Here is a 115,343-nt window from a genome sequence, read left to right as displayed (position 1 = left end):
TGCTCAAGGGCCAGACGTTCAGTGAACCCGCGGAGGTCATCGAGGTGTTCGACGGTGACAGCCTGACCTTCGGGTCGATGACCTTCGACGTGGACCACGTCCCCGGCCACAGCCCGGGCTCCGTGTCGTTCCGGACCACGGTCGCGACCGAGGAGGGGCCACGCATGGTGGTACTCGGGGGCGACGTGCTGTTCCAGGACGGCGTCGGCCGCACCGACCTGCCCGCCGGCGACACCGAAGTACTACTCCAGTCGATCGCCAAGAAGTTCCTCGTCCTGGACGACGACGCGGTGGTGCTCCCCGGGCACGGCCCCTCGACCACGATCGGGCGCGAACGCCGGTCCAACCCGTTCCTGCGGGACCTGTAGAACGACTCCCCGGACCCACTGCCTCGACGAGGGCGACTGCCCCGTGAGAACCACCCCCGACACAACAAGGACTCCCCAGACGTGACCGGCACCGAGAAGAAGACCGCGCTCAAGGCCCCCAAGGGCGTGCCCGACTATGTCCCCCCGGGCTCGGCCGGGTTCGTCGCCGTCCGGGACGCGATCACCACCGCCGCCCGGCGCGCGGGGTACGGGCACATCGAGCTCCCGATCTTCGAGGACACCACGCTGTTCGCCCGCGGGGTGGGGGAGTCGACCGACGTCGTCTCCAAGGAGATGTACTCGTTCGAAGACCGGGGAGGCCGGAGCGTCACCCTGCGTCCCGAGGGCACTGCCGGGGTCATGCGTTCGGTCATCGAGAACGGTCTGGACCGCGGCCAGCTCCCGGTCAAGCTGTGCTACGCCGGCCCGTTCTTCCGGTACGAACGCCCCCAGGCCGGCCGGTACCGACAGCTGCAACAGGTCGGCATCGAGGCGATCGGGATCGACGACCCGGCGCTGGACGCCGAGGTGATCGCGGTGGCGGACGAGGCCTTCCGCTCGCTCGGACTGACCGGTTTCCGCCTGGACCTCACCTCGCTCGGCGACGACTCCTGCCGCCCCGCCTACCGGGAGAGGCTGCAGGACTTCCTCGCCGGGCTCGACCTCGACGAGGCCACGCGGGAGCGCGCTCGGATCAACCCGCTGCGCGTCCTGGACGACAAGCGCCCCGAAGTGCGGGCGCAACTCATCGACGCGCCGCTGATGGTCGACCACCTCTCCGAGGAGAGCGCCGCGCACTTCGCCGCGGTCAGGTCGCACCTCGACGCGCTGGGGGTGGCCTACGAGGTCAACCCGCGAATGGTGCGGGGACTGGACTACTACACCAAGACCACGTTCGAGTTCGTCCACGACGGCCTGGGCGCCCAGTCCGGCATCGGCGGCGGCGGACGCTACGACGGGCTCATGGAGCAGCTCGGCGGGCAGGCGTTGTCCGGCATCGGGTTCGGCATCGGGGTCGACCGCACGATGCTCGCGCTGCAGGCGGAGGGCATCGACCCCGCCGCGGGCGGTCGCGTGGACGTGTACGGCGTCGCGCTCGGCGCCGACGCCAAGGCCGCCCTGGTCCCGGTGCTGGCAGCCTTCCGGCGCGCGGGGATCCGGGCCGACATGGCCTACGGCGACCGCAGCATGAAGGGCGCCTTCAAGGCCGCCGATAAGTCGGGGGCGACCGTCACCGTCGTCGTCGGGGAGGACGAGTTGGCCGCCGGGACCGCCGTCGTCAAGACCATGGCCACCGGAGAGCAACACCCGATCCCGCTGGACTCGGTGGTCGCTCACGTCGCCGGGCTCGTCGCGCCCTGACGCGGCTGTCGCATGTGACAGCCGCGCGGGATGGACGCGCGGGTGACAGCCCCGCAGGCGGCAGCCCCCGCGCTACAGCTGCGCAGCGAAGGTGTCGCAGGCCTGCATCGAGCCCTGGTCGTAGCCGATCAGGAACCACTGCCGCCGCATCTCCGACGAGCCGTGGGTCCACGAGTCCGGGTCGACGCGGGCCCCGCCCGACCTCTGGATGTGATCGTCGCCGATCGCCTCGGCGGTCTGGATGATCGCGTCCACGTCCGCGCTGGTCAGGCTCTCCAGCAGCGGCAGCTGGCCGCCCGGGGCCGGGGTCGAGGTGGCGTAGTGCGCCCACAGCCCGGCGTAGCAATCGGCCTGCAGCTCGACCCGCACCGCGCCCGACGAGGGACCCTGCGGGTCCTGCTGTGAGCGGCTGATGTCGCCGAGCATGGTCTGCGCGTGGTGGCCGAACTCGTGCGCGACCACGTACATCTGGGCCGCGCTGCTCCCCGATCCCCCGAGTTGGCCCACCAGGACCTGGTCGAAGAAGGCTGGGTCGATGTAGACCTCCTGGCCGGCCGGGCAGTAGAAGGGGCCGACGTCGGAGGACGCGGCGCCACACCCGGTGTCGATGGCTCCGCGGAAGATGTTGGTGTGCGGCTGGACCCAGCGCATCCCGGCCTGCTCGGGCATCTGGGTGCTCCACACGTCCTCGAGGCTCTCGGTGGTGGCGACGATCCGGCAGACCGTGTCCGAGTTGGCCCGCTGGAGGTCGCACTGATCGATCTGCGCCTGGTACTCCTGCGCGGAGCCGGACAGCTGACCCTGCCCTGAGCCACCCTGCCCCGAACCACCCGAGTCCAGTCCGAGCTGGTCCAGGTCGACGCCCAGGAACAGCGCGATGAGGACGACGACGACACCGCCCACGCCTCCGCCGACCGCCATTCCCCGGCGGCCCCCACCGCCTCCGCGGCCTCCTCCGGAGACTCCACTGGTGTCCAGGCTCCCGTTCTGCCGGAAGGTCATGTCCGCCGCCCTTCGTCCACGGTGTCGCCGGTCCAGCCCGGCTCGCGCACCTCCGCGGTCGAAGGACACTGTATTGGTCGCCGGGTGGGCGCCGCAGCCGACGCCGGGAACTGGCCCAGGTCGACGTAGACTGTGCTCCGTCAGAGCCCGGACCGACTGCTTCAGAACGCGGTGGGTCCGACAGTCGCTCGCAGAACACCACATGTTTTCCGATGAGAGGACCACCGCAGTGCTGCGTACCCATTCCGCCGGCCAACTCCGAGCCGCCGACGCAGGGGACACCGTCACCCTGGCCGGCTGGGTCGCGCGCCGCCGGGATCACGGCGGGGTCATCTTCGTGGACCTCCGCGACTCGAGCGGCGTGTGCCAGGTGGTGTTCCGCTCCGAGGAGGTCGCCGACCGGGCCCACCGGCTCCGCAACGAGTTCTGCGTGGCCATCACCGGTGTCGTGGACCAGCGCCCCGAGGGGTCACAGAACCCCAACCTCGCCTCCGGTGAGGTCGAGATCGACGTGGTCTCGTTCGAGGTGCTCGGGGAGTCCGCACCCCTGCCGTTCCAGCTCGACGACGAGGTGGGCGAGGAGGCGCGCCTGCGCCACCGCTACCTCGACCTGCGCCGCGAGGGTCCGGGGTCGGCCCTCCGGCTGCGGTCCAAGGTCAACGCCGCCGCCCGCAACGTCATGGCCCGCCACGACTTCGTGGAGATCGAGACCCCCACCCTGACCCGGTCCACCCCTGAGGGTGCCCGCGACTTCCTCGTCCCCGCCCGTCTGCAGCCGGGCACGTTCTACGCGCTCCCGCAGTCGCCGCAGCTGTTCAAGCAGCTGCTCATGGTGGCCGGGATGGAGAAGTACTACCAGCTCGCCCGCTGCTACCGCGACGAGGACTTCCGCGCCGACCGTCAGCCGGAGTTCACCCAGCTCGACGTGGAGATGAGCTTCGTGGACCAGGACGACGTGATCGCCCTGGCGGAGGAGATCCTCACCGATGTGTGGGCCACCGCCGGGCATCAGATCACCACGCCGATCCCGCGGATGACCTACGCCGAGGCGATGCGTCGCTTCGGTTCGGACAAGCCGGATCTGCGCTTCGAGATCGAGCTGGTCGAGTGCACGGAGTTCTTCGCCGACACCCCGTTCCGCGTGTTCAAGGCCCCGTACGTCGGCGCCGTGGTGATGAAGGGTGGAGCCTCCCAGCCCCGTCGTCAGCTCGACGCCTGGCAGGAGTGGGCCAAGCAGCGCGGGGCCAAGGGGCTCGCGTACATCCTGATCAAGGAGGACGGTGAGCTCGGCGGCCCCGTGGCCAAGAACCTGTCGGACGCCGAGCGCGCCGGGATCGCCGCCCACGTCGGGGCCGAGCCGGGCGACTGCGTCTTCTTCAGCGCCGGGGGCGTCAAGGCCACCCGCGCGCTCCTGGGCGCCGCCCGCGGCGAGATCGCGGACAAGCTCGGCCTGATCGACCCGGACAAGTGGGCCTTCACCTGGGTCGTCGACGCGCCGATGTTCGAGCCCGCCGACGACGCCACCGCCGCCGGCGACGTGGCCGTGGGCTCGGGCGCGTGGACCGCCGTGCACCACGCCTTCACCTCGCCCAAGCCCGAGCACCTGGACACCTTCGACACCGATCCGGGCTCGGCGCTGGCCTACGCCTACGACATCGTGTGCAACGGCAACGAGATCGGTGGCGGGTCGATCCGCATCCACCGCAAGGACGTGCAGGAGCGCGTCTTCGGCGTCATGGGCATCTCGCAGGAGGACGCGCAGGAGAAGTTCGGCTTCCTGCTCGACGCCTTCTCCTACGGCGCCCCGCCGCACGGTGGCATCGCCTTCGGCTGGGACCGCATCTGCGCCCTGCTGGCCCACACGGACTCGATCCGCGACGTCATCGCGTTCCCCAAGTCCGGTGGCGGGGTCGATCCGCTCACCGATGCGCCCGCGCCGATCACCGCGCAGCAGCGCAAGGAGTCGGGGATCGACACCAAGCCGGTGCAGCGCGGACAGGCCGCGCAGACGGAGCCCGCCGCCGGCGCGGCCACGTAGTCGCCTGACCCCTGGCGATGCTCGTCGCGCGTCCGTTCACGCGCTGAACCGGCCCCGGCCCGCGGCACCTCTCCCACGAGGGGGTGCCGCGGGCCTTGCCGTATCGCCTCGGTCCATGCGGCTCCGGTCAGAGGTGGAACGCCTCCAGCGCGGGGCTGCCGTCCATCGCGGAGTGGTCGAGGCCGAACAACCGGGCCACGGTGGGCGCCACGTCGAGGGTGCGGACAGGGCGGTCCACCACAGACCCGCGACGCACGATCCGGTGGCCGCCGCCGATGAAGAACGGGATCCCCAGGGTGACCTCGTGACCGTGATTGCCCGGGATCGGGTTGGAGAACGGGGTGGGGTCGGAGAAGCGCCAGCCGGGATGACAGGTGGCCACCAGGTCGCCGCCGCGCTCGCCCAGGGAGAGTTCGGCGGGATCGTAGAGACGGTTGACCCCCGGCAGGGCGCCGACGACCTCACGCAGTCGCGCCAGCGAGACCTCCCGCTCGGAAGCTGGCCCGAGGTAGACGAACGTGTCGGCCCCGCCGTTCTGGGCGATCCCGAACCGGCCGCGTAGCGCGCCGTCGGCCTCGATCGCCCCGGCCGCGCTGATCAGGCTGAGTGGCTCCGACCAGTCCATGCCGTGGTCGGCCAGGACGATGAACACCGACCGCTCCCAGCGACCGGTCGACCGCAGAAACTGCTCGAAGTCCCACAGTTTGTGATCGGAGTTCGCCACCGCCTGGTTACGGGCCAGGCGCAGCGACGTCCCCGACAGGTCCATGTGGCCGAAGCGGTCCATGTCGCCGAGGTTGACGAACGTCATCCGCGGCGCGTGATCGGTGACGGTCTGCTTGAGCGCCTCGATCGTGAACCAGTCGAGCGAGTGGTCGGTGATCGGCAGCAACGGGAACGGTGCCCACTGCACGCTCGCCCGGCCACCGAACAGGCCGTGGAGATAGTCCTTGCTCAGGACGCTGGCGGTGGTCAGTCCGGCCTCCGTGCGGATGCGGTCGAGCACCGTCGGCGCGCGGAGGTCGTCGGGCCGGTCGAGGGTCCGCTCGGCTCCGGCGGCCCGGTCCCAGACGGAGTTCGCGGGCACCCCGTTGCGTCGGGGGAGGACCCCGGTGACCATCGCGGCGTGATTGGGGAGCGTCTCGGCGATCATCACCGAGGAGGCGTCGGTGAACCGGGTCCCCTCCGACGCCCAGCGATGCAGGGTGGGGGACTGGACGGGGTTGAGCTCGTCGGGCCGCATCCCGTCGGTGACCAGGACGTAGACGTCCATGTCGTCGGCGACGGGCCGGGTCGGGTTGGCCCACACCTGTGCCGGTTCGGCGAGCAGGGTGACGCCCACCGCCCCGGCCGCGGCGACCACCCCGGCTCCGGCCAGCGCCTCCCGCCGGGTCATGGTGGGGCCGTGGCAGGGGTCGTGGCGGCTCATCGGGTGGGGCTCCTCGAGGTTCGGGCGGGTCTGGTCACAGGTCTACCCCGCCGGTGCGGGGCACGCGCGGGTTCCAGGCAAGTCGACGACGACGAGGCCCGCCGACGGACAGGCGGCCCGTCGCCCGGTGTTCACCCACTGTGTTCACCCTCGGTGTTCACCCACGGTGTTCAACCATTGTGTTCAACCACGGTGTTCACCGAATGTGTTCACCCGGTCGTCGTGTCGGGGACCGCCGGTAGCCTGGGGGAGTGAGAGATGACCTAGGGCTGTTCGCGGCTGGGGACGCGGGACCGGGCGCTCCGACCGCCTCCGCGCCGCTCCCGGTCGATCCGTCGGCCCCGCTCGCGGTCCGGATGCGCCCCCGCGATCTGGACGAGGTGGTCGGGCAGGAGCACCTCCTGCGCCCCAACTCGCCGCTGCGGCGGCTGGTGGAGGGTCGGGGAGGGTCGTCGGTGATCCTCTACGGGCCCCCGGGGACCGGTAAGACGACGCTCGCCAACCTCGTGGCCAGCACGTCCGGCCGGCACTTCGTGGCCCTGTCGGCGTTGAGCGCCGGGGTCAAGGACGTGCGGGCGGTGATCGACGACGCGCGCACCAGGCAGATCCACGGCCAGCGGACGGTGCTGTTCATCGACGAGGTGCACCGGTTCTCCAAGAGCCAGCAGGACGCGCTGCTCGCCGCGGTGGAGAACGGCATCGTGTTGCTGGTGGCCGCGACCACCGAGAATCCGCACTTCTCGGTGATCGCCCCGCTGCTCAGCCGGTCGCTCATCGCCGAGCTGCAGGGTCTGGACGAGCAGGGTGTGGCAGCGGTGGTCCGGCGCGCGGTGGCCGACGAGCGGGGACTGGCGGGCACTGTCGAGGTCACCGACGAGGCCGTGGACGACATCGTCCGACTCTCCGGAGGGGACGCGCGCCGGAGCCTGACCGTTCTGGAGGCCGCCGCCGACGCGGCCGAGGGCGGGGTGGTGACGCCCGAGATCGTCGAGCTGAGCCTGGACGCCGCCCCGGTGCGCTACGACCGCGACGGCGACCAGCACTACGACGTCACCAGCGCGTTCATCAAGTCGATCCGTGGCTCGGATGTCGACGCTGCCCTGCACTACCTCGCGCGGATGCTGGTCGCGGGGGAGGATCCGCGCTTCATCGCGCGGCGGCTGATGATCCACGCGAGCGAGGACATCGGGATGGCCGACCCCACCGCCCTGCTCTCCGCGTCCGCCGCCGCGGAGATCGTGCAGAAGGTGGGTATGCCGGAGTGTCGCCTCGCCCTGGCGCAGGCCACCATCCACCTGGCGACCGCGCCCAAGTCCGGCGCCGTGATCTCGGCGATCGACGCCGCGATGTCCGACGTCCGCGCCGGCAGGGTCGGGGAGGTACCCAGGCACCTGCGGGATGGCCACTACGCCGGGGCCAAGGGGCTCGGGAACGGGGTGGGGTACCGGTTCCCCCATGACGCCTCCGCTGGTGTCGTGCGGCAGCAGTACCCGCCGGACGAGCTGGTGGGCCGCGACTACTATTCGCCCACCGGCCACGGGAACGAACGGGAGCTGTCCGCGCGAGTGGGCAAGCTCCGCAGCATCACGCGCGACCGCCCCTAGCCGGGTCCTCGTTCAGGTGCCCAGATCACGCCCGACTCCCACTCGGTCACGGCACAGGTGAGGTCCTCGCGGGAGGCCGACCACCTGGGATCGAACAACGTCGTCGTCGTCGCCACGAGACCTTCACCCCCCGCCCGGGGTCCACGAGCCACATCCCAGCGGGAATCCGAGGTGGCAGCCATTCCTCGACCCCGGGCGCACGCCGGTAGGCTGGGCAGTCGTCCGACCACCTCGTCACGACCACCAGTGAGGCCCCCAGTGCAGACCCATGAGATCCGGCGCCGCTTCCTCGACCACTTCGTCAAGGCAGGGCACGCCGAGGTCCCCAGCGCGTCACTGGTCCTGGACGACCCCAACCTGCTGTTCGTCAACGCCGGGATGGTGCCGTTCAAGCCGTACTTCCTGGGTCAGGAGACCCCCGAGTTCGCCACGGCGACGTCCATCCAGAAGTGCGTGCGCACCCTCGACATCGAGGAGGTGGGCATCACCACGCGCCACAACACCTTCTTCCAGATGGCCGGCAACTTCTCCTTCGGCGACTACTTCAAGGAGGGGGCGATCCGCCACGCGTGGTCGCTGCTCACCTCATCCGTAGAGGACGGCGGGTTCGGGATCGATCCGGAACTGCTGTGGGTCACCGTGTATCTCGACGACGACGAGGCCCTGGGCATCTGGCGCGATGTGGTGGGCATCCCCGCCGAGCGCATCCAGCGCCGGGGCATGGCGGACAACTACTGGTCCATGGGCGTCCCCGGACCCTGCGGTCCCTGCTCGGAGATCTTCTACGACCGCGGGCCGGCGTACGGGGTCGAGGGCGGCCCGGTGGCGGACGAGGACCGCTACATCGAGATCTGGAACCTCGTCTTCATGCAGAACGAGCGCGGCGAAGGCTCGGGCAAGGACTCCTTCGAGATCCTGGGCCCGCTGCCCAAGCAGAACATCGACACCGGCATGGGCGTCGAGCGCGTCGCGTTCCTGCTCCAGGGCGTGGAGAACGTCTACGAGACCGACCTGCTCCGCCCGGTGATCGAGACCGCCGAGCGGCTCTCGGGCACCAGGTACGGCACCGACAACGCCTCCGACGTGCGGTTCCGCGTGATCGCCGACCACGCCCGGACGGCGTACATGCTCATCTCCGACGGCGTGACCCCGGGCAACGAGGGCCGCGGGTACATCCTGCGGCGGTTGCTGCGGCGCATCGTCCGGTCGGTCCGCCTCCTCGGCGCGACCGGGGAGTCGATGGCGCAGCTCATCGCCACCGTCAAGGAGGCCATCGGCCCGTCCTTCCCGGAGACCCTCGACGGGTACGAGCGCATCGAGCGCATCGCGGTGGCGGAGGAGGTCGCCTTCCTCAAGACCCTCGAGTCGGGAACGCAGCTGTTCGAGCGGGCCGCGGAGGCCACCAGGGGGACCGGCGGGGGCATCCTGTCCGGTGACCAGGCGTTCGCGCTGCACGACACCCACGGCTTCCCCATCGATCTGACCCTGGAGATGGCGGCCGAGGCCGGGCTGCAGGTCGACGAGGAGGGGTTCCGCTCCCTCATGACCGAGCAGCGCGAGCGCGCCAAGGCGGACTCCCGGGCGAAGAAGCACGCCCACGCGGATCTGTCGGTGTACCGCGACTTCCTCGACGCGGGGGAGACCGTCTTCACGGGCTTCACCGAACTGTCCGACGAGTCGACCCTCGTGGGGATCGTCTCGGCGGGCGAGTCCGTGCGGTTGGCCAAGGAGGGCGACGTGGTGGAGTTCGTCCTGGACCGGACGCCGTTCTACGCCGAGTCCGGCGGCCAGGTGGGCGACCGCGGGATGATCTCGACCGCCGGGTTCCAGATGCAGGTCAACGACGTGCAGAAGATCGGCAAGAAGCTCTGGGTACACAAGGGTGTGCTGACGGGCGGCGAGGTCGAGGCCGGCCAGCTGGTCACCGCGGCGGTCGATCCCGAGTGGCGTAAGGGTGCCACGCAGGGCCACTCGGCCACGCACCTCGTGCACGCCGCACTGCGGCAGATCCTCGGGCCGGAGGCAGTGCAGGCCGGCTCGCTCAACAAGCCGGGCTACATGCGGTTCGACTTCAACTGGTCGGGATCCATCCCGGCCGACGTCCTGGCCCAGGTCGAGGAGATCACCAACGCGGCCGTCGATGCCGATTACCAGGTGAACACCGTCGAGACCACCCTCGACGAGGCGCGGCGGATGGGGGCGATGGCCCTGTTCGGCGAGAACTACGGCTCCACGGTCCGGGTGGTGGAGATCGGCGGTCCGTTCTCCATGGAGCTGTGCGGCGGCACCCACGTGTCGAGCTCCGCGCAGATCGGCCCGGTCAGCCTCCTCGGGGAGGCCTCCGTCGGCTCGGGTATCCGCCGGGTGGAGGCGTACGTCGGCATGGACGCCTACCGGCACCAGGCCCGCGAGCGCGCGCTCGTGTCGGGTCTGGCCACGTCGCTCAAGGCGCCCGCCGACGAACTCCCCGACCGCGTGGCGGCGCTGGCCGCCAAGCTGCGCGAGGCGGAGAAGGCGCTCGAGTCGATGCGCGCCGCCCAGCTCGCCTCCCAGGCCGGGGACCTGTTGACCTCGGCCGAGGACCTCGGCGGGATCCGCTTCCTCGCCCATAACACCCCGGGTGGCGCGGCGGGCGATCTGCGTACGCTCGCCTCCGACCTCAAGGGCCGCCTCGGCGGCGACGCCGGCGTCGTCTTCCTCACCGCGCCGGGCGCGGACAAGGTGCCGTTCGTCATCGCCGTGAGCTCCGCCGCTCAGGAGCGTGGCCTCAAGGCCGGCGACCTGGTCAAGGCCATCGCCCCGACACTGGGGGCGCGGGGCGGCGGCAAGCCGGACATGGCGCAGGGCGCGGGCACCGACCCGTCCGGGATCGACGCCGCCGTGGCCGCGCTGCGGGCCGCCGTCCAGGACGCCGGGTGACCAGCTCCTCCGAGGCGTCCGGTGTCTCGGCTGACAACGCGTCCGGCCGCTCGGCCGACACCGCGACCGGCTGGACCCGCGGCCGCCGGCTCGGTCTGGACGTGGGAACGGCTCGGATCGGGGTGGCGATGTGCGACCCCGACGGGATCCTCGCTACGCCTGTCGAGACCATCAAGGTCACCAGCGGGGACCCGGGCTGGAAGTCGGAGATCGCTCGACTGAACGAGCTCGTCGAGGAGTACGACGCCCTCGCCGTGATCGTGGGGCTGCCCACCTCGCTGAAGGGGAGGGAGACCGCCTCGACCGCGATGGCCCGGTCGTTCGTGGCGGCGCTCGGGGCCGCCTCACCGGAGGTGACGGTGGAGTTCGTGGACGAGCGGCTCACCACCGTGACCGCCGGGGCGGCGCTCCACGGAGCGGGCAGGAACACCCGCCAACAGCGCAGCGTGATCGACCAGGCGGCCGCTGTGGTGCTCCTGCAGGCCTGGATGGACTCACGGCACGCCCGACGATGAAGGGCGCGCGGGCGGCCTTGCTGGATAAACTGCCCGGAAGCACGTTGCTGTCCTTGGGGCAGTTCCCCTGAACCCCTGGCTAAGGAGCACGATGTCTGCGGCACGAGGACGCTCACGCACGAGCGGCACCACCCGGTTCATTCTGCTGGCGGCCGTGATCGGAGTCCTCCTGGCCTTTGCCGTGATGGTCTACCGCAACTCGAACGCCGAGGTCGCCGCGGCGCCGGATTTCGACGGCGACGGCACCGGTTCGGCGCTGCTCCAGGTGGAAGCCGGTGACACGCTGGCCGTGGTCGGGGACCGCCTGTACGACCTCGGCACGGTCGCCAGCACCCGGGCCTTCACCGGTGCGGCCGCCGGCACCACGGTCGAGGGGATCCAGCCGGGCTACTACCAGGTCCGCGAGGAGATGAGCGCGGCCTCGGCGGTGGAGACCCTCGCCGATCCCGAGAGCCGGGTGGGCTTCATCGAGGTCAAACCCGGTGGCCGGCTCCTGGACACCGTCGTGGTGGGCGGTGGCACCGAGAAGGGCATCTTCACGCTCATCGCCGAGGCGACGTGTCTTCGTGACCTCGAGACCCCGGAGAACCCGCCGATGTGCAGGCTCCCGCAGGAGATCGTCGACGCCGCGGTCCAGGCGGATCCGGTCACGCTCGGCGTGCCCGAGTGGGCGATCAACGAGGTCCGGTCCGCCCCGGATCCGGTCCGTCGACTCGAGGGCCTGGTGGCGCCCGGGGTCCACAACGTCAACCCGCAGTCCGAGCCCGTCGAGATCCTCCGCCAGCTCATCGACTCCTCGACCGCCTCCTACGACGCCACCGGGCTGGTGCCGTCCGCTCAGCGGATCGGTCTGACGCCCTACCAGGTGGTCACCGCCGCGTCGCTGGTGGAGAAGGAGGGCGCGCTGGAGGACTTTGACAAGATCGCCCGCGTGATCCTCAACCGACTCGCCGAGCCGATGCGACTCCAGTTCGACTCGACCGTCAACTACGCGCTCGCCGACCAGGAGATCGCCACCACCGACGCCGACCGCGGCGCGGTCACCCCGTGGAACACCTACGCCATGGACGGACTGCCCTACGGGCCGATCGGCTCTCCCGGTCTGGACGCGCTGCGCGCCATGGAGAACCCGGCCGAGGGCCGGTGGAAGTACTTCGTGACGATCGACATGCAGGGCACCACCAGGTTCGCTGACGAATACCCGGAGCACGAGCGCTACCAGAGCGAGGCGATCGCCAACGGGGTCCTGTCCAGTGGGCGCTAGTTCGGAGGACACTGGCGCCGAGGACACTGGCGCCGAGGACACTGGCGCCGAGTGCGCTGGTTCCGACGGCGCTGACCCCCGCAGTCGTCCGGCCGCCGCCGCCCGGTCGGCGGCGGTGCTCGGTCACCCGGTGGATCACTCGCTCTCCCCGGTCCTCCACGGCACCGCCTACCGCGCGCTGGGACTCGACGACTGGACCTACGAACGCATCGACTGCGATGCCGAACAGCTCCCCGCGTTGGTCGGCGCCTCATCCCCCGAGCGCGTGGGTTACTCGGTGACCATGCCGGGGAAGTTCGCCGCTCTCGCACACGCCACCGAGGTGAGCGACCGTGCGCGGATCGTGGGCAGCGCCAACACCCTCGTCAGACGCGGCGACGGGTGGTTTGCCGACTGCACGGACGTCGACGGGGTGACCGGCGCGCTCGCCGCCTTCGGGGACCTGCCGGACGAGCCGACGGCCGTCGTACTAGGAGTCGGTGGGACGGCCCGGCCGGTGCTGGCCGGCCTCGCCGAGGCCGGGGCCACACGGGTGGTCCTGGCGTCCCGGCGCGACAACGCCGGTCCCGCCACTGACTGCGGCCGCGCCCTGGGCCTGGAGATCCGCACGATGCTCCTCACCGACGCGGCGTTGCCGGGGGAGATCGAGCGGGCGGACATCCTGATCAACACCATCCCTGAGCCGGGTGTCCGGGAACTCACCGGACTCGTCGAGGGTGCGCGCCGGCTCTTCGACGTCCTCTACGACCCCTGGCCCACCGCCCTGGGCGCGGCGGCGTCGGCCGTGGGCATCCCCGTCGTGGGCGGGGACGTCATGCTGCTGAACCAGGCCTTCGGTCAGGTCGAGCTGTTCACCGGTCGCCCCGCGCCGCGCGAGGCCATGGCGGAAGCGCTGGCGGACGCACTCGGGCGTCGACCCTCCTGAGCGCGCTCACCCGCCTGACCACGCTCACATGCCTGACCACGCTCACGAGCTGACGGCGGCCCCCGCGTGCCGGGGCGTGACCCTGGCGTAGTGCGAGAGATCCGCGGTCTTGGTCCGGCGCTGGTACTCGTGGACGAGCCCGGGCCAGTTGGTGGTGATCCGGCCGGAGTCGGCTTTGTACCAGGAGTCGCATCCGGTCCACACCGAGTCGCTGAGGCGAGAGACCATCTCGCGGTCGTATTCCTCGTCCACCTCGCCTCGTACCTCGAGGGCGACCGGACCCTCGGCACGCGCGAGGGTCTCGACCAGCTGCCGGATGTAGCGGGACTGCTCCTCCATCATGAGGATGATCGAGCTGCTGCCGAGGTTGGTGTTGGGGCCGAATACCAGGAACATGTTGGGGAAACCGGGGACGGCCATCCCCAGGTATGCGCGGGCCCCCTCCCGCCACTGCTCGTGGAGGTCCCGTCCGTCGCGACCGCGGACGGTGAGGGGCGCCAGGAACTCCGTCGCGCGGAACCCCGTGCCGTACACCAGGACGTCGGCGGCGTGGAACCGGCCGTCGGCGGTCCTGACCCCCTCGGGGACCACCTCGGTGATGGCGTCGGTGACCAGGTCGACGTCGGGCGAGGCGATCGCCGGGTACCACTCGTTGCTGAACAGCATGCGCTTGCACCCGATGGGCTCGTGCGGGGTGAGTGCGGCCCGGAGCGCGGGATCCCGGACGGTGAGCCGGAGGTTGGCGCTGGCGAGGCCGGCCAGGATCTTGGCCAGGGGTCGTACCGAGGTCAGCGCCAGACCCACGAGTTCGGTGGTCTGCCAGATCGTGCCGCGCATCGCGGGGACGAGCCCGGGTATGCGGCGGAACGCCGCGCGATGCGCATCGGTGTAGACGCGGTCCGGCTTCGGCACCACCCACGGGGCAGACCGCTGGAACACCGTCACATGACCGGCGGCCTCCCGGATGCGGGGTACGAACTGGATCGCCGAGGCCCCGGTACCCAGGACCGCCACGCGGCGACCGGTCAGATCCACGTCGTGCTGCCACTCGGCGGAGTGGAACGTCGGCCCGGCAAACGACTCCAGGCCGGGGATCGCGGGGATCGAGGGCCGGGACAGCTGGCCCATCGCCGGGACGAGGACGTCGGCCAGATACGTCTCTCCGGCCGCGGAGTGGACACGCCAGGTGGCGGTGTCCTCATCGAACTCCGCCGAGGTGACCTCGACCCCTGTCCGAACCAGCTCACGCAGGCCGAACCGATCGGCGGTCTCGTGGATGTAGCCGAGGATGTCGGGTTGCTCGGCGTAGCGGCGGGTCCAGTCGGTCTTGCGGGCGAACGAGTAGGAGTACAGGTTCGAAGGAACGTCGCAGGCCGCACCGGGATAGGTGTTCTCCCGCCAGACGCCGCCGATGTCGTCGGCCTTCTCCAGGACCGTGACCTCGGCCAGCCCGTCCCGGCTGAGTTCGTACGCGGCCCCGAGGCCGCCGAAGCCGGCCCCTATGACGATGACGCGGGGGCGTCGGCGGATCGGTCCGGCGGGGTGTGTGGGTGTCGACATGCGTTGACCGTAGAGCGCCGGGCCGGGACGGTGGCAGACATTTGCGGACGAGTAATCCATAATTCCGGCCATGCCTTCATGGGACGCTCCGGCGGTAGCGGACTGGGACTTCCCCCGCTCCGCCACCGGGATCGCAGTTCTCGTGGAGGTGGGCGTGCGTCTGGGGGTGGAAACCCGACAGGTACTCGGCGGGACGGGTCTCACCCGCGCCGAGCTCTCGACGCCGGATCTGCTCGTCACCCCGGACCAGGAGCTCGCCGCGATCCGGAACCTCCGGGCCGCGGTTCCGGACCTGACGCCGCTCGCCGCGGAGATCGGCGCCGCGTACCGGGTCACCACCTTCGGGATCCTGGGCTACGCGCTCCTGTCCAGCCCCACCCTCCGGGAGGCGATCGCGCTGACCCTGCGTTTCATCGACCTCAGCTACGCGTTCACCACGCCGGAGGTCGAGCTCACCGGTGACCGGGTGGTGATCCGCCTCGCCGATGAGAGCCTGCCCACCGACCTCCGGGCGCTCCTGGTGGACCGGGATCTGCTGGCCGTACACACCATCCTCGCCGAACTCGTCCCGGGCGGGCTGCCGTTCACCCGGGTCGCGCTGCGCGGTGGGCGCCCGCCCGAGGTGCTGGCCCGCTACGCCGAGCAGCTGGGCACCACCCCGGTGGCCGCCGTCGGGGGAGAGGGCAACACCGTCACCTTCTCCGCCGCGCACCTGGAGCGGCCGCTGCCACAGGGGAGCCCCGCCGCGGTGGCCGTCGCCGAGTCGATGTGCCGCGAGCTCGTCACGACGCGACGGGGCCGGGGGCCGATGAGCAGCCGGGTCCGGGTGGAGATCACGCGGAACCTCGCCCACGGCGCCTCGATGGACGTCGTCGCCTCCGCGATCGGGATGAGTCCCCGGACGCTGCGCCGCCACCTGTCCGGGGAGGACACGTCCTATCAGTGCCTGCTCGACGAGGTCAGACTCGGACTCGCGACCCGGATGCTCGGTACGGGGATGCTGTCCGTGGAAGACGTCGCGCAGCGGCTCGGCTACGCGGAATCGTCCAGCTTCATCCACGCCTTCCGCCGTCTCACGGGCCGCACCCCGCACCAGGCGGCGGGCGCCTCCCGCCCCGCCCGGGGAGTGCGGACCTCCCGGCGTACCGGTGGCGATCCCGACGTGGGATGATCAACGGCGTGCTGAAGTGGACCACTGCCGGAGAATCGCATGGCCAGGCCCTGATGTCGATCGTCGAGGGCGTCATCGCTGGGGTCGAGGTGACGAGCGACCAGATCGCCTCGCAGCTCGCCCGCCGCCGCCTCGGCTACGGCCGCGGCGCCCGGATGAAGTTCGAGGCCGACGCGGTCAGGGTGCTGAGCGGGGTGCGACACGGCCGCACCATGGGCTCGCCCATCGCGATCGAGGTGGGCAACACCGAATGGCCCAAGTGGGAGCAGATCATGTCGGCCGATCCCGTCGACCCCGACGCGATCGCCGACAAGACCCGCGCGGCCCTGCTGACCCGGCCGCGGCCGGGTCACGCCGACTTCGCCGGGATGCTCAAGTACGACTTCGACGACGCGCGCATGGTCCTCGAACGCGCCAGCGCCCGGGAGACCGCGGCCCGGGTCGCCGCGGGAACCGTCGCCCGGGCCGTCCTGCGGGACGTTCTGGGTGTGGAGGTGCTCTCCCACGTCATCTCCATCGGCGCCTCCGAGCCCTACGTCGGTCCGGAGCCCACATTCGCTGACCTTCCGGCCATCGATGACAGCCCCGTTCGCGCGTTCGACCCCGCCAGTGGCGAGGCGATGATCGCCGAGATCGAGGCCGCCAAGAAGGCGGGTGACACCCTGGGCGGTGTCGTCGAGGTGGTGGTGCACGGGCTGCCCATCGGGCTCGGATCCTACGTCTCGGGCGAGGAGCGTCTGGACGCCCAGCTCGCCGGTGCCCTCATGGGTATCCAGGCCATCAAGGGTGTCGAGGTGGGGGACGGTTTCGAGACCGCCCGTCGGCGGGGCAGCGTGGCCCATGACGAGATGGTGCGCGGAGCGGACGGCGTCGAGCGTCAGAGCAACCGTGCCGGCGGCCTCGAGGGCGGGATGACCAACGGCCAGGTCCTCCGGGTCCGCGCCGCGATGAAGCCCATCTCCACCGTTCCCCGCGCGCTGAGCACCGTCGACATGTCCGACGGGTCCAAGGCCACCGCCATCCACCAGCGGTCGGATGTGTGCGCGGTCCCCGCCGCCGGGGTGGTCGCGGAGTCCATGGTCGCCCTGGTGGTGGCGCGTGCGGTCCTCGCCAAGTTCGGTGGCGACTCGGTGTCGGAGACCCGACGCAACGCCCGGGGCTACCTCGACGCGGTCGCCGATCGACTGGACTGGGACACGGACCCGGCATGAGCGGCCCGGCACGACCGGTCGCCGTCCTGGTGGGTCTGCCGGGTGCCGGCAAGACGACCATCGGCCGCAAGCTCGCGCGACGCCTGGACGTGGAGTTCCGCGACGTCGACCAGATGATCGAGGAGTCCGAGGGAAGGTCGATCCCGGAGATCTTCGCAGCCGACGGTGAGCCCGGGTTCCGGGAGATCGAGGAGCGGACGGTGGGAGAGGCCCTCGACTCGTTCGGCGGGGTCCTCTCGCTCGGCGGGGGAGCCGTCCTCTCCGCGGTGACCCGGCAGCGCCTGCAGGGACATCGCGTGATCCACCTGACGATAGGGGTGGCCGAGGGCGTGCGCAGGTCGCGCGGATCGAGTCGACCGCTGCTGGCCGGGGGCGACGTCACCGCGCGGTACCAGGCGCTCCTGACCGAGAGGTCTCCGCTGTACCGGGAGGTCGCGTGGTCCACCGTCAGCACCGAACGCCGGAGTTCGGGCAAGGTGGTGACGGACATCGTCGACAGGCTCGGGTCGGGCGACCCGCATGTTCGGGGCCCGCTGGACCGGGCGTGATCGACGGCGAGCCGAATTCGAGTACGAGCAGGTCAGATACGAGCAGGTCAGGTACGAGCAGGTCAGGTACGGGCAGTGTGGGCAGGATCGACGAGCGGGAGCAAGAGATGAACGACAACCGGAGCAAGACCGAGCCCGTCATCGTGGAGGTGCGGTCCGCCGACCCGTATCCGGTGGTGATCGGCCGCGGCCTGCTGCCCGAGATCATCGAGGCGTGCTCCTCGGCACGCAACCTCGCGATCTTCCACCAGCCCCCGCTCACCCAGACCGCCGAGGCGTTGCGCGAGCAGCTCGCGGAGTCCGGCATCAACGCCCACCGCGTCGAGATCCCCGACGCCGAGGCGGGTAAGGACCTCGCGGTGGCGGGGTATTGCTGGGACGTGCTCGGCAAGATCGGGCTCGGCCGCAAGGACACCATCGTGAGCCTTGGCGGCGGAGCAGCCACCGACCTCGCCGGCTTCGTGGCCGCCACCTGGATGCGCGGAGTCCGCGTGGTGCACATCCCCACGACACTCCTGGCCATGGTCGACGCGGCGGTGGGCGGCAAGACCGGGATCAACACCGACGCGGGCAAGAACCTCGTCGGCAGCTTCCACGAGCCGGCGGCCGTGTTCATCGACACCGCCACCCTCGAGTCCGTGCCGCGCAACGAGCTGATCTCCGGTATGGCCGAGGTGGTCAAGTGCGGCTTCATCGCCGACCCGGTGATCCTCGACCTCATCGAGGCCGACCCGGAGGCCGCCCTCGACCCGACCGGCGACACCATCGTCGAGCTCATCCGCCGCAGTGTCCAGGTCAAGGCGGACGTGGTGGGCAAGGACCTCAAGGAGTCGGGACTCCGCGAGAACCTCAACTACGGGCACACCCTGGGCCACGCGGTCGAGCGTCGCGAGCAGTACCGCTGGCGGCACGGCGCGGCCGTGAGCGTGGGCATGTGCTTCGTGGCCGAGCTCGCCCGGCTGGCCGGCCGTCTCGACGACGCCACCGCCGACCGTCACGCCTCGATCCTGTCCTCACTGGGACTCCCGACCGGATACCACGAGGACGCGTTCCCCCGACTCCACGAACTGATGGCGGGCGACAAGAAGAACCACTCCGGGTTCCTGCGCCTGGTCGTGCTCGACGGCCTCGGCCGGCCCGCGCGCATGGAGGCCCCGGACCCGTCCCTGATGGTGGCGGCCTACGCGGCGATCTCCGAGGGCATCAAGCCGAGCGGCGGCGGGATCCTGCTGTGACCGACCGTCTGGAGACCCGCCGCCGCGCCGTCGCCGCGGCGCTCGCCGGGGTCGGCGCGACCGCTCTGCTGGTCACCGATCCCCGCAACATCGCCTACCTCACCGGCTTCCGGGGGTCGGGCGGCGCGGTCCTGGTGGAGGACGACGGCGAGGCGGTCCTGTGCACGGATTCGCGCTACGAACTCCAGGTGGTCGAGCAGGCCCCGGACGTCGGTCACGTGATCTCCCGCGAGTACGTCCCCGGCGTGCTCGGGCGTCGCCGCGGACCCGGGGACGCCCCGCTGGCGGTGGAAGCGGACCACCTGACGCTCGCAGCCGGGTCGGCTCTCCGCCGGGCGCTCGAGGAGGATGGCGCCAACCCGCCGGTCGTCGAGACCACCGGTCTGGTCGAACAGGTGCGGCGGGCCAAGGACCCGGCCGAGCTCGCACTGATCGAGAAGGCGTGCCGGGTCGTGGACCAGGCGTGGACTCACCTGCTCCTCCAGGGTCTGCTCGCGGTCGGTCGGTCCGAGCGTGAGGTCGCCGCTGATCTGGAGCACGCGATGCGGATGGCCGGTTCCGACGGAGTGGCGTTCGAGACCATCGTCGCCTCCGGCCCCAACGGCGCGCATCCGCACCACGAGCCGGGGGACCGTGTGCTGGCGACCGGTGACCTGGTGGTGGTGGACTTCGGTGCGATGGTGTCCGGTTACGCGTCCGACTGCACCCGCACCGTCGCCCTGGGCGTCGCGGCCGACCGGCTCCTGGACGCCTACGAGGTCGTGCGGCGGGCCCAGGTCGCCGGCGTCGCAGCGGTCCGCGAGGGACTGGCCTGTTCGGATCTGGACGCGGTGAGCCGAGACATCATCGCCGACGCCGGTTTCGGCGACTACTTCGGTCATTCGCTCGGGCACGGTGTGGGGCTGGACGTCCACGAAGCGCCCGCGGTCTCCAGCAGGTCGACGAGTACACTGTCCGACGGCGATGTGATCACCATCGAGCCGGGAATCTATCTCCCTGGCCTCGGAGGGATCCGAATCGAGGACACCGTGGCCGTCACCGGCGGTGGCGGCAGGTCCCTGACCACCACGTCGACCGCGCTCAGCGTGCTCTGAGCAACTTCAGCCCGCCGAACATGCGCGCGGCGCCGGCCCACGGCCGCCCGCGGACGACTTTCAAAAGGAGCACCCACCATGGCGTCCACCGCCGACTTCAAGAACGGCCTCGTCCTCAAAGAGGAGGGGAACCTGTGGCAGATCACGGAGTTCCAGCACGTCAAGCCAGGTAAGGGCCCGGCGTTCGTGCGCACCAAGATGAAGAACGTCGTCTCGGGCAAGACCATCGACAAGACGTTCAGCGCCGGTGTGAAGGTCGAGACCGCCACCGTGGACCGCCGGGACATGACGTTCCTGTACCGCGACGGCGAGGACTACGTCCTCATGGACGAGAAGGACTTCGAGCAGATCAACGTTCCCCCGAACGTCATGGGCGACAGCGCGCGCTTCCTGCTGGAGAACACCAGCGTGCAGGTGTCCGTGCACGAGGGCGTTCCGCTGTTCGCCGAACTGCCGGTCTCCGTGGACCTGCTGGTCCAGCACACGGACCCGGGCCTGCAGGGCGACCGCTCGACCGGTGGCACCAAGCCCGCCACCCTCGAGACCGGCGCCGAGGTCAACGTGCCGCTGTTCATCAACACGGGCGACAAGCTGAAGATCGACACCCGCGACGGCCGTTACCTCAGCCGAGTGAACGACTGACCATGTCAGATGACGTCGACTACCGGCGCCGGGGATCCCGGTTCAGGGCCCGCAAGCGTGCGGTGGCGCTGCTGTTCGAGGCGGAGCTCCGCGACGCCGACGTGGTGGGGCTCGCCGAGGAGCGGCGCCGCATGGGCGCGGAGTCGCAGGAGTTCCACGACGTGGCGCCGTACACGATGGACATCGTGACGGGTGTGGCGATGCGCCTCGATCGCCTGGACTCCATGATCGCCGAGCACCTGCGTGAATGGACTCTCGAGCGCCTCCCGGCCATCGACCGCGCGGTTCTGCGCGCCGGGGCGTGGGAGCTGCTGTTCGGCACCGAGGACGTGGACTCGGCCATCGTGATCGACCAGGCGGTGCTCCTGATCTCCGAACTGTCCAACGACAAGTCGGTGGCCTACGTCAATGCCGTCCTCGATCGCATCGCCGGTCTGGCCGAACACATCCGGGCAGCCGAGCGCGCGGTGTCGGCCCTGGACACCACCGCGCAGACCGCCCCGGCCGCCGAGGTGGCAGACGTGTCGGAGCCCACGTCCGACGCTGCGGAGACGGGCACGGAAGGCTGATAGAGTTCCGATCCGAAAGCTATCCCTTTAACGAGCCGTCCAGCGAGGCGGACAAGGAGGTGGTGATCGGTGAGCGCTGACGGTTCGCAAGAGACCTCGGTATCACTCTTCACGTCCGACGACGTCGCCAGGACGGTATCCCGCCTGGCCCATCAGATCATCGAACGCACGGCTGCGGACGCGCCCGGCTCGGGCCCTGTGGTCCTGCTCGGCATCCCCACCAGGGGGGTGCCCCTCGCGTACCGCCTGGCGACGCGGATCCGGGAGTTCAGCGGCGCCGACGTCCACGCCGGTTCGCTCGACGTGACGCTCTACCGCGACGACCTGGCCGGCGGCCCGCACCGCCCGATGAGCCCCACCACGGTGCCGGCGACGGGGATCGACGGCGCGACGGTCATCCTCGTCGACGACGTCCTGTTCTCCGGTCGCACCATCAGGGCGGCGTTCGACGCGCTCCGCGACCTCGGCCGGCCGGCGCGGGTCCAACTGGCCGTCCTGGTCGACCGCGGCCACCGGGAGCTCCCGATCCGCGCGGACTACGTGGGCAAGAACGTGCCGACCGCCCGTGAGGAGGGCGTCTCGGTGCAGCTCACGGAGATCGACGACGTCGACGCGGTGGTCCTCAGACGACCGAACCCGGGAAGGACCCGATGAAGCACCTGCTCTCGGCCGCCGATCTCGACCGCGACGCGGCGCTTTCCATCCTGGACGAGGCGGGCCGGCTCAAGGAGACGCTCCTCGGCCGCGAGGTCCGCAAGCTGCCCACCCTCCGCGGCAAGACCGTCCTGACGGTGTTCTACGAGAACTCCACCCGGACGCGGGTCTCGTTCGAGACCGCGGGCAAGTGGATGAGCGCGGACGTCATCAACGTCTCGGCCAGCGCCTCGTCCGTACAGAAGGGGGAGTCGCTCCGGGACACCGCGATGACGCTGACCGCCATCGGCGCGGACGCCCTGATCGTGCGGCATCCCGCCTCCGGTTCGGCACTGCAGATCGCGGGGTGGGTCGCCCCGGGCGGCGCCGGACCGTCGGTGATCAACGCCGGCGACGGGATGCACGAGCACCCCACGCAGGCGCTGCTCGACGCGATGACCATCCGGGAGCGTCTCGGCGGCATCGAGGGACGCCGGGTGGTGATCGTCGGCGACATCCTGCACTCCCGGGTCGCCCGGTCGGGTGCCCTGTTGCTGTCGACGCTCGGCGCCGAGGTCGTGCTGGTGGCCCCGCCCACGCTGCTGCCCGTCGGCGTGGACACCTGGCCGGTCCGTGCGACCACCGACCTCGACGCCGAACTCCCCGGTGCGGATGCGGTGATGATGCTGCGCGTCCAGGCCGAGCGGATGAACGGCGGGTTCTTCCCGTCCGCCCGCGAGTACGCGGTGCGTTACGGCCTCGGCCCCGCCCGCGCGGCGCGGCTGCGCGAGCACGCCGTTGTGCTCCACCCGGGCCCGATGGTCCGGGGCATGGAGATCGGCTTCGACACGGCGGACGCCCCGTCGTCGGCGATCCTCCAGCAGGTCACCAACGGAGTCCACGTGCGCATGTCGGTCCTACTCCACACTCTCGTCGGAACGGAAGGTCATCACCAGTGAGCGCCCTCGACACCCCGGCCCTACTCCTGCGCCGGGTCCGTCCCTACGGGGAGGGCGACCCCGTCGACGTGCTCGTCCGAGACGGGTTGATCGCCGCGATCGGCCGCGACGCCGCGGACAGCGCGCCAGCGCACACCGACATCCATGACCTGGACGGCGCGGTCCTGCTGCCGGGGTTCGTGGACCTGCACACCCACCTCCGCGAGCCCGGACGGGAGGACACCGAGACCATCCGGAGCGGCTCGTCGGCCGCGGCGCGGGGCGGGTACACGGCGGTCTTCGCGATGGCCAACACCCAGCCGCCCCAGGACAACCAGACGGTCACCGACTCGGTCTGGCGGATCGGCCGCTCGGTCGGATTGTGCGACGTCCATCCCGTCGGCGCCGTCACCGTGGGGCTGGCGGGCGAGCAACTCACCGAGATGGGCCAGATGGCCACCGGCGAGGCGCAGGTCAAGATCTTCTCCGACGACGGCATGTGCGTGTACGACCCCCTGGTCATGCGCCGGGCGCTCGAGTACTCCGCGGGGCTGGGGGTCCTGATCGCCCAGCACGCCGAGGAGCCGCGCCTGACCCGGGGGGCGGTCGCCCACGAGGGCCCCACGGCCGCGCGCCTCGGGCTCACCGGTTGGCCGAGGTCGGCTGAGGAGTCCATCGTCGCGCGCGACGCCATCCTGGCCCGGGACGCGGGCGCACGGGTCCACATCTGCCACGCGTCGACCACCGGCACCGTCGAGCTGCTCAAGTGGGCCAAGGCGCAGGGGATCTCGATCACCGCCGAGGTCACCCCGCACCACCTGCTGCTCGACGACTCGCGGCTCGAGTCCTACGACGGGGTCTACCGGGTCAACCCGCCGCTGCGCGAGGCGCACGACACCGTCGCCCTGCGCGAGGCCCTCGTGGCCGGGGTGATCGACTGCGTGGCCACCGATCACGCGCCCCACGCCGCCCAGGAGAAGTGTTGCGAGTTCGCGGCCGCCCGCCCTGGCATGCTCGGGCTGGAGACCGCGCTGCCGATCGTCGCCGCGCTGTTGGTCGAGTCCGGGGAGATGACCTGGCGCGACCTCGCCCGGGTCATGAGCACCCGGCCCGCCGAGATCGCCGGTCTCACGGATCAGGGGCGGCCGATCGAGGTGGGGGAGCCCGCCAACCTCGCCGTCGTCGATCCCGACTCACCCTGGACCGTCGTCGGCGACGAACTCGCGAGTCTGTCCGCCAACACCCCCTACGAGGGGATGACGTTCACAGCGAAGGTCGTGGGCACCGTATACCGGGGCCGTATGACCAGCCGTGACGGAGAGGTATCCGCATGAACCAGGACGTGTTCACCGTTGCGCTGGTCATCCTCGTCTTCGCGGGGATCCTGGGGCTGATGGCCCTGGGATGGCGCAAACGCAGCCGGTCCCAGGCCGGCCTCTACGACGAGCTGCCGACCGCGCCCGGCGACCCGGGGGAGGTGGTCCTCGGTCCGCTCTCCGGCGTCTACATCGGTAGCACCCTCGCCGGGGACTGGAACGCGCGGATCGCGCGCGCGCCGCTCGGTTTCCGCTCGGCCGGAACCCTCACCGCGCACACCGGCGGTCTGCGACTGGACCTCGCCGACGCCACCGTGTGGATCCCCCGCGCGGACCTGGTGCACGTGCGACGCGCGTCCGCGCTGGCCAACAAGACCGTGCCCGGCGGCGGGATCCTGGTCGCCCGGTGGCAGGTCGACGGCCGCGACGGTCACACCGTGATCGACTCGGGTTTCCGGGCCGACGACAAGGACTCCTACCCCCGCTGGGAGGCGCTGCGCGGCGACGCCGCACCCTCCGACCAGCCCGACACCACAGCCCCCGACTCCACCTCCGAGGAGAAGCAGTGACATCGCACAGCAGCCCCACCGTCTCACCGCGGGCCCGGCAGCCCGCCGCACTCGTACTCGAGGACGGCCGCATCCACCGCGGCACCTCCTTCGGAGCGACCGGCACCACCCTCGGCGAGGCGGTCTTCACCACCGCCATGTCCGGCTACCAGGAGACGCTCACCGATCCGTCCTACTGCCGTCAGATCGTCGTCAACACCGCGCCGCAGATCGGCAACACCGGGTGGAACGACGAGGACGGGGAGTCGCTTCTCGACGGCGAGGTCGGCGGCGGCCGCATCTGGGTCTCCGGATTGGTGATCCGCGACCTCTCCCGCCGGACATCCAACTTCCGTTCCCAGCGCAGCCTCGAGGACGAGCTGGTCGACCAGGGCGTCGTGGGCATCGCCGGCGTCGACACCCGGGCCGTCGTGCGCCACATCCGTGACCTCGGCGCGATGAAGGCCGGCGTCTTCTCCGGTGCGGACCTGGTCGACGACGAGTCGATGCTGGCCACCGTCCGGAACCAGGAGTCCATGGCGGGAGCGTCGCTGTCGGGCGAGGTGACCACCAGGAAGGCCTACACGGTGGAGCCCGAGGGGGAGACCGTCTTCACCGTGGCCGCCCTCGACCTGGGCATCAAGACCAACACCCCGCGCATGCTCGCCAAGCGCGGCGTCCGGGTGCACGTCATCCCGGCGGACTCGACGCTCCAGGACATCCTCGATCTCGACGTTGACGGAGTGTTCCTGTCCAACGGCCCCGGCGACCCGGCCACCGCCGACCACGCGGTGCACCTGACCAAGGAGGTCCTGAGCCAGGGCATCCCGTTCTTCGGGATCTGCTTCGGCAACCAGATCCTCGGCCGCGCACTCGGCCTCGAGACCTACAAGATGCAGTTCGGGCACCGGGGGACCAACATCCCGGTGATCGAGAAGGCCACCGGGGCGGTGGCCATCACCTCCCAGAACCACGGCTTCGCGCTCCGCGCCCCGGAGACCGACACATGGGAGACCCCCTGGGGCACGGCCGCCGTGACCCATGTCTGCGCCAACGACGGGACCGTCGAGGGCGTCGCCCTGACCGACGGCACCGCGTTCTCCGTCCAGTACCACCCCGAGGCCGCCGCGGGTCCGCGTGACGCCGCCGACCTCTTCGACCGCTTTGTCACCCTGCTCGGATCCGCAGACTCCAGAAAGGGCTCGAACTGATGCCCCGCCGCACAGACATCAACCACGTCCTCGTGATCGGCTCCGGACCGATCGTCATCGGCCAGGCCTGCGAGTTCGACTACTCCGGGACCCAGGCGTGCCGCGTGCTCCGGGCCGAGGGGCTGCGGGTGACGCTGGTCAACTCCAACCCGGCCACGATCATGACCGACCCGGAGTTCGCGGACGCTACTTATGTAGAGCCCATTACGCCCGAGTTCATCGATAAGATCTTCATCAAGGAGGCGGCGGACGGGCACCCGATCGATGCCGTCCTGGCCACCCTCGGTGGGCAGACCGCGCTCAACGCGGCCATGGAGCTCGACGCGCAGGGGATCCTGGCCAAGCACGACGTCGAACTGATCGGCGCCGACATCCCCGCGATCAACCGGGGTGAGGACCGTCTGACCTTCAAGAACATCGTCGAGAGCGTCGGCGGCGAGTCCGCCCGCAGCGCCGTGTGTCACACAATGGGGGAGGTCCACGCAGCCGTCGCCGAGCTGGGTCTGCCCGTCGTGGTCCGGCCGTCGTTCACCATGGGCGGGCTGGGTTCCGGGCTCGCCTACACCACCGAGGATCTCGAGCGGATCGCCGGTGGCGGCCTCGCCGCCTCGCCCACCGCGAACGTCCTGATCGAGGAGTCGATCATCGGGTGGAAGGAGTTCGAGCTCGAGCTCATGCGCGACAACAAGGACAACGTCGTGGTGATCTGTTCGATCGAGAACGTCGACGCCATGGGTGTCCACACCGGCGACTCGGTCACCGTCGCGCCGTCGATGACCCTGACCGACCGCGAGTTCCAGAACATGCGCGACCTCGGGATCGCCATCCTGCGCGCCGTCGGCGTCGACACCGGTGGCTGCAACATCCAGTTCGCCATCAACCCCGCCGACGGCCGCCTCGTGGTGATCGAGATGAACCCGCGCGTCTCGCGGTCCTCGGCCCTGGCCTCCAAGGCGACCGGCTTCCCGATCGCCAAGATCGCCGCCCGGCTCGCGATCGGGTACTCGCTCGACGAGATCACCAACGACATCACCGGGGAGACCCCGGCCTGCTTCGAACCCAGCCTGGACTACGTGGTGGTCAAGGCCCCGCGGTTCGCGTTCGAGAAGTTCCCGGGCGCCGACGACACGCTCACCACCACCATGAAGTCGGTCGGCGAGGCCATGAGCCTGGGTCGCAACTACCGCGAGGCGCTGGGCAAGGTCATGCGCTCGCTGGAGACCAAGGCCGCAGGCTTCTGGACGCTCCCGGACGAGACGATCGCGCCCGGTCGGTCGACCGACGTCGACGCCGTGCTCGCCGATCTCGTGCGCCCGACCGAGGGCCGGATGTACGACGTCGAGCTCGCCCTGCGCCTCGGCGCCACCGTCGAACAGGTCAACAAGGCCTCGGGCATCGACCCGTGGTTCGTCGAGGAGGTCGCCGTCCTGGTCGAGCTCCGGCAGGAGATCGTCGACGCACCGGTCGTCGACGAGGCCCTGCTGCGCCGTGCCAAGCACAACGGCCTGTCCGACGCCCAGATCGCGGCCCTGCGACCCGAGTTCGCGGGCGCCGAGGGCGTCCAGCGCCTGCGTCACCGCCTGGGCGTGCGGCCCGTCTACAAGACGGTCGACACCTGCGCTGCGGAGTTCGAGGCCAAGACCCCGTACCACTACTCCACCTACGAGCTCGACCCCGCGGCCGAGTCCGAGGTCGCACCGCAGACCGAGCGCGGGAAGGTCATCATCCTCGGTTCCGGACCCAACCGGATCGGCCAGGGCATCGAGTTCGACTACTCGTGCGTCCACGCCGCGCTCACGCTGTCCGAGGCCGGCTACGAGACCGTCATGGTCAACTGCAACCCGGAGACGGTCTCGACGGACTACGACACCGCCGACCGCCTGTACTTCGAGCCGCTGACCTTCGAGGACGTCATGGAGGTCTTCCACGCCGAGTCCGAGTCGGGCACGGTCGTGGGAGTCCTGGTCCAGCTGGGCGGTCAGACCCCGCTCGGCCTGGCCGCGCAGCTCGAGGACGCCGGCGTGCCCATCGTCGGCACCAGCCCCTCCGCGATCGACCTGGCCGAGGACCGCCGCGAGTTCGGCGAGGTACTGGTCCGGGCCGGACTGCCCGCCCCCGAGTTCGGGACGGCGATCAACGCCGCGGAGGCGACCGAGATCGCCGCGCGCATCGGCTACCCGGTGCTCGTCCGCCCGTCGTACGTCCTCGGTGGCCGCGGCATGGAGATCGTCTACGACGAGGACTCGCTGCGGACGTACATCCAGAACGCCACCGAGATCAGCCCGGACCGTCCGGTCCTGGTCGACCGCTTCCTCGACGACGCGGTGGAGATCGACGTCGACGTGCTGTGCGACGGCACCGAGGTCTACCTCGGCGGCGTCATGGAGCACATCGAGGAGGCCGGCATCCACTCCGGTGACTCCGCGTGTGCGCTGCCGCCCATCACCCTGGGACAGGACGACATCGATCGCGTCCGCGCCTCCAGCGAGGCGCTCGCGTTCGGCATCGGCGTCAAGGGCCTGTTGAACGTCCAGTACGCCATCAAGGACGACGTCCTGTACGTGCTCGAGGCCAACCCGCGTGCCAGCCGCACCGTCCCGTTCGTCTCCAAGGCCACCGGCGTGCACCTGGCCAAGGCCTGTGCGCGCATCATGCTCGGTGAGACGATCGCCGAGCTCAAGGCCGACGGACTGCTCCCGTCCGACCGTGACGGGGGGTCGCTCCCGGCGGATGCGCCCGTCGCCGTCAAGGAGGCGGTCCTGCCGTTCAACCGCTTCCGCACCCCGGAGGGCAACGCGGTCGACTCGCTGCTGAGCCCGGAGATGAAGTCGACGGGTGAGGTGATGGGGATCGGCCCCAACTTCGCGGTCGCCTTTGCCAAGGCGCAGCTCGCCGCGGAGGGTGTCCTGCCGGTCTCCGGAACGGTGTTCGTCTCCGTCGCCAACCGGGACAAGCGGTCGATGGTGTTCCCGGCGCAGCGTCTGGCCGCGCTCGGGTTCACGGTGCTGGCCACCGAGGGCACCGCTCTCATGCTCCGCCGGTACGGGATCGCCTGCGAGACCGTGGCCAAGCTGACCGAGTCCGGGACCGGTCCGGTGGACGAGCAGGGGAACCCGGTGCAGACGATCGTGGACCGGATCAACGCCGACGAGGTGGACCTGATCCTCAACATCGCCTCCTCCACCGGCGGCACCCGCGCCGACGGCTACGAGATCCGCTCGGCTGCGATCTCCCGCAAGGTCCCGTGCGTCACCACCGTGCAGGGCGCCACCGCCGCGGTCCACGGCATCGAGGCGATGCGTCGCGGGGATGTCACGGTCAGCCCACTGCAGGAGCTGCACAAGGGCTTCGCCGCCCGATGACCCGGGTGATCCCATCGGCGGACAGCGTCGCGCCCCGGGACCCCTTCGGGACACGACTACGCGAGGCCGTGGCCGCGCGCGGCAACCTCTGTGTGGGGATCGACCCCCACCCGGAGTTGCTCGAGGCGTGGGGGCTCGGGGTCGACGCGGCGGGGGTGGCCGAGTTCGCCCGCAGGTCGCTGGAGGCGTTCGGCGATCTGGTGCCCGCGGTCAAGCCCCAGGTGGCGTTCTTCGAGGAGCACGGCTCCGCGGGGATCGCCGTCCTCGAGGAGGTCCTCCGCGGGATCGCCGACCACGGGTCGCTGTCCATAGCCGACGCCAAACGGGGGGACATCGGGTCCACCATGGCCGGGTACGCCCGGGCGTGGCTCCGAGACGGCTCCCCGCTGGCGTGCGACGCGCTCACGGTGTCCCCGTACCTCGGAGTCGGCTCGTTGGACGCGGCCTTCGACATGGCCGCGTCCAACGGCCGCGGCCTCTTCGTCCTGGCCCGCACCTCCAACCCCGAGGCGGGGGGCCTCCAGTCGGCCTCCGGCCCGGCCGGCACGGTCGCCCAGTCCGTCGTCGACGAGGTGGGCCGCAGGAACGCCGCGGCGTCCCCGGACGCGCCCGGATCGTTCGGCGTGGTCGTGGGTGCCACGGTCGCCGACCCCCCACTGCTGGACGACCTCGGGGGCCCGGTCCTCATGCCGGGGGTGGGGGAGCAGGGCGGGACGCTCGACGATGTCAGGCGGATCGCCGGACCCGCCCTGCCGAACACCCTGGTGAACGTCTCCCGGCACGTCCTGCGTGCCGGCCCGGATGTCGCCGCGATGCGCGCGGTCATCGTGGACCTGGCGGAGACCTACCGGTTCGACGACAGAGGCTGACGACCGGGGCTGAGGGGGCACGCCGCCCGGGGCCGGACCGCGGGTCTGACGCGTTTCAGGAGGCGGGTGGGCGCACAGCGCGCTACGCTTGCCCTGACCTCACACGTCCAATGCGCAGTTCAGACGGGGTGCCACACCGGCCCCGTGTAGGTACGGGGCCCTCCGGCCGCGTACTGTTGGCGAGGTCATCAGGCCCGACGCCGTGCCGCTCTCCCTTCAAGGGGACGGGATCGCCCGGGTACGGTGAGCACGAGGGAGCGCCCGCTCCTGACGCATCCGCAGCCCGCGGACGCGCCGGGGCCGGTCACCGCACACCAGACGTGGATGCCCTACCGTGGGCACCCGCGAGAGTCAGGTAATACACCCCGAACGAGACGGAGGAATTGTGGCCCTTCCCCAGTTGACCGATGAGCAGCGCGCTGCTGCTTTGGAGAAGGCGGCTGCCGCCCGTCGCGTCCGAGCAGAGCTCAAGGAGCGTCTGAAGCGTGGCGGCACCGACCTCAAGCAGGTGCTCAAGGACGCCGAGAACGACGAGATCCTTGGCAAGATGAAGGTCTCGGCACTGCTCGAGGCGCTTCCGAAGGTAGGCAAGGTCAAGGCTCAGGAGATCATGACCGAGCTGGAGATCGCCCCGACGCGTCGCCTGCGTGGTCTCGGAGACCGCCAGCGCCGTGCGCTGCTCGAGCGGTTCGACTTCACGGTCGACTGATCGACGCATGAACACACCGTCAACCGGGGAGTCCTCCCCGGGAGCGGCGGCCACGAGGGGCCGGCTGATCGTCTTGGCCGGCCCCTCCGCCGTCGGAAAGTCCACGGTCGTGGCGCGCCTCCGAGAGCGCGTCTCCGATCTCTACTTCAGCGTCTCCATGACCACCCGGGACCCGCGTCCCGGTGAGGTCGACGGGTGCGACTACTACTTCGTCGCCGCCGACGACTTCCGCGCGGCCGTCGACGAGGGCCGCATGCTCGAGTGGGCGGAGATCCACCGCGGCCTCCAGCTCTCGGGGACCCCCGCCGAGCCGGTTCGTCGTGCGCTCGAGGAGGGACGCCCGGTTCTCATCGAGGTCGACCTCGCGGGGGTGCGGCAGATCCGCGAGTCCATGCCCGAGGGCCGGACGGTGTTCCTGTCGCCCCCGTCCTGGGAAGAACTCGAGGAACGGCTCCGTGGTCGGGGCACCGAACCGCACGATGTGGTGGCCCGCCGACTCGAGACCGCGAAGGTCGAGATGGAGGCCCGCGACGAGTTCGACGTGGTGGTGGTCAACGACGAACTCGAGGTCGCAGTGGATGAGTTGGTATCATTGCTGGTTGACCGCGACTAGGTCGGCTCATCGTCGGCTCAGCGCAAGAAGTTACCGCAGAAAAGCACCGTAAATCAGCACCAGCAAGAGCACCGCAGGAACCCGAGCTGTACCCAGAGGAGAACACATAGTGGCCACCACCGAAGCCGTAGCTGCCCCGTTGTACGACACTCCGATCGGCATCACCAACCCCCCGATCGACGAGCTCCTCGAGCGGGCGTCCTCCAAGTACGCCCTGGTGATCTTCGCCGCCAAGCGCGCGCGTCAGATCAACTCGTACTACAACCAGATCGAGGAGGGCATCCTCGAGTACGTCGGCCCCCTGGTCGACCCGGGCCTGCACGAGAAGCCGCTGACCATCGCGCTGCGCGAGCTCCACTCCGACCTCCTCGATTGCGCCGAGGGCGAGTGACCCCGTCCGGGGACGATCAGCGCGTCAAGCGCGTCGTCGTCGGAGTAGGCGGTGGGATCGCGGCCTACAAGGCATGTGCGCTGATCCGGCTCCTCACGGAGTCCGGATGCCACGTGGACGTGGTCCCCACCGAGGCGGCCCTGCGATTCGTCGGGTCCGCCACGTTCGAGGCGCTGTCCGGGAACCCGGTCTCGACCGGGGTGTTCTCGGATGTGCCGTCGGTCCGCCACGTCGCCCTCGGGCAGCGGGCGGACCTCGTCGTCGTCGCTCCGGCCACCGCTGACCTGCTCGCGCGGGCCGCCTCCGGTCGGGCCGACGACCTCCTCACCTCGACCCTGCTGACCGCCCGGTGTCCGGTACTGCTCGCCCCGGCGATGCACACCGAGATGTGGGAGCACCCCGCCACCCGGCGCAACGTCGACACCCTGCGTGGCGACGGGATCCTGGTGATGCCGCCGGCGTCCGGTCGACTGACCGGTGCGGACACCGGAGCCGGCCGGCTCCCGGAACCCGCCGACATCGCCAGGCTGGCCCGGCTCCTGCTCGACGGCGGGGGACTCCCGTGGGACCTGGCCGGCAAGCACGTCGTGGTGACCTCGGGCGGCACCCGCGAAGAGGTCGACCCCGTCCGCTTCCTGGGTAACCGCAGCTCCGGCAAGCAGGGACACGCGATCGCGGCCGTCGCGGCCGCCAGGGGAGCAGCGGTCACCCTCGTGACCTCCTCCGATCTGCCCGTCCCGGCCGCCGTGGACGCGGTGCACATCGACTCCGCCCTGCAGTTGCGCGAACACACCCTTCGCGCGGCGGCGCGTGCCGACGTGGTGATCAAGGCCGCGGCCGTGGCCGACTTCCGGCCCGCCGACGTCGCCACCTCCAAGCTCAAGAAGGGCAGCGACTCCGAACCGGCCGAGATCCGGCTCGTGCGCAACCCGGACATCCTCGCCGACCTCGTGGCCGCCCGCGGGTCCGGGGACATCCCGGCAGGCTGTGTGCTCGTCGGGTTCGCCGCCGAGACCGGCGACGCTTCCGGCTCCGTCCTCGAGCACGGCCGCGCCAAGCTGGCCCGAAAGGGATGCGACCTCCTCGTCGTCAACGAGGTCGGACGCGACACCACCTTCGGTCAGGACGTCAACGGGGGCTGGATCCTCGACGCCGCCGGCGGCGAGGTCCTGCTCGAGCAGGCCAGCAAGGATCTGATCGCGGGGCGGATCCTCGACGCGGTCGTGGCGATGTCCGCCGCACCCACCGGGCGGACAGCCGCAGACCGCACCGACTAGTCTGGTCCCACGCGATCCGGGGCCGTTCTTCAGCGGCGGGACCATCCCGGGGGGACGCGCATCCGACCAGGAAGAGAGAACCACCGTGGCACAGGCACGTCGGCTTTTCACCAGCGAATCCGTGACCGAGGGGCATCCGGACAAGATCTGCGACGCGATCTCCGACGCGATCCTCGACGCGATGCTGGCGCAGGATCCCGAGGCGCGTGTCGCGGTGGAGACCATGGTGACCACCGGGATGGTGCACGTGGCCGGCGAGGTCAAGACCACCGGTTACGTGGAGATCCCTCAGCTGATCCGCGAGAAGATCATCGAGATCGGGTACGACTCCTCCGTGAAGGGTTTCGACGGCCTCTCCTGCGGCGTGTCGATCTCGATCGGCGCGCAGTCCCCGGAGATCGCGCAGGGCGTGGACACCTCACACGAGGCCCGGACCTCCGCCGACCCGGTCGAGGACGCGATCGCCCGCCAGGGCGCCGGCGACCAGGGACTGATGTTCGGCTACGCCTGCTCGGACACCCCCGAACTCATGCCGCTGCCCATCGCGCTGGCACACCGCCTCGCCCGGCGCCTGACGGAGGTCCGCAAGAACGGGACGCTGGCGTACCTGCGGCCGGACGGCAAGACCCAGGTCACCATCGAGTACGACGGAGACCGCGCGGTGCGGCTCGACACCATCGTCATCTCCACCCAGCACGCCCCCGAGATCGACCTCGAGACCACGCTGCGCGACGACCTCACCCGCGAGGTCATCGAGCCCGTGTTGGCCGAGGCCGCCGGCCAGATCGACACCGCCGAATTCCGGCTGCTGGTCAACCCGACCGGCCGGTTCGTGCTGGGCGGGCCGATGGGTGACGCCGGTCTGACCGGCCGCAAGATCATCGTGGACACCTACGGCGGGATGTCCCGCCACGGCGGCGGCGCCTTCTCCGGCAAGGACCCGTCCAAGGTGGACCGGTCGGCCGCGTACGCCATGCGCTGGGTGGCCAAGAACATCGTGGCCGCCGGCCTCGCCGACCGCGTCGAGGTGCAGGTCGCCTACGCGATCGGCAAGGCCGCGCCGGTCGGGCTGTTCGTGGAGGCGTTCGGGACGGAGAAGGTCGACCTCGCGGTGCTGCAGGAGGCCGTCTCGACGGTCTTCGACCTGCGGCCCGGTGCGATCATCCGCGACCTCGACCTCAAGCGCCCGATCTACGCCGCCACCGCCGCGTACGGGCACTTCGGCCGGACCGACCTGGACCTGCCGTGGGAGCGCACCGACCGCGTCGACGAGCTCAAGCAGGCCGTCGGCCGGTAGACCTCGACCACCACCGTGTCGGAGCGGGGTGCGAAGATTCCGACGTGACCACGACGCGCTCCGCGGCCCGGGTCCCCGCCGCTGATGCGCCGGTGGCCCGGGTCCTGCCGTTGCTCGGCGTCCCCCACCTGGACCGGGAGTTCGACTACCGGGTGCCCGAGACGATGTCGGCGGACGCCCGCCCGGGGACCCGGGTCCGCGTCCGTTTTGCCGGGCGGCTGGTCGACGGTTTCGTGGTGGCCCGCACGGACACGTCCGAGCACGCCGGCGAGCTGGCCTGGCTGGAACGCGTCGTCTCGCCCGAGCAGGTGCTCACCCCGGAACTGCTCGCGTTGGTCGACCTGGTCGCGCGGCGTTGGGTGGGCACACGCTCGGACGTGCTGCGCCTGGCGATCCCGCCCCGGCACGCCGCGGCCGAGAAGTCCGTGCCCGAGCCGGAACCCCCGCAGGGCGGGACCTCCGGCCCGGTGGAGATCCCCGAGGGATGGGCCGACCACCCGATGGCCGCCCGCTTCCTCGACGCGGTGACCAGCGGCGTGCCGGCCCGGGCGGTCTGGACCGTTCCCCCCGGCAGGGACTGGGCGCAGTCCCTGGCGGCGCTCGCGGACTCGGTGCGGCGCCGGGGTCTGCAGGTGCTGCTGATCGTCCCCGACCAGCGGGACGTGGACCGACTCACCGCGGCGTGCCGCCAGGTCGTGGGCGGGGGCTCCGCCGGACGGGATCTGGTGACCGATCTGTCCGCGGGGGTCGGCCCCTCCGCGAGATATCGGCGATGGCTGCGGGCCGTCCGCGGCCACGCCCGGATCGTGGTGGGTACGCGCAGCGCGGTGTTCACGCCTCTCCCGGAGCCGGGTCTGATCGTCCTGCACGACGACGGCGACGACTCCTTTGTCGAACCCCGCAGCCCGTACCCGCACACCCGGGAGGTCGCAGCGCAGCGGTCCGCGCTGGACGCCACCCCTCTGTTGCTCAGCTCCGTCGACCGGACGCCGGAGGTGGCCGAGTACGTCCGCTCCGGCTGGGCGCACGAGATCCGCCCCGAGCCGGGGGTCATCCGCGCGCTGGCCCCCCGCGTCGTCGCGTTCACCGCGGCGGATCCCGTCCAGGCGCGTGACGTGGCCGGTGGCCGGACCCGGCTGCCCGCGGTGGCGCTCACGATGGCCCGGGAGGCGATCGACGTGGACGCCCCGGTCCTCGTCCAGGTACCGAGGAAGGGTTACATCCCGACCCTGCTGTGCGGGTCGTGCCGCGCCCCGGCCCGGTGCCGGCGTTGCAACGGTCCGCTCCGGGCCGGACGGATGGATGCGGTGTACGGGCCCGTGGACCTGGCCTGTGGCTGGTGCGGGGCCCCCGAATCGGGCTTCCGCTGTGTGGCCTGTGGCTCGCGGGCGCTCCGCGCGGGGGTGGTGGGCGCCGGCCGTACCGCGGAGGAACTCGGCCGGATGTTCCCCGGCGTGCGGGTCAGAACGAGCGGGGGAGGGGAGATCCTCGACTCGGTCCCGGCGAGTCCGGCCATCATCGTCTCGACTCCCGGGGCCGAACCGACGGCGGAGGGCGGGTACGGCGCCGCGCTGCTCCTGGACTCGTGGGCGCTGCTCGGGCGGCCCGACCTACGGGCGGTGCAGAACGCGCTCCGGCTCTGGATCGGTGCGGCCTCGCTGGTCCGGCCCGCCGCCGACGGGGGCCGGGTGTTCCTCTCCGCCGACTCGGACTCCCCGGTGTCACAGGCGCTCGTGCGCTGGGACCCGCAGGGCTGGGCCGAGCGCGAACTCGCCGACCGGGCCGAGGTGGGCTTCCCTCCCGCCGTCCACATGATGGCGGTGGACGGGCCGGCCACGGCCCTGGCGGAGATCCTCACCGCACTGGAGGTCCCGGACGAGGTCGAGGTCCTCGGCCCCGTGGACCTCCCCGACGGCGAGGAACTACCCGGCCACGACCGGATCGAGGACCCCGAGAGGGTGCTGCTGCGCATTCCACCGTCGCTGCTCGGTGCGGTGTCCACGGAACTGCGGGCGGTCGTGGTGGGGCGCTCGGGTCGCCGCAACACCGAACCGGTGCGGGTCCGGCTCGACCCGATCCACATCGGCTGACCGGCCCGTGGGGGTCCGGGGCCGCTGAACACCTAGAATGGCCTTTTCCCCCGTCTCCGCCCGCGAGGAGCTCACGATCCGCATGGCCGTCCACCCAGTCCGGCTCTTCGGCGATCCGGTCCTGAGGACCCCCGCCGACCCCGTCACCGCGTTCGACGACAGGTTGGCGCGCATCATCACCGACCTCTGGGACACGGTGCGGCACGAAGACGGAGCCGGGTTGGCCGCCCCTCAGATCGGGGTGTCCTCCCGCGTCTTCGTCTACAACTGTGGAGGGCGAGAGGGTCACCTGGTCAACCCGGAGTGGCAGCCGATCGGCACCGAGACGACCGACGTCAACGAGGGGTGCCTGTCGATCCCCGGGGTATCCCAGCCCACCGGGCGCTACGCGCGGGTGGCGGCACGCGGGTTCGACGTCCACGGCGAACCGGTGAGCTTCGAGTGCGAGGGGATCCTCGCCCGAGCCGTGCAACACGAGACCGATCACCTGGACGGCGTGCTCTTCCTCCAACGCCTCACCCCGGACCACCGCCGCGCCGCAATGGCTACGATCCGCGGATCCAGCTGGTTCGGTGCCGCGGCGATCAGCGGGGGCGTCATCTACGACCAGCCCACCGGCGCGACGGCGGTGAGGTGACCCCGTGAGACTCGTCTTCGCCGGTACACCCGAGGTGGCCGTCCCCTCGCTCAACGCGCTTCTCACCGGCGGTCAGCACGACGTCGTAGCCGTGGTCTCCCGGCCCGACGCCCGCACCGGGCGCGGCCGCGGTCTGTCCCGGAGTCCGGTCGCCGCGGCAGCGGACGCGGCGGGGATCGAGGTGCTCACCCCGAAGAATGCCCGCGACCCGGAGTTCGCCGAGCGACTCCGCGAACTCGCACCCGACGCGATCCCCGTGGTGGCCTACGGACACCTGGTTCCCGGGCCCGTCCTCGACATCCCCACGCACGGGTGGATCAACCTGCACTTCTCGCTGCTGCCGGCCTGGCGGGGCGCGGCCCCGGTCAACGCGGCGATCGAAGCGGGGGACGAGTACACCGGAGCCACCACCTTCCGCCTGGACGAGGGCATGGACACCGGTCCGGTCCTGGGCACCATGACCGAGGCCATCAGGCCCCGCGATACCGCCGGAGACCTCCTCGGCAGACTGTCCGAGTCGGGAGCGGGGTTGCTCGTCGCCACGCTCGACGCGCTCGAGACCGGCGAGCTCCGCGCGGTCCCGCAGCCGTCGGAGGGGGTCTCCCACGCGGGCAAGATCAGCGTGGACGACGCGCGGGTGCGCTGGGCGGACCCGGCGTTGGCCGTGGACCGCCACATCCGCTCGGTGACGCCCGCACCCGGGGCGTGGACGACCCTCGGTGGCGAACGGGTCAAGATCGGTTCGGCCCGGCACGCCGGCGAGGACGCGCCGACGCTCGCACCGGGGAAGATCCAGTGGGACAAGCGGTCCTTCCTGGTCGGTACCGGTACCACGCCGTTGCTGGTGGAGTCGCTCCAGCCACCCGGCAAGAAGATGATGAACGCGGTCGACTGGGCGCGCGGGGCACGACTTGACGACGAGGCGGTATTTGCATGAGTGACCACAGCGACCAGGGCCAGGGCCGCGGCCCGAGGGGCCCGGGCAAGCAGGCCGGCGGCAGACAGGGCGCCCACAAGCAGGGTGGCGGCGGCCAGGGCGGCAGCACGCGAGGCGGCGGTGCATCCGGCGGCGGCCAGTCGGGCGGTGGCAAGGGTCGTAGTGTCTCGAGCGCCGGCCGGCAGGGTCGAGCTGGGAACCCGGGCGCCGGGCGGCAGGGAGCAGGCCGTTCCACCAACCGTCAGTCGGGGCAGACCGCTCGTCCGCTCCGTCAGCCCGATGCCAGGTCAGTGGCCCTCGCGGTGATGACGGCTGTCCGTGAGCGGGCCGCCTACGCCAACCTCCAGCTCCCGACCGAACTCCACCGCGCCAGGCTCGACACGCGAGATGCGGCTCTGGCCACCGAGCTGACCTATGGCACCCTGCGCGCGCAGGGGTTGCTGGACCGGATCATCGCCGAGGCCTCGGGCCGTCCGGTCGAGGAGATCGATCCGCCGGTCCTGGACCTGGTGCGGCTGGGCGCGTATCAGCTGCTGTACACCCGGATCGGTGCGCATGCGGCGGTCGACACGAGCGTAGAGGCGGCCCGCACCGCGGGACTGGGCCGGGCCGGGGCGTTTGTCAACGCCGTGCTGCGCAAGGTGGCCGCGCAGGACCTGGAGGCATGGGTTGCGATCCTCCGCGAGGGCGTGACGGATCCCGTCGTCCGCCTGGCCGTGGGCACCGCGCACCCGGAGTGGATCGCCCGCGCGTTCGCGGAGTCGCTCGGTGCCGATGCGGCGGAACTGCCCGAGCTGCTGGCCGCCGACGACGCCCGCCCGAAGGTGCACCTGGCCGCCCGGCCCGGTGAGATCTCGGCGGAGGAGCTCGCCCTGATCACCGGCGGTACGGAAGGGACGCTGTCGCCGTACGCCGTCCACCTGGACTCGGGCGACCCCGGAACGATGGAGCCGATCAAGGATCGACTCGCCACCGTCCAGGACGAGGGCAGCCAGGTCGTCGCGGTGGCCCTGTCCCGGGCGCCGCTCGTCGGGGAGGACGGCGGGCGGTGGCTGGACCTGTGCGCCGGACCCGGCGGCAAGGCCGTCATGTTGGGCGCGCTGGCCGAGTCCGAGGGCGCGACCGTGACCGGGATCGAGATCTCCGAACACCGCACCGACCTGGTGAGGGCTGCCACCAAGGGCCTCCCGGTGAAGGTGCACACCGCCGACGGCCGGGATCCCGGTCTGGAGCCGGGGTTCGACCGTGTACTCGTGGACGCCCCGTGTTCGGGCCTCGGCGCACTTCGTCGTCGTCCGGAGGCCCGGTGGCGTAAGACGCCCGCCGACATCCAGGGCCTGGTCGTCCTGCAGCGCGCGCTCCTGGACTCCGCGCTGCGGCTGGTCCGGCCCGGGGGCGTGGTGCTCTACGCGACGTGTTCGCCGCATCTGTCCGAGACGGTGTCCGTAATCCGTGAGGCCGCCCGGCGGCCGGATGTAGTGTTGCTCGACGTCCGCGAGTTCCTGACCGGGGCGGACGGGACGCCGATCGAGGGTCTGGGCGACGGTCCGTGGGTGCAGCTCTGGCCGCACCGGCACGGCACCGACGCGATGTTCATGGCAGCGATACGAAGGAGCGACGATGCGTGAAGACGCACAGTTCACCTCACACGGGATCCGGTGTGCTGCCTGGATCTACCGACCGGAGACGCCCACAGCCGGCACCACCTCCCCGGCCATCGTCATGGCACACGGCTTCGGGTGCATACGCGATCTGCGGCTGCCCGCGTACGCCGAACGCTTCCGGGACGCGGGCTTCGTCGTGGTGGTCTTCGACTACCGCCACTTCGGCGCCAGCGACGGGCAGCCCCGGCAGCTCCTCGACATCGGCGGACAACTCGACGACTGGCGGTCCGCACTCGCCTTCACCCGGTCGCTCCCCGGAGTGGACCCCGACCGCGTGATCGCGTGGGGCACGTCCTTCTCGGGAGGGCATGTCATCACCCTCGCCGGTACGGGCGAGCGGCTCGCGGGCATCGTCGCCCAGGTCCCCCACGTGAGCGGTCCCGCCGCGGTCCGGGCGACCGGCCTCCGCACGGCGCTCAAACTCACCCCGGCGATCGTCGGTGACCTCTGGCGCGCGGTCCGCCGCTCAGAACCGCGGTACGTGCCGCTGGTCGGGCGGCCGGGGGACCCTGCTGCCATGACCAGCCCGGACGCGGACCCGGCGGTGGACCGCCTGGCGGCCGCCTCCGGACTCCGGCGCACCGACTTCCCCGACTATGTGGCCGCCCGGATCCTGGCACGGATCGGCTTCTACTCGCCGATCCGTCGCGCGCGGGGGATCACCTGCCCCGCGTTGGTGCAGATCGCCACCCGGGACGCCCTCACGCCCGCCGCGACCGCGCGGGCCGCGGCGGAGCGGATGCCGCACGGGCGGTTCCTGGAGTACCCGTGCGAACACTTCGATCCCTACGTCGACCCACACTTCGACCGCGTCGTGGCCGATCAGCTGGACTTCTGCCTGGCGGTCGCGGGCGCCACCGACTGACCGACCGGGCGGGGCCCGGACAGATCGCGGGACCACTCGGAGACCCTAGGAGGTCGCGTCCGGGCGGTGGCCATGGGAGCGGGGTTCCGGATCCGCCGGGTCGGTGAGGGTCCGCGTCCACATGTCGGCGAGGTGTTCCCCGATCCGCTGCGGGGTCCAGCCCCGGCGGGTCAGGAGCGAGAAGTACTCGGCGGAGTTGGTCGACCACACGATGTCGGCGACCTGCTGGTCGTCCAGGTCGCGGCGGAGTTCCCCGGTCGCCCGCAGGTCTCGGGCGAACAGCAGCATGTTGCCCGCTCTCCGCTCCTGGAGCCCTTCCCAGGCCTCCGCGCACCCCGGATCCGATCGACCCGCCTCACGCAGGGCCTCCTGGAGCGGGCCCACCTCCGGGAGGAGTCCGGCGAGAGCGCGCGCGTAGATCCCGAGCTTCGCCTCCGCACCGGTCGCGGCCCGGATGCGCTGCACGTATTCGCGCTCCTCGGCGGGGATCGGCCTGTCCGTGTCGCCGAGGACCATGTCGATCACGGCGAGGACCAGCACGGGTTTGCGCCCGACGCTCGCGTAGACGGTGTCCACGGCGACCCCCGCGCGCTCGGCGATCCGGGCGATCGGACAGCCGTAGCCCTCGGACGTGAACAGCTCGCGCGCCGCGTGCAGAACCGCCGCGCGGGTCGCCTCGGCCTGCGCCGCACGAGTCAGAGATTTATAGCTTCGCCTATTGACCTGAGGTGTCACGGGTCTAGACTAGCTTCATCCGAATCACCTTCGGATTAATTCACTCCCTCTGGAGAAGTCATGGTCACCGAGCAGATCGACACCGTCGTCATCGGAGCCGGCCAGGCCGGTCTCGCCGTCGGCTACTACCTCGCACAGCAGGGCCGCCCCTTCGTGCTGCTCGAGGAGAACGCGCGCGTCGGGGACTCCTGGCGTCAGCGGTGGGATTCCCTGCGGCTGTTCACGGCAGCACGCTTCGACGAACTCCCCGGCAGCCCGTATCCCGGCGCGCCCTGGTCGTTCCCGACCCGCGAGGAATTCTCGGACTACCTCGAGAACTATGCGACCGAGCACCACCTCGCGATCCGCCTGCGCACCCGGGTCCGGCGCCTCGCGCGGCACGGATCGGGATACATCGTGGAGATCGATGGCGGCCGGCTCCTGGCGGACCACGTCATCGTGGCGGCCGGCTTCGACCGGCTGCCACGGACACCGGACTTCGCCGTCGACCTGGGGCCCGGCATCACGCAGCTGCACTCGTCCGGGTACCGCAACGCCGATCAGCTGCCCGACGGGGACGTCCTGGTGGTCGGTGCGGGCAATTCGGGGGCCGACATCGCCCTGGACCTGTCCGGGACCCACCAGGTGCACCTGTCCGGCCGGCATCCCGGGCAGATCCCCTTTGACATCGACCGCCCGTCCTCCCGGATCGTCAGCCGGGTGGTCTTTGCCGCGTTCGGCCACGTGCTCACCACGCGCACGCCGATGGGGCGGCGCGCGCGGGCCGAGGCCCTCGCGCACAGCGGACCGTTGATCCGGGTCAAGAGCGAGGACCTCGCCGCCGCCGGCGTGCACCGGGTGCCGCGGGTCACCGGGGTCCGCGAGGGGCGACCCGAACTCCAGGACGGCTCCACGCTCCCGGTCGCGAGCGTGATCTGGTGCACCGGCTACCGGCCGGACCGCTCCTGGATCGACCTGCCCGTGTTCGGGACGGACGACCTGCCCGCGCAGGAACGCGGAGTGTGCCCCTCGCACCCGGGCCTGTACTTCCTCGGCGAGTTGTTCCAGTACTCCCTGGCGTCGTCGATGATCCACGGCGTCGTGCGCGACGCGAGGTACGTGGCTCGCCACCTCGACAAGCTCGACCCCGTGGCCCCCGTGGCCCCCGTGGCGGCCCGGGAGCACTCCGGGCTCACCACCTAGACTGGGCGGCATGCCGTACCAGCCGCTCATCGCCCCGTCGATCCTGTCCGCCGACTTCGCGCGCCTCGACCGTGAGATCGAGCGCATCCCCTCCGCGGACTGGATCCACGTGGACGTGATGGACGGCCACTTTGTCCCCAACCTGTCCTTCGGGGCGCCGGTGGCGGCGGCGGTCGGGCGCGTCACGGACAAGCCGATGGACTGCCACCTGATGATCGAGGACCCGGCGCGCTGGGTGGGCGACTACGTCGACGCGGGCGCGGCCAACGTGACCTTCCACGTGGAGGCCACCGACGACCCGAAGTCCGTCGCGGACCTGCTGCACTCGAAGGGGTGCAGGGCCGGGATCTCGATCAAACCGGGAACGGCCGTGGAGCCGTACCTCGACCTGCTCGACCACGTGGACCTGGTCCTGGTGATGAGCGTGGAACCCGGCTTCGGCGGCCAGTCGTTCATGCCGGAGGTGCTCGACAAGGTCCGCACCCTCCGGGCCGAGATCGACCGCCGCGGGCTCGACGTCCTCATCCAGATCGACGGCGGGATCGACGCCCGGACGATCGGGGAGTCCGCCGCCGCCGGCTGCGACGTCTTCGTGGCCGGATCCGCCGTCTACGGGGCGCCCGACCCCGACGCCATGATCCGGACCCTGCGCGCGGGAGCCGCGGACGCACGGGGATGACCGCGAGCGACCGGGGGAGCGATCCGGTGAACGAAACCAGCCGCCGACGGTCCCGGGAGCGCGACGCACTCGCCGAGGCGATCACGGTCTCGGCGTCCGCGCTCGGGGTGTCCACGCCCAATCCGCCGGTCGGCGCCGTGGTGCTGGACAGTGCGGGCGAGGTGGTGGGCCGTGGCGCCACCGAGACCCCGGGGGCTCGCCACGCCGAGGTCGTCGCGCTGGACCAGGCGGGGGAGCGCAGCCGCGGGGGCACGCTGCTGGTGACGCTCGAACCGTGCGACCACCACGGCCGGACCGGCCCCTGCACGGCGCGCGCGCTCGCGGCGGGTGTCCGACGAGTGGTCTACGCGGTGGGGGACCCCAACCCCGTCGCCGCCGGTGGCGCCGAGACGCTGCGGCGGGCGGGGGTGGAGGTCACCCCCGCCGACGACGACGAGGTGGCCGCGGCTGAGGACGGACCGCTGCGGGCCTGGCTGCACCGTCAGCGCTCGGGCCGGCCGTACGTCACCTGGAAGTACGCGGCCTCCCTGGACGGCCGGGTGGCGGCGGCCGACGGCACGAGTCGATGGATCACCGGCCCCGCCTCGCGCCGTCACGTCCACGGCCGACGGCAGGAGATCGACGCCCTCGTCGTCGGATCGGGGACCCGCCTCGCCGACGACCCGTCACTGACCGCCCGACTGGACGACGGGACCCCGGCCCGGCGGCAACCCCTCCGGGCGGTGATGGGGCTGACCGACGTGCCGGCGGAGGCCGCGGTCCGCGGCACCGACGGCCGCTTCCGACACCTGGCCACCCGCGACCCCGCCGAGGCGCTCGCGTTGCTCGGCGACGTCCACCACGTGCTGGTCGAGGGCGGCCCCACGCTCGCCGGGGCGTTCCTCGCCGCCGGCCTCGTCGACGAGGTCGAGGCCTACCTCGCCCCGCTGGTGCTGGGCGCCGGGCGCTCCGCCGTGGACGGTGCCGGCGTCAGCACCCTCGCCGGGGCCCACGGCTTCGAGATCCGCCAGACCGACCTCCTGGGTGCCGACATCTACCTACGACTGACCGCACGAAGCTCGTGACCGCACTGTCCACTTGACCGGCACGACCCACATGACCGCGCGAACTACATAGTCGCGCTGACGAGAGGACCCCACTGATGTTCACCGGAATCGTCGAGGAGCTCGGAGCCCTCGAATCCATCACGACGAACGGGGACTCCGCGCGGCTGCGGATCCGCGGCCCGCTGGTCACCTCCGACGCGGGCCACGGGGACTCGATCTCCGTCAACGGCGTGTGCCTGACCGTGACCGATTTCGTGCGGGGGGAGTACTTCGACGCCGACGTCATGGCCGAGACCCTCGACCGCACCGCGCTGGGGGCGCTGGGCCCGCAGGCCCCGGTGAACCTCGAGCGCGCCATGCGGGCTGACGCGCGGTTCGGCGGGCACATCGTCCAGGGCCACGTCGACGGCACCGGAGCCGTGATCAGCCGGGTCGAGCACGAGCACTGGCACGTCGTGCGGATCTCGCTGCCGGCCGGGCTGAGCCGCTACGTGGTGGAGAAGGGCTCGATCACGGTGTCCGGCACCTCCCTGACCGTGTCCGCGGTGAGCGAGCCCGACAGCGCCGATCCGTGGCTCGAGATCTCCCTCATCCCCACCACTCTCACCGACACGATCCTCGGCGGTCTGGCCACGGGAGACCCGGTCAATCTCGAGGTGGACGTCCTGGCCAAGTACGTCGAGCGACTGCTCGGCGGACGCGGTGGCCGGTCCCACTGATCGGATGGGCCATACTTGAGGCCGCGCCCGCGGCCACCCGCCCGGGATTTCTGACCACCGAGGAGAACCCGCAGCAGTGACGACCTTCGACGGCATCGACCGCGCCATCGCCGACATCGCGGCGGGGCGAGCCGTGGTCGTGGTGGACAGCGAGGACCGCGAGAACGAGGGCGATCTGATCTTCGCCGCCGAGCTCGCCACACCCGGACTCATGGGCTTCCTGGTCCGGTACTCGTCGGGATACGTGTGCGTCGCCCTGGAGGCCGAGGACTGCCTCCGCCTGGACCTGCCGCCGATGCGGGCGATCAACGAGGACCGGCACTCCACGGCGTACACCGTCACCGTCGACGCCCGGACCGGTGTCTCCACCGGCATCTCGGCCGGAGACCGCGCCCGGACCGCACGACTTCTCGCCTCCGACGAGGCCGTCCCCGGAGACTTCACCAGGCCCGGACACGTGGTGCCGCTGCGCGCCCGTCCCGGGGGAGTCCTCACCCGTCCGGGGCACACGGAGGCCGCCGTGGACCTGGCGCGGCTGGCCGGACTGCGACCGGCCGGCGTCATCTGCGAGATCGTGTCCGCGGAGGACCCGACCACCATGGCCCGGACCCCTGAACTCCGGCGCTTCGCCGACGAGCACGGGCTGGCCATGATCACGATCGAGGCCCTGCAGGCCTGGCGGCGGGCGAACGAGGTCCAGGTGCTCCACGAGGCCGCCGCACGGATCCCCACCCCGGCCGGAACGATGACCGCACACGGATACCGGGACGTCATCGAGGGGGTCGAGCACGTGGCGATGGTCGCGGGCGACGTCTCCGGGGACGACCCCGTCCTGGTCCGCCTCCATTCCGAGTGCCTCACCGGCGATGTCTTCCACTCGCTGCGCTGCGACTGCGGTCCCCAGCTCGACGCGGCGGTGGCCGCCGTCTGCGCGGAGGGCCGCGGGGTGATCCTCTACATGCGCGGACACGAGGGCCGGGGGATCGGGCTGGTGCAGAAACTCCGCGCCTACCAACTGCAGGACGACGGTCGCGACACGGTCGACGCGAACCTGGACCTCGGTCTGCCGGCCGATGCCCGCGACTTCAGCCTGGCCGCGCAGATGCTGCGGGACCTCGGGGTGACCCGGGTGCGGCTCATGACCAACAACCCCGCCAAGGCCGACGCCCTGCGGGCCGGCGGGGTCGAGGTGGTCGAGCGGGTGCCCATGCCCACCGCCATCACCCCGGAGAACCTCCGGTACCTGCGGACCAAACGAGACCGGATGGGTCATCTGCTGGAGGGTCTGGACGAGGGTCAGGGCCCCGAGGCACACGGAGAGGATCGGCGATGAGTGGCAGCGGTAGGCCGGAACTGGTGATACCCGACGCCCGCGGACTGCGGTTGGGCGTCGTGGCGTCGACCTGGCACGACGACATCTGCAGCCAGCTGACGGACCGGGCTCTCGCCGTGGCGGCGGACTGCGGCGCGACGGTCACCGTGGCCCGGGTCACCGGCGCGGTGGAGCTGCCGGTGGTCGCGCAGGAGCTCGCCAGGACCCATGACGCCGTGGTCGCGCTCGGCGTGGTCATCCGCGGCTCGACCCCCCACTTCGACTACGTCTGCTCCTCGGTGACCGACGGCCTCACCCGCATCGCGCTCGACGAGGCCACGCCCGTCGCGCACGGCGTCCTGACCACCGAGAACGAGGCGCAGGCCCGCGACCGCGACGGTCACGAGGGTGCCTCCGAGGACAAGGGCGGGGAGGCGGTCGCCGCAGCGCTCGGTGCCGCCATCGCCCTCCGGGATCTGCGGGCCGGCCGATGAACGACAACTGGGACTTCGAGTACCGCCCCCGCCGGCTCCGGACCCTCGTGATCGCGCTGGCGGTACTGATCGTGCTGGTCCACGTGGTGTGGGCGTTCGTCCTGGTTCAGGGGGACACCGGGGTGACCATCGGCATCGCGGACCAGCTCGCCTTTGTGGTGATCGGGTTGATCTTCGCCGGCGTCCTGCTCACGCTCCTGCGGATCAGGGTCCGGGTGGGCGCCCGCGGCGTCGAGGTCCGTGGCCCGCTCCGGTCCCGGGTGTGGGACTGGCAGGACATCGTGGGGATCACGTTCCCGCGCTCCGGCAAGTGGCCACGCCTGGAACTGCCCGCCTACGAGCACGTGGGGATCTGGGCCATCCAGACGTTCGACGGCTCGGAAGGGGTCGAGGCGATGGGCCGGATGCGCGACACCGTCCGACGGTACAAGCCCTCGGCCGCCGATCCCGAGACCGTCGCCGACCGCTGACCCCCCGTGTCTGATCCGCGTACCTACCGCCCGGCCCCTGGTTCCATCCCCACGGAACCGGGGGTCTACCGGTTCCGCGACGAGCACGGCCGCGTCATCTACGTGGGCAAGGCCAAGAACCTCCGCAGCCGGGTCAGCTCGTACTTCGCCGACCTCACGCTCCTGCACCCGCGCACGCGGCAGATGGTCACCGCGGCCGCCGGGGTCCAGTGGACCGTCGTCTCGACGGAGGTCGAGGCCCTCCAGCTCGAGTACACGTGGATCAAGAAGTACGACCCCCGGTTCAACGTCCGGTACCGCGACGACAAGACCTACCCGCTCCTCGCGGTGACCGTAGGGGAGGAGTTCCCCCGGGCCTTCGTCTACCGCGGCCCCCGCCGCGCCGGGACCCGCTACTTCGGCCCCTACTCCCACGCCTGGGCGATCCGCGACACCCTCGACACCCTGCAGCGGGTGTTCCCCGTGCGCTCGTGCACGTCGGGCGTGTTCAAGCGTCAGGCCCAGCTGGGCCGCCCGTGCCTCCTCGGCTACATCGACAAGTGCGCCGCGCCCTGCATCGGCCGGGTGACGGCCGACGAACACCGGGTGATCGTCGACGAGCTCTGCGACTTCCTGGCCGGCCGAACGGACGCCATCATGCGGCGGATCGAGAAGCGGATGCTCGAGGCGTCCGAGGACCTGGACTTCGAACGCGCGGCCCGGCTGCGCGACGACCTCGGGGCGATGAAGCGGGCCATGGAGAAACAGGCCGTGGTCCTGGGCGACGGCACCGACGCCGACGTCGTGGGCGTCGTGGCGGACGAGCTCGAGGTGTCCGTCCAGGTGTTCCACGTCCGCGGCGGACGGATCCGGGGCCAGCGCGGGTGGGTGCTCGAACACGCACACGGGGTGGGGGAGGACGGGCGGTTCGACCCCGTCCTCGCGGTCCCCGGGGTCGTCTCCGACTACCTCGCCCAGTTCTACGGCGGCGAGGCCGAGCTGGCGGGTTCGACCGAGTCGGGGTCCGAGCTGGCAGCGGCCGTCCCCCGGGAGGTGCTGGTCCCCGCCCTCCCCGAGGACTCCGAGGAGCTCGCGGACTGGCTGTCCACCCTGCGCGGGTCGCGGGTCTCGCTGCGGGTGCCGCAGCGCGGCGACAAGCGCTCGCTGGCCGCGACCGTCCACCGCAACGCCGTCGAGGCCCTCACCCAGCACAAACTGCGCCGCAGCGGCGACCTCACCGCGCGCTCGGCCGCGCTCCAGGAGATCCAGGAGACGCTCGAACTCGACACGGCACCCCTGCGGATCGAGTGCGTGGACATCTCGCACACCCAGGGCACCGATGTCATGGCCTCACTCGTGGTGTTCGAGGACGGGATCCCACGCAAGAGCGACTACCGGCTCTACCGCATCCGGGAGGCCGCCGGTGACGGCCACTCCGACGACGTCGCGAGCATCGCGGAGGTCACCCGGCGGCGCTTCCGGCGCCACAACGAGGACCCCGCGGCGACCCCGGACGACACGGACGGACCGGTCGACGACGAGGTGGGCACGGACGCGCCGGGGACGGACTCGGCGGGTGCGGGCAAGGCCACCCCGACCCGCCGGTTCGCCTACCCTCCGCAGCTCTTCGTGGTGGACGGCGGCCGACCCCAGGTGGAGGCCGCGGCCGAGGTGCTCTCGGAACTCGGCGTCAACGACGTCCCGGTGATCGGGATCGCCAAGCGCCTCGAGGAGATCTGGCTGCCGGGTGAGGAGTATCCCGTCATCTTCCCCCGGCACGGCGAGGGGTTGTTCCTCCTGCAGCGCCTGCGGGACGAGGCCCACCGCTTCGCGATCCGCGCCCACCGGGGGGCGCGGTCCAAACGCATGACCACGTCGGTACTCGACAGCGTCCCCGGGCTCGGCCCCTCCCGGCGGGCCGCGCTGGTGGAGACGTTCCCGACGGTGTCCGCGCTGCGTGCGGCGAGCAGCGAGGAGCTGTGCCGCGTCCCGGGGATCGGTCCCGGGGTCGCCGCGGCCATCCGGACCGCGCTCGGGTCCGATGAGCCGGGCCCGGACGCTCCGGCCGCGGACGTGGGAGACTCGCAGGGGCCGCCCGACGAGGGCGGTACGACGACGTGAGGTGGCACGATGGACGGGAACGGTGAGGGGCGCGAGCTCCTCCTCATCAGCGGGATGTCGGGTGCCGGCAAGGGCACCGCATCCAAGGTCCTCGAGGAGTTCGGCTGGTACGTCGTGGACAACCTGCCCCTGGAGTTCGTCGGGGAGCTGCTCGAGCGGATGCAGGAGTCGAACTCCGAGCCCCGCCGGCTGGCGATCGTGGTGGACGTCCGGAGCCTGGGCTTCGACGAGCACATCGCGGAGCTGCTGGAGAGCTTCCACGGCAGTTCGCAGGCCAAGGTGCTGTTCCTCGACGCCTCCGACGAGGCGCTGGTCAAGCGGTTCAACAACGTGCGACGGTCCCATCCCCTGCAGTCCGGTGACGGGCTGGTGGACGGCATCGAACGGGAGCGCAAGGTTCTCGAGGGGATCCGCGGCCTCGCCGACGTCGTCGTGGACACCACCACCCTGAGCGTGCACGATCTCCGGCATCGCCTCGAGACGCCGTTCGGTGAACTCGGCTTCGACTTCCACCTCACCGTCGAGTCCTTCGGCTTCAAGTACGGCGTCCCAGTGGACGTCGACATGCTGCTGGACATGCGCTTCCTGCCCAACCCGCACTGGATCCCCGAACTGCAGCCCTACACCGGCCGTGAGAAGCCGGTCCAGGACTACGTCCTCGCGGACGAGTCGATCGAGGAATACCTCCGGTCCGCGGTCACCATGATCAATCTGGCGATCACCGGTTACCGGCGCGAGGGCAAGCGGTACATGACCATCGCGGTCGGTTGCACCGGCGGAAAACACCGCAGTGTCGCCATCTCCGAGTCCCTCGCCGGCCGGCTGTCGGGCCTGGACGCCGTCGACGTCCACGTCCGTCACCGCGACCTCGGGCGGGAGTGAACCCCGAGATGGCCGGCGAATCGGATGCCGGAAGCTCGCGTGCCGGTGAGACGGACCGGATCTCGTCACTCGTCGCGCTCGGAGGCGGTCACGGGCTCTCGGCTTCTCTGCGGGCCGGACGGATCGTCGCGGACCATGTCACCGCCGTGGTGACCGTGGCCGACGACGGGGGTTCCTCCGGCCGGCTCCGCCGCGAACTCGGCATCCTCCCGCCCGGGGACCTGAGGATGGCGCTCTGTGCGCTCGCGGCCGACGACGACGAGCACGAGCGACTGACCCGGCTGTTCCAGCACCGCTACGGCGGAACCGGCGCTCTGGCCGGGCACGCGGTGGGAAACCTCGTGTTCGCCGGGTTGTGGGAGTTGCTGGGGGACCCGCTCGAGGCGCTCGAGGCGGTCGGCTCGATCCTCGGGGTGACCGGCCGCGTGCTCCCCATGTCCCCGGTCGCGCTCGACATCGCCGCCGAGGTCGTCGGGCTGGAGGCCGATCCTCGGGTGGTGCGCACGATCATCGGCCAGGTCGCCGTGGCGACCACGCCCGGAAGCGTCCGCCGGGTCCGGCTCATCCCGTCGGATCCTCCGGCCGCGGACGGTGTCGTGGACGCGATCGAGCGGGCGGACGCGATCATCCTCGGCCCCGGCTCGTGGTTCACCAGTGTGATCCCCAACATGCTGGTCCCCGGGATCGCCGCAGCGCTCGCCCGCACCTCCGCGACCAAGATCCTGATCCTCAACCTCGCGCCCCAGCCCGGTGAGACCGCGGGTTTCTCCGCCGAACAGCACCTCCACGTGCTCCGGCAGCACGCCCCGGAAGTCGACGTCGACGTGGTCCTGGTCGACCCGAGGATGCCGCTCAGCGGCACGGAGCGCGAGCACCTGGACCGCGCCGCCACCGGGCTCGGGGCCCGGGTCCTGACCGCGGAGATCGCCAAGACCGCGGCGGATGGGACCATGAGGCCGGTGCACGACCCGGTATCGCTCGCTTCGGCACTCGCCACGGTGATGTCGGGGACCGACGCATGATCGAAGAACTAAGGAGCAGGGCGTGTCGCTGACCGCACAGGTCAAATCCGAACTCGTGAGGGTCCCGGTCGGGAACACCGAGACCCGGAAGGCGGAGGTGGCCTCGCTGCTGCGGTTCGCGGGCACCCTCCAGGTCCTCTCGGGCCGGCTCGTGATCGAAGCCGAGGTCGATTCGGGGGAGATCGCCAACCGGCTGGCCGGAGAGCTCGACTCCCTGTTCTCGGTGCCGTGCGAGATCCACCCGATCGGGGGATCAGGGGGGAAACCCGCTCGGAAGTTCGTCATCCGGGTGATCGACCGGGGCACCAACCTCACCCGCCAACTGGGGCTGGTCGACAACTCCGGGCGCACGGTCCGGGGACTTCCCGCGGCGGTCGTCGGCGGGACCGTGGCCGCGGCCGAGGCGGCGTGGCGCGGGGCGTTCCTGGCGCACGGCTCGCTGACCAAGCCCGGCCGATCCTCGGCGCTCGAGGTCACGGCCCCCGGCGCGGAAGCCGCGATGGCCCTGGTCGGTGCCGCACGCCGCCTCGGGGTCACGGCCAAGGCCCGGGAGGTCCGTGGGGGCGACCGGGTCGTCATCCGGGACGGCGAGGCGATCGGGATCCTGCTCGCTCGGATCGGTGCCACGGCCACCAGGGACATATGGGAAGAGCGGAGATCCCGTGGTGAGGGGCGCGCGACGGCCAACCGGCTCGCCAACTTCGACGATGCGAACCTGCGCAGGTCCGCCCGCGCCGCGGTCGCCGCCGCGGCCCGTGTCCAGCGTGCCCTGGAGATCCTCGCCGAGGACGTCCCGGACCATCTCCTGGCGGCCGGCGAGCTCCGTGTGCAACACCGTCAGTCGTCGTTGGAGGAACTGGGCCAGCTCGCCGATCCGCCGATGACCAAGGACGCCGTGGCCGGGCGGATCCGGCGACTGCTGTCCATGGCCGACCGCAAGGCCGCCGATCTGGGCATCCCGGACACCGAGTCCGTGGTGACCGAGGACATGCTCGACGAGGGCTGATCCGAGCCCCTCAACTCGTCCGCGCCCCTGTGGACCCTGCACAGGCTCCACAGGCGGCGGGTAGTCTGGGTCACGTCCTCGGACCCCACCCGGCCTTCAGGGCTTATTTTCTCGCACCACCTAAAAGGAGACACCACGTGACCGTGCGCGTAGGCATCAACGGATTCGGACGTATCGGCCGCAACTTCTACCGCGCGGTGGAGGCACTCAAGGCCGAGGGCAAGACGGATATCGAGATCGTGGCCGTCAACGACCTCACCACCAACGACATGCTCGCTCACCTGCTCAAGTACGACTCGATCCTCGGTCGCCTGGGCAAGGACGTGACCTTCGACGAGAACTCGCTCACCGTCGGTGGGACCAAGATCGGTGCGCTCGCCGTCAAGGAGGGCCCCTCCTCGGTGCCGTGGGGTGACTACGGCGTCGACGTCGTTGTCGAGTCCACCGGCATCTTCACCGACGCCGAGAAGGCCAAGGGCCACCTCGAGGGTGGTGCCAAGAAGGTCATCATCTCGGCGCCGGCCAAGAACGAGGACATCACCATCGTGATGGGCGTCAACGACCACGAGTACGACGGTTCGCAGACGATCATCTCCAACGCCTCCTGCACCACCAACTGCCTCGCGCCGGTCGCCAAGGTCCTGTCCGACGAGTTCGGGATCATCAAGGGCCTGATGACCACGATCCACGCGTACACGCAGGACCAGAACCTCCAGGACGCGCCCCACAGCGACATGCGTCGTGCCCGCGCCGCCGGCATCAACATGGTGCCCACCTCCACCGGCGCGGCCAAGGCCGTGGCGCTGGTCCTGCCCGAGCTCAAGGGCAAGTTCGACGGCTACGCCGTGCGTGTCCCGCTGCCCACCGGTTCGCTCACCGACCTCACGGTCGAGCTCGAGAAGAAGGCCTCGGTCGACGAGGTCAACGCCGCGATCCGCGCCGCCGCCGAGGGCCCCATGAAGGGCATCCTCAAGTACACCGAGGACCCGATCGTCTCGTCCGACATCGTGGGCGACCCGCACTCGTCGATCTTCGACGCGCAGCTCACCAAGGCGATCGACGGCCAGATCAAGATCGCCTCCTGGTACGACAACGAGTGGGGCTACTCCAACCGCCTCGCTGACATCATCGGCTTGGTCGGCAAGTCCCTGTAAGAACCCTCGAGAACCACTCTCGAACGGACGCACGCCGCACCACCACCGGGCCCGGTCCGGGAACGCCCAGAGCGTCCCGGCCGGGCCCGGAGTACATCGCCCCACCAGCATCGCCCCACCAGCATCACCCCACCAGCACCGCAGACCTCCCGACAGGAGTCCACCCCATGGCCGTGAGCACACTCCAGGACCTGCTCGACGCCGGCGTCGAGGGTCGCAAGATCCTCGTCCGCTGCGACCTCAACGTCCCGCTCGACGGGTCCACCATCACCGACTCGGGCCGCATCACGGCCTCGCTGCCCACCCTCAACGCGCTGCTCGACGCCGGGGCGGCCCTCGTGATCACCGCGCACCTCGGACGCCCCAAGGGCGCGGCCGACCCGGAGTTCTCGCTGGCGCCGGTCGCCGAGAAGCTGGGGGACGAGCTCGGTCGGTACGTGCAGCTCGCCGGTGACGTCGTGGGACCCGATGCGCGCGAGCGCGCCAACGGGCTCACCGACGGCGACGTGCTCCTGGTGGAGAACGTCCGCTTCGATCCCCGTGAGACCAGCAAGGACGAGTCCGAGCGCGCCACGTTCGCGGCCGAGTTGGCTGCCCTGGTGGGGGAGGACGGAGCCTTTGTCTCCAACGGTTTCGGGGTGGTGCACCGCGCGCAGGCATCGGTCTACGACATCGCCAAGATCCTCCCGGCCTACGCCGGTGACCTGGTCCAGAGCGAGGTGGAGGTTCTCGCGGGCCTGACCGGGAACACCGAGCGCCCCTACGCGGTGGTGCTCGGCGGGTCCAAGGTCTCGGACAAGCTCGCCGTGATCGAGGCGCTCGCCCCCAAGGTGGACACGCTCATCATCGGCGGCGGCATGTGCTTCACGTTCCTGGCCGCACAGGGCCACGGGGTCGGTTCCTCGCTGCTCCAGGAGGAACTGATCGACACCTGCCGGGACCTGCTCGAGAAGTTCGGCGACGTGATCACCCTGCCCGTGGACGTGGTGGCCGCCGACGGGTTCGCCGCCGACGCCCCGCACTCCACGGTGCCGGCGGACGCGATCCCCGACGGCACGATGGGCCTCGACATCGGCCCCGAGTCCGTCGCCCTGTTCTCCGAGAAGCTCTCCGCCGCCAAGACGGTCTTCTGGAACGGCCCGATGGGCGTGTTCGAGTTCGAGGCGTTCGAGGCCGGCACCCGCGGAGTCGCCGAGGCGATCATCACCGCGACGCGCGGCGGTGCCTTCTCCGTGGTCGGAGGCGGTGACTCCGCTGCGGCCGTCCGTACCCTGGGTCTGGGCGAAGAGAACTTCTCGCACATCTCCACGGGCGGGGGCGCCTCGCTGGAGTACCTCGAGGGCAAGGAACTCCCGGGCGTGACCGCGCTCGAGCGCACCAACTGATCCGCACGCGCCGACACACAGGAGAAAACATGGCACGCACCCCACTCATCGCCGGCAACTGGAAGATGAATCTCAACCATCTCGAGGCCATCGCGCTCGTGCAGAAGGTGGCCTTCGCGCTACCCGAGAAGTACCACGAGAAGGTCGACGTGGCGTTCATCCCGCCGTTCACCGACATCCGTGGCGTCCAGATCGTGATCGAGGGCGACAAGCTCGGCTTCGCCTACGGCGCACAGGACGTGTCGGTCCACGAGTCCGGGGCGTACACCGGGGAGATCTCGGCGGGCATGCTCGCCAAGCTCGGGTGCACCTACGTCGTGGTGGGCCACTCGGAGCGTCGCGAGTACCACGCGGAGACCGACGAGCTCGTGGCGGCCAAGGCCGCCGCGTGCCACAAGCACGGCCTCACCCCGATCGTGTGCGTGGGGGAGAAACTGGAGATCCGCGAGGCCGGTGAGCACGTGGCCCACGTGGTCGAGCAGCTCAAGGGCTCCCTGGCCGGCCTGACCACTCAGCAGCTCGCCGGCACCGTCATCGCGTACGAGCCCGTCTGGGCGATCGGCACGGGCAAGACGGCCTCCGCCGCCGACGCCCAGGAAGTGTGCGCGGCGATCCGCGCGGCCCTGGTCGAGCTGGCCGACGCGCCGACCGCCGAGCAGATGCGCGTGCTGTACGGCGGCAGCGTCAACGCCTCCACCATCGGGGAACTCCTCGAGCAGACCGACATCGACGGTGGCCTGGTCGGCGGGGCCTCGCTCAAGCCCGACGAGTTCGCGCAGCTCTCCGCCATCGCGGCCGGCGGCCCCCTGCCCTGAGCTGACGCACGCCCCGGCGCTACCCTCCCCACCTGGGCGGGCGCGCCGGGATTCGCCATGGAGACCCGACCGGGTAGTCTGGACCGGTCGTCATCCGATCGCCCGACCTGACGTAAGGCCCGATCCGCTCATGAAGCTCGCCCTGGATATCTTCCTCGTTGTCACCAGCCTGCTGTTGATACTGTTCATCCTTCTGCACCGCGGCAAGGGTGGCGGTCTGTCCTCGCTGTTCGGTGGCGGAGTCCAGTCCAGCCTCTCCGGCTCCAGCGTCGTGGAGCGCAACCTCGACCGGGTGACCGTGGTCATGGCGGTCCTGTGGCTCATCGCGATCATCGCCGTCGGACTCCTGGTCCGCTTCGGCTGACCTGCTTACCCGGACGCTCCGGCCCGCGGGCCACCAACGGGGTGCGCTTCTCTAGAGAGAAGCGCACCCCGTCGTCGTCGGTGGGCTCGCCGACCGACCGGCCGGTGTCAGCCCAGACCGGACGCGGCCCCCTCGTCGAGGTGGTAGGTGGTGGACTCCGTTCCGACCGCGCCGGCGACCGGCCAGTCCGACGGCGCCGCACCCTCGAGCCCTCGCGCCACGGCCTCGGCCTTGCCCTCACCGGAGGCCACCACCAGGACGTGCCGCGAACGGCGGACCGCCGGGAGCGTGAACGTCATGCGCTCCGGTGGCAGCTTGGGGCAGTCGCGCACTCCCACCACCAGTCGCTCGGTCTCGGCGACCGCGGGGGAGTCCGGGAAGATCGAATCGATGTGGCCCTCGGGCCCCATGCCCAGGAGGGTCACGTCGAAGATCGGGGCGTCGCCCGCGGGCAGCGCCAGCGACCCGAGGAACTGCGCGGCGGCGGCGTCGACATCGGCGTCCTGCGCCGTGCGCGCCGGCCAGCGGTGCACGGTGGGGCGGTCGCCGAGGTGGTCCAAGAGAACCTCGTCGAGCTGGCGGTCGTTGCGCTCCGCGTGGTCCGCGGAGACGAACCGCTCGTCACCGAAGAAGATGGTGACGCGTTCCCATTCCACGTCGGAGGTCGCGAGGGCGGCGGCGGTCTTCACCCCGACCGACCCGCCGGTCAGTGACAGGGTGGCCCGCCCGGCGGCGGCGATCCGCTCGGTCAGGTGCCTCGCGACGGCGGTCGCCGCGGCTGCGGCCACGGCGTCCGCGTCGGGATGGACGAGATGACGGAGGGCGGACATCGGTGCTCCTGTGGTCGGGGGCGTCTGGAGTCGCTGGAGACGCCGTGTTGGTTCAGCGGACGGACGCCGAGGTGTAGATCACGCGGTCGTGGTTGGCCAGTGCGTCGGCGTAGACCCCGTCGGCGTCCATCCGGCGTAGCTCCTCGGCCAGGCAGTCCGCCACACTCCGCTTCACCAACGCCACCCGCGTGGGCGGCTGGCCGGTGATGCGGAGCTCGGCGGACGTGGGGCTCACCTGCTCGATGACGATCGATCCGGACGCACGCTCGAGGACGACCATCCGCGGGCCCACCGCGCGGTGGACGTCGATGCCCAGCCGCGAGGCCAGCCAGCCGCCGGCGAGGTCGACGGACGCCGCCCGTTCCGGACCACACACGGTGGCGCCGGTGATGGGCTCGAAGGGGGGCCGGTCCAGGGTGGCGGCGAGCAGCGATCGCCAGTGGGTGATGCGGGCCCAGGCCAGGTCGGTGTCGCCGGGGGAGTATCCGGCGGCTCGCTTGGCCAGCGCGTCGGTCGGATGGCCCTCGGCGTCGGAGTCCACGATCCGGCGCCGCGCGAGGCGCCCCACCTTGTCCTGGGACAGCAACGTCGGGGAGTGCCGGGGCCACCACACGCCGAGCGGGGTGTCGGGCAGCAGCAACGGTGTGAGCAACGAGGCGGACTGAGACGCCATCGCCCCCGAGGTCCGCAACACCACGACCTCCGCGGCGCCCGCGTCGCCGCCGACCCGGATCTGGCCGTCGAGCCGGTCCGCCTTGGCGCGGTTGCCCCGGATCACCACGATGACCCGGCACGGGTGCTCGCGACTGGCCTCGTTGGCGGCCTCGATCGCCGCCTCGCTGCCGCCGACGTGGTCGGTGAGGACGATCAGCGTGAGCACGCGGCCGATGGTGCTCAGCCCGGCGTCCTCGCGGATCTGGACGAGCTTCTTGGAGATCGCCCGGGTCGAGGTGTCGGGTAGGTCGATGATCACGGTCGCCTCCAGGCGCGGCCGCTACGGGCCAGCATCTCGTCGGCACCCGGCGGGCCCCAGGACCCTGCCTGGTACTCCTCCGGCGTGCCCTTTGCGGCCCACTCCAGCAGCACGGGGTCGAGCAGACCCCAGCTCAGCTCCACTTCACGGGAGACGGGGAACAGCGACGGCTCGCCCAGCAGCACGTCGAGGATGAGCCGTTCGTAGGCCTCGGGTGAGGACTCGGTGAACGCCTCGCCGTAGGCGAAGTCCATGTTGACGTCCCGGACCTCCATGGCGGTCCCGGGCACCTTGGACCCGAAGCGCAGCGTGATGCCCTCGTCGGGTTGGACACGGATCACCAGGGCGTTCTGTCCGAGCTCCTGGGTCATGGTGGCGTCGAACGGCAGGTGCGGGGCGCGATGGAAGACCACGGCGATCTCGGTGACCCGCCGCCCCAGCCGCTTGCCCGTGCGCAGGTAGAACGGGACCCCGGCCCAGCGTCGGTTGTGCACCTCGAGGGTGATGGCGGCGTAGGTCTCGGTGGTGGAGGACGGGTCGTAGCCCTCCTCGCGCTTGAGGCCCACCACCTGCTCGGAGCCCTGCCACCCGCCCGTGTACTGGCCACGGGCCGCGGTCTCGGAGATCGGCAGCGCCAGCGAGGCGGATTCGAGCACCTTGGTCTTCTCGGCGCGAAGCGCGGCGGCGGAGAAGTCCGTGGGCTCCTCCATGGCCACCAGCGCCATCAGCTGGATGAGGTGGTTCTGGATGACGTCACGGGCCGCCCCGATCCCGTCGTAGTACCCCGCGCGACCCCCGAGGCCGATGTCCTCGGCCATGGTGATCTGCACGTGGTCCACGTGGTTGGCGTTCCACACCGGCTCGAAGAGCTGGTTGGCAAAGCGCAGGGCGAGGATGTTCTGGACCGTCTCCTTGCCGAGGTAGTGGTCGATCCGGAACACCGAGTCCTCGGGGAAGACCGCGGCCACCACCGCATTGAGGTCCCGGGCACTGGCCAGATCGTGCCCGAAAGGCTTCTCGATGACCACGCGGCGCCAGGAACCGTCGGTGGCCCGGCTGCACCCCGTGCGGTCGAGATGCCGGCAGACGGTGGGGAAATCGTCCGGCGGGATCGAGAGATAGAACGCATAGTTCCCCGCGGTGCCCCGTTCGGCTTCCAACGCGGTCAGCTGCTCGGCCAGCTTGTCGAACCCCTCGTCGTCGTCGAAGGTCCCGGTGACGAACCTCAGGCCCGCCGCCAGTTGCTCCCAGACGTCCTCACGGAACGGGGTCCGGCACCGCTCGCGGGCGTGCTCGCGGGCGTACTCCGCGAACTCGGTGTGGGTCCACCGGCGACGGCCGAAGCCGATGAGCGAGAAGCCCGGGGGGAGCAGACCCCGGTTGGCCAGGTCGTAGATGGCGGGGATGAGCTTCTTCTTGGACAGGTCGCCGGTCACCCCGAAGATGACGAGTCCGGAGGGTCCCGCGATGCGGGGCAGTCGGCGGTCCCGCGGGTCGCGCAGCGGGTTGATCGGCTCCTCCCGGGCGGCGGCGGAGTCGCCGCCGGCCGGGGAGGTGGGGGTGTCCGGAAGGGTCACGATCCTGACGAGATCTCGTCGATCCGTGCCGTGACCGTGGCGAGCAGGTCGTCCCAGGCGGTGACGAACTTCGCCACGCCCTGCTGCTCGAGGAGGGTGAAGACCTCGTCGAGGTCGATCCCCTCCGCCCGCAGCGCGTCGAGCGTCGCGCGGGAGGCCGCCCCGGTGCCGCGGACCGTGTCGCCCTCGAGCACCCCGTGGTCGGCAAAGGCCTCCATGGTGGCAAAGGGCATGGTGTTGACCGTGCCGTGCGTGACCAGCCCGGTGATGTAGAGGGTGTCGGGGTACGCGGGATCCTTGACCCCGGTAGAGGCCCAGAGCAGTCGCTGCGGGCGTGCCCCACGGGCGGCGAGGTCCGCGAACCGGCCGTTGGGGTCGAAGACCTCGTTGTAGACGTCCTGGCAGAGCCGGGCGTTGGCCAGGCCGGCCTGCCCCCGGAGCGCCGAGTCCGCGGCGAGGCGGGAGTCGATCTCGGAGTCCAGACGGGAGACGAACACCGACGCCACCGAATGGATCCGGGACAGGTCGTGCCCGGCGGCGGCCGCCTGCTCGAGCCCGGCGAGGTAGGCCTCGGCGACCCCGCGGTACTGATCGGCGGAGAAGATGAGGGTGACGTTGACGTCGATCCCGCGCCCGATGACCTCCGTGATGGCTGGGAGTCCGGCGCTGGTGGCCGGGATCTTGACCATGAGGTTGGGCCGGTCCACGACGGCGGCCAGCTCGACGGCCTGGCTCGTCGTCTCCTCGGTGTCGTCCGCGAGGCGGGGGTCCACCTCGAGGGAGACGCGTCCGTCGACGCCGTCGGTGGCCTCGTGGACGCCGGCCAGCAGGTCGCAGGCGTCCCGGACATCGGCGGTGGTGAGTGCGCGCACCACCGAGTCGAGGTCCCGGTCGGTCCGCACGGCTTCCTTGAGGGCGGACTCGTACGCCGACGAATCCGCGAGCGCGGACTGGAAGATGGCCGGGTTGGTGGTCACCCCCACGACCGAGTACTCGGACATCCGCTTCTCGAGCTCGCCCGAGGTCAGCAGTTGGCGGGACAGGTCGTCGAGCCAGACGGAGACGCCGGCGGCGCTCAGTGCGGCGAGATTGGCGTTGCTCATCATGCCTCCCGGGTGACGGCCGCGAGGGACTCGCGGGCCGCGGTGACCACAGCATCGCTGGTGATCCCGAATTCGGTGTACAGGGTCTGGTAGGGCGCCGAGGCGCCGAAGTGCTCGAGGGAGACCGGTCGGCCCGCGTCGCCGAGGAAGCGGTACCACGGCATCGCGATCCCGGCCTCGACGCTCACGCGGGCCCGGACGGACCGGGGGAGGACCGACTCGCGGTAGTCCGCATCCTGCTGGTCGAAGAACTCGACGCAGGGCATGGAGACCACGCGGGTCGGCACCCCCTCGGCCTCGAGGACGTCGCGAGCCGCGACGGCCAGGTGGACCTCGGAACCGGTGCCCATCAGGATGACCTGCGGCGTGCCGGTCGACGCCTCGGCCAGGACGTAACCGCCGCGCTCGACGCCCTCGCGGGCGAGCTCGGCCGTTCCCTCCAGGACGGGAACGTTCTGCCGCGTCAGGCACAGCCCCTTGGGTCCGTCGAGGGCCATGAGCATGGCGCGCCACGCGGCCGCGGTCTCGTTGGCGTCGGCCGGTCGGATGACCGCCAGACCGGGGATCGCGCGGAGTGCGGCCAGCTGCTCGACGGGCTGGTGGGTGGGGCCGTCCTCACCCAGTCCGATCGAGTCGTGGGTCCACACGTAGTAGGCGTTGCTGCCCTGGAGCGCGGCCAGGCGCACGGCCGGGCGCATGTACTCGCTGAAGATGAGGAACGTGCCGCCGTACGGCCGGGTGGGGCCGTGGAGCGCGATGCCGTTGAGGACCGCCCCCATGGCGTGCTCCCGGACGCCGAAGTGCAGGTTCCGTCCGTACGGCGACGCGGTCCAGGTGCTGGTGGAGATGGACGCGGGGCCGAACGAGTCCGCGCCCTTGATCTGGGTGTTGTTGGACCCGGCCAGGTCCGCCGACCCGCCCCACAGTTCGGGGAGCGTGGCGGCCAGCGCCTGGATGGCCTCCGCCGAGGCCTTACGGGTGGCGACGCCCTTGGGGTCGGCCTCCCACGTGGGCAGGTCGGCGTCCCAGCCCTCGGGCAGCTGACCGGAGTACACGCGGTCGAACAGCGCCTTGGCCTCGGGATTGGCGTCGGCCCAGGCGTGGAACATGTCGCTCCACTGGGCGTGGACACGGGCACCGCGGTCCTTGGCGCCGCGCGTGTGCGCGATCACCTCGTCGTCGACGGTGAACGGCGCGGTGCCACCCATGCCGAGCACCTCCTTGACCGCGTCCACCTCCTCCTGTCCGAGGGCGGCGCCGTGCGAGGCCCCGGTGTTCATCATGTTGGGGGCCGGGTAGGCGATGATCGTGCGCAGCACGATGATCGACGGCTTGTCCGTCACCGCCCTGGCGTCGGCGATGGCCTCCTCGATGGCCGCGATGTCCTCGCCACCGTTGACCGTCTGCACGTGCCAGCCGTAGGCCTCGTAGCGCGCGGCGACGTCCTCGTTGAACGCGATCTTGGTGTCGTCCTCGATCGAGATCTCGTTGTCGTCATAGATCGCGATCAGGTTGCCGAGCTGCTGGGTGCCGGCGAGGGACGAGGCCTCGGCGGTGACCCCCTCCTGCAGGTCACCGTCGGAGGCGATCACGTAAATGAAGTGGTCGAACGGGCTCTTGCCCGCGGGGGTCTCCGGGTCGAACAGGCCGCGCTCGTAGCGGGCGGCCATGGCCATGCCCACGGCGGAGGCCAGACCCTGCCCGAGCGGGCCGGTGGTGATCTCCACGCCGGCGGTGTGGTTCCACTCCGGGTGGCCCGGGGTCTTGGAGCCCCAGGTGCGCAGCGCCTTGAGGTCCTCGAGCTCCAGGCCGAATCCGGCGAGGTAGAGCTGGACGTACTGGGTGAGAGACGTGTGCCCGCAGGACAGGACGAAGCGGTCCCGGCCCACCCACTTGGGGTCCGTGGGGTCGTGACGCATCACGCGCTGGTACAGCGTGTAGGCGAGGGGAGCCAGGCTCATCGCGGTGCCCGGGTGACCGCTACCGCAGTTCTGCACGGCCTCGGCGGCCAGGACGCGAGCCGTGTCAACGGCCCGGGTGTCCAGGTCGGTCCAGTCGGACGGGTGGCGGGCAGTGGTGAGCTCGGTGATATCCGACGCGCTGGTCACTTGTGGTTCTCCCGGGTCGAGGGTGCGGCACGCGGATCCGCGCGTATGTCCTGGCCTACCTTAGTGGTCGCGGCGCGGCGGGGTCGGACCGTCCCCGCCCCCGCTCTTTCGCGGACCTCATGGGGGAGACGTAGTATCGCCCACGTAGTGCGTTCACATCTGCTGCGAGGAGTTCCGGTGCACGAATCCACCCCGACCCGGAGTGGGGGGCCGTCCGTCTCCCCTCCAGAGTCCTCGGGGCGGCCGGCTCCACCGCACGGGCGCGCCCGTGTAGTCGACGTCGTCATGTCGTATATCGCCCTGACCAAGCCTCGGGTGATCGAGCTGCTCCTGGTCGCCGCCATCCCCGCGATGCTGCAGGCCGACCGCGGTCAGGTCCACCTCTCGCTGGTCCTCCTCACCCTCGTCGGCGGCTGGCTGGGTGCGGCGAGCGCCAACACGCTCAACATGGTGGTCGACGCCGACATCGACAAGGTCATGAAGCGGACCGAACGTCGCCCGCTGGCGCGTTACGCCGTGACCCCCCGCGCCGCGCTGATCTTCGGACTGACCCTGGGCGTGTCCAGCATGCTGTGGTTGGGTCTCCTGGCCGGGAGCTGGCTGGCCGCCTTCTTCATCCTGCTGACCATCTGCTTCTACGTCCTCGTGTACTCGATGGTCCTCAAGCGACGTACCTCGCAGAACGTTGTGTGGGGCGGTGCTGCCGGATGCATGCCGGTGCTGGTCTCGTGGGCCGTGATCACCGATCACCTCCCCGAGGGCCAGCCGCACAACTGGTGGCAGGCGATCGTCCTGTTCCTCATCATCTTCTTCTGGACGCCGCCGCACACCTGGGCGCTGGCCATGCGCTACAAGGAGGACTACAAGGCCGCCGGCGTGCCGATGCTGCCCGTGGTCATGGGGCCCGAGGGCGTCACCCGACGGATCACCATCTACACCTGGGTGACCGTGCTGTGTTCCCTGGCGCTCGTGCCGGCCGCGGGCTGGGTCTACGCCGCCGGCGCCATCGGCTTCGGCGTGTGGTTCATCGTCATGGCGCACCGGCTCGAGGCCGGGGTCCGCCGCGGCGTCGAGGTCAAACCCCTCAAGCTGTTCATCCTCTCGAACAACTACCTGGCCGGGCTGTTCGTGGCCCTGTCGATCGACGCCGTCCTGGGACTCGAGACCATCTCGGAGATGTTCTCGCTGTTCTGAGCCGTCACCGGGTGGGGTCGAGCGTGATCGACCCGGTGGTCCGTCGGGCGTGCAGTGCCCGGTGCGCCTCTGCCGCGTCCGAGAGCGCGAAGGTAGCCCCGACGCTCAACTTGAGCGAGCCGTCGACCAGCGCGTCCAACACCTCCGCCGCCCGTTCGCGGTATTCCTCGGTCGTGGCGATGAAGTCGGAGAGCTTGGGCCGGGTCAGGAACACCGACCCCGCCGCGTTGAGCCGCTGCGGATCGACCGGCGGCACGGCTCCACTCGCCGCACCGAACAGCACCAACGACCCGCGCCGGGCGAGCGAGGCCAGGCTGGTGTCGAAGGTGTCGCGGCCGACGCCGTCGAAGACCACCGACACCCCACCCTCCGACAGTTCTCGGACCCGCTCCGGGGTGGCCTCCGGGTAGAGCAGCACCTGGTGGGCGCCCAATTCCCGGCACAGTTGCGCCTTGGCCTCCGTCGAGGTGGTCGCGATGACCCGGAACCCGCGCGCGACCGCCATCTGGATGAGGAGCTGCCCGACCCCGCCGGCGCCCGCGGTGATCAACACCGTGTCCCCGCCGGTCGCGCGATGCGTGTCCGAGATCAGATAGTGCGCGGTGAGCCCCTGGAGGAGCATCGACGCGGCGACGTGGTCTGGGACGCCGTCGGGAACGGCGACCAGCTCCTCCACCGGTGCGACCACGTACTGCGCGTAGGAACCCGGGACCTGGCACCAGGCCACACGATCGCCGACGACGAGGTCCGGCGTCCCCTCACCGACCGCCTCGACCAGGCCCGCGCCCTCGTTGCCCGGAATGAAGGGCAGGTCGCGGGGATAGATGCCCTCGCGAAAGTAGGTGTCGACGTAGTTGACGCCGATCGCGGTGGTCCGCACCAGGATCTCGCCCGGCCCGGGGGTGGGCGTGTCGAGGTCGACAGGGGTCAGTACGTCGGGTCCACCGTGTTCGGAGATCTCAATGGCGCGCATGGTGCCCAGTATCCGCGACGGGGGGCGGGCGCGCAGCGGTGTTCTTCCCGCGCCCGGTCGCGGCAACCCGGGAGCGCCGGAGGGATCGGCGGACGGGAGGCGATAAGGTACCCCCATGAGCCTGCAGATCCTTTCCCAGTACGCCGGGGGACCGCGAGTCCGGGCGACCGGTCGGCCCGCCATCACGACGAGCGGATCGGGCGCTGCGCCCGTCACCGGGCAGGCACCTGCCGTCAACGACTCCGCGCCGGCGGTCGAGGAGACCAACGCTCCGGCCACCGCGCCCGTCGGGGAGGCCGCCGCTCCGGCCACCGCGCCCGTCGAGGAGGCCGCCGCTCCGGCGTCTGCCCCGGCTCCGGCCACCGCGCCAGCCGAGGAGTCCGCCACTCCGGTTGCCGCTTCGCCCCCGGCCGCCGCTCAGGCGACCGCAACGGGGGGCGGCATCGCCCTGGGACGCCGCGCCCCGAAGGCCCCCGGCGGAGGGTCGTCGACGCTGCACGGGACACGGATCACCGAGGTCTCCGGTGGCGGGGCCCCCGCGCCGTCAGCCGCAGCGACCGCGAAAGCGGATGAGCCCACTGCGCCCGCGGAAAAGACCGCACCGGCTGCTGCCACCGCCGAGCCGGAGGCGGACGCGGCGCCCGAGCGCACTGCCGAGCCGGTTCAGTCCGAGCCCACGGTGAACGAGCCCGTCGAGGCCGAGTCGACCGGTACCGCACCTGCCCCCAAGGCCGGTGGCGGACTCAAGCTGGGCGGCGGGTCCAAGGCCAAGGCGCCCGGTGGGAGTACTGCCGGCAAGCTCGTCCTGGGTGGCGCCGCAGGTGCGGCAGCGGCCGCCAACGCGGCCGCTGCGGCCCCCAGCGCCGACGCGGCTGCACAGGCGCCGAGCGCCTCCGCCGGAACCGCCTCGGCCGAGGCCGCACCAGCCGAGTCCAAGCCCGCCGAGTCCAAGCCGGCCGAGGTGACGACGCCCGAGACGAAGCCCGCCGAGAGCGCCGATTCGACGGCCGGGAAGACGGGGGACAAGGCACCGGCCGCAAAGAAGTCGGGCGGGCTCACGCTCGGCGGCGGCTCGACCGCCAAGGCTCCCGGCGGCAAGCCGGGCGGCCTCACCCTGGGCGGCGGCTCCAAGGCCAAGGCCCCCGGCGGGGGTTCCGGAGCGCTATCCCTGGGCGGCGCGGCCGGTGCCGGCGTGGCAAAGGACGCCGACCAGAAGCCCGAGACCGCCACGGCGCCGGCTGCGGCCGAGACCAGTGCGGACGCGGTGCCGCCCGCCGTCGACAAGCCCGCTGACGCCCCTGCGGCCGCGCAGCCGGCAGCCACGCCCCCGGCCGACAAGCCCGCAGCCGCGTCCGACAAGCCCGCAGCCGCGTCCGACAAGTCGGCAGCGGCCGCCGAGAAGCCCGCGGACAAGGCCCCGGTCGAGAAGGCTCCGTCCGAGAAGGTCGAGGCACACGAGGTGCCTGCGGGCCCGACCCCGCCGGCCCGTGCCGTGAAGTTCGTCAAGAAGTTCCTGGCCCGCCACGGCGGCACGGCGGATCTGGTGATCCAGCCGACCGGTCGCCGCGGGATCCGCCTGACCTTCGTCGGTGCCGACGGGGTCCTGGGCGACCACATGGTCGACACGCTGTCCGAGGCGGAAGCCGTCCGGGACTCGATCTCCGGCCTCACCGGCTCGGACTGGACCCGCGAGCTCGTGTCCAGGACCGACGTCCCGGCAGGACACTACAAGCGCATGGCGGGATCGGGCTCCCTGGTCTGAAAGCCCTGATCAACGCACAACGGCCCCGCCATCTGCGGGGCCGTTGTCGTCGTCGCACGGTTTCGGTCGGCCCGAGGACGTGGTCAACCCGCGGCCTTGGTCAACCCGCGGCCCTGGTCAACCCACTGTCTTGGTCGGCCCGGGGACGTGGGCCACCACGACGGTGACCACGCGGCACCAGGCCGGTTTCAGGCCGGCCCTCGCTCGCGGAGGACCCCCGCCGCCCAGAGAGCACCGGTCACGGCGGTGATCGTCCCGGCCAGCGTCACGTGCAGCACCACGAGCAGTTCGGGCACCCCCAGCTGGTACTGCGTGATCCCGATGACCGCCTGCGCCGCGATGAGACCGATCAGGATCGCACCGCGCCGGATGGCCGGCCCCGGTGTACGCAGGGCCATCAGACCGAGCACCAGCCCGATGAGCAGGCACACGTAACCCACCATGAGCTCGGCGTGGAAGTGGACCAGCCACTGGATGGGCAGCTGGAGGCGGTCGGCGGCCTCGACGCGGGCGTCACCGGCGTGGGGGCCGGCACCGGTCACCATCGTGCCCGTGGTCAGCACCCCGGTGAGCAGGACCGCGGAGAGGATGGTGAGCCAGGTCAGGGGCTTGGGCACCACCCGACGGGCGGGGGCGTGGTCGTCCTCCCCGATCCGCGCGAACAGGACGCCCGCGAGCCAGGCCAGCATCATGGACGGCAGCAGGTGCAGGGCGACGGTCCACCAGGCCAGCCCGGCCAGGACCGTGATGCCCCCGATCACCGCCTGCGCCAGGATCCCCGCCGGCATGGCCCACCCGAGCAGCAGGAGACCGCGACGGCGTCCCGCTCGATGGAGCGCGAGCAGCAGGGCCACGGCCACCGCGACCAGCACGAAGGTCAGGAGCCGGTTGCCGAACTCCACCATCTGGTGCAGGGCGGGTGCGGCGCCGGGGACGGGGACGAAGCTGTCCTGGTTGCACTGCGGCCAGGTCTCGCAACCGAGCCCGGAGGCGGTCACGCGGACGGTCACGCCGGTGGTCATGATGCCCACCTGGGCGATCACGTTGGCCAGCGCCAGGCCCTTCTGGAGCCGGCGCGACGGCATGGGCAGCCGGGCCAGCGGTCCCCTCGGGCGTGGGGGCTCGCTCGCGGCCGGAGGTCCGGAGGTCGTGGCGTGCGAAGTCGAGGTCACGCACGTGATTCTAGGCCGGTGCCCGGGCGCGTCCGCGCTCAGGTGAAGGAGAAGTGCCGCACCGCGAGGCCGCCGCAGACCCCGGTCCACACCACCAGGACGAGCGCCGCCAGCGCGGGGAACCCGCCGTCGACCGCGGTGACCAGTGCGCTGGTCAGGGCGTAGGAGGGGACGACGACGAGGAGGTCGTGCACCTGGTCGGGGAGTGCGGCCACCCCGATCGCCAGACCGGCGGCGCCGATGAGGACAAACCAGATGAGGTTGGCCAGGGCCAGGACGATCTCGGCGCGCAGGGTCCCCCCGAGCAGCAACCCCATGGCGGAGAACGCGACCGACCCCAGGGCGATCATCAGCGCACCGACCGCCAACCCCGCTGCTCCCGGGCGCCACCCGAGGCCGGCCGCGATGGCCCCGAGCAGGACGGCCTGGCCGGCCACCAGGATCAGCGTGGCCAGGATCTTCCCGGCGATGATGACGGTGGGCGGCAGCGGGGTCCCGCCGAGGCGTTTGAGCGCCCCGTATCGGCGGTCGAACCCGACGGCGATGGCCTGCCCGGTGAACGCGGTGCCCATGACGGACAGGGTGAGGACCGCGGTGATCGCGTAGTCGATCCGCGGCTGCGGGACGGCGCCGAACTCGATGGCGGTGAGGGCGAAGAGGACGGCCACGGGGATCACCAGGGCCACCAGCAGTTGCTCGCCGTTGCGCAGGAACAGGGTCAGTTCCATCCGGGTCTGCGACGCGGTCATCCGCGCGAGCGACGCCGGCGCCGAGGGCCGGGCGAACGTGCCCGGCGCGAAGCGGTTGGTCGCGGTCTGTGGTTCGGTCATCGCAGTTCCCGTCCGGTCAGATCGAGGAAGACCTCTTCGAGGCTCCTGGTCCGGGTGGCCAGGGAGGTGAGCTGGACGTCGGCCCGCTCGAGGGCCGCGCACAGGGCGGTCATGAGTTCGGGGGAGACCGGGCCGTGGACCTCCAGGACCCCGGCGGTGGGCCCCGTCGTCACCGTGTGTCCCTCGCCCAGGGCCCCGGCCAGGAGTGCTGGCGAGGCCTCGCCGTCGACGACGAGGGTGACGCCCTCGGAGGCTCCCGCCCGCTCGAGTTCGGCGGGCGTGCCGGACGCCACGCGGCGACCGTGGTCGATGATCACGACCTCGTCGGCCAGCGAGGCGGCCTCGTCCATGAGGTGGGTGGTGAGCAGGACCGCCGTGCCGTCCCGGCGCAGGGCGCGGACCAGGTCCCACACGGCGCGGCGCGACTGGGCGTCGAGGCCGGCGGTCGGCTCGTCGAGGAAGACCAGCTCGGGGCGCCCGATCACAGCGATGGCCAGCGAGAGTCGCTGCTGCTGACCACCGGACAGCCGCCGGTAGGGGGTCGCGGTGTGGTCGCTGAGGCCGAGTTCGGCGAGCAGCCAGTCCGGGTCGAGGGGGTCGTCGTAGTACGAGGCGACCAGGCGGACCATCTCGCCCAGCCGCGCGGCGGGGTAGGCGCCACCGCCCTGCAGCATCATGCCGATCCGGCTGCGGACCTGCTGGCGTTCGGCGACGGGGTCGAGTCCCAGGACCCGGACCGACCCGCCGTCCGGTCGGAGGAACCCCTCGCACACCTCGACGGTCGTGGTCTTGCCGGCGCCGTTGGGGCCGAGCAGGGCCATCACCTCACCGCGGCCCAGTCGGAGATCCAACCCGGCCACCGCCGTGGTGTCGCCGAAGCGCTTGACGAGTCCCTCGACGTGGAGCGCGGGGGAGTCGTCGCGTGAGGTCACGCCAGCGATTCTAGGCCGTCGCGACTAGGTGAAGCGCAACAGCCCCGGCCAACGGAACAACGCGATCAGCAGGGCCGCGACGGCCACGACCGTCGCGGCCCAGGCCTGGATGGTGACGAAAGGGGGCAGACCTGCCCCGGGTGGGAGGGTGAAGCACGCGAGGACCGCGCTGACCGCCACCACCGGGACGCGGAACGCCATCCGGGAGGCCCAGGCGGCGAGCGGGATCAGGGCCCACAACACGTACCAGGGTTGGACGACGGGGAAGCACAGGACGATCGCGGCCATGGAGAGCCCGAGCCCACCCACCGGGTTGATCCGGCCGGCCTGGACCGCGAACAACATCCGGACGGTGACCGCGCCGGCCACGACGAGGGCGGCCGCCTGGACCATCACCAGGATCTGGGCGGTGTGGTCGCCGAGGCCCAGGAACTGACCGATCCCGCCCACGATCACGCCCAGCGCGGTGGGGGGAGACAGCCAGCTCCGCAGCGACGTGGCCGCCCCGAGCTTGGTGATCCACCCCAGCCCCGAGGAGGTCGCGAGCATCGCCAGTCCGGTGGTCGCGCCGCTGATCACCAGCATCACGACCGCGGCCCGCACGGTGGCCCACCACCCGCCGCCCCAGCGCCGGGCCAGGGCCATGCCCACGAACCCCAGGGCCACGACGGTCGGTAGCTTGACCAGCGCCGAACCGGTCACCAGGACGGTGCCCAGCACGAAGAGCAGGGCTGTGCGTCTGCCGGAGTCCGGGGAGTCGATGGCGCGGAGCGCCAGCACGAGCCCGACGGCCAGCAGACCCATCATGAGCGACTCGGAGTGGATCCCGGAGACCAGGTGGAACAGCACGAGCGGGTTGGCCACCGCGAGCCACAGCGCGGCCACGTCCGACACGCCGCAGTACTCGGCGAGGCGGGGGACCGCCCACCCCAGCATGAGGATTCCCAGGACCGCCACGACCCGGTGCAGGATCGTGCCCACCACCACGTCGTCGCCGGTGAGGGAGTGGACGGCCTTCTGCACCCCCAGGAACAGCGGACCGTACTGGTTGGGGGTGTCCCGCCAGATGTCCGGGACGTTGACCGTCAGCGCGTGGGAGGTCCCCAGCGCGGAGACCGGGCCGAGTGCGTACGGGTCGGCCAAGGTGTTGCCGATGGCGCCCTGGGCGAGGTAGCTGTAGACGTCCTTGCTGAACATGGGTGGAGCGAGCGCGAGGGGCAGCGCCCAGGAGGCGATGATCCGGTCGAGCGTGGCGCGGTCGATCCGCCCGCTCAGGCGCCCCCGGAGATCGCGCCCCAGGACGTACGGGGCGAGCAGCAGCCAACAGAGCGTCACCACGACCATCCCGGTCATGACGACGGTCATCGAGGACTGCTGCAGCCTGAGCCACAGCCCGAACAACCGCTCGCCGGCGATCGGGTTCTGCAGGACGGGAAGAGCTCCCGCGCCGAGCGCCCCGATTGCCATGCCGACAGCCGCGGTGGTGCCGATTCTCCGGATCCGCCGGAGCCGGGCCAGCTCGACCGTCGAGGCGACTCCGGTGAACTGTTCATCGGTATGGAGCCTCGAGGCCACCGATCCGGCGCCGCGACCTGGGAGGAGTGGTGTCACGGGCTTCTTTCTCCCTTCACCGCGGGTGTCGCAGCTCACCGATATTCGGGTCGTACCGGACTCGCCCGGGGGTGGGGGAATAATTCCGTCACAAGAGTGTTGCGTAATATCAGGTGGTGCGTCCCGTTGGGGCGCACCGAGCATAGCCGGAAGGGAGAGGTGCATGAGCGTGCAGCAGGTCTATGACAGCAGCACACGGCCCGACACCCGCTCGGCGGTCCGCGAACTCCTCTTGGAGCGCGGGGCGCTCACCGCCGTCGAGATCGGGCGGGAACTGGGGCTCACCGCCGCCGGTGTCCGCAGGCATCTGGATCACCTCGTGGAGTCCCACGAGGTCGAACCGGTCCGCACCCGTCCCGCCGGGACGCGCGGCCGGCCGGCCAAGGCGTTCCAGGTCACGGCCACCGGGCGCAACACTGCCCGTCACGGGTACGACCACCTGGCGGCCGAGGCGCTCACGGCGCTGCGCCGCGTCGGCGGCACCGCCGCCGTCGCGGAGTTCGCCCGGGAACGAGTGCGGTCGGTGATCGGACACGTCCGGCCCGCCGACGGCTCGGAGGACGTGGAGCGCGCGGCCATCGACATCGCGGCGGCCCTGACCGACGCGGGCTACGCCTCCTCGGTCGAGGCGGCCGGGACCGGATTGCAGATCTGCCAACACCACTGCCCGGTCTGGAACGTCGCCTCACAGTTCCCCGAACTGTGCGAGGCCGAGCAGGAGGTGGTGTCCGAGATCGTGGGGACCCACGTCCAGCGCCTCGCCACCATCGCAAGCGGAAACTGCGCCTGCACCACGAACATTCCGACAGGGATGGTGACCGCGGACGACCTGGCGGCCACCATCCCCGCTGTGGCCGGCGCGCACGCGTCGGCTCCGACCCCCGAAAGGACAGTGTCATGACCATCACCCCAGATCAGGTGACGGCCGACCTCACAGGGCACGAGCCGACCACAGATGAGGAGAGGATCGCCTCCCTCGGCCAGTACAACTACGGCTGGCACGACTCCGACAGCGCCGGCGCCACCGCCACGCGCGGCATCTCCGAGGCCGTGGTGCGCGACATCTCGGCCAAGAAGAGCGAGACCGAGTGGATGCTCGACAAGCGCCTCAAGGCCTTGGCCACGTTCTACAAGAAGCCCATGCCGACGTGGGGTTCCGACCTCTCGGGGATCGACTTCGACAACATCAAGTACTTCGTCCGTTCCACGGAGAAGCAGGCCACCAGCTGGGAGGACCTGCCCGAGGACATCAAGAACACCTACGACAAGCTGGGCATCCCGGAGGCGGAGAAGCAGCGCCTCGTGTCCGGCGTCGCCGCGCAGTACGAGTCCGAGGTCGTCTACCACCAGATCCGTGAGGACCTGGAGGCCCAGGGCGTCATCTTCATGGACACCGACACCGCGCTCAAGGAGCACCCCGAGTACTTCACCGAGTACTTCGGTTCGGTGATCCCGGCTGGCGACAACAAGTTCTCCGCGCTCAACGCGGCGGTCTGGTCGGGCGGCTCGTTCATCTACGTCCCGAAGGGTGTCCACGTGGACATCCCGCTCCAGGCCTACTTCCGCATCAACACGGAGAACATGGGTCAGTTCGAGCGGACGCTCATCATCGTCGACGAGGGTGCCTACGTGCACTACGTCGAGGGCTGCACGGCGCCGATCTACAAGTCGGACTCGCTGCACTCGGCCGTGGTGGAGATCATCGTCAAGAAGGGCGGCCGCTGCCGCTACACGACCATCCAGAACTGGTCGAACAACGTCTACAACCTCGTCACCAAGCGGGCCCGCGCCGAAGAGGGCGCGACCATGGAGTGGATCGACGGCAACATCGGTTCCAAGGTGACGATGAAGTACCCGGCGGTCTGGCTGACCGGCGAGTACGCCAAGGGCGAGGTTCTCTCCGTGGCGTTCGCTGGTGAGGGACAGCACCAGGACACCGGTTCCAAGATGCTGCACCTGGCACCCAACACGTCGTCGAACATCGTCTCCAAGTCGGTGGCGCGGGGTGGCGGACGCTCCGCGTACCGCGGTCTGGTCCAGATCAACGCCGGCGCAAAGGGCTCCAAGTCCAACGTCGAGTGTGATGCGCTGCTGGTCGACAACATCAGCCGCTCGGACACGTACCCCTACATCGACATCCGCGAGAACGATGTGTCGCTGGGGCACGAGGCCACGGTCTCCAAGGTGAGCCAGGACCAGATGTTCTACCTCATGAGCCGCGGCCTGGCCGAGGACGAGGCCATGGCGATGATCGTGCGAGGATTCGTCGAGCCGATCGCCAAGGAGCTCCCCATGGAGTACGCCCTCGAGCTCAACCGCCTGATCGAACTCCAGATGGAAGGATCGGTGGGTTGACCCCGATGACCGAGACAACGACACCCACCACCGGATCCGGTGCGACGCCGGTGAAGAACCGCGACGGCATCGTCGTGAACGCCACCAAGGGCGACCAGTTCTCCTCCTTCGACGTCGGTGCCTTCGAGGTGCCGGTGCACAAGGACGAGATCTGGCGCTTCACCCCGCTCAAGCGGCTGCGTGGGATCCACGACGGATCCAACGTCGCGGCCACCGGCAATCTGCTGGTGTCCGTGGCCGAACGGGACGGTCTGACCGTCGAGACCGTCAGCACCAGCGACAAGCGGATCGGCCAGGCAGGCGCACCGCGCGACCGGGTCGCCGCCCAGGCCTTCAGCTCCGTCGAGCACGCCACGGTGCTCACCGTGGCCAAGGAGACCGTGCTGGACGAGCCCGTGTACCTCACGGTCGACGGTCCGGGGGAGGGCCAGCTGGCCTACGGCCACGCGCAGATCCGCCTGGAGCCGTTCGCCAACGCCACGTTCGTGGTGGACCAGCGCGGCGGGGGGACGATCGCCGAGAACGTCGAGTTCGTCGTGGGCGACTCCGCCCACCTCGAGGTCATCCTGATCCAGGACTGGGACGACGACGCTCTGCACCTGGCCAATCACCACCTGCAGGTCGGCCGCGACGCGACCCTCACCTACACCGCCGTGACCTTCGGCGGCGAGGTGGTGCGGATCGCGCCGTTCGCGAACTTCACGGCTCCCGGTGGCTCGGTGACGATCAACGGTCTGTACTACGCGGACGACGGCCAGCACATCGAGCACCGTCTCCTGGTGGACCACTCGGTTCCGCACTGCACCTCACGCATCCTCTACAAGGGCGCGCTGCAGGGCGACGCGAACTCGAACCTGCCCGACGCGCACACCGTGTGGATCGGTGACGTCATCATCCGCGCCGCGGCCGAGGGCACCGACACCTACGAGATGAACCGCAACCTCGTCCTCACCGACGGGGCGCGCGCCGACTCCGTGCCGAACCTCGAGATCGAGACCGGCGAGATCGCCGGTGCGGGTCACGCCAGCGCCGTGGGGCGTTTTGACGAGGAGCACCTGTTCTACCTGATGTCGAGAGGCATCCCCGAGGCCGACGCGCGTCGACTCGTGGTCCGCGGGTTCTTCGGCGAGGTGATCAACCGCATCGGCGTGCCCGAGGTACGCGAGCGGATCACCGAGGCCGTCGAGCTGGAGCTGCAGTCCTCCGGGATCTGACTCCCGGCTCCTCCGCCAGACCATCCCCCGAAGACTTCTGAAGAAGATTGCGAGCACATCAATGACCATTCTCGAGATCAAGGGCCTCACCGCCCGCGTCGCCGCGACCGACGCCTCCGCTGAGACCGTGGACATCCTCAAGGGCGTCGACCTGACCATCGAGTCCGGGAAGACCCACGCGATCATGGGCCCGAACGGTTCCGGCAAGTCGACCCTGGCGTACGTCATCGCCGGTCACCCCAAGTACGAGGTCACCGGCGGCACCGTCACCCTCGACGGGCAGGACGTCCTGGCGATGACCGTCGACGAGCGGGCCCGTGCCGGTCTGTTCCTGGCCATGCAGTACCCCACCGAGATCCCCGGGGTCTCCACCGCCAACTTCCTGCGCACCGCGGCCACCGCCGTGCGCGGCGAGGCGCCCAAGCTGCGGCACTGGATCAAGGAGGTCAAGGAGGCCATGACCGACCTCGACTTCGACCCGGCCTTCTCCGAGCGCAACGTCAACGAGGGCTTCTCCGGCGGCGAGAAGAAGCGCCACGAGATCCTCCAGCTGGACCTGCTCAAGCCCAAGATCGCCGTCCTGGACGAGACCGACTCCGGCCTCGACGTGGACGCGCTCCGCGTGGTGTCCGAGGGCGTCAACCGCTACAAGTCCGAGGAGAACGGCGGCGTCCTGCTCATCACGCACTACACCCGGATCCTGCGGTACGTGAAGCCCGACGAGGTCCACGTCTTCGTGGACGGCCGGATCGCCGCCTCCGGCGGTGCCGAGCTGGCCGACGAGCTCGAAGCCGAGGGGTACGAGAAGTACCTCGCGCCCACGAACGCCTGATCAGACAGCTGGGAGAACATGACAGCGACCCTCGACCTCACCGCCATCCGCTCGGATTTCCCGATCCTGCAGCGGACTGTCCGTGACAACAAGCCCCTGGTCTACCTGGACTCCGGGGCGACCTCGCAGCGCCCGATCCCGGTGCTCGACGCCGAGCGGGACTTCCTCCTGACGGCCAACGCGGCCGTCCATCGCGGTGCGCACCAGCTCGCCGAGGAGGCCACGGACGCCTACGAGGGTGCCCGGGCGGACATCGCCGGGTTCGTGGGGGCCGGGGTCGACGAGATCGTCTTCACCAAGAACGCCACCGAGGCCCTGAACCTCGTGGCGTTCGCGCTCGGCGACGACCGCTTCGGCGAGTACGCCGTCGGCCCCGGGGACGAGGTCGTGATCAGCGAGCTCGAGCACCACGCCAACCTGGTGCCGTGGCAGGAGCTGTGCCGGCGCACGGGGGCCACCCTGCGCTGGTACGGGATCACCGATGACGGCCGGATCGACCTCGACTCCCTCGAACTGACCGACGCGGTCAAGGTCGTGGCGGTGACCCACCAGTCCAACGTCACCGGAGCGGTGACGGACGTGGCCCGGGTCGTCGCATCCGCCAAGGAGGTCGGTGCGCTGGTCGTCCTGGACGCCTGCCAGTCGGTACCGCACATGGCGGTGGATTTCCACGAGCTGGGCGTCGACTTCGCCGCGTTCTCCGGGCACAAGATGCTCGGCCCCACGGGGATCGGCGTCCTCTACGGGCGCCGTGAGCTGTTGAAGGCCATGCCTCCCGTGCTCACCGGCGGTTCGATGATCGCGACCGTGACCATGGAGGCGACGACCTACGCCGATCCTCCGCAGCGTTTCGAGGCCGGCGTGCCGATGGTGTCCCAGGCTGTGGGCCTTGCCGCCGCGGTTCGTTACCTCCAGTCCGTGGGCATGGAGACGATCGCCCGGCACGAGGAGTCACTCACCGTGGCCGCCCTCGAGGCACTGGGCCAGATCCCCGGCATCAGGATCGTCGGGCCGACCGACATGGTCTCCCGCGGCGGGGCCGTGTCCTTCGTGGTCGACGGAGTCCACGCCCACGACGTGAGCCAGGTCCTCGACGACGACGGAGTGGCCGTGCGGGTGGGACACCACTGCGCGTGGCCGCTGCACCGCCGGCTCGGGGTACAGTCCACGGTCCGGGCCTCGTTCGCGCTGTACAACACCCTCGACGAGGTCGAGGTGCTGGCGCGGTCGATCCGCCGCGCTCAGGAGTTCTTCGGAGTCGGAGGGGGGCTCAAGTGAAGCTCGAGCAGATGTACCAGGAGGTCATCCTCGACCACTACCGGCGCCCGCTGCACAGCGGTCTCCGGGAGCCCTTCGGGGCCGAGGTGCACCACGTCAACCCGACCTGTGGCGACGAACTGACGCTTCGCCTGCAGCTCACCGAGGACCTCGGCACCGTGCAGGACGTCTCGTACGAGGCCCAGGGGTGCTCGATCAGCCAGGCCTCCGCCTCGATGATGGCCGAGCTCATCGTCGGCCGCCCCGTCACGGAGGCACTTGAGGTGTTCGACGCCTTTCACGCGATGATCTCCTCACGCGGGCAGAATCAGGGAGACGAGGAACTTCTCGACGACGCGGTGGCCCTCTCCGGGGTGTCCCGCTACCCGGCGCGCGTCAAGTGCGCGCTGCTGGGATGGATGGCCTTCAAGGACGCGCTCACGCAACAGACCGAACGCCCATCAGGAGTGATGACATGACTGAGCAGATGACACCTGCCAACAACCCGGAAGCCGGCTCCGCGACGCCGTCGACGGGGAACGCCGTGGGCTCCGCCCGCGACCGCGAGTTCAAGCCGGACCCCAACCGTCCGGTGCAGTCCGAGGAGGACCTGGCGCTGGTCGCCGACCTCGAGGAGGCCATGCGCGACGTGGTGGACCCCGAACTCGGCATCAACGTGGTGGATCTGGGTCTGGTCTACGACATCTGGGTCCGCCCGGGCAAGACCGAGGGTTCGACCATCGCCCGCGTCGACATGACGCTGACCTCGGCCGAGTGCCCCCTCACCGACGTGATCGAGGACCAGGCGCAGAGCGCGACCGTCGGCGCCGATCTGGTCAACGAGTTGGAGCTCAACTGGGTCTGGATGCCGCCGTGGGGCCCGCAGAAGATCACCGATGACGGCCGGGAGCAGCTCCGCGCCATCGGCTTCACCGTCTGAGCACGTCCCTGACGACACAGGTCGCCCGCCCGTCCAGAACGGGCGGGCGATCGTCGTCTCCGGGCACCTCGAGTTCCAGCGCACCTCTGTTCCTAGACGGCTGCTCCGGCGCCGGGATGGCGCGGGTCCTTCCTGAGGACCGCCGCGACCATCCCGGCCTTTCCGCGTACCGGCATGGTGACCCACATGTCCCACATCGCCCGCGCCACCTGATACGAGGGGCTCGTGCCCCCGAGGAACCACTGTTGCCGGCGTCCGTCGATCAGACCGAACGCATTGAACAGCTGCCGGAGAGTCCGGCTGTCGGCTCGCAGGAGTACCCGGAGCCCGACCCGGTGCAGCGCGGTGCTCGCCGGGGAGCGGGGCGCGGGAATCGGGAAGCCGGACCCCAGCGCGTGCACTGCCGCCGGGACCGCCGCGAGCATCGCGGCCACCGAGTACCCCGTTGCCGCATGCCCGTGCCCACCCGCGGTGCCGAAGGCCTCGATGCGCGGATCGGTGGAGGCCCGATCGCTGGAAGCCCGACCTCTGGAAGCGCCGGGACGCGGCAGGAGCGGGATCCGCACCCGCTCCACGGCCAACGGGGCGTCGATCGCCGACCCGGCGACGCCGCGGCGCAGGAGCCTCGAGCGCAGGCGGGCTGCCAGGACGGCGGGATCGGGAGCGGGCAGACCCGCCAGACACGTCTCCTCCAGGAGGACCCGGTCGGCGCCCAGGGGGATCGCGTACAGGAAGCTGGGGCCCGCCTCGTCGTCGTCGTCGTGGTCTGTCCGCCAGTCCATGAACAGGGCCGACTCACCGCCGAGGGCGGGGGCGGCCCCGGCGGCGTCCACGACGATCCCGTAGGCGGTCTGGAGCGGACCGTGATTGCCGGCACCGCCGGCGCCGCGGCAGTCCACCACGCGGTGGGCGCGGGCGAGCAGGCCGGGTAGGCGGGAGTCGTCGACCGTCGACTGTTCGATGCTCACCCCGGGCCCGAGGGGCAGGGCGTCGCGCAGGCGGGTGTTGTCGAATACGCAGTAGTCCCGGTCCAGAACCGCCCGGTCAGGGGAGTAGAGCGCGGGCCCGGGCACCGAGTGCGCCAGCACGTCCACGCCACAGGCGTCCTCGGCGAGCCACGGCGGGAGCTGGTCGCCCCAGAGCGAGAGCGTCTGGCGCCACGGCGCGTCGGGTTGGGGGTCGATCGCCAGCACGCTCAGACCCGTGGCAGCGCAGCGGGAGGCGAGCGCGCGGCCGGCCGGACCCAGGCCGACGACCGCGACGTCGAACAGACCGTCCCCCGTAGCATCCATCAGAGGTGACAGTACCGCCGAACAGAGGAGATCGACGTGCCGGGAGCGTTCTTTGCGCAGGTCGGCGAGGGCCGGTTCGAGTCCTCGCCGCTGACGGCGGGACCGTGGTCACCGGACTCCCAGCACGCCGGCCCGCCGAGTGCGCTCCTGGTGCGGGCGATGGAGCTCGTCGAGGGGCCTCCCGGGGTCCGACTGTCCCGCGTCTCGGTGGATGTGCTGGGCCCCGTCCCCGTGGCCCCCCTGGACGTCGAGGTGCGCACCGTGCGACCGGGGCGCAGCGTGGAACTCCTCGAGGCCTCGGCCTCGGTGGACGGTCGGCCCGCGCTGGTGGCCCGGGGCTGGCGGATGCGCAGCACGCCGGAGGACTTTCCCGTCCACGGCACCCACGCCGGTCCCGCCGTGCCCGACGCCCCGCACCAGCGCGGCCCGATGATGTCCTTCGCCCACGCCGACGGGTACCTGTCGGTGGTCGATTTCTCCTTCGACTCCGGTGACGGCGACGCCCTCGGACCGGCCTCGGCGTGGGGGCGGAGCCGGGTAGGCCTGGTCGAGGGGGAGGACATGACCGGGTGGCAGCACACGGTTCTGGTCGCGGACTCCGCCAGCGGGATCTCCCTGGCCACCGACCCGCTGCGGTTCCCGGCGATCAACTGCGACCTGGTGGTCTCGCTGCACCGCGAACCCGAACCGGGGTGGGTGCATCTGCAGTCCGAGACGGTGGGCGGGCCCGGCAGCGGCATCCTCACCGACACGCTCCTGTCCGACGACCGGGGCCGGATCGGCCGCAGCGTCCAGAACCTGTACGGCCGCAGTCTGGGGTGAGGCGGGTTTCAAAACGCAGGCGGTCGCGGAACGGCCTCACCCCGCGGCAGCGGAGACCCACGTCACCGGACTCGTCGCGCGCCCGGGTGCGCAGGTAAAGTAGCGGATTGGCCCGAACCTCCCTGTGAGGACAGGCCTTCTAGACTTCCCCAGCTGCAGACGAGGTACCCGCGCACGTGATCACCATCGACGACCTGGAGGTGCGCGCCGGCGTGCGCACCCTGCTCCACATGGACGGGTCCTCGCTGCGGGTCCAGCCCGGCGACCGGATCGGCCTGGTGGGCAGGAACGGCGCAGGTAAGACGACGACGTTGCGGATCCTGGCCGGGGAGGGTGAGCCGTACGCGGGCACCGTCGTCCGGACCAGCGAGCTGGGTTATCTGCCGCAGGATCCCCGCGAGGGCAACATGGATCAGCTCGCGCGCAGCCGGGTCCTGTCAGCCCGCGGCCTGGACGTGCTGATGGTCGAGATGACCGAGTCCCAGGACCAGATGGTCGCGGCCGCCGACGACGCCGCGATGGACAAGGCGGTGCGCCGATACGGACGGCTGGAGGACCAGTTCTCCGCCCGCGGCGGGTACGAGGCCGAGAGCGAAGCGGCCCGCATCTGCGCGAGCCTCGGGCTCGAGGACCGGATCCTCGGCCAGAACCTGGGCACCCTCTCGGGCGGTCAGCGCCGCCGCGTGGAGCTGGCCCGCATCCTCTTTGCCGCCTCCGACGGCGCCGGCAAATCGCAGACAATGCTGCTGTTGGACGAGCCCACCAACCACCTCGACGCCGACTCCATCACCTGGCTGCGCTCGTTCCTCGAGAAGCACGAGGGCGGGCTGATCATCATCTCGCACGATGTCGAGCTGCTCGAGGCCGTGGTCAACCGCGTGTGGTTCCTCGACGCCGTACGCGGGGAGATCGACGCGTACAACATGGGCTGGCAGAAGTACCTCGACGCCCGCGCGACCGACGAGGCCCGTCGCCGTCGCGAGCGCGCGAATGCCGAGAAGAAGGCCTCCGCGCTCAAGACGCAGGCCGCCAAGCTCGGCGCCAAGGCCACCAAGGCGGCCTCCGCCAAGCAGATGATCCGCCGCGCCGAGACCATGCTGAACGACCTCGACGAGGTGCGCGTCTCCGACAAGGTGGCGCACATCAAGTTCCCGACGCCCGCCGCCTGTGGCAAGACCCCGTTGTACGCCAAGGGGCTCACCAAGATGTACGGCTCGCTCGAGGTGTTCGCCGGGGTGGACCTGGCCGTGGACAAGGGCAGCCGCGTGGTGGTCCTGGGCTACAACGGCGCCGGCAAGACCACCCTGCTCAAGCTGCTCGCCGGGGTGGAGCGCACCGACGGCGAGGGCGGAGTGGTCTCCGGTCACGGCCTGAAGATCGGCTACTTTGCCCAGGAGCACGACACCCTGGACATGGAGACGAGCGTGTGGGAGAACATCCGCCACGCCGCCCCGGATGCCGGCGAGCAGGACCTACGCAGCCTGTTGGGGGCGTTCATGTTCACCGGCCCGCAGCTCGAGCAGCCGGCGGGCACGCTCTCCGGCGGTGAGCGGACGCGTCTGGCGCTGGCGGGCCTGGTGTCCTCGGCGGCCAACGTGCTGCTGTTGGACGAGCCCACCAACAACCTCGACCCGATCTCCCGCGAGCAGGTCCTCGACGCCCTGCGCACCTACGAGGGCGCGGTCGTCCTGGTCACCCACGATCCGGGCGCCGTCCGCGCCCTGGAGCCCGAGCGGGTCATCATCCTGCCCGACGGCACCGAGGACCTGTGGAACCAGGAGTACATGGAGATCGTCGAACTGGCCTAGGGATCGCCGCGGGCGGGTGCGGCAGCTCCGGTCACATCTCCTTCAGAGGCCTCGCGGGGACGTGTCGAGCGGTCTACGGTGAAGGTGACCTCGGTGCGCACCGGTCTGACGGGTGCACCGTCGACCGCGTCCCTAAAGGAGCACTCATGGAGGCCAAGCCAGTTGTCGTCGGAGTCGATGGGGGACCGGATTCGATTCGCGCCCTGGAATGGGCGGCCGACTACGCCCGCACCGTCGAGGCACCCCTGGTCGCCGTGACCGCCTTTGACCTCCCGACCATTTACGGCCCCTACGCGATGGTCGGCTGGGAGAGCTCCACCGAGCTGGAGAACCAGGCCCGCAGCATGCTCGCTGACGCCGTTCGGAACACCCTCGGCGAGGACGCTCTGGTGGATCAGCGGGTGATCCGTGGACACCCGGCGGAAGTGATGGTCGCGGCGTCGGGCGACGCCCGTCTGGTCGTGATGGGCAGCCGCGGACATGGCGGCTTCGCGGGAATGGTGATGGGATCGGTCAGCCAGCACGTCGTGTCCCATGCGCGGTGCCCGGTGGTCGTCCTGCCGCACCAGGATCACAAGACCAGCTAGCTGCGGCGCCGTTCAGCTCCATAGCAGCGTCACCTATCACACAGGGAACCCTTACCTGTGCCGTAACTCGCTGAGCTGAGACAATCGCCCGTATGGACCTCGTCTTCAGCATCGTTCTCATCCTGCACTTCATCGGCCTCGCCGGCATCATCGGCGGTTGGCTCGCCACCATCAAGGCCCCCTACATGGCCAAGGGCATCCTCCACGGCGCGATCCTCCAGGTGGTCACCGGCCTCATCCTCGTCGTTCTCCGCGAAATGGAGGATGGCTTCGAGGTCAACCACATGAAGATCGGCATCAAGCTCCTCGTCGCGCTGGTCATCCTCGTGGTCGCGATCGTCGGCGTCCGCAAGGAGGCCCGGGCGCAGGGCAGCACCCGCACGCTCGCCAACGTCGCCGGCATCCTCGGCGTGGTCAACGTCGCGATCGCCGTGCTCGTCTGAGTCGCGCAACCGATCGCGTACTGCTCCGCCCCCCGACTCCTGTCGGGGGGCGGTTCGCGTTCACAGTCCGGTGGGCACTGCAGGCCCCGAGTCGTCGGGTAACCACTGCGGTGCAACAGCTTCTTCAGCAGTCCCAGCCACGCCTCGCGCTGACCTCGACGTGGTCAGCGCGGCCGAGAGGGCCAGGCACGTCTTCCGCCATGGTCGCTCCTCGTCGTCGTCTTCTAGTCTTTATCGGCACCAACACAACGTCGCCGGGCCTCGACTGGCGTGAAGAACTCCTCGTAGTCAGCAATCTCTATGAGGTCGAGGAAACTCGGGGCACACACGTAGCGGATCGCGGCGAGGCGCACCTTCACCCCTGGGAGCTCATCGGCCAGTCGCGCGGCGATCGCACGTCCCTCGCCGTACCAGACAGCGGGGCTCACGCCGTCGCTCCACAGGGGGACACCGTAGCCGTAACCGGGCAGGCCTAGCGCGTCGCCTGACTCGCCGGAGCCGGTGCCGTAGTCGACGAAGCCGCGACGCCAGTCCTCGTTCCACCGGCGCAGCCGTTCCTCGAGGTCGGCGGTGAGCCCGAGACTGCGGGGCGAGGAGAAGCGCGCCAGTCCGGACTTGCTGCGGAGCCTGGGCGTTTCGTAGTACGGGAGCCAGCCTGCCCAGATACCCCATTCGACGCCGTACTCCGGCATGAGTCGAAGCTCCCCGGTCGGGTCCGGGTCGGGCTCGTTGCCCGGCATCCGCCACCCTGTCTCGCGCGTGAAGAGTCCGGTCAACGCGCAAACGTAATCCAGCTGGTCGGCGGCGATCTCGCACACCACGTACTTCTCGGCGCAGCAGTACACGAAGTGCTCCGGGTAGTACTCGCTGAGTTGCTCCGCGAGCGCGTGGCCGCGGTCGAGCCACGCCATCTCGTCGAATCCGACGGACCACACCGGCTGATCGACCGGCCGGTCGCCGAGGTGGAGGAAATTGTCCTTGAACTGCACGACCCAATTCTCGATCTCGTTCCGCAGCTCCTCCGGGATCTGGAGGTCGCCTGCTACGCCCTGGTTGTAGCCGGGATGGCCGGGAGGGAAGACGTCGGGGGATGCGGAAATGTAGGGCCGGTAGTCGACGACCGGGTGGAGCGCGACAAAGCGGCGATCCATCGGGCCCGGGTCCACCTCGACCCGGCACGCCGCACGGCACAGGTGCGACGCACGCAGCCCGCAAGAGGTTCCATCCGGCGAGACACGCATGGGCCGAGGCTATCCGGAAGTCAACGATCCGTTGAGCGGCATCGCCTGGACTATCAGTACGACTGTGGAAACACGAACGGGATCATCTCCGCTACTCCAGTACCGCGGCGAGGTACGCCCGCACGAGTCGAGCACCCACGTTTCCGGGCAGCCGCTCGATCGCGGCCAGCAGCGGCGCCATCCCAGAACTCGCGTCGCCCGCGCTGCCGTCGGAGTCGCTTTCGCCGGAAGGACCAGCGAGCACGCCGGCCACCATCGCGTGCACGTCGTCCTCGGGCAGCGCGAGGAGGTCGGCGGGGGAGAGGTCGCCACGGTCCAGGGCGTCCAGCACCTCGGTGAACTCGGGCGGTGGGAGCGGCGCCGGCAGTCCGCGCACCTCGTCCGCGGCGTCGAGCGCGACGCGGAGAATCTCGTCGACCAGCCCTTCGGTCACCGGGGTGAGGGTCAGGTGGGACGACGACAACAAGGCCCCGCGCTCCTGCCGGTACGCCGGCTGCGCCTGGACGGAGATGCCTCGGCGACCACACGCATCCGCCCACAGATGCGGATGGATCCGTCGGCCACTGGGAGCGGCCTCGTCGGAGACAACAGCGATCAGGGGGCCGGGATCGGAGTCGATCACCCGCAACCCCTCGATGGCGGACAACCCCTCGGTGAGCCGGGCGGTCGCGCGGGCGGTCCGAGCGACGAGCTCGCGCTGGCCGTCGTCGCCCAGCGCTGCGAGTACCGCCCACGCGGCGGCGGCGGGCTCCAGCGGTTTGGACCCCGCCAGGGTGGGGTTGACCACCGGGTAGCCGGGCCAGTCCACAGTGGCGAACCACGACGCGCGGTGCCGGGCCCGACCGCGGCTCAGCAGCACCGAGGTCCCCTTGGGGGCGAATCCGTACTTGTGCAGGTCGGCCGAGATGCTGGTGACGCGGGCGATGCGCAGGTCCCACGCCGGGGCGGGCTCGACATCGGCCCGATCGGCGGTGGGATCGCCGGTGGGCTGGCCTCCAACGGGCCCCGGCCAGAACGGCAGCACCAGCCCACCCAGGCAGGCGTCCACGTGGAGCCCGATGCGGGAATCGTGCCGGGCCTCGAGCCCTGCGGCCACCTGCGCGACCGGGTCGATCACGCCGGTGGGGTAGGAGGGCGCCGACACCACCACCAGGCAGGTGTCGGCATCCACCGCATCCAGCAGGTCCTCGGCGGCGACCCGGCCCGTGGCGGGATCCACCTCCACGCCCACGAAGCGCATCCCCAGGACGTGCGCGGCCTTGCGGAACGCCGCGTGGGCGGTCACCGGCGCGACGATCGTGCCGCCGCTGCCGGGCGCCCGACCCGCGACCTCCCGGGCGGCCAGACACGCGAGCATGCAACTCTCGGTGCCGCCCGACGTGACGAGGCCGAACACCTCGTCGTCGTCGTTCTTGTTCTTGTTCTTGTGGTTGGCGTTGTCGTTGTCGCCGGTCTTGTCCCCGGCGTCCCCGCCCAGGATCTCCCGCACCCGGCGCACGATCCCCCCGTGGATCTGGGCGACTGACCCGAACACCGTGGGGTCGAGGCCGTTGACGCCGTGCGCCAGGGCGGCGGCGCGGATGGCCAGCTCATCGAGTCCCGCGATCCCGGAGTCGTAGACGTAGGACAGGACCCGGCCGCCGGTGGTGGGGGGATCGGAGGCGCGCATCGCCGCGAGCTCCTCGAGGGCCTGCGCGCCGCGACGGGCGATCAGGGTCTCGAGGTGATCGGCCGCCAGGGGATCGGTCTGAGGGGGAACTGTCATGCGGGCTCCGTCCATCGCGGGTACTCGCGGCCGAGGGCGCGGATCACCGGCAGGCTCGCAGCGGTGAGCAGGGCGGGGACGAGGGAGAAACCCAGCACGATGGCCCACTGTGCGGAGTCCGGTTGGTCGGCGACCCCGCCGGAGAGGAAGCCCCCGAACGCCAGCAGCGCGAGCACCACCACCGGGCCCAGGGCCATCGAACCGGTCTCCGACGCCGTCCACAGCCCGCTCATCGCCCCGCTGCGCCGGCGACCGCCGAGCTCGCGGTCCATGTCGGTGGCGTCCGGCAGCATCGACATCGGCAGCGCCTGCATCCCGGCGTAGGCGACGCCCGCCATGGCGACGGGGAGGTGGATCCACGCGCCGGGCCAGAAGCCTGCGCCGACGAGCATGAGTGCTGCGACGGTGAACAGCAGCGTGGCCCCGGTGAGCGCGGTGATCTTCCCGCGCGCGTGCGCCAGCCGGGTCCACAGCGGCATCACCAGCAGGGCGGGGGCGATCAGGGCGACGAACAGACCGGTGAGGGCGGCCTCGTCGCCCAGCACGTAGGTCGCGACGTACTGTCCGCCCGCGAGCATCACCGCGGTGGCCACGGCCTGCAGACAGAACAGGGCCACGAGCAGTCGGAACGGCCGGGTCACGCGGAGGGCCTCGAGCCCGTCGCGGTACTGACGCCCGAGGTCGCCCACCTGGGCATCGGCCCGCAGCACGGTTCGGCGGCCCGCGCCGAAGATCGACCACAGCATCCCCGCGAGCATGAGCGCCGCCACGGCCACCGCCATCACCACGTACCCCGTGGCCCCGCCGCCGGCGGCCTCGCGCAGCGCCGGTCCACCGCCGCCGACCACCAGGATCGTCCCGGCCAGCACCGCGACCCGCCACGCGAGGATCGTCACCCGGACACCCGAGTCCCCGGTGAGCTCCGCCGGCAGCGCCAGGTAGGGAACCTGGAAACACGAGTACGCCAGCGAGGCCAGCAGGAAGAAGCCCATCACCCACGCGCCGGCCGCGGCCGTGCCCCACTGGGTGGGCGCGGAGAACGTGGCCACGAAGAGCAGCGGCAGGGCGAGCGCCCCGAACAGCATGAGGCTGGTGCGGTAGCCGGTGCGATGGGAGGCCCGGTCGGAGAGCGCGCCGATGAGCGGGTAGGCCAGCACGTCGATCACCTTGGGGACCAGCACCAGGACCGTCGCCACCGCGGCCGCGACGCCGATCGAGTCCGTCAGGTAGTACGCCAGCACCAGCCCGGGCAGGGTGCCGAACGCCCCGGTGCCCAGGCTGCCCGCAGCGTAGGAGGCGAGGAGGCCGCCCGAGGGCCGGCCGCCGGGCACCTCGGACGACCCGTCGTCGGCGCGAGGGGCGTCGCCGGGCGCTCGCGCGGTGGTCATGGACCGACTCTAGGGCGGCTCAGGTCATCGATAAGTCAGTTCCGCACACCCCGCTCCCGCGAAACGTGTGCGGAACTGACTTATCGATGAAACGCGCGGAGGGGTCAGCCGCGCCAGTCGAAGGTGTCCGGGTCCGGGCCCGAGCGGGTGCCGTTGTGCAGGGCCGAGATGGAGGCCATCTGCTCCTCTGTCAGCTCGAAGTCGAACAGGTCCAGGTTCTGCCGCATCCGCTCCGGGCTGGAGGACTTGGGGAAGACGATGTCGCCGCGCTGGATCACCCACCGCAGCACCACCTGGGAGACCGAGCGGTCGACCTGCTCCGCCAGCGCGATGAGCTGCGGGTCGCCGAACACCGCGCCCTGCGCGAGCGGGCTCCACGCCTGGACCGCGATCCCGCGATCGGCGCAGGCCGCGCGCACCTCGTCGTTGACGAAGTAGGGGTTGGACTCGATCTGATTGACAGTCGGCGTGCTCAGCCCGGCCTCGGCCAGGCGAGCCAGGTTGGCGGGGGTGAAGTTGGAGACGCCGATCGAGTCGACCGCGTAGTCGGCCCGGATGCTCTCCATGGCCTCCCACACGCGGGAGACGTCCTCGTGCATCGCCAGCGGCCAGTGCACCAGGAACAGGTCGATCCGGCCGCCGAGGGCCTCGAGTGAGCGCTCGGCGGACTCGCGGGCGGCCGCGCGCTTGTGGAAGCTGTTGTTGAGCTTGGTGGTGATCCACAGCTCGTCGCGCGACAGCCCGGACGCGGCGATCGCGCGGCCGACGCCCTCCTCGTTGCCGTACATCTGCGCGGTGTCGAGGTGGCGGTACCCGGCCTCGAGTGCGTCGGAGACGACCTTCTCGGTATCGGCCGGGGGAACCTGGTAGGTCCCGAAGCCGAGCTGGGGGATCGAACGTCCGTCGTTGAGTCGGATGAGCGGGATCTGCGGGGTGGGAGCAGTCATGCAAACACCGTACGCCCGTACCGGGATCAGTCGCGACCGGTCCGCAGCGAGGCCTCCACGAGGTCGAGCATCGCGCTCACGTGCGCGGTCCCACGGCCGGTGGCCAGGTGCGTGATGAGACCGTCGAGCACGATGTCCAGGTAGACGCGCAGCACGTCGTCGGGCACGTCCGTGCGCATCCGCCCGGAAGCCTTCTGCTCCCGCAGCCGGGCCAGCACGGCGGCGTCGACCTCGGCCTGGCGGTCCGTCCACCGCTCACGGAAGACGGGGTCGGTGCGGATCCGGCGGGCGATCTCCAGACGGGTGCCGAGCCACGTGAACTCCTGCGGGTCGGCCAGGATCTCCCGCATCACCTGGACCAGCCCCTGCTCGGCGACGGTGGCCGCCATCGCCTCGGCGTCGTCGTGGGCCAGCGCGAGGAAGAGCGCGTCCTTGTCGTCGAAGTGGTGGAAGATGGCACCCCGGCTCAGGCCGGTGGCCTCCTCCAGGCGCCGGACCGTGGCGCCCTCGAACCCGAACTCGGCAAAGCACTCGCGCGCCCCCGACAGGATCTCGCGGCGCCGGGCGTCCATGTGGTCCTGACTGACCCTGGGCATGTGAATCCTTACGCTGGGAGACGCCAACGGCGGGCCGGCCGACCGGAGTGGTTCCGGGGCCGACCCGCCGTCGGGCGCGGATCAGGAGGCGCGGATCAGGAAGCTGGGATCAGCTCTTGATCATGTTGCGCAGCACGTACTGCAGGATGCCGCCGTTGCGGTAGTACTCAGCCTCGCCGGGGGTGTCGATGCGCACCTTGGCGTCGAACTCGACCTTCGAGCCGTCCTCCTTGGTGGCGACGACCTTGACCGACTTGGGCGTGGTGCCGTTGTTCAGCTCCGCGATGCCCGTGATGTCAAAGGACTCCGTGCCGTCCAGGCCGAGGGTCCCGTGCGACTCGCCCTCGGGGAACTGCAGCGGGATGACGCCCATGCCGATGAGGTTGGAGCGGTGGATGCGCTCGAACGACTCGGTGATGACGGCCTTGACCCCCAGCAGGCTGGTGCCCTTGGCGGCCCAGTCGCGCGAGGAGCCCGTGCCGTACTCCTTGCCGCCGATCACGACGAGCGGGATGTTCTGCTCGGCGTAGTTCTGCGCGGCGTCGTAGATGAACGCCTGCGGGGCGCCCTCCTGCGTGAAGTCACGGGTGTAGCCGCCCGTCACGCCGTCCAGGAGCTGGTTCTGGAGGCGGATGTTGGCGAACGTGCCACGGATCATGACCTCGTGGTTACCGCGACGCGAACCGAACGAGTTGTAGTCCTGGCGGGACACCCCGTTCTCGTCGAGGTACTGCGCGGCCGGGGTGCCCGGCTTGATGGTCGACGCCGGCGAGATGTGGTCGGTGGTGACCGAGTCGCCGAGCTTGGCCAGCACGCGGGCGCCCTTGACGTCCTCGACCGGGGTCAGCTCCATCTTCATGCCCTCGAAGTACGGGGGCTTACGCACGTAGGTGGACTTGGCGTCCCACTCGAACGTCTTGCCGTCCGGGGTGCTGAGCCCGCGCCAGCGCTCGTCGCCGGCGAACACGTCGGCGTACTTGGACGTGTACTCGTGCGAGGAGATGGACGCCTTGATGGTCGTCTCGATCTCCTCGGTGGTGGGCCAGATGTCCTTGAGGAAGACGTCGTTGCCGTCCTTGTCCTGACCCAGGGAGTCGGACTCGAAGTCGAAGTCCATCGTGCCGGCGATCGCGTACGCGATGACCAGCGGCGGGGACGCCAGGTAGTTCATCTTGACGTCCTGGTTGATCCGGCCCTCGAAGTTGCGGTTGCCGGACAGGACGGCGGTCGCGGTGAGGTCGTGCTCCTGGATCGCGTTGGAGATCTCCTCCGGCAGCGGTCCGGAGTTACCGATGCACGTGGTGCAGCCGTAACCCACGAGGTAGAAGCCCATGGCCTCCAGGTCCGGCCACAGGCCGGCGCGCTCGTAGTACTCGGTGACGACCTGCGAGCCCGGCGCCATGGAGGTCTTGACCCACGGCTTGGCCTTGAGGCCCTTCTCGTGCGCCTTGCGGGCGAGCAGCCCGGCGCCGATCATCACCGACGGGTTGGACGTGTTGGTGCAGGAGGTGATCGAGGCGATCGAGACGATGCCGTGGTCCAGGGTCATCTCGGTGCCGTCGACGGACACCTCGACGGGCTTGGAGGGACGGCCCTCGGCGCCGTGGGAGGCATCGGCGTGGACCGAGCCCTCCTCGGCGTGGGAGAGGGTCGCGCTGCCGGCGTTGTCGGACGGCGCGCCGCCCTCGGACTGCATCCGGCCCTTCTCGGTGTCACCGAGCGGGTTGACCCCGGCGTCCACGTAGTTGTGGATGTCCTTGCGGAACGCGCTCTTGGCGTCGGTCAGCTCGATGCGGTCCTGCGGACGCTTGGGGCCGGCGATCGACGGGACGACCGTGCTCAGGTCCAGCTCGAGGTACTCCGAGAAGACGGGCTCCTCGGCGCCCTCGCCGAGCCACATGCCCTGCTCCTTGGCGTAGGCCTCGACCAGAGCGAGCTGCTCCTCGGGGCGACCCGTCAGGCGCAGGTAGTCGATGGTCTCCCCGTCGATCGGGAACATGGCACAGGTGGAGCCGAACTCCGGGCTCATGTTGCCGATCGTGGCGCGGTTGGCCAGCGGCACGGCGGCGACGCCGGCACCGTAGAACTCCACGAACTTGCCCACGACGCCGTGCTTGCGCAGCATCTCGGTGATCGTCAGGACGACGTCCGTGGCGGTGACGCCCGGCTTGATCGACCCGGTGAGCTTGAAGCCCACGACGCGGGGGATGAGCATAGAGATCGGCTGGCCGAGCATGGCCGCCTCGGCCTCGATGCCGCCGACGCCCCAGCCCAGAACACCGAGCCCGTTCTCCATGGTGGTGTGCGAGTCGGTACCCACGCAGGTGTCGGGGTAGGCCTGGCCACCCCGGACCATGATCGAGCGCGCCAGGTACTCGATGTTGACCTGGTGCACGATGCCGGTGCCCGGGGGGACGACCTTGAAGTCGTCGAACGCGCCCTGACCCCAGCGGAGGAACTGGTACCGCTCCTCGTTGCGCTGGTACTCGATCTCGACGTTCTTGTCGAACGAACCGTGCGAGCCGAACGACTCGATGATCACCGAGTGGTCGATGACCATCTCGGCCGGCGCGAGGGGGTTGACCTTGTCGGGGTCGCCGCCGAGGGTCTCGACGGCCTCGCGCATGGTGGCGAGGTCGACGATGCAGGGCACTCCGGTGAAGTCCTGCATGATCACGCGGGCGGGCGTGAACTGGATCTCGGTGTCGGGCTCCGCGTTCGGATCCCAGTTGGCCAGGGCCTCGATGTGGGCCTTGGTCACGTTCGCGCCGTCCTCGGTGCGAAGCAGGTTCTCGGTGAGGACCTTGAGGGAATAGGGGAGCTTTGCCGCTCCCTCGACCGCCGAGAGTCGGTAGATCTCGTAGGCTTCGCCGCCGACCTCTAGGGTCCCCTTGGCGCCAAAGCTGTCAATGCTTGCTGTCACGTCAGCTCCACTCGTGGTATGAATGTCGTTTTACTCATCCCTCCCGGTATCGCCGCATGTCTCGTACGGCAACACGGGGGCGGACACGGGATCCATTGTGGACCCTCATGCCCGGTTGCGGCCATCAATTTACCAGTACGCCCGTTCTATATAACTTCCGGCACGCCCGAAGAGGGGATGCGCTGCGGTCGACGCGCCGTCCGGCGCGTGTATTCGGGCGGGACGACGACGAGATGGCACCATGACTCCCGTGGACAACTCCGACGATTCCGTGACCACGCTCGCCTACGAGGCGGAGCCGGTCGTGTCGTTGCAGCAGGGCGAGGTGCCGTTCTGGCTCGACTACGCAGCGGTGGCGGCGGACCTGGCCGACGACGGGGTCTCCGCCCCGGAGCCCTTTGTCGAGGGTCTGCGGACCGTCGTCACAGACGCCCTGGACCGCGGGCTCGACCTCAAGGTCGTCTACACGGAGGCACCGGCGGCCGTCTACACCGATGCCCGCGACCTGGCGACCGTCCTCAACCAGCAGATGGAGGGCACGGTCCTCGTCCGGACGCCGGCGTTCATCGGCAGTTCCAGCGATTCGATCCCTCGCCATCAGCTCGAGGCAGGCCAGGACGACGCCTGGGAGGAGTTCGACCCGGTGGCCTCCGCCTCGGTCTTCGCCCACAAGGTCACCGCTCCCGCCCCGCCCTGGGGCGCGTACTCGGCGATCATCCTGGTGCTGGCGGTGGTGGCGGTCGTCGCCTTTGCCGTCGCACTCCGTCGTCGCCTCCGCTGACACCCTCAGCTGACACACTCAGCTCTCACACTCAGCTCCCGCCCTCAGCTCCCGCACCCAGCTCTCACTTTCTGCTGACCCGCCCAGCCGGCGCGCTCCACCCCCGACACGCCGGTCCTCTTGGCCTTCTTCGAGTTACAGAAGTGTATTTTGGGACCCTTTGTTTCGCGTGTTCCGTTTGTGACCTACGGTGCTAGAGGAACAATAGTTTCTGCCGAGTTGGCAAGTGGCTCTAGTGGCGCAGGGGAAGGCATCACCAGACACTCGCTCACCTCGGCAAACGCGTCCCGCCCCGCGGGTCGCGCAGCTGATCGCACCCTCGTGCGGTTGTCGGAAGGTGAAACGTGGAGCTTGACCATGCATCAAGCCGTGCTCGGCGAGCACGGAACCGTAGGAGTACTGGACGAGCGACCGGGCGTGCGGCCCTCACCGCCGCCCTCATCCTGGGCACCGCGTCTGCCGTCATCCACGTCCCGATGGTGTCGGCGCAGGAGTCCCCGGCGATCGCACCCGGTGACATCAGCGGACTGATCCGGGCCGTCGCGGACGCCTCCGCGCGTCTCGACGCGACCCGGCAGGGCATCGCCGTCAAGCGGGAGGGCGTCAACAAGACCCTGGTGGACCTGCAGATGGCCCGGATCGAGTTGGACCGTTCCATCGCGGACGCCGCCCGCACGGTCGAGGAGCGGGAACGTGCCGAGTCCGGTGTCGACTCGGCCAGGAGCACTCTGGACGACTACTCGCGGATCCTCCACCGCCAGGGCACCGCGCCCGGCGCGGCCTCCGCGATCCTCGACCCGGGCGGACCCGCCGACGCCGGCCGGCGCCAGGAGTTCCTCCAGCGGGCCGCCGCCGACCAGCGGCACGTGGTGGGGGACATGGTGGCCGCAGCCGACGAGGCCGCGCGGCGTGAGTCCGACGCCGTACGGGCCCGCGAGGACGCCGAGCAGCGCTACGCCGATGCCTCGTCGCGGCGCGACGCCGCCGAGTCCGAGGTGGCGGCCGTCTCCGCCGAGGTCACAGCACTGGAGGCCGAGGTCGCCGAGCTGACTCGAGCGCTCGCGGAGAACCAGGACGCGCTGGCCGAATCGGGGGCGGTCCCCGCCGGGCCGGCCACCCCGGGGCGGTTCACGGTCGATGGGAACACCGTGGATGGAAACACTGTCGTCGGAGCCACTACGGACCAGGACGCCCTGCGGGACGATGCCGTGCGCGCCCTCGCCTCGGACCCCGGGGCAGGTCGGCAGGCGGCGGACATCGCCTCGGTCCTGCCCAGCCACCTCGACCTGGGCGCGGTCCGGCACTTCGCCGGGGGCTCCTCGGACGCGGCAACCGACGCCGTGAGCGGCGCACTCGGCAGGACCCTCGGTGGGGCGCTCGGTGGGGCGGTCGACGCCGGCAGTGTGGGCGCCGCGATCGACGCGGGGATCAACCGCGACACCGACGCGATCATCCAGCAGGTCTCCGACGCGATCGGACGGGCCGACCTCGGCTCGGTCGAACAGGGTCCGGCCGCGCCCGCGCCCGCACCCGGTCAGGGCGGCGGCAACTCCGGCACGCCGTCCAACTCCTCGCGGGTCGAGACGGTGGTCAACCGCGCGATGTCGCAACTCGGCGTCCCCTACGCGTGGGGCGGCGGAGACGCCAAGGGTCCCACGCGAGGAATCCGGGACGGCGGGGTGGCGGACCAGTACGGCGACTACAACAAGATCGGCTTCGACTGCTCCGGGCTGATGATCTACGCCTTCGCCGGCATCGGTAAGGCGCTGCCGCACTACACCGGTTACCAGTACACCGCGGGCCCCCAGCACCCGGTGGCCACGCGCCAGCGCGGCGACATGCTCTTCTGGCCCGGTCACGTGGCGCTGTACCTGGGCGACGGGAAGATGGTCGAGGCACCGCAGTCCGGGGACGTCGTCAAGGTCTCGTCGGTGCGGATGGCCGGGGTCTCGCCCATGGTGGTCCGGCTGGCCTGACGACCGTCGGCCGGACACAGCCGTACACCGGTACTGTCATCCCCAGTCCGTCCCGACGGTCCGGCGCCAGGCCTCAGTCCTCTGAAACCTGGCCCAGGACCCATCCGCCGGGTCGCACGCCCCCGGACACACGCCAGCACCTCCCGACCACGCGAAGGAGCCCTCCGCGGTGAGCGATCTCCACACCCACCAGCCGGCCGACCCGGGCGCAGCGCCCGCGGTGACCGCGTCCTCCGCGGCATCGGACGCCGCGCTGCTCGAGCGGGCGGTGTACGAGGTCAAGAAGGTCGTGGTGGGCCAGGACCGGTTGATCGAGATGATCCTGGTGGGCCTGCTCTCCCGCGGCCACATCCTCCTCGAGGGTGTGCCCGGGGTGGCCAAGACGCTCACGGTGGAGACCTTCGCGACCGTGGTCGGCGGCAGCTTCAGTCGCCTACAGTTCACCCCCGACCTCGTTCCGGCCGACATCGTCGGAACCCGGATCTACCGCCAGGGACGTGAGGAGTTCGAGGTCGAGCTCGGCCCCATCCTGGCCAACTTCGTGCTGGCCGACGAGATCAACCGCGCCCCGGCCAAGGTCCAGTCGGCGCTGCTCGAGGTGATGGCCGAGGGTCACGTCTCGATCGGCGGCCAGACCTTCCCGATGCCCACCCCGTTCCTGGTGATGGCCACCCAGAACCCCATCGAGAGCGAGGGCGTCTACCAGCTCCCCGAGGCGCAGCGGGACCGCTTCCTGTTCAAGCTGGTCGTGGACTACCCGACCCCCGAGGAGGAGCGGGAGATCGTCTATCGCATGGGGACCCGCCCACCGGAGCCGTCGACGGTCCTCGGGGTGGACGCGTTGCTCCGCCTGCAGGACGCGGTGCGCGAGGTGTTCGTGCACCACGCGTTGGTGGACTACGTCGTCCGCGTCACCGTCGCCACGCGCGAACCAGCACGGCACGGGCTCGAGGACGTGGCCCGCTGGCTGGCGTACGGGGCCTCCCCGCGGGCCACCCTCGGCGCGGTGACCGCCGCCCGGGCGTTGGCACTGGTGCGGGGCCGCGACTACGTGGTGCCCCAGGACGTGGTGGACGTCCTGCCCGCCGTGTTGCGCCACCGCCTCGTGCTGACCTACGACGCACTGGCGGACGAGATCACCGCGGACACCGTCGTGCGCCGCGTCCTCGAGGCCGTCCCGCTCCCTCAGATCAGTGCGGTCCCTGCGCAGCCCGGCCCGTCGACCTCACGGTGACCGCACGGTGACCACCGCTGACGAGGACACCCGCGACGATCCGGCGGCGGCGTCCTCTCGCGCGGCGCTCGCGCGACTCGAACTCCTCGTCACCCGCCGTCTCGACGGGGTCCTCAACGGCGACCACCGCGGCCTGCTGCCCGGGCCGGGGACCGAACCCGGTGAGGCCCGCGCCTACGAGCCCGGCGACGACGTCCGGACCATGGACTGGTCGGTGACGGCCCGGACGACCGTGCCGCATATCCGGCAGACCATCGCGGACCGGGAGCTGGAGACCTGGATCGTCGTGGACATGGCGCCGAGCCTCGACGTCCAGGGGCGGTACGGCACCAAACGCCGCCTCGTGGAGGCCGCCGCCGCCACCGTCGGATTCCTCTCCGCCGGTGGCGGGAGCCGGGTGGGGCTGGTCCTCACCGGCGCCGGACGCCCGCAGGTCCTGCGCGCCACGGGTGGGCGCGATCACGTCCGGCGGCTGCTCGAGGAGGTCTCCCGCTCGTCGACCGAGATCGGGCCCGGCGGGACGCTGAACGACGCGCTGCGGGCCGTCCGCAACGCCGCCCGCCGCCACGGACTGGTGGTGGTGATCTCGGACTTCCTCTCCGACGTGGACTGGGAACGGTCCCTCCGCGTCCTGGGGACCCGGCACGAGTTCCTGGCCGTGCACGTGGCCGACCCCCTCGACATCTCGCTGCCCGCCGTCGGGGCGGCGCTGCTCCAGGATCCGGCCACCGGGGAGGTCCTGGAGCTGGATGTCGACGACGCGCTCGCCGCCGACTACCGCAGGGCCGCGGACGCCCACCGCGCCCTCGCGCACGCCGCCCTCCGGCGGTGCGGAGCACCGGTCCTCGCCCTGCGCACCGACCGGGACTGGGTCAGGGACGTGATCGACTACGTGGGCGCCCGGCGTCAGGGCGGCCTGCCCACCGGCGAGAACCTCGTCCGGGATCTGCCCGACGACCATTCGGTCTCTGACCATGCGAGCTCCGACCATTCGACGTCCGGGCGCTCGACGTCCGGCCGTCCGGCATCGAGTGAGACGACCCGATGAGCCTGTCGGAATTCCAGCACCCCCTCTGGCTGCTCCTGCTGGTGGTGCCGCTCGCGCTCGTCGCCGGATACGTGGTCGCGCTGCGCTCCAAGAAGCGGCGCACGGTGCGCTTCGGCAACTTCGGGGCCCTGAGGACCGTCGACCGCGGTGGTCGGCGCTGGTTCACCCACGTCCCGGCGGCGCTCCTCATCCTGTCGCTGCTGGCCCTGGTGGTGGCCCTGGCCGGCCCCCAGAAGGAACAGAAGGTCCCACGGAACCGGGCGACGGTCATGCTCGTCGTCGACGTGTCTCTCTCCATGGAGTCCACCGACGTCTCCCCGTCGCGGCTCGAAGCAGCGCAACAGGCCGCCACCACCTTTGCCAACAACCTCACCCCGGGCGTGAACCTGGGGCTGGTCTCCTACGCCGGCACCGCCTCCATGCTCGTCGCGCCCAGTACCGACCGCGGGCCGGTGGTGCGCGCGGTCGAGCGGCTCCGACTGGACGAACGCACCGCCACCGGTGAGGCCATCTACACCGCCACCCAGGCCATCACCACGTTCACCGAGAGCCTGGGCGGACCCGACCAGGCCCCGCCCGCGCGGATCGTCCTGCTCTCCGACGGCAAGGAGACCGTCCCCGCCGACCCCACGGAGGAGCGCGGGGCCTTCACCGCTGCGGAACGGGCGGAGCAGGCCGGGATCCCGGTGTCCACCATCTCGTTCGGCACCCTCTACGGCACGGTCGACATCCAGGGCCGACCGCAGCCCGTGCCCGTCGACGACGCGTCCCTGAAGACCATCGCCGAGCTCTCCGGCGGCGACTTCTTCACCGCCTCCAGCCTCGCGGAGCTCGACTCGGTCTACCGCACCCTCGAGGAGCAGATCGGCTACGAGTGGAAGAAGGCCGACGCCTCGAGGCCGTGGCTCATCGCGGGCTCGTTGCTCGCTATGCTCGCCGCCGCCGGGTCCCTGGTCGCGCATCGGCGCATCCCGTGACGGGACCGGGGCGCAGCACCGGACGGCCGGCGCAGGTTCGCTAGGTTGGTGCACATGGTTTCCGAGAGCACGCGCACCATCACCCCCCGGACGGTCCTGGTGACCGGCGGCAACCGCGGCATCGGCCGCGCCGTGGCCGAACGACTGAGCGCGGACGGCCACCGGGTGGCGGTGACCCACCGTGGGTCCGGCGCCCCCGACGGGCTGTTCGGGGTGCAGTGCGACGTGACCGACCCCGAGTCGGTGGACGCGGCGTTCACCGCGGTCGAGGCCGAGTTCGGGCCCGTCGAGGTGGTGGTGTCCAACGCGGGCATCACCGACGACACCCTGTTGATGCGGATGAAAGACGAGCAGTTCACCCGCGTGATCGAGGCGAACCTCTCCGGCGCGTTCCGGGTGGCCAAGCGGGCCTCCCGCGGGATGCTGCGCGCCAAGTTCGGCCGCATCATCTTCATCGGCTCGGTGGTCGGCCAATCAGGGACGGCCGGACAGGTCAACTACGCCTCCTCCAAGGCCGGGCTCATCGGCATGGCCCGGTCGCTCACCCGGGAGCTCGGTTCGCGCAACATCACCGCGAACGTCGTGGCCCCGGGGTTCATCGACACCGACATGACCGCCGGGCTCGACGACAAGACGCAGGCGCTGGCGGTGGCGGCCATCCCGCTGGGGCGGAAGGGTAGCGCGGACGACGTGGCGGGGGCCGTCAGTTACCTCGCCGGGGACGACGCCGGATACATCTCCGGCGCGGTCCTGCCGGTCGACGGCGGAATGGGAATGGGGCACTGATCATGAGCGACAACACCAGCACCGGCCTGCTCGCCGGCAAGACCATCCTCGTCACCGGGGTCATCACCGACGCCTCGATCGCGTTCCACATCGCCAAGCACTGCCAGCTCCACGGCGCCACCGTCATCCTCACCGGGTTCGGCCGGGTGTCGCTGGTCAAGGCGATCTCCAAGCGGCTGCCCGAGCGGCCGCCCGTGATCGAGCTCGACGTGAGCAGCGAGGAAGACCTCGCCGCGCTGGCCGACCGCGTGCGCGAGCACACCGACACCCTGGACGGCGTCGTCCACTCGATCGGCTTCGCCCCGTCGAGCTGCCTGGGAGACCCGTTCCTGGACGCCCCCTGGAAGGACGTCTCGGTCGCGCTCGAGGTCTCGGCCTACTCCTACGCCGCGCTCGCCAAGGCGGTACGGCCCCTGCTCAACCCGGGGGCGTCGATCATCGGCCTGGACTTCGACCCGCGGATGTCGATGCCCTTCTACAACTGGATGTCGGTGGCCAAGAACGCGCTCGAGGCCGTCAACCGCTACGTGGCGCGCGAGCTGGGGCCGGATCAGATCCGCTCCAACCTCATCGCCGCGGGACCGGTCAAGACCCTGGCCGCCAAGGCCATCGCCGGTGACGCGCTCGGTCCGGGCGGGGAGCTGGACCTCATGCAGCACGAGTGGGACCGGCGGGCCCCGCTCGGCTGGGACGTCAACGACCCGACGGCCGTGGCCACCACCGCCGTGGCGCTGCTCTCGGACCTGATGCCCGCGACCACCGGGACAGTGATCTACGCCGACGGGGGCGCCGGCACCGTCTCGTTCAGTGGACAGGAGAACTGACATGACCGACACCGCGTCCCCGGTGGCGGGGCCCGTGGACGCCCTGCTCGTGCTGTCGTTCGGCGGCCCCGAGGGCCAGGACGACGTCATCCCGTTCCTGGAGAACGTCACGCGCGGGCGCGGCATCCCGCCCGAGCGGCTCGAGGAGGTGGCGTCCCACTACCGGCACCTGGGTGGGCGCAGCCCGATCAACGACCTCAACCGGGAGATCATCGCGCACGTCGAGGCCGAGCTCTCCCGCCGGGGCCGGGACCTGCCGGTGTACTTCGGCAACCGCAACTGGGATCCCTTCCTCGAGGACACGCTCGCGCGGATGCGCGATGACGGCGTGCGTAGCGCCGCGGTGTTCGCCACCTCGGCGTGGGGCGGATACTCCGGCTGCGCCCAGTATCACGAGGACATCGAGCGGGCGCGCCGAGCGGTCGACAACGCGCCGACGCTCACCCGGCTCCGCCAGTTCCACGATCACCCACTGTTCGTCCAACGCTTTGCCGCCGACCTGTCACTCGCCCTCACCGAGGCCCGCCAGCAGGCCCGCGACGCCGACTCCGACGGCGCCGGGGTCGGCACCGGCGGCGAGCCGCGGCTGGTGTTCACAGCCCACTCCGTGCCGAGTACCGCGGACGCCACGGCGGGGCCCAAGCACCTCGGCGGTCACCTCTACAGCCGTCAGGTCAAGGACGCCGCACGCCTTGTCGCCGCCGCGGTCGGGGTGGACGAGTACGACGTGGTGTGGCAGTCGCGGTCGGGGCCACCGAGCGTGCCGTGGCTAGAGCCCGACGTCGTGGACCACGTCCGCGGCCTCGCCACGCGCCAGGGGATCCGCGACGTGGTGGTGTGCCCGATCGGCTTCATCTCCGACCACGTGGAGGTGATCTGGGACCTCGACACCGAACTCGTCGACGACACCGAGGAGCTCGGCGTGCGCATCACCCGCTGCGCCACCCCCGGACCGTCGCCCGAGTTCACCGAGATGGTCCTGCAGTTGCTCAACGAGGTCGAGACGGGGGAGATGGCCGATCGTCTCGGCGACGTCCCGTCGTTCGGGTGCACCCGGAACGGCGCGCGTTGTGCGCTGGACTGCTGCCCGGCGCCGTCGCGGCGGACATAGTCGCGGGCACTCGTCACAGCTACGCACTTCCCACAAGCCGTCCCGCCCGGCCCTGGAGACGTGCGAGGCCACGGGGGAGGAGACCCGCACCGTGAAGCGGCGCCGCTCGTGGTGACCGAGTTCGAACTGGAACGCGCGTCGAAGCGGTAGTCGTCGCGGCGGCTGGAATTTGGCCGCTAATGTCCTGGTGAGGGCGGTACATAACGGCCAACGGCGTCGCCGGCGGTTCGCACGGGATCATGGTGAACTCCAAAGCGTCAGTAGCGATCCGGTGCTAGCGTTGCCAGATGAATTCAGAGGGGATCCGCGTGGGTGGGTCCCGTGTTGCGCGTCGTCTGGGCCGACTTCGCCGTTCTGTGGATCGAATGGGCCGGCGGCAGTCTCCTTCTCGTCTCATCGGAGATGCGAGGAGTTACTGGGTGGGGGATTCTGCCGCAAGGGCATCTGAGGGCGCGGTGCCTACAAGCGGGCTGCGGAGCGTCTCCGGCACGCAACGACGGATCGAATGGGAAGCAAACTCGCACTGGCGAGGCGGCATAGGTGACGAGGCGTGGTTTGAGGTCGGTGCCGAGCACCTCGCTATGCTCCGAAGGTTCTCGAGGGCGTTGGACAATCCGCCTGATTTCGGTGTGGTCATCGACTGGGGTTGCGGCGGTGGCGCAAACGCCGCCGCAATCGCTCCCACCGCAAAGAGGTTCATCGCTGCAGATGTATCGCGTGAGAGCCTCGATGAATGTGTGCGCCAGGTCGGTACAGTCTGCAGCACGCCGATTGAACCCTTGCACATCGACATCGAGCACCCAGAACGCGCGATCACCGGGCTGGAAGATAGCTGCGATATCTTTCTGTGCCTCTATGTCCTCGAACTGACCACAGGGCCCGAGGAGGCGCTCCGGATCCTGCGAATCGCAGAAAGGCTACTGGTTCCCGGCGGGATGGCGTTCGTCCAGATCAAGTACCACACGGCGGGATTTCGTCCCCCGATGTACAAACGCAACTATCGGCGCAACCTCGCCAACATGACGACTTTCGGAATTGATGAATTCTGGTTGCGTTCCGCCGAATGTGGGCTGACGCCGCAACTGATTCTGCTGGTGCCCGAGAATCAACTGGACTCAAAATACGCCTATTACGCACTGACCAAACCAACGGTCGGTGCAACGCTCGACTCTCTTGCTGCGGAGAACACCCAGTAAATTGTGGTCGCCTTCAGAGTCGGGTCAGCGGGCCGGCAATCTTGAGAAGCGGTCGAGGTCGGGACAGGTCACAGACCGACTCCGATGGCCTTCCTGTCGGTGTTCCTCTGCGGGCCTCCTCCGGATTACGCTCCGCACCCGCGGGGGATTACGCACCGCACCCGCGGGCCCGCTCAAGTCTCAGGCCGACCTGAGCGCGGCGTCCCCGGCCGCCGCCACTGCTGACCGACGCGCGGCGTCCAGGGCCGAGATCAGCCGGCGGAGGACGGGCTCGCGGGCGGCGGGGTCCGCGCCCACCCCGGGGAGGGCCAAAGCAACGGAGACGATCGCCTCCACGCGGTCCACGCGGTCGATCAGCTCGAGCACCCGGGAGGGGAGCCCGGCGGGCAGCCGGGTCACGTGGGCGTGGACGTCGACGGAGCCGGGGCTCACCGCGGTCGCCGACCGCTCGATGAGGTCAGCCGCCTCCACGATCGCCCGCCCCAACTCGGCCTGAGCGGCGGCGGCGCCCGCGGGCTGAGGGGCCATGGGGCACTCGGCCACGCCGCGGGCCCGCCAGCGCAGCACGCCGGCGTCCGTCCGGCGGATGGTCACGCACACCGCCTGACCGGTCGCCGGATCCCGGATCAGTACCCCGCACCCGGCCGCCGCGACGTCCGCGCGGACCGCCGGGACCGGCGGCAGGCTCGACGAGTCGCCCGGGGCGGCGGTGAGCAACGACAGGACCTCGGGGGTGCGGGCGTCCACCCCGTCTGCACCGCTGCCGACCCGTCGCAACCCGGCGACCAGTCCGGGCATGAGCGCCGCCGGGCCGCCCGCCGGCGACGCGTCGTCGAGCATCGCCACCCGGTCGCCGACGATCTCCATCAGGTGGGCGTCGGCGAGCCCGGAGACGTACTCGGTCAACGAATCGTACGGCTGGTCCGCCCAGGCGGTGCGGAGCAGGAAGAGCGGCAGCGCCCACGCTGGGTGCAGAGCGGTGCCCTGGATCGCCGGTGTGGTCATGATGTCCGAGGGTACCGACCGGTGCGCCGCCCACGCCCGCGCCGCCACACCCGATACGGTGTCTGGCCATGGCAGACATGTACGGCTCCGACATCCTCTCCGGGACGGCGCGGCGCCGCCGACCGGAGATCCCCGTCGTCGTGGCCGAGAGCGACCTGGTGGTGGAGCACCCGGACTCCGGCTTCTGCGGCGCCGTGGTGGGTTTCAGCCGCACCCCCGACGGCGACTTCGTCAAACTCGAGGACCGGCGCGGCCTGGTCCGGCTCTTCGCCATGACCCCCTCGGCCTTCCTCATCGACGGCTCCCCGGTCACGCTGCGCAGGCCCGGGCCGGTCATGAAGTCCGGTCCGACGGTCACCGCGTCCGGGTCCCGGAAGGTCGAGGGCCTGCGTGCCCGGACCGCGCGGGCGGGGCGGATCTGGGTGGAGGGCATCCACGACGCAGCCATCGTCGAGAAGATCTGGGGCCACGACCTGCGGGTCGAGGGGATCGTCGTGGAGCCGCTCCACGGGATCGACGACCTGCCCGCGTTGGTGGCGGAGTTCGGGCCGACACCGCAGGCGCGCCTGGGCGTGCTGGTCGACCACCTGGTCACCGGCAGCAAGGAGTCCCGCATCGTCGCCGGGCTCGGCGGCGACGTGCTGGTGACCGGCCACCCCTATGTGGACATCTGGCAGGCGGTCAAGCCCCAGGCCGTGGGTATCCACAAGTGGCCGGTGGTCCCGCGGGGCGAGGACTGGAAGACCGGCATCTGCGACCGGCTCGGGTGGGGTGAACCGGCCGACGGCTTCCGTCGGGTCCTGGGCTCGGTGAGCACCTACCGCGACATCGAGCCGGCCCTGCTCGGGGCGGTCGAGCGGCTGGTGGACTTCGTCACCGAGACCGGCTGATCACAGGGGAACGACGGGGGAGGACGGAGTGACACCCGCGGCACGGCCCGGTCAGGAGTCCGGGCCGACCTCGTCGTCGTCCGGCTTGTCGTCGTCTCGCACCTCACGCACTTCACGGTCGCCCCGGTCGCCCCGGTCGCCTTGGTTGTCCTCGAGCGCCGGCTCCCGGACCGGGAGCCGGGCGTCCAGCACCATCCCCACCAGCCCGACCGCCGCGAACCCGACGGTCGCCCACAGCGCCGAGGCCCCGTCGCCCTCGGTGAGCGAGTGGCCCAGCAGGATCGCCGCGATGGTCCCCGGCGTGCTGCCGACCACCGTCGCGGGCAGGAACTGCCGGAACGGGATCGAGGTGAGCGCGGCCGCGTAGTTGACGACGGAGAACGGGACGGCGGGGACCAGTCTCAGGCTGCCGACGGAGAGCCAGCCGCGCCTGCGCAGGCGGACGTCGACGGCCGCGATGCGGGGGTCCGCGCGCAGTCCCGCCGTGCGCTCGTGGCCCAGACGACGGACCCCGCCGAACGCCAGGGACGCCGAGATCGCGGAGGCCAGCAGGGAGCAGGGGATCGCCACCGCCGGGGTGAAGAGGACGGCGGCCGAGTAGGTGAAGGTCGAGCGGGGGATCGGGGCGACGGTGACGATCGCGTAGGCGGCGAAGAACGCCACCGGGAACCACGGTCCCAACTGGTCCGCCCAACTCCGGAGCTGTTCCAGACCGGGCGTCGGGACGACGGTGGCGAGCAGGACCACGGCGATGACCGCCACCGCCCACCAGACCACCCGTCCGCGCATCGGAGAGACTCTAGTCGTCGTACGGGCGGCGGGCGGGCGGCGGCGCCGTCCCCCCGCCGTGACCCCGCACACTTGGTCATGTTCCGACGGCCGCGAGGGCTGCACTAGAGTCCAGGGGTGACCCCCTTCACTCCACACGAGAACGAGGTACCGGTGTCCAGTCCGACCACAGGTCCCGACCTTCACTCCTGGTACGCCTCTGTGGGAGCCGTCCTCGCGAAGGCCGCCCGCAAGGATCCCGCCGACATGCCGGAGGACGCCTGGCGCGCCCTCGTGGCCACGACCCGGGACGGTATCGAGGTCAACCCTCTGTACACGCGGGCCGACGAGACCCCCGAGCGCCCGGCGCCGGGCGCGTTCCCGTTCGTCCGAGGCGGGGACCGGTCGGGACTGCCCGAGAACGGCTGGCACGTGAGCGCGCGGGTCGAGGCCGACGGTGACCCGACCGAGGTCAACACCGCGATCCTCGATCTGCTGAACCAGGGCGCGACCGCGCTGTGGCTGCGGGTGCCGGCCGCCGACCTGCCCGCCGTCCTCAAGGACGTCTACCTGGACCTCGCCCCGGTGACCCTGGACGCCGGAAGCGACCTCGTCGAGGTCGCCGAGGCGTTCCTCGACCTGCTGGACCAGCGCAAGGCCGCCGGCGACGGGGTGACCGACCGGGCCGCGGTGATCGCCGACCTCGGCGCCACCCCAGTCACCTCCGCCTACGGCGCCCCCTCGGCGTCCGAGTCCATCTCGTTGGACGCCGCGGTCAGCCTCGCCACCCGGGTGTCCGAGCGGGAGGAGACCGTCCGGACCTTCGTGGCCGACGGCACCGTCTTCCACGCCGACGGCGCCGGCGACGCGCAGGAGCTCGCCTACGCCGTGTCCGCGGGCCTCGACTACGTGCGCGCACTGATGTCCGAGGGACTGTCCGCCGACGCCGCGCTGCGCCAGGTCTCGTTCCGCCTGGCCGCCGCCGACGACCAGTTCGCGGCGATCGCCAAGTTCCGCGCCGGCCGCCTGATGTGGGCGCGCGTCGCCGAGCTGCTCGGCGCCCCCGAGGCCGGCGGCGCCCCCCAGCACGCCGTCACCTCACCGGCCATGATGTCGCGCCGCGACCCGTGGGTGAACATGCTGCGCACCACGCTCGCCACCTTCGGGGCCGGCATCGGCGGCGCCACCTCGGTCACCGTCCTGCCGTTCGACGCCTCGCTGCCCGGCGGCCTGGAGAGCACCTCGCGCACCTTTGCCGAGCGCATCGCCCGCAACACCCAGCTGCTCCTGCTCGAGGAGTCGCACCTGGGCCACGTGGTCGACCCCGCCGGCGGCTCCTGGTATGTCGAATCGCTCACGGACTCTCTCGCCGAGGCCGCCTGGTCTGCGCTGCAGACCGTGGAGGCCGAGGGCGGGCTCGCCGCCGCGATCGCCTCCGGGACCGTGGCCGACGCCATCGCCCGGGTCCGCGACGCCCGCGACACCGACATCGCCCACCGCACCGCGCCGATCACCGGCGTCTCCGAGTTCCCCAACCTCGGCGAGCCTCCGCTCGACGCCTCGCGTCGGGGTGGTGACGACTACCGCTACGGCCGGGCGTTCGAGGACCTGCGCGACCGCTCCGACGCACACCTGGAGGCCACCGGCTCCCGGCCCACCGTGCTGCTCGCCGTCCTCGGCCCGATGGCCGAGACCACGGGCCGCGTGACCTTTGTGGCCAACCTCCTGGCCGCGGGCGGCATCGAGGCCCGCAACCCGGGCGTCACGTCGGCCGACCAGTTCGCCGACGCCCGCAACGGCGAGGACATCGCCGTCGTCTGCGGCGCCGACAAGCGCTATGCCACGGAGGGGCCCGCCGCGGTCCGCGCGCTGCGGGACGCGGGCGTGTCGACCGTCTACCTCGCCGGAGCCTCCAAGGGCTTCCCGGCGGATACCCCGGACCGACCAGACGGGTTCTTCTCGGTCGGCATCGACGCCGTCGCGGCCCTGACCACCCTCCTCGACCAGCTGGGAGTGAAGTGAGATGACGACCTTCCCCGATTTCAGCACCGCCACCCTCCGCGACACGGCCGAAGAGGCCGCCCGGGCCGCCGCGGCGACCGTCGACGACGGGATCGCGCCCGGAGCCCACTGGGAGACGCCCGAGGGTATCGACGTCAAGCGGGTATTCACCAAGGCCGACCGTGACGCCATCGAGGCGGGTACCGCCGCGACCGACGACGGCGCGGAGATCACCCCGTTCCCGCTCGACACGGTCCCCGGGGCGGCCCCGTTCCTCCGCGGGCCGTACCCGTCGATGTACGTCAACCAGCCGTGGACCATCCGGCAGTACGCCGGCTTCTCCACCGCCGCCGAGTCCAACGCCTTCTACCGGCGCAACCTCGCGGGGGGTCAGAAGGGCCTGTCGGTCGCCTTCGACCTGGCCACGCACCGCGGTTACGACTCCGACCACCCGCGGGTGGCCGGGGACGTGGGCATGGCCGGCGTCGCGATCGACTCGATCCTCGACATGCGCGAGCTGTTCGACGGCATCGACCTGTCCGCGGTCTCGGTGTCCATGACCATGAACGGCGCCGTCCTGCCGATCCTGGCCCTCTACGTGGTCGCGGCCGAGGAGCAGGGGGTGACGCCGGAGCAGCTCGCGGGGACCATCCAGAACGACATCCTCAAGGAGTTCATGGTCCGCAACACCTACATCTATCCGCCCAAGCCGTCCATGCGGATCATCTCGGACATCTTCGCCTACACCTCGCAGAAGATGCCCCGGTTCAACTCCATCTCCATCTCCGGCTACCACATCCAGGAGGCCGGAGCGACGGCCGATCTGGAGCTGGCGTACACGCTCGCCGACGGCGTCGAGTACCTGCGCGCCGGACTGGACGCCGGGCTGGACATCGACAAGTTCGCACCGCGCCTGTCCTTCTTCTGGGCCATCGGCATGAACTTCTCCATGGAGATCGCCAAGCTCCGGGCCGGCCGCCTGCTCTGGAGCGAGCTGGTGGAGAAGTTCGGGGCCAAGAACGAGAAGTCCAAGTCGCTGCGGACGCACTCGCAGACCTCCGGCTGGTCGCTGACCGCGCAGGACGTGTTCAACAACGTCGCGCGCACCTGCATCGAGGCGATGGCCTCCACGCAGGGCCACACGCAGTCGCTGCACACCAACGCCCTCGACGAGGCGCTGGCGCTGCCCACGGATTTCTCGGCCCGCATCGCCCGCAACACCCAGCTCCTGCTCCAGCAGGAGTCGGCCACAACCCGGCCGATCGACCCGTGGGCGGGTTCGTACTACATCGAGTGGCTCACCGCCCAGCTCGCCGACAAGGCCCGCCTCCACCTCCTGGAGATCGAGGAGGCCGGCGGCATGGCGCAGGCGATCGGGGAGGGCATCCCCAAGCTGCGCATCGAGGAGGCCGCGGCCCGCACCCAGGCACGCATCGACTCCGGCCGCCAGCCCGTGATCGGCATCAACAAGTACGTGGTGACCGAGGACCAGGAGATCGAGGTCCTCAAGGTCGAGAACTCCCGCGTCCGGACCGAGCAGCTGGCCAAGCTGGCCAAGCTCCGGGCCGAGCGCGACGAGGAGGCCTGCCAGGCCGCCCTGGCCCGGCTCACCGAGTCGGCCGCCGGCGGCGCGAGCCACGACCTCGAGAGCAACCTCATGGCGCTGGCGATCGACGCCGCCCGCGCCCACGCGACCATCGGCGAGATCTCGGACGCGCTCGAGAAGGTCTACGGTCGGCACAAGGCCGAGATCCGCACCCTGTCCGGTGTGTACCGGCAGGAGGTCTCCAAGGAGGGCGCCGTGGACAACGTCACCAAGGCGATGAAGCTGGCCGAGGAGTTCGCCGAGCAGGACGGTCGACGCCCCCGCATCCTGCTGGCCAAGATGGGCCAGGACGGGCACGACCGCGGCCAGAAGGTCGTGGGCACCGCCTTCGCCGACCTCGGCTTCGACGTGGACATGGGTCCGCTGTTCCAGACCCCGGAGGAGGTCGCCCAGCAGGCGGCCGACGCCGACGTGCACGTGGTGGGCGTGTCCTCGCTGGCCGCCGGCCACCTCACCCTGGTCCCGGCGCTGCGCGAGGCCCTCGCCGCCGTCGGCCGCGGCGACATCATGGTCACCGTCGGCGGCGTCATCCCGCCCGGGGACTTCCAGGACCTCTACGACGCCGGTGCGGCCGCCATCTACCCGCCCGGCACCGTGATCTCGGACGCCGCCATCGGGCTGCTCGAGATCCTCGCCGGGGAGCTGGGCTACGAGCTGGCGTCGGCTCCCTCCGGTGAGGGGGCAGCGGCGGGGGCGGAGTCCTGACCCGCCTCGGCTCCGGGCCCGATCCCGCGGGGTCGGGCAACCTCTCGGGCAGCCTGTCGACCACGCTCGGCACTGTTGTCGGCACGAGTGCGGGCACCGGTTCGGGGCCGGGCGCGGTCCGGGGTCCGGTTCCCTCGGCCACCGGGCCCCGGCCGCGGCGCGTCATCGACGTCGACGCCCTCCTCCAGGGAGTGTTGGCTGACGCGCGCCCTGTTCTGGCGCGCGCGATCACGCTGCTCGAGTCCGCCAACCCCGCCCACCGGGAGAAGGCTCAGGAGCTCCTCCAGCGGGCACTCCCACACGCCGGCGGGGCGCTGCGGATCGGCATCACCGGCGTCCCGGGCGTCGGCAAGTCGACCTTCATCGAGTCGTTCGGCTTGTTCCTGGTGGAGCAGGGTCACAAGGTCGCGGTCCTCGCCGTCGACCCCTCCTCCACCCGGACCGGTGGCTCGATCCTCGGCGACAAGACCCGCATGGCCACCCTCTCGACGGAGCCCCGGGCCTACATCCGGCCCTCACCCACGTCGGGCACGCTCGGCGGGGTCGCCAAGGCCACCCGCGAGACGATGGTCCTGCTGGAGGCCGCGGGGTTCGACGTCATCCTGGTGGAGACCGTGGGCGTGGGGCAGTCCGAGGTGACCGTCGCCGGGATGGTCGACTGCTTCACCTTCCTCGCCCTGGCCCGCACCGGGGACCAGCTCCAGGGCATCAAGAAAGGCGTCTTGGAGCTGGCCGACGTCGTGGCCGTCAACAAGGCCGACGGCCCGCACGTCAAGGACGCCAAGCGGGCGGCCCGCGAGCTCGGTGCGGCGCTGCGCCTGGTGCGACCGGCGGATGCGCGATGGAAGGTGCCGGTCCTGACGATGTCGGGGCTCGAGGGCGAGGGTCTGGAGGACTTCTGGGCTGCCGTCCGCTCCCATCAGGACACCATGGGGGAGATCGGCGAGGTGGAGGCCCGCCGGGCTCGTCAGCAGGTCGAGTGGACCCGGTCGATGGTGCACGAGACGCTCATGGCGCGCCTCGCGGCCCACCCCGAGGTGCGGCGGGTCGCTCCGGACGTCGAGAAGCGCGTCCGCGAGGGCACTCTCACGGCGGCCCTCGCGGCCCAGGCGATCATCGACGCGTTCGACTCGTAGCGACTGAATGGGCGCGCTCGCCGGCACCCCCTGGAAGAACTCGAGGGGATTCACCGAAGCGGGTCGACACCGCGCAGGGCGTCGGGACGGTGACCGGTGGCGATCTGCTCGGCGAGCAGACGACCGGTCACCGGGCCGAGCGTGATGCCCCACATACCGTGGCCGCCTGCGATGAACACGCGTGGGTCTGCCGATGCCCCGACCAGGGGAAGGCCGTCGGCGGTGCACGGTCGTGCGCCGACCCACTCGTCGTGTCGGTCCTGCAGGTCTGCACCGCTCAGGAGCTGGCCGGCCTGGTTCACCAGGGCGGCGATCCGGCGAGGGTCGAGTGGGGCCTTCACATCGCGGAACTCCATCATTCCCGCGATCCGGAGCCTGTCGCCGACGGGCGTGCAGGCGACACGCTGCGTGGGGAAGTACACCGGGCCGCGGGGCAGCTGGTCGATCGCCACGGTGAAGGAGTAGCCGCGGCCGGCCTGGATGGTGCGCTTGACGCCGAAGCGTCGGGCGTCCCGGTCCAGCCACGCCCCGGTCGCGAGCACTACGGCATCGAATCGCTCGCCACCGACGATCACGCGGTCTGCCCCGGTGCGCACCGCACGCCGACCGGCCCCCTCGACGATCGTCCCGCCACGGGCCCGCACGGAATGTGCCAGCGCCGCGAGGTACTCCGGCGGGTTGATGAACCGCTCGTGGTGAATCCGGATCGCGGTGCCGACCTCGCCGGACAAGGCCGGTTCGGCGGCCCGGGCCGAGTCTCCATCGACGACCTCGTAGGCGACGTGCTGTCCGCTCTTCTCGATGTGGTCGAACTCGGTGAGAAGCCCCTGGCTGTCCTGGACCGTGCGGAAGGCCGCGGTGAACGGCTCGGCTGCGCGGGTGCGCGACTGCACACCGTCGTGCTCGAGTTCCGCGAAGGAGTCCAGTGCCTGGTTGTTCAACGGGATCAACGCCGTCATCGAGCGCTCCCAGTGCTCCTGCGTACAGTGCCGGGCGAACGACGCCAAGAACATCAGTAGGCGCGGCTTGGCCGTCAACGGGACGTACACCGGCGATGACGGGCTGAGCATCGCGCGCACGCTGTACTTGAACACCGAGGGCTCGGCGAGGGGGACAGCGATGCTGGGGGTGAGCCATCCGGAATTGCCCCAGCTCGACCCGGCCGCGACCGCGGCCGATTCGACCACCGTCACGTCGATTCCGTACTCCTGCAGGTACCAGGCGGTCGACAGCCCGACCATGCCGCCCCCGAGGACCGCGACGCGACGTGGACGGGAGTGGGTAGATGTGCTCATGTCGCAATCGTCCGCCCAACGGCTCACTGACGACATAGAGCAGGTGCACAATCTCGAACCGGGGGACTGTGGCCTCAGCACGCCCGTGAGGCGGACGCCGCGTCAGCGACGCTCGAGCGCCTTGCGTGCGGGCTCCTCCAGCCAGCGGTGGCTCGCCGCGCCGACCACCAGGGAGCCGGCGACGGTGACCGGCCAGATGACCCCCATGCGCCGATCCCAGAGGCGGGTGCGGGTGAGCGGGAAGGCGGCGAGCAGGACGAGCTGGTGCCACAGGAAGATCCCGTAGGACCACGTGCCGACCTTCTGCAGGGGCATCGATTCCAGGATCGGGAACCGTGTGCCCTCCGGGGCCAGGACGACGGGGGCCAGGACGAGGAACGCCATCGTGCCGGCCAGCCCGGTCCGGGCCGCGAACTCGATCGGACCCGGGTGGACAAATCCCTCGGTGAACCAACCGGGCACCGTGGTGGCGACCAGTGCCGCGCCGCCGGCGATCCACCAGCCCCACCGCGAGACCCGATCGCGGCACATCCGGACGAGCGTGCCGGGCGGCGCGGTGGCGACCTCGGCCAGCAGCATGCCCGCGGCGAACCACGCGGTGAACGCCGGCGGCAGGATCTGCAGGTTCACGTCCGCCGGCAGCAGACCCAGTACATGCCACGGGAACATGGGGAACAGCAGCCCGGACGCACCGAAGGCGACGATCGCGGGGATACGCCACCGGGCCGTGTCGCCGCGCAGGTCCTTCATCGCGGTCCATAGCAGCGGGAACGCGAGGTAGTAGGCCATCTCCACCGCGAGGGACCACGCGTGAGTCAGCCCCGCGACGAGGAAGTTCGACGTGTAGATCTGCGTGAGGGTCAGGTTGGCGATCCACGACCCCGGGCCGTTCACATGATTCTGCTTGAGCAGCAGCATCGCCGCGGCGACCAACACCGCGTACGCCGGCATGATCCGCACCACCCGCGAGCGTAGGTATTCCCGGGTCGGCCGGGCGGTCCCGGGCTTGTCCTTGCGGGCGTGGTCGGCGTGGGTGCGCCACAGCAGGAACCCGGACTTGGCAAAGAAGACGGCCACGGCCAGGTCGAGCCGCCCGAACAGACGCTTGACGGGCGAGCCCGAGGAGGCACGGGTGACAAAGGCGACGTGGGTGGTCAGCACCCCCACGGCCGCGAGACCACGGATCCCCTCGAGCGCGGGAACGAATCCCCGGGCGCCGGCCGGCCTGCGCAAGCTTTGACCGGTCGTCGGCTGCGTGCCCGACGGAGACACCGGCCCACCTGGCGCCACCCCGGGCCACGCCCCCGCGGACGTCCCTGCGGACGACGTCGCGGATGCCGCCCCCGAAGGCGCCGAGGCGGGGGAGGACGCGAACACAGCCGCGTCCGCACGCTGCCGGACCCGGCGACGCACGGACTCCCGGACGGTGGTCACGGCGGTCCTGACGGTGACCGCCAACGGCTCGGCCTGACCGTCGGTGACCGCTGCGCGTCGCGCGGAGATACCGGCGACGACGGCCCCACCCGCGACGACGATCAGGGCGGCAGCGACAGACCTCATGGACTCTCCCGGGGCGGTGAAGTGGACCGACAGCGTTGTGCGGGGGCCGCTATCGGACCGGTCCGAACATCCGGTGGAGCCTAGCACCGGTTCTAATCCCGTCCCTCGGGCAGCCCGGGTGCCTGCCCCGACCACCGATCGCCGGACACAGCGGGGGGACGCGAGCTCCGCCGCCTCCGCCCGAGTGGGGCTGTAGAGGCGGGGCGGTGGACGTGGGGCGGTGGTCGTGGGGCGGTGGTCGTGGGGCGGTGGTCGTGGGGCGGTGGACGTGGGTCAGCTCGGACGGCATCGTGTTCTCCCCAGGGTGAGATCACCCGTTTCCAGATCGGAGACCCATGTTCGACGCCCGCACCGACCGCCCGTCCGACGCCTCGAACTACCCCCCTCCGGAGGCTGTCGACGTCCTGGTCATCGGCGGCGGTCCGGCAGGGCTCTCCGCCGCCACCTGGGTCGGCCGGTACCGACGCTCCACTCTGCTCGTCGACGCCGGCTGCCAACGCAATCTCGCGGCCCAGGAGATCCACGGCACGCTCGGCACCGGCCCCACCACGCCGGCCGAGTTCTACGCCGACGTCAACGAGGGCCTCCGTCAGTACCCGACCGTTCGCCGGCTCGACGGTGTCGTCACCGATCTGGTCAAGGAAGCCGACGACCGGTTCATCGCCCGCATCGCCCCGCTTCCCACCGCGGACGACGGCGATCACGATCACGACCACGACCACGACGACGTGGTCGTCACCGCAAAACGGGTCATCATGGCCACCGGTGTGCGCGACCGGTTGCCCAGAATCCACGGGATCGACGAGCACTACGGAATCGACGTCCACCACTGTCCGGCCTGCGACGGGCTCACGGCCGCGGACCAGCGGATCATCGTGCTCGGCGTCGGCCCTCACGTTCCGGCGTACGCCTCCGAGCTCCTGGACTGGGCCACGGAGGTGGTGATCATCACCGAGAGCGACTCCGACCCGGCGTTCGACGACGATCAGCGCGCGGCCTGCGCCGAGCACAGCATCGAGGTGATCGACGGCGTCGCCAAAGATCTGGTCGGCGAACCCGGCGCGCTGGAGGGTGTGCGGCTGGCCGACGGGAGGGTGATCGCGGGAGCGAAGGTGTTCTTCTCCTACGCGCACCACCCGACCAACGAACTCGCCGAAGCGCTGGGCTGTGAGCTCGATGACGAGGGCGGGCTCGTGGTCAACTCGCTGCAACTGACCAGCGTCGACGGTGTGTACGCCGCCGGCGACATCGTGACCGGCCTGCAGCTCGTGCCGATCGCCGTGGGCACCGGCGCCGCGGCCGGCGTGGCGTGCGCGACCTCGTTGCGCGGGCACGCCACCGCCGAGTGCGTTCCCGACCCGGCGCCGCCGACGCGGACCTTCACGCGTCCGGGGAATTAGAGGAGCTACCGGAACGAGGGGGACCACCGCGAAACCGCAGCCCGGTCGGGTCAGGCAGGCCAGTCGGGTGAGCCCGGCCTCCGCCATGCAGCCGCGCGCCGACATGGCCCGATAGGGACGACGGCAACGGGAGGGCGGTCGTTCTCGGTCGCGTTCAGGATTGAATTCTTGCGGGCCTGGGACGAGTGTGTGGCCCATGGTGACAAGGCTCGGTTGCTGCGGGAACACAGACTCGCTCAGGGGACGGTCAAGCGGTGGCTCCAGGCCAGGGCTCGGGGCGAGTTCGATGCGTCGTTGCAGACTGCGGAGGTCAAAATGGGCAGGCGACAACAGCACAATGAGGACCGGTCAGAGGTGATCCGGCTCCGCCGGCAGGTCGAGCAACTCGAGCAGAAGGTCAAGAACGCCGAGACGGCCCAGGAGATCATGGGAAAAGCCTTCGAGCTCTTGGACGGGATCACCAAGAGCTCGACGGGCCCGGATGCCCAGATCCCGCCGACCTTGATGAGCGCGGCCGAGTACCAGGCCTGGCTCGAGCGCAAAAAGTTGTGATCTGCGGGCTGATCCGTGACCTGGCCGAGCAGGCGAACATGACCCTCACACGGGCCTGCGCTCTGACCGGGATGCCCCGGTCGAGTTTCTACCGGATCGATCGCGGCTATCGGCACTATCAGCCCGTGACCGAGCCGGTGCCGCATCGAGAGCGCCGGCAGCCGGCCGCGTTGACCGGCGCCGAAAGAGCCCAGGTCATCGACGCGCTGTGTGAACCGGAGATGGCAGACCGGTCGGTGGTGCAGGCGTACTGGTCATCCCTGGACGACGACAAGGTCGCCTGCTCGCAGCGCACCTTCTATCGCCTGGCAAAGGCGCACAAGCTGGTCGGGGACCGCCGCAGGGGCCGGCACCGCGGCACCTCCGCCTCGCGGGTCAGACCCTCCGCGGCCGCCGGTGCGCCCGGGGACCTATGGACATGGGACATCACCCTCCTGCCCGGGCCCCGGCGCAGCTTCTTCCGGCTGTACCTGGCAATCGATGTCTACTCCCGCTACCCGGTGGCCTGGCGCATCGAACCCGATGAAACCGCCACCAAGGCCACCGAGATGTTCCTGGACGCCTTCGCCCGGCACGGCGCCCCGACCCTGCTGCATGCCGACAACGGGGCCGCGATGCGCTCGAACGAGCTGGCCGCTGCACTGCAGGCGGTGGCGGTGCAACGCTCGTTCTCTCGGCCGCGGGTCTCCAACGACAACCCGTTCTCCGAGTCCCTGTTCAAGACCATCAAGTACGACCTGGACCACCCGGACAGGTTCGACTCGATCGACCACGCCCGGCAATGGACCAGCGACTTTCTGCACCGCTACGCCCGCGAACACCACCACAGCGCCCTGGGC

General features: G+C 70.8%; 101 protein-coding genes (2 of these 101 running past the window's edge). 76 read left to right on the top strand and 25 right to left on the bottom strand.

All coding sequences use genetic code 11. The features are described 5' to 3' along the window. Positions 1-368 carry the 3' portion of an MBL fold metallo-hydrolase gene (locus R4P08_RS03605; protein WP_317812398.1) on the top strand. The gene continues 298 nt to the left of window position 1, outside the view, so the window shows 368 of its 666 coding nt (coding positions 299-666); its start codon lies off the left edge, out of view; it ends in the stop codon at positions 366-368. Positions 369-449: 81 nt separating this feature from the next. Beyond that, positions 450-1,730 carry a histidine--tRNA ligase gene (hisS, locus tag R4P08_RS03600; protein WP_317812397.1) on the top strand — a complete coding sequence of 427 codons (1,281 nt, stop codon included), beginning with the start codon at positions 450-452 and terminating at the stop codon, positions 1,728-1,730. 72 nt (positions 1,731-1,802) lie between these two features. Here the strand turns inward: hisS and R4P08_RS03595 are convergent, their stop codons facing one another. After that, positions 1,803-2,732 (bottom strand): neutral zinc metallopeptidase, encoded by a 930-nt coding sequence (locus R4P08_RS03595; RefSeq protein ID WP_317812396.1) that lies wholly within the window; start codon positions 2,730-2,732, stop codon positions 1,803-1,805. Between the two features lie 229 nt (positions 2,733-2,961). On the opposite strand from R4P08_RS03595, the gene aspS reads away from it, so the two are divergent. Beyond that, complete coding sequence (gene aspS, locus R4P08_RS03590; protein ID WP_317812707.1) at positions 2,962-4,770, top strand: aspartate--tRNA ligase; 1,809 nt, start codon at positions 2,962-2,964, stop codon at positions 4,768-4,770. A gap of 127 nt (positions 4,771-4,897) precedes the next feature. Here the strand turns inward: aspS and R4P08_RS03585 are convergent, their stop codons facing one another. Then, positions 4,898-6,199 carry an alkaline phosphatase family protein gene (locus R4P08_RS03585; RefSeq protein ID WP_317812395.1) on the bottom strand — a complete coding sequence of 434 codons (1,302 nt, stop codon included), beginning with the start codon at positions 6,197-6,199 and terminating at the stop codon, positions 4,898-4,900. Positions 6,200-6,450: 251 nt separating this feature from the next. Here R4P08_RS03585 and R4P08_RS03580 point away from each other — a divergent pair, with 251 nt between their 5' ends. The 5 genes from R4P08_RS03580 to R4P08_RS03560 all read left to right on the top strand — a co-directional run bounded on the left by R4P08_RS03580 (position 6,451) and on the right by R4P08_RS03560 (position 13,426). Beyond that, positions 6,451-7,803 (top strand): replication-associated recombination protein A, encoded by a 1,353-nt coding sequence (locus R4P08_RS03580; RefSeq protein ID WP_317812394.1) that lies wholly within the window; start codon positions 6,451-6,453, stop codon positions 7,801-7,803. Between the two features lie 258 nt (positions 7,804-8,061). After that, the gene (alaS, locus tag R4P08_RS03575; RefSeq protein WP_317812393.1) at positions 8,062-10,722 is read left to right on the top strand and encodes an alanine--tRNA ligase; all 2,661 of its coding nucleotides are present in this window, start codon (positions 8,062-8,064) and stop codon (positions 10,720-10,722) included. Positions 10,723-10,817: 95 nt separating this feature from the next. Then, positions 10,818-11,237: a Holliday junction resolvase RuvX gene (ruvX, locus tag R4P08_RS03570; protein ID WP_317812706.1), complete on the top strand. Its 420-nt coding sequence runs from the start codon at positions 10,818-10,820 to the stop codon at positions 11,235-11,237. A 91-nt stretch (positions 11,238-11,328) separates the two neighbouring features. Continuing rightward, complete coding sequence (locus tag R4P08_RS03565) at positions 11,329-12,501, top strand: endolytic transglycosylase MltG (protein ID WP_317812392.1); 1,173 nt, start codon at positions 11,329-11,331, stop codon at positions 12,499-12,501. A 115-nt stretch (positions 12,502-12,616) separates the two neighbouring features. Then, entirely contained in the window at positions 12,617-13,426 is an 810-nt protein-coding gene (locus R4P08_RS03560; protein WP_411741164.1) for a shikimate dehydrogenase, read from the top strand. Positions 13,427-13,468: 42 nt separating this feature from the next. Here R4P08_RS03560 and R4P08_RS03555 read toward each other — a convergent pair whose 3' ends face one another. Further along, the gene (locus R4P08_RS03555) at positions 13,469-14,986 is read right to left on the bottom strand and encodes an NAD(P)/FAD-dependent oxidoreductase (RefSeq protein ID WP_317812390.1); all 1,518 of its coding nucleotides are present in this window, start codon (positions 14,984-14,986) and stop codon (positions 13,469-13,471) included. Between the two features lie 70 nt (positions 14,987-15,056). Between R4P08_RS03555 and R4P08_RS03550 the strand changes: the two genes are divergently transcribed. From R4P08_RS03550 to R4P08_RS03435, 24 genes are all read left to right on the top strand, one after another. Then, a complete protein-coding gene (locus R4P08_RS03550) occupies positions 15,057-16,157 on the top strand; it encodes an AraC family transcriptional regulator (RefSeq protein WP_317812389.1) in 1,101 nt (366 codons plus the stop codon). 8 nt (positions 16,158-16,165) lie between these two features. After that, on the top strand, positions 16,166-17,368 hold the full coding sequence (gene aroC / locus R4P08_RS03545) for a chorismate synthase (protein WP_317812388.1): 1,203 nt from the start codon (positions 16,166-16,168) through the stop codon (positions 17,366-17,368). Then, complete coding sequence (locus R4P08_RS03540) at positions 17,365-17,916, top strand: shikimate kinase (RefSeq protein ID WP_317812387.1); 552 nt, start codon at positions 17,365-17,367, stop codon at positions 17,914-17,916. Before aroC ends, R4P08_RS03540 begins: the two co-directional genes overlap by 4 nt. 107 nt (positions 17,917-18,023) lie before the next feature. Then, positions 18,024-19,151, top strand: coding sequence for a 3-dehydroquinate synthase (gene aroB / locus R4P08_RS03535; RefSeq protein WP_317812386.1), 1,128 nt, complete (start codon positions 18,024-18,026; stop codon positions 19,149-19,151). Continuing rightward, the gene (locus tag R4P08_RS03530; protein ID WP_317812385.1) at positions 19,148-20,245 is read left to right on the top strand and encodes an aminopeptidase P family protein; all 1,098 of its coding nucleotides are present in this window, start codon (positions 19,148-19,150) and stop codon (positions 20,243-20,245) included. Before aroB ends, R4P08_RS03530 begins: the two co-directional genes overlap by 4 nt. Before the next feature lie 78 nt (positions 20,246-20,323). Then, the gene (gene efp, locus R4P08_RS03525) at positions 20,324-20,887 is read left to right on the top strand and encodes an elongation factor P (protein ID WP_317812384.1); all 564 of its coding nucleotides are present in this window, start codon (positions 20,324-20,326) and stop codon (positions 20,885-20,887) included. Positions 20,888-20,889: 2 nt separating this feature from the next. Then, positions 20,890-21,456: a transcription antitermination factor NusB gene (nusB, locus tag R4P08_RS03520; protein ID WP_317812383.1), complete on the top strand. Its 567-nt coding sequence runs from the start codon at positions 20,890-20,892 to the stop codon at positions 21,454-21,456. A 69-nt stretch (positions 21,457-21,525) separates the two neighbouring features. Beyond that, positions 21,526-22,110 carry a bifunctional pyr operon transcriptional regulator/uracil phosphoribosyltransferase PyrR gene (gene pyrR, locus R4P08_RS03515; protein WP_317812382.1) on the top strand — a complete coding sequence of 195 codons (585 nt, stop codon included), beginning with the start codon at positions 21,526-21,528 and terminating at the stop codon, positions 22,108-22,110. Then, positions 22,107-23,048, top strand: coding sequence for an aspartate carbamoyltransferase catalytic subunit (locus R4P08_RS03510; protein WP_317812381.1), 942 nt, complete (start codon positions 22,107-22,109; stop codon positions 23,046-23,048). Before pyrR ends, R4P08_RS03510 begins: the two co-directional genes overlap by 4 nt. After that, on the top strand, positions 23,045-24,361 hold the full coding sequence (locus R4P08_RS03505; RefSeq protein ID WP_317812380.1) for a dihydroorotase: 1,317 nt from the start codon (positions 23,045-23,047) through the stop codon (positions 24,359-24,361). The genes R4P08_RS03510 and R4P08_RS03505 overlap by 4 nt, the downstream gene beginning before the upstream one ends. Continuing rightward, positions 24,358-24,912 carry a hypothetical protein gene (locus tag R4P08_RS03500; protein WP_317812379.1) on the top strand — a complete coding sequence of 185 codons (555 nt, stop codon included), beginning with the start codon at positions 24,358-24,360 and terminating at the stop codon, positions 24,910-24,912. The genes R4P08_RS03505 and R4P08_RS03500 overlap by 4 nt, the downstream gene beginning before the upstream one ends. Next, positions 24,909-26,102 (top strand): glutamine-hydrolyzing carbamoyl-phosphate synthase small subunit, encoded by a 1,194-nt coding sequence (gene carA / locus R4P08_RS03495; protein ID WP_317812378.1) that lies wholly within the window; start codon positions 24,909-24,911, stop codon positions 26,100-26,102. The genes R4P08_RS03500 and carA overlap by 4 nt, the downstream gene beginning before the upstream one ends. After that, positions 26,102-29,464, top strand: coding sequence for a carbamoyl-phosphate synthase large subunit (gene carB / locus R4P08_RS03490; protein WP_317812377.1), 3,363 nt, complete (start codon positions 26,102-26,104; stop codon positions 29,462-29,464). Before carA ends, carB begins: the two co-directional genes overlap by 1 nt. Then, on the top strand, positions 29,461-30,333 hold the full coding sequence (gene pyrF / locus R4P08_RS03485) for an orotidine-5'-phosphate decarboxylase (RefSeq protein WP_317812376.1): 873 nt from the start codon (positions 29,461-29,463) through the stop codon (positions 30,331-30,333). The genes carB and pyrF overlap by 4 nt, the downstream gene beginning before the upstream one ends. Positions 30,334-30,718: 385 nt before the next feature. Then, on the top strand, positions 30,719-31,042 hold the full coding sequence (gene mihF / locus R4P08_RS03480) for an integration host factor, actinobacterial type (protein WP_317812375.1): 324 nt from the start codon (positions 30,719-30,721) through the stop codon (positions 31,040-31,042). Between the two features lie 7 nt (positions 31,043-31,049). After that, a complete protein-coding gene (gene gmk, locus R4P08_RS03475) occupies positions 31,050-31,655 on the top strand; it encodes a guanylate kinase (protein WP_317812374.1) in 606 nt (201 codons plus the stop codon). Between the two features lie 109 nt (positions 31,656-31,764). Next, positions 31,765-32,046 (top strand): DNA-directed RNA polymerase subunit omega, encoded by a 282-nt coding sequence (gene rpoZ, locus R4P08_RS03470; RefSeq protein ID WP_317812373.1) that lies wholly within the window; start codon positions 31,765-31,767, stop codon positions 32,044-32,046. Beyond that, on the top strand, positions 32,043-33,323 hold the full coding sequence (gene coaBC / locus R4P08_RS03465; RefSeq protein ID WP_317812372.1) for a bifunctional phosphopantothenoylcysteine decarboxylase/phosphopantothenate--cysteine ligase CoaBC: 1,281 nt from the start codon (positions 32,043-32,045) through the stop codon (positions 33,321-33,323). The genes rpoZ and coaBC overlap by 4 nt, the downstream gene beginning before the upstream one ends. A gap of 85 nt (positions 33,324-33,408) precedes the next feature. Further along, positions 33,409-34,620 (top strand): methionine adenosyltransferase, encoded by a 1,212-nt coding sequence (gene metK / locus R4P08_RS03460; protein ID WP_317812371.1) that lies wholly within the window; start codon positions 33,409-33,411, stop codon positions 34,618-34,620. A 44-nt stretch (positions 34,621-34,664) separates the two neighbouring features. After that, a complete protein-coding gene (locus R4P08_RS03455; RefSeq protein ID WP_317812370.1) occupies positions 34,665-36,710 on the top strand; it encodes a primosomal protein N' in 2,046 nt (681 codons plus the stop codon). 82 nt (positions 36,711-36,792) lie between these two features. Beyond that, positions 36,793-37,347, top strand: coding sequence for a peptide deformylase (def, locus tag R4P08_RS03450; protein WP_317812705.1), 555 nt, complete (start codon positions 36,793-36,795; stop codon positions 37,345-37,347). Positions 37,348-37,351: 4 nt separating this feature from the next. After that, positions 37,352-38,284 (top strand): methionyl-tRNA formyltransferase, encoded by a 933-nt coding sequence (gene fmt / locus R4P08_RS03445; RefSeq protein ID WP_317812369.1) that lies wholly within the window; start codon positions 37,352-37,354, stop codon positions 38,282-38,284. Further along, positions 38,281-39,912 carry an RsmB/NOP family class I SAM-dependent RNA methyltransferase gene (locus R4P08_RS03440; RefSeq protein ID WP_317812368.1) on the top strand — a complete coding sequence of 544 codons (1,632 nt, stop codon included), beginning with the start codon at positions 38,281-38,283 and terminating at the stop codon, positions 39,910-39,912. Before fmt ends, R4P08_RS03440 begins: the two co-directional genes overlap by 4 nt. Then, on the top strand, positions 39,905-40,813 hold the full coding sequence (locus R4P08_RS03435) for an alpha/beta hydrolase (RefSeq protein WP_317812367.1): 909 nt from the start codon (positions 39,905-39,907) through the stop codon (positions 40,811-40,813). Before R4P08_RS03440 ends, R4P08_RS03435 begins: the two co-directional genes overlap by 8 nt. Before the next feature lie 45 nt (positions 40,814-40,858). Here the strand turns inward: R4P08_RS03435 and R4P08_RS03430 are convergent, their stop codons facing one another. Next, complete coding sequence (locus R4P08_RS03430) at positions 40,859-41,548, bottom strand: TetR/AcrR family transcriptional regulator (protein ID WP_317812366.1); 690 nt, start codon at positions 41,546-41,548, stop codon at positions 40,859-40,861. A 60-nt stretch (positions 41,549-41,608) separates the two neighbouring features. Between R4P08_RS03430 and R4P08_RS03425 the strand changes: the two genes are divergently transcribed. The 15 genes from R4P08_RS03425 to secG all read left to right on the top strand — a co-directional run bounded on the left by R4P08_RS03425 (position 41,609) and on the right by secG (position 56,178). After that, positions 41,609-42,730, top strand: coding sequence for a flavin-containing monooxygenase (locus R4P08_RS03425; protein ID WP_317812365.1), 1,122 nt, complete (start codon positions 41,609-41,611; stop codon positions 42,728-42,730). A gap of 10 nt (positions 42,731-42,740) precedes the next feature. Next, positions 42,741-43,409: a ribulose-phosphate 3-epimerase gene (gene rpe / locus R4P08_RS03420; protein WP_317812364.1), complete on the top strand. Its 669-nt coding sequence runs from the start codon at positions 42,741-42,743 to the stop codon at positions 43,407-43,409. 26 nt (positions 43,410-43,435) lie between these two features. Then, a complete protein-coding gene (gene ribD, locus R4P08_RS03415) occupies positions 43,436-44,473 on the top strand; it encodes a bifunctional diaminohydroxyphosphoribosylaminopyrimidine deaminase/5-amino-6-(5-phosphoribosylamino)uracil reductase RibD (protein ID WP_411741148.1) in 1,038 nt (345 codons plus the stop codon). 77 nt (positions 44,474-44,550) lie between these two features. Continuing rightward, a complete protein-coding gene (locus tag R4P08_RS03410) occupies positions 44,551-45,174 on the top strand; it encodes a riboflavin synthase (protein ID WP_317812362.1) in 624 nt (207 codons plus the stop codon). Positions 45,175-45,250: 76 nt separating this feature from the next. Continuing rightward, positions 45,251-46,507 carry a bifunctional 3,4-dihydroxy-2-butanone-4-phosphate synthase/GTP cyclohydrolase II gene (locus tag R4P08_RS03405; RefSeq protein WP_317812361.1) on the top strand — a complete coding sequence of 419 codons (1,257 nt, stop codon included), beginning with the start codon at positions 45,251-45,253 and terminating at the stop codon, positions 46,505-46,507. Then, complete coding sequence (gene ribH / locus R4P08_RS03400) at positions 46,504-46,980, top strand: 6,7-dimethyl-8-ribityllumazine synthase (RefSeq protein WP_317812360.1); 477 nt, start codon at positions 46,504-46,506, stop codon at positions 46,978-46,980. Before R4P08_RS03405 ends, ribH begins: the two co-directional genes overlap by 4 nt. Then, positions 46,977-47,450, top strand: coding sequence for a PH domain-containing protein (locus R4P08_RS03395; RefSeq protein WP_317812359.1), 474 nt, complete (start codon positions 46,977-46,979; stop codon positions 47,448-47,450). Before ribH ends, R4P08_RS03395 begins: the two co-directional genes overlap by 4 nt. 6 nt (positions 47,451-47,456) lie before the next feature. Beyond that, a complete protein-coding gene (gene uvrC, locus R4P08_RS03390; protein ID WP_317812358.1) occupies positions 47,457-49,550 on the top strand; it encodes an excinuclease ABC subunit UvrC in 2,094 nt (697 codons plus the stop codon). A 9-nt stretch (positions 49,551-49,559) separates the two neighbouring features. After that, a complete protein-coding gene (rapZ, locus tag R4P08_RS03385; RefSeq protein WP_317812357.1) occupies positions 49,560-50,432 on the top strand; it encodes an RNase adapter RapZ in 873 nt (290 codons plus the stop codon). 8 nt (positions 50,433-50,440) lie between these two features. After that, a complete protein-coding gene (locus tag R4P08_RS03380) occupies positions 50,441-51,454 on the top strand; it encodes a uridine diphosphate-N-acetylglucosamine-binding protein YvcK (protein WP_317812356.1) in 1,014 nt (337 codons plus the stop codon). Between the two features lie 22 nt (positions 51,455-51,476). Beyond that, on the top strand, positions 51,477-52,460 hold the full coding sequence (gene whiA / locus R4P08_RS03375; RefSeq protein WP_411741147.1) for a DNA-binding protein WhiA: 984 nt from the start codon (positions 51,477-51,479) through the stop codon (positions 52,458-52,460). 137 nt (positions 52,461-52,597) lie between these two features. Next, positions 52,598-53,614 carry a type I glyceraldehyde-3-phosphate dehydrogenase gene (gene gap / locus R4P08_RS03370; RefSeq protein ID WP_317812355.1) on the top strand — a complete coding sequence of 339 codons (1,017 nt, stop codon included), beginning with the start codon at positions 52,598-52,600 and terminating at the stop codon, positions 53,612-53,614. A 167-nt stretch (positions 53,615-53,781) separates the two neighbouring features. Beyond that, positions 53,782-54,999 (top strand): phosphoglycerate kinase, encoded by a 1,218-nt coding sequence (locus tag R4P08_RS03365; RefSeq protein ID WP_317812354.1) that lies wholly within the window; start codon positions 53,782-53,784, stop codon positions 54,997-54,999. A 29-nt stretch (positions 55,000-55,028) separates the two neighbouring features. Next, a complete protein-coding gene (tpiA, locus tag R4P08_RS03360; protein ID WP_317812353.1) occupies positions 55,029-55,814 on the top strand; it encodes a triose-phosphate isomerase in 786 nt (261 codons plus the stop codon). Between the two features lie 130 nt (positions 55,815-55,944). Further along, the gene (secG, locus tag R4P08_RS03355) at positions 55,945-56,178 is read left to right on the top strand and encodes a preprotein translocase subunit SecG (protein WP_317812352.1); all 234 of its coding nucleotides are present in this window, start codon (positions 55,945-55,947) and stop codon (positions 56,176-56,178) included. 107 nt (positions 56,179-56,285) lie between these two features. Here secG and pgl read toward each other — a convergent pair whose 3' ends face one another. The 5 genes from pgl to tkt form a co-directional block, all read right to left on the bottom strand. Further along, positions 56,286-57,008: a 6-phosphogluconolactonase gene (gene pgl, locus R4P08_RS03350; RefSeq protein ID WP_317812351.1), complete on the bottom strand. Its 723-nt coding sequence runs from the start codon at positions 57,006-57,008 to the stop codon at positions 56,286-56,288. Between the two features lie 52 nt (positions 57,009-57,060). Beyond that, positions 57,061-57,981, bottom strand: coding sequence for a glucose-6-phosphate dehydrogenase assembly protein OpcA (locus R4P08_RS03345; RefSeq protein ID WP_317812350.1), 921 nt, complete (start codon positions 57,979-57,981; stop codon positions 57,061-57,063). Next, positions 57,978-59,492 (bottom strand): glucose-6-phosphate dehydrogenase, encoded by a 1,515-nt coding sequence (zwf, locus tag R4P08_RS03340; protein ID WP_317812703.1) that lies wholly within the window; start codon positions 59,490-59,492, stop codon positions 57,978-57,980. Before zwf ends, R4P08_RS03345 begins: the two co-directional genes overlap by 4 nt. A gap of 62 nt (positions 59,493-59,554) precedes the next feature. Next, positions 59,555-60,664, bottom strand: a complete 1,110-nt coding sequence (gene tal / locus R4P08_RS03335) for a transaldolase (protein WP_411741146.1) — start codon at positions 60,662-60,664, stop codon at positions 59,555-59,557. Next, positions 60,661-62,769, bottom strand: coding sequence for a transketolase (tkt, locus tag R4P08_RS03330; protein ID WP_317812348.1), 2,109 nt, complete (start codon positions 62,767-62,769; stop codon positions 60,661-60,663). The genes tal and tkt overlap by 4 nt, the downstream gene beginning before the upstream one ends. Before the next feature lie 162 nt (positions 62,770-62,931). On the opposite strand from tkt, the gene R4P08_RS03325 reads away from it, so the two are divergent. Beyond that, positions 62,932-63,963, top strand: coding sequence for a heme o synthase (locus R4P08_RS03325; RefSeq protein WP_411741163.1), 1,032 nt, complete (start codon positions 62,932-62,934; stop codon positions 63,961-63,963). 4 nt (positions 63,964-63,967) lie between these two features. Here the strand turns inward: R4P08_RS03325 and R4P08_RS03320 are convergent, their stop codons facing one another. Next, positions 63,968-64,936 (bottom strand): quinone oxidoreductase, encoded by a 969-nt coding sequence (locus tag R4P08_RS03320; RefSeq protein ID WP_317812346.1) that lies wholly within the window; start codon positions 64,934-64,936, stop codon positions 63,968-63,970. A 115-nt stretch (positions 64,937-65,051) separates the two neighbouring features. Here R4P08_RS03320 and R4P08_RS03315 point away from each other — a divergent pair, with 115 nt between their 5' ends. Continuing rightward, positions 65,052-66,698, top strand: a complete 1,647-nt coding sequence (locus tag R4P08_RS03315) for a hypothetical protein (protein WP_317812345.1) — start codon at positions 65,052-65,054, stop codon at positions 66,696-66,698. Between the two features lie 188 nt (positions 66,699-66,886). Here the strand turns inward: R4P08_RS03315 and R4P08_RS03310 are convergent, their stop codons facing one another. The 4 genes from R4P08_RS03310 to mptB are packed head-to-tail and all read right to left on the bottom strand — an operon-like array spanning position 66,887 to position 71,243. Then, positions 66,887-67,870 (bottom strand): COX15/CtaA family protein, encoded by a 984-nt coding sequence (locus R4P08_RS03310; RefSeq protein WP_317812344.1) that lies wholly within the window; start codon positions 67,868-67,870, stop codon positions 66,887-66,889. Between the two features lie 38 nt (positions 67,871-67,908). Continuing rightward, positions 67,909-68,700: an ABC transporter permease gene (locus R4P08_RS03305; protein ID WP_317812343.1), complete on the bottom strand. Its 792-nt coding sequence runs from the start codon at positions 68,698-68,700 to the stop codon at positions 67,909-67,911. Continuing rightward, a complete protein-coding gene (locus tag R4P08_RS03300) occupies positions 68,697-69,632 on the bottom strand; it encodes an ABC transporter ATP-binding protein (RefSeq protein ID WP_317812342.1) in 936 nt (311 codons plus the stop codon). Before R4P08_RS03300 ends, R4P08_RS03305 begins: the two co-directional genes overlap by 4 nt. 24 nt (positions 69,633-69,656) lie before the next feature. Then, positions 69,657-71,243: a polyprenol phosphomannose-dependent alpha 1,6 mannosyltransferase MptB gene (gene mptB, locus R4P08_RS03295; RefSeq protein ID WP_317812341.1), complete on the bottom strand. Its 1,587-nt coding sequence runs from the start codon at positions 71,241-71,243 to the stop codon at positions 69,657-69,659. A 163-nt stretch (positions 71,244-71,406) separates the two neighbouring features. Here mptB and R4P08_RS03290 point away from each other — a divergent pair, with 163 nt between their 5' ends. The 7 genes from R4P08_RS03290 to R4P08_RS03260 all read left to right on the top strand — a co-directional run bounded on the left by R4P08_RS03290 (position 71,407) and on the right by R4P08_RS03260 (position 77,841). Beyond that, a complete protein-coding gene (locus tag R4P08_RS03290; RefSeq protein ID WP_317812340.1) occupies positions 71,407-72,144 on the top strand; it encodes a transcriptional regulator in 738 nt (245 codons plus the stop codon). Further along, positions 72,141-73,598 carry a Fe-S cluster assembly protein SufB gene (gene sufB / locus R4P08_RS03285; RefSeq protein WP_317812339.1) on the top strand — a complete coding sequence of 486 codons (1,458 nt, stop codon included), beginning with the start codon at positions 72,141-72,143 and terminating at the stop codon, positions 73,596-73,598. Before R4P08_RS03290 ends, sufB begins: the two co-directional genes overlap by 4 nt. A 5-nt stretch (positions 73,599-73,603) precedes the next feature. Further along, a complete protein-coding gene (gene sufD, locus R4P08_RS03280; protein WP_317812702.1) occupies positions 73,604-74,812 on the top strand; it encodes a Fe-S cluster assembly protein SufD in 1,209 nt (402 codons plus the stop codon). A 61-nt stretch (positions 74,813-74,873) separates the two neighbouring features. Then, entirely contained in the window at positions 74,874-75,644 is a 771-nt protein-coding gene (gene sufC / locus R4P08_RS03275; RefSeq protein ID WP_317812338.1) for a Fe-S cluster assembly ATPase SufC, read from the top strand. A gap of 18 nt (positions 75,645-75,662) precedes the next feature. Continuing rightward, positions 75,663-76,922 (top strand): cysteine desulfurase, encoded by a 1,260-nt coding sequence (locus tag R4P08_RS03270; RefSeq protein WP_317812337.1) that lies wholly within the window; start codon positions 75,663-75,665, stop codon positions 76,920-76,922. Beyond that, positions 76,919-77,380 (top strand): Fe-S cluster assembly sulfur transfer protein SufU, encoded by a 462-nt coding sequence (gene sufU, locus R4P08_RS03265; RefSeq protein WP_317812336.1) that lies wholly within the window; start codon positions 76,919-76,921, stop codon positions 77,378-77,380. The genes R4P08_RS03270 and sufU overlap by 4 nt, the downstream gene beginning before the upstream one ends. 8 nt (positions 77,381-77,388) lie before the next feature. Then, positions 77,389-77,841, top strand: coding sequence for a metal-sulfur cluster assembly factor (locus R4P08_RS03260; RefSeq protein WP_411741162.1), 453 nt, complete (start codon positions 77,389-77,391; stop codon positions 77,839-77,841). Positions 77,842-77,933: 92 nt separating this feature from the next. On the opposite strand, the gene R4P08_RS03255 is transcribed toward R4P08_RS03260, so the two are convergent. Beyond that, on the bottom strand, positions 77,934-79,133 hold the full coding sequence (locus R4P08_RS03255; protein WP_317812334.1) for a lycopene cyclase family protein: 1,200 nt from the start codon (positions 79,131-79,133) through the stop codon (positions 77,934-77,936). 36 nt (positions 79,134-79,169) lie between these two features. Here R4P08_RS03255 and R4P08_RS03250 point away from each other — a divergent pair, with 36 nt between their 5' ends. From R4P08_RS03250 to R4P08_RS03235, 4 genes are all read left to right on the top strand, one after another. After that, on the top strand, positions 79,170-79,955 hold the full coding sequence (locus tag R4P08_RS03250) for a thioesterase family protein (protein ID WP_317812333.1): 786 nt from the start codon (positions 79,170-79,172) through the stop codon (positions 79,953-79,955). A 176-nt stretch (positions 79,956-80,131) separates the two neighbouring features. Beyond that, the gene (locus R4P08_RS03245) at positions 80,132-81,763 is read left to right on the top strand and encodes an ABC-F family ATP-binding cassette domain-containing protein (protein ID WP_317812332.1); all 1,632 of its coding nucleotides are present in this window, start codon (positions 80,132-80,134) and stop codon (positions 81,761-81,763) included. A 146-nt stretch (positions 81,764-81,909) separates the two neighbouring features. Next, entirely contained in the window at positions 81,910-82,350 is a 441-nt protein-coding gene (locus tag R4P08_RS03240; RefSeq protein ID WP_317812331.1) for a universal stress protein, read from the top strand. Between the two features lie 92 nt (positions 82,351-82,442). Beyond that, on the top strand, positions 82,443-82,793 hold the full coding sequence (locus R4P08_RS03235; RefSeq protein WP_317812330.1) for a hypothetical protein: 351 nt from the start codon (positions 82,443-82,445) through the stop codon (positions 82,791-82,793). A 224-nt stretch (positions 82,794-83,017) separates the two neighbouring features. Here R4P08_RS03235 and R4P08_RS03230 read toward each other — a convergent pair whose 3' ends face one another. The 6 genes from R4P08_RS03230 to acnA all read right to left on the bottom strand — a co-directional run bounded on the left by R4P08_RS03230 (position 83,018) and on the right by acnA (position 91,653). Further along, positions 83,018-84,034, bottom strand: coding sequence for a hypothetical protein (locus R4P08_RS03230; protein ID WP_317812329.1), 1,017 nt, complete (start codon positions 84,032-84,034; stop codon positions 83,018-83,020). A gap of 91 nt (positions 84,035-84,125) precedes the next feature. Beyond that, positions 84,126-85,799, bottom strand: a complete 1,674-nt coding sequence (locus R4P08_RS03225; protein WP_317812328.1) for a pyridoxal phosphate-dependent decarboxylase family protein — start codon at positions 85,797-85,799, stop codon at positions 84,126-84,128. Then, positions 85,796-87,187 (bottom strand): MFS transporter, encoded by a 1,392-nt coding sequence (locus R4P08_RS03220; protein ID WP_317812327.1) that lies wholly within the window; start codon positions 87,185-87,187, stop codon positions 85,796-85,798. Before R4P08_RS03220 ends, R4P08_RS03225 begins: the two co-directional genes overlap by 4 nt. 104 nt (positions 87,188-87,291) lie before the next feature. After that, positions 87,292-88,134: an aldo/keto reductase gene (locus R4P08_RS03215; RefSeq protein ID WP_317812326.1), complete on the bottom strand. Its 843-nt coding sequence runs from the start codon at positions 88,132-88,134 to the stop codon at positions 87,292-87,294. 26 nt (positions 88,135-88,160) lie between these two features. Beyond that, positions 88,161-88,730, bottom strand: coding sequence for a helix-turn-helix domain-containing protein (locus R4P08_RS03210; protein WP_317812325.1), 570 nt, complete (start codon positions 88,728-88,730; stop codon positions 88,161-88,163). A gap of 109 nt (positions 88,731-88,839) precedes the next feature. Next, complete coding sequence (acnA, locus tag R4P08_RS03205; RefSeq protein ID WP_317812324.1) at positions 88,840-91,653, bottom strand: aconitate hydratase AcnA; 2,814 nt, start codon at positions 91,651-91,653, stop codon at positions 88,840-88,842. 250 nt (positions 91,654-91,903) lie between these two features. Here acnA and R4P08_RS03200 point away from each other — a divergent pair, with 250 nt between their 5' ends. The 9 genes from R4P08_RS03200 to R4P08_RS03160 all read left to right on the top strand — a co-directional run bounded on the left by R4P08_RS03200 (position 91,904) and on the right by R4P08_RS03160 (position 101,586). Then, positions 91,904-92,434 (top strand): DUF6676 family protein, encoded by a 531-nt coding sequence (locus R4P08_RS03200; protein WP_317812323.1) that lies wholly within the window; start codon positions 91,904-91,906, stop codon positions 92,432-92,434. Positions 92,435-92,910: 476 nt separating this feature from the next. Beyond that, positions 92,911-94,410: an NlpC/P60 family protein gene (locus tag R4P08_RS03195; RefSeq protein WP_317812322.1), complete on the top strand. Its 1,500-nt coding sequence runs from the start codon at positions 92,911-92,913 to the stop codon at positions 94,408-94,410. Between the two features lie 220 nt (positions 94,411-94,630). Next, positions 94,631-95,644 (top strand): MoxR family ATPase, encoded by a 1,014-nt coding sequence (locus R4P08_RS03190; RefSeq protein ID WP_317812701.1) that lies wholly within the window; start codon positions 94,631-94,633, stop codon positions 95,642-95,644. A 7-nt stretch (positions 95,645-95,651) separates the two neighbouring features. Beyond that, positions 95,652-96,692, top strand: coding sequence for a DUF58 domain-containing protein (locus R4P08_RS03185; protein WP_317812321.1), 1,041 nt, complete (start codon positions 95,652-95,654; stop codon positions 96,690-96,692). Further along, positions 96,689-97,669, top strand: coding sequence for a VWA domain-containing protein (locus tag R4P08_RS03180; RefSeq protein ID WP_317812320.1), 981 nt, complete (start codon positions 96,689-96,691; stop codon positions 97,667-97,669). The genes R4P08_RS03185 and R4P08_RS03180 overlap by 4 nt, the downstream gene beginning before the upstream one ends. 54 nt (positions 97,670-97,723) lie before the next feature. Next, on the top strand, positions 97,724-98,455 hold the full coding sequence (gene fabG1, locus R4P08_RS03175; RefSeq protein ID WP_317812319.1) for a 3-oxoacyl-ACP reductase FabG1: 732 nt from the start codon (positions 97,724-97,726) through the stop codon (positions 98,453-98,455). A gap of 2 nt (positions 98,456-98,457) precedes the next feature. Then, on the top strand, positions 98,458-99,279 hold the full coding sequence (gene inhA, locus R4P08_RS03170) for an NADH-dependent enoyl-ACP reductase InhA (protein WP_317812318.1): 822 nt from the start codon (positions 98,458-98,460) through the stop codon (positions 99,277-99,279). 1 nt (position 99,280) lies between these two features. Further along, entirely contained in the window at positions 99,281-100,390 is a 1,110-nt protein-coding gene (locus R4P08_RS03165) for a ferrochelatase (RefSeq protein WP_317812317.1), read from the top strand. A 605-nt stretch (positions 100,391-100,995) separates the two neighbouring features. Continuing rightward, positions 100,996-101,586, top strand: a complete 591-nt coding sequence (locus R4P08_RS03160; RefSeq protein ID WP_317812316.1) for a class I SAM-dependent methyltransferase — start codon at positions 100,996-100,998, stop codon at positions 101,584-101,586. Positions 101,587-101,766: 180 nt separating this feature from the next. Here R4P08_RS03160 and R4P08_RS03155 read toward each other — a convergent pair whose 3' ends face one another. After that, on the bottom strand, positions 101,767-102,591 hold the full coding sequence (locus R4P08_RS03155; protein ID WP_317812315.1) for a hypothetical protein: 825 nt from the start codon (positions 102,589-102,591) through the stop codon (positions 101,767-101,769). A gap of 77 nt (positions 102,592-102,668) precedes the next feature. On the opposite strand from R4P08_RS03155, the gene R4P08_RS03150 reads away from it, so the two are divergent. Next, positions 102,669-103,481, top strand: coding sequence for a DUF3097 domain-containing protein (locus R4P08_RS03150; RefSeq protein ID WP_317812700.1), 813 nt, complete (start codon positions 102,669-102,671; stop codon positions 103,479-103,481). Positions 103,482-103,532: 51 nt separating this feature from the next. On the opposite strand, the gene R4P08_RS03145 is transcribed toward R4P08_RS03150, so the two are convergent. Next, entirely contained in the window at positions 103,533-104,270 is a 738-nt protein-coding gene (locus R4P08_RS03145; RefSeq protein ID WP_317812314.1) for a TVP38/TMEM64 family protein, read from the bottom strand. A gap of 153 nt (positions 104,271-104,423) precedes the next feature. Here R4P08_RS03145 and R4P08_RS03140 point away from each other — a divergent pair, with 153 nt between their 5' ends. The 3 genes from R4P08_RS03140 (at position 104,424) to meaB (ending at position 109,697) form a co-directional block, all read left to right on the top strand. Beyond that, positions 104,424-106,271 carry a methylmalonyl-CoA mutase family protein gene (locus R4P08_RS03140; protein ID WP_317812699.1) on the top strand — a complete coding sequence of 616 codons (1,848 nt, stop codon included), beginning with the start codon at positions 104,424-104,426 and terminating at the stop codon, positions 106,269-106,271. Position 106,272: 1 nt separating this feature from the next. After that, positions 106,273-108,561, top strand: a complete 2,289-nt coding sequence (gene scpA / locus R4P08_RS03135) for a methylmalonyl-CoA mutase (RefSeq protein ID WP_317812313.1) — start codon at positions 106,273-106,275, stop codon at positions 108,559-108,561. Between the two features lie 164 nt (positions 108,562-108,725). Then, the gene (meaB, locus tag R4P08_RS03130; RefSeq protein ID WP_317812698.1) at positions 108,726-109,697 is read left to right on the top strand and encodes a methylmalonyl Co-A mutase-associated GTPase MeaB; all 972 of its coding nucleotides are present in this window, start codon (positions 108,726-108,728) and stop codon (positions 109,695-109,697) included. A 50-nt stretch (positions 109,698-109,747) separates the two neighbouring features. On the opposite strand, the gene R4P08_RS03125 is transcribed toward meaB, so the two are convergent. Continuing rightward, positions 109,748-110,992: an NAD(P)/FAD-dependent oxidoreductase gene (locus R4P08_RS03125; protein WP_317812312.1), complete on the bottom strand. Its 1,245-nt coding sequence runs from the start codon at positions 110,990-110,992 to the stop codon at positions 109,748-109,750. 102 nt (positions 110,993-111,094) lie between these two features. After that, positions 111,095-112,552, bottom strand: a complete 1,458-nt coding sequence (locus R4P08_RS03120) for an acyltransferase (RefSeq protein WP_317812311.1) — start codon at positions 112,550-112,552, stop codon at positions 111,095-111,097. A gap of 335 nt (positions 112,553-112,887) precedes the next feature. On the opposite strand from R4P08_RS03120, the gene R4P08_RS03115 reads away from it, so the two are divergent. The 3 genes from R4P08_RS03115 to R4P08_RS03105 all read left to right on the top strand — a co-directional run. Beyond that, on the top strand, positions 112,888-113,952 hold the full coding sequence (locus tag R4P08_RS03115; RefSeq protein WP_317812310.1) for an NAD(P)/FAD-dependent oxidoreductase: 1,065 nt from the start codon (positions 112,888-112,890) through the stop codon (positions 113,950-113,952). Positions 113,953-114,267: 315 nt separating this feature from the next. Beyond that, positions 114,268-114,504: a hypothetical protein gene (locus R4P08_RS03110; protein ID WP_317812309.1), complete on the top strand. Its 237-nt coding sequence runs from the start codon at positions 114,268-114,270 to the stop codon at positions 114,502-114,504. Then, positions 114,501-115,343, top strand: partial view of an IS3 family transposase gene (locus R4P08_RS03105; protein ID WP_317812308.1) — the 5' portion only. 159 nt of this gene lie beyond the right edge of the window; only the first 843 of its 1,002 coding nucleotides appear in the window; the start codon lies at positions 114,501-114,503; the stop codon falls past the right edge of the window. Before R4P08_RS03110 ends, R4P08_RS03105 begins: the two co-directional genes overlap by 4 nt.

Origin of the sequence: Rhodococcus sp. IEGM 1408 (assembly GCF_033142235.1) — a bacterium.
Lineage (GTDB): Bacteria > Actinomycetota > Actinomycetes > Mycobacteriales > Mycobacteriaceae > Dietzia.
Note: the sequence above shows the minus strand (reverse complement) of the source record. Positions and strands in the feature narration are given on the sequence as shown.

Coding starts and splice junctions, on each gene's coding strand:
- R4P08_RS03595 (WP_317812396.1), bottom strand. CDS start 2,732: ATGACCTTCCGGCAGAACGGGAGCCTGGACACCAGTGGAGTCTCCGGA.
- R4P08_RS03585 (WP_317812395.1), bottom strand. CDS start 6,199: ATGAGCCGCCACGACCCCTGCCACGGCCCCACCATGACCCGGCGGGAG.
- R4P08_RS03565 (WP_317812392.1), top strand. CDS start 11,329: ATGTCTGCGGCACGAGGACGCTCACGCACGAGCGGCACCACCCGGTTC.
- R4P08_RS03555 (WP_317812390.1), bottom strand. CDS start 14,986: ATGTCGACACCCACACACCCCGCCGGACCGATCCGCCGACGCCCCCGC.
- R4P08_RS03550 (WP_317812389.1), top strand. CDS start 15,057: ATGCCTTCATGGGACGCTCCGGCGGTAGCGGACTGGGACTTCCCCCGC.
- R4P08_RS03540 (WP_317812387.1), top strand. CDS start 17,365: ATGAGCGGCCCGGCACGACCGGTCGCCGTCCTGGTGGGTCTGCCGGGT.
- aroB (WP_317812386.1), top strand. CDS start 18,024: ATGAACGACAACCGGAGCAAGACCGAGCCCGTCATCGTGGAGGTGCGG.
- efp (WP_317812384.1), top strand. CDS start 20,324: ATGGCGTCCACCGCCGACTTCAAGAACGGCCTCGTCCTCAAAGAGGAG.
- nusB (WP_317812383.1), top strand. CDS start 20,890: ATGTCAGATGACGTCGACTACCGGCGCCGGGGATCCCGGTTCAGGGCC.
- R4P08_RS03510 (WP_317812381.1), top strand. CDS start 22,107: ATGAAGCACCTGCTCTCGGCCGCCGATCTCGACCGCGACGCGGCGCTT.
- R4P08_RS03500 (WP_317812379.1), top strand. CDS start 24,358: ATGAACCAGGACGTGTTCACCGTTGCGCTGGTCATCCTCGTCTTCGCG.
- carB (WP_317812377.1), top strand. CDS start 26,102: ATGCCCCGCCGCACAGACATCAACCACGTCCTCGTGATCGGCTCCGGA.
- pyrF (WP_317812376.1), top strand. CDS start 29,461: ATGACCCGGGTGATCCCATCGGCGGACAGCGTCGCGCCCCGGGACCCC.
- gmk (WP_317812374.1), top strand. CDS start 31,050: ATGAACACACCGTCAACCGGGGAGTCCTCCCCGGGAGCGGCGGCCACG.
- def (WP_317812705.1), top strand. CDS start 36,793: ATGGCCGTCCACCCAGTCCGGCTCTTCGGCGATCCGGTCCTGAGGACC.
- R4P08_RS03440 (WP_317812368.1), top strand. CDS start 38,281: ATGAGTGACCACAGCGACCAGGGCCAGGGCCGCGGCCCGAGGGGCCCG.
- R4P08_RS03435 (WP_317812367.1), top strand. CDS start 39,905: ATGCGTGAAGACGCACAGTTCACCTCACACGGGATCCGGTGTGCTGCC.
- R4P08_RS03425 (WP_317812365.1), top strand. CDS start 41,609: ATGGTCACCGAGCAGATCGACACCGTCGTCATCGGAGCCGGCCAGGCC.
- rpe (WP_317812364.1), top strand. CDS start 42,741: ATGCCGTACCAGCCGCTCATCGCCCCGTCGATCCTGTCCGCCGACTTC.
- R4P08_RS03410 (WP_317812362.1), top strand. CDS start 44,551: ATGTTCACCGGAATCGTCGAGGAGCTCGGAGCCCTCGAATCCATCACG.
- ribH (WP_317812360.1), top strand. CDS start 46,504: ATGAGTGGCAGCGGTAGGCCGGAACTGGTGATACCCGACGCCCGCGGA.
- R4P08_RS03395 (WP_317812359.1), top strand. CDS start 46,977: ATGAACGACAACTGGGACTTCGAGTACCGCCCCCGCCGGCTCCGGACC.
- rapZ (WP_317812357.1), top strand. CDS start 49,560: ATGGACGGGAACGGTGAGGGGCGCGAGCTCCTCCTCATCAGCGGGATG.
- R4P08_RS03380 (WP_317812356.1), top strand. CDS start 50,441: ATGGCCGGCGAATCGGATGCCGGAAGCTCGCGTGCCGGTGAGACGGAC.
- R4P08_RS03365 (WP_317812354.1), top strand. CDS start 53,782: ATGGCCGTGAGCACACTCCAGGACCTGCTCGACGCCGGCGTCGAGGGT.
- tpiA (WP_317812353.1), top strand. CDS start 55,029: ATGGCACGCACCCCACTCATCGCCGGCAACTGGAAGATGAATCTCAAC.
- secG (WP_317812352.1), top strand. CDS start 55,945: ATGAAGCTCGCCCTGGATATCTTCCTCGTTGTCACCAGCCTGCTGTTG.
- pgl (WP_317812351.1), bottom strand. CDS start 57,008: ATGTCCGCCCTCCGTCATCTCGTCCATCCCGACGCGGACGCCGTGGCC.
- tal (WP_411741146.1), bottom strand. CDS start 60,664: ATGATGAGCAACGCCAATCTCGCCGCACTGAGCGCCGCCGGCGTCTCC.
- R4P08_RS03320 (WP_317812346.1), bottom strand. CDS start 64,936: ATGCGCGCCATTGAGATCTCCGAACACGGTGGACCCGACGTACTGACC.
- R4P08_RS03315 (WP_317812345.1), top strand. CDS start 65,052: ATGAGCCTGCAGATCCTTTCCCAGTACGCCGGGGGACCGCGAGTCCGG.
- R4P08_RS03305 (WP_317812343.1), bottom strand. CDS start 68,700: ATGACCGAACCACAGACCGCGACCAACCGCTTCGCGCCGGGCACGTTC.
- R4P08_RS03290 (WP_317812340.1), top strand. CDS start 71,407: ATGAGCGTGCAGCAGGTCTATGACAGCAGCACACGGCCCGACACCCGC.
- sufB (WP_317812339.1), top strand. CDS start 72,141: ATGACCATCACCCCAGATCAGGTGACGGCCGACCTCACAGGGCACGAG.
- sufD (WP_317812702.1), top strand. CDS start 73,604: ATGACCGAGACAACGACACCCACCACCGGATCCGGTGCGACGCCGGTG.
- sufC (WP_317812338.1), top strand. CDS start 74,874: ATGACCATTCTCGAGATCAAGGGCCTCACCGCCCGCGTCGCCGCGACC.
- R4P08_RS03270 (WP_317812337.1), top strand. CDS start 75,663: ATGACAGCGACCCTCGACCTCACCGCCATCCGCTCGGATTTCCCGATC.
- R4P08_RS03260 (WP_411741162.1), top strand. CDS start 77,389: ATGACACCTGCCAACAACCCGGAAGCCGGCTCCGCGACGCCGTCGACG.
- R4P08_RS03255 (WP_317812334.1), bottom strand. CDS start 79,133: ATGGATGCTACGGGGGACGGTCTGTTCGACGTCGCGGTCGTCGGCCTG.
- R4P08_RS03240 (WP_317812331.1), top strand. CDS start 81,910: ATGGAGGCCAAGCCAGTTGTCGTCGGAGTCGATGGGGGACCGGATTCG.
- R4P08_RS03235 (WP_317812330.1), top strand. CDS start 82,443: ATGGACCTCGTCTTCAGCATCGTTCTCATCCTGCACTTCATCGGCCTC.
- R4P08_RS03230 (WP_317812329.1), bottom strand. CDS start 84,034: ATGCGTGTCTCGCCGGATGGAACCTCTTGCGGGCTGCGTGCGTCGCAC.
- R4P08_RS03225 (WP_317812328.1), bottom strand. CDS start 85,799: ATGACAGTTCCCCCTCAGACCGATCCCCTGGCGGCCGATCACCTCGAG.
- R4P08_RS03220 (WP_317812327.1), bottom strand. CDS start 87,187: ATGACCACCGCGCGAGCGCCCGGCGACGCCCCTCGCGCCGACGACGGG.
- R4P08_RS03215 (WP_317812326.1), bottom strand. CDS start 88,134: ATGACTGCTCCCACCCCGCAGATCCCGCTCATCCGACTCAACGACGGA.
- R4P08_RS03210 (WP_317812325.1), bottom strand. CDS start 88,730: ATGCCCAGGGTCAGTCAGGACCACATGGACGCCCGGCGCCGCGAGATC.
- R4P08_RS03195 (WP_317812322.1), top strand. CDS start 92,911: ATGGTGTCGGCGCAGGAGTCCCCGGCGATCGCACCCGGTGACATCAGC.
- R4P08_RS03180 (WP_317812320.1), top strand. CDS start 96,689: ATGAGCCTGTCGGAATTCCAGCACCCCCTCTGGCTGCTCCTGCTGGTG.
- fabG1 (WP_317812319.1), top strand. CDS start 97,724: ATGGTTTCCGAGAGCACGCGCACCATCACCCCCCGGACGGTCCTGGTG.
- inhA (WP_317812318.1), top strand. CDS start 98,458: ATGAGCGACAACACCAGCACCGGCCTGCTCGCCGGCAAGACCATCCTC.
- R4P08_RS03165 (WP_317812317.1), top strand. CDS start 99,281: ATGACCGACACCGCGTCCCCGGTGGCGGGGCCCGTGGACGCCCTGCTC.
- R4P08_RS03155 (WP_317812315.1), bottom strand. CDS start 102,591: ATGACCACACCGGCGATCCAGGGCACCGCTCTGCACCCAGCGTGGGCG.
- R4P08_RS03150 (WP_317812700.1), top strand. CDS start 102,669: ATGTACGGCTCCGACATCCTCTCCGGGACGGCGCGGCGCCGCCGACCG.
- R4P08_RS03145 (WP_317812314.1), bottom strand. CDS start 104,270: ATGCGCGGACGGGTGGTCTGGTGGGCGGTGGCGGTCATCGCCGTGGTC.
- scpA (WP_317812313.1), top strand. CDS start 106,273: ATGACGACCTTCCCCGATTTCAGCACCGCCACCCTCCGCGACACGGCC.
- R4P08_RS03125 (WP_317812312.1), bottom strand. CDS start 110,992: ATGAGCACATCTACCCACTCCCGTCCACGTCGCGTCGCGGTCCTCGGG.
- R4P08_RS03120 (WP_317812311.1), bottom strand. CDS start 112,552: ATGAGGTCTGTCGCTGCCGCCCTGATCGTCGTCGCGGGTGGGGCCGTC.
- R4P08_RS03115 (WP_317812310.1), top strand. CDS start 112,888: ATGTTCGACGCCCGCACCGACCGCCCGTCCGACGCCTCGAACTACCCC.
- R4P08_RS03110 (WP_317812309.1), top strand. CDS start 114,268: ATGGGCAGGCGACAACAGCACAATGAGGACCGGTCAGAGGTGATCCGG.